The following is a 108,158-nucleotide window of genomic DNA, read 5'->3' as shown; positions in this document are numbered from 1 at the left end:
CCGGGATGATCGAGACGCCGGCGCCGTCCGGGGTCGCCGTCTCCAGGCCCTGCTCGAAGCGGACGTCGTCATCGTTCACGTACACGTTGACGAACCGCCGCAGCTTGCCCTGGTCGTCCAGAACCCGAGCGGCGATCCCGGTGTGGTTCTTCTCCAGGTCCGCGATGACCTCGCCGAGGGTCGAGCCCTCGGCCAGGACCTCGGCCGCGCCACCGGTGTAGGTACGCAGGATGGTGGGGATGCGGACGTTGACGCTCATGACTGATGACCTCCGGTCGGGTACGGGCTTTCAGGGGCGCGGGCGGCCCGCAGACGAACAACAAGCTGCTTACGCGAGACCAGCTTCGCGGAACGACTCCAGGTTGGGACGGATCGTCGCCGTGAGGCCCGTCCCCGCCACCGCGTCCAGCGTCTTCAGACCATCACCCGTGTTCAGCACGACAGTGGTCAGCGTCGGGTCCAGCAGCCCGTTCTCGATCAGCTTCCGCGTCACCCCGACGGTCACCCCGCCGGCGGTCTCCGCGAAGATCCCCTCGGTCCGGGCGAGCAGCCGGATCGCGTCGACGATCTGCTCGTCGTCGACGTCCTCCACCGCCCCGCCCGTCCGCCGGGCGATGTCGAGGACGTAGGGACCGTCCGCCGGGTTGCCGATCGCCAGCGACTTGGCGATGGTGTTCGGCTTCTGCGGCCGGACCACGTCATGCCCCGCCTTGTACGCGACGGACACCGGGCTGCACCCCTCCGCCTGCGCGCCGAAGATCTTGTACGGCCTGTCCTCGACGAGGCCGAGCTTGATCAGCTCCTGCAGACCCTTGTCGATCTTCGTGAGCTGCGAGCCCGAGGCGATCGGCACGACCAGCTGGTCCGGCAGCCGCCACCCGAGCTGCTCGCAGATCTCATAGGCCAGCGTCTTGGAACCCTCGGCGTAGTACGGCCGCAGGTTGACGTTGACGAAGCCCCAGCCCTCGCCCGCCGGGTCGCCGATGAGCTCGGAGCAGAAGCGGTTGACGTCGTCGTAGTTGCCCTCGATGCCGACGAGCTCGCCGCCGTAGATCGCGGCCATGACGATCTTGCCCTGCTCCAGGTCGTGCGGGATGAACACGCAGGAGCGGAAGCCGGCGCGGGCGGCGGCCGCGCCGACGGCGCCGGCCAGGTTGCCCGTGGAGGAGCAGGACAGGGTCGTGAAGTCGAAGGCGCGGGCCGCCTCGATGGCCTGGGCGACGACGCGGTCCTTGAAGGAGTGCGTCGGGTTGCCGGAGTCGTCCTTGACGAACAGCTTGCCGGCGTCGACGCCCAGCTCACGGGCGAGGTTGTCGGCCTTGACGAGCTTGGTCCAGCCCGGGTTGATGTTCGGCTTGTCCGCCACGTCGGCCGGGACGGGCAGCAGCGGCGCGTAGCGCCAGATGTTCGCGGGTCCCGCCTCGATGCGCTTGCGGAGCTCCTCCGTGTCGTAGGAGGAGAAGTCGTAGGCGATCTCGAGGGGGCCGAAACACTCTTCGCAGGCGAAGACCGGGCCGAGGGGCACGCGGTGACCGCACTCGCGGCAGCTCAGCGCCGTGGCGGGACCGAGGTCTACAGTGGATTCGATGCTGTCCGTGGTGCTTGCAACAGTCTGCGCAGCCATGTGAGGCGAGGCCCTTTCTCCTCATCTTCCTCACGACGCATCTCGTCGTGAGACGGATTTGGCACCTTCCCAAGCCGGGAGCCTCGCGGAACGATCAACAGTGATCGGTAACGAGACCGGCTGGAGGGTTGCCGGGGCTTCATCGGGCCGTATCCCTCTGCCCCTCTGGATGAGCGGTATTCGGTTGTGGACGCCCGTGACCCCCGACATGCGATGGTCACCAGCGTTGTTCAAGACTGTAACCGAAGGCCAGGACAGTTGAGATAGTCGTCCGAACCGCGAGACAACCGTGAGGAGCCGCAGACTGTGCTGGAAGAAGTCGAGCGCTGGCTGAGCACCCGCTCCTGGTCCGTGGCCGATCGCCCGCTGCACCGGATCCTGGCCGCGAAGCGGACCACGAACCAGTCGGTGTCGGTGGTGCTGCCCGCGCTGAACGAGGAGGAGACGGTCGGGGACATCGTCGCCGTCATCCGTCACGATCTCATGCACCAGGTTCCGCTCGTCGACGAGATCGTCGTCGTCGACTCGGGATCGACCGACCGTACGGCCGAGGTCGCGGCGGCGGCGGGCGCGCGGGTCGTGCACCGCGACGCGATCCTGCCCCGCATCCCCGCCGTGCCCGGCAAGGGCGAGGTGCTGTGGCGCTCGCTGCTGGTCACCACCGGGGACATCGTCTGTTTCATCGACGCCGACCTCAGGGAGTTCTCCTCCGACTTCGTCTCGGGGATCGTCGGCCCGCTGCTCACCGACCCGGACGTGGATCTCGTCAAGGGCATGTACGACCGTCCGCTCCGCGGTGCGGCCGGCCAGGGCGGAAGGGTCACCGAGCTGATGGCCCGCCCGCTGCTCAACATGCACTGGCCGCAGCTGGCCGGGTTCGTGCAGCCGCTCGGCGGCGAGTACGCGGCCCGGCGCAGCCTGCTGGAGCAGCTGCCCTTCCCCGTCGGCTACGGCGTGGAGCTGGGCATGCTGGTCGACGCCCTGCACCTGGTGGGGCTAGACGCCCTCGCACAGGTGGACGTGGGGGTGCGAAAGCACCGCCACCAGGACGGGCAGGCCCTGGGCCGGATGGCGGCGGCGATCTACCGCACGGCGCAGCTGCGGCTGGCCCGCGGGCACATGATCCGCCCGGCCCTCACCCAGTTCGAGCGGAGCGGGGACGGCTTCGAGCCCCGCACCTACTCCGTGGACACCGAGGAACGGCCGCCGATGGCGGAGATCGTCGAGTACGCGACCCGCAAGGTCGCGTGAGCCAGTCGCGCAACAGGCGTAACACCGCGGACAGGCCGTATACGGTCCTCGCACTGTGCGCGACCGTACGTTTGAGCGTTTCCCCACCGGGCTAGGTTGTGGCGTATGGCTTCCACGCACGACATGGCTGCTCGGGGTGCTGAGGTGCTGGTCGCGTCCAACCGCGGTCCGGTCTCCTACGAGGTGCGCGAGGACGGCTCGCTGCACGCGAAACGCGGTGGCGGCGGGCTGGTCTCCGGCCTGTCGGCCATCGGCCCCGACGCGGGCGCCCTCTGGGTGTGCGCGGCGCTCTCCGACGGCGACCGGGAGGCGGTCGCGCGCGGGGTCGGCGAGGAGGGCGTGCGCATGCTGCCCATCCCGGCCGACGTGCACGCCGACGCGTACAACGGCATCGCCAACTCGGTGCTCTGGTTCATCCACCACCTCCTCTACCAGACCCCGCTGGAGCCGGTCTTCGACGCGGAGTTCCGCCGCCAGTGGGCGTCGTACGAGGCCTACAACGGGGCGTTCGCCGAGGCGCTGGCCGAGGAGGCGGCGGAGGGGGCGGCCGTCCTCGTCCAGGACTACCACCTGTGCCTGGTCCCCGGGATGCTCCGCGAGCTGCGCCCCGACCTGCGCATCGGCCACTTCTCGCACACCCCGTGGGCGCCGGTCGACTACTTCGGCATCCTGCCCGGGGACATCCGTGAGCAGCTGCTCCAGGGGATGCTCGGCGCGGACCGCCTGGGCTTCCTCACCCGGCGCTGGGCGAACGCGTTCACCGCGTGCTGTACGGAGTTCGCCGGGGAGCTGGGGAAGACGCAGATCGGCGTGCACGGTCTCGGCGCGGACGCCGACTTCCTGCGGGAGCGCTCGCACCGGCTGGACGTCGACGAGCGCATGGCGGATCTCCGTGCGCAGATCGGCGAGGGGCGCAGGACGATCGTCCGGGTCGACCGCACGGAACTGTCCAAGAACATCGTGCGCGGGCTCCTGGCCTACCGGCAGCTGCTCGACGACCACCCGGAGTGGCGCGAGCGGGTCGTGCACGTGGCCTTCGCCTACCCCTCGCGCCAGGATCTCGCCGTGTACCGCGACTACATGACCGAGGTGCGGCGCGTGACGGAGGAGATCAACGCCGCGTACGGCACCCCCGGCTGGACGCCGGTGCTGCTGAACCTCGAGGACGACTTCGCCCGCTCCCTCGGCGCGTACCGCCTGGCCGACGTGGCGCTGGTGAACCCCATCCGGGACGGCATGAACCTGGTCGCCAAGGAGGTCCCGGTCGTCTCCGACGAGGGCTGCGCGCTGGTGCTGTCCCGGGAGGCGGGGGCGTACTGGGAGCTGGGCGAGGACGCGATCGTCGTCAACCCGTACGACGTCCTGGAGACCGCCCGTGCCCTGCACGAGGGCCTGACCATGAAGCCGGAGGAGCGCGCCGAGCGCACCAAACGCCTGTCGGCAGCAGCGACGGCGCTCCCCCCGGCCAAGTGGTTCCTCGACCAGCTGACCGCCCTGCGAGAGCTCCAGCCGACCTGACCCGGCCGGCCTCTCACCGCACCCGCGTGGACGTCAGGCGAGTCGGGACGCCAGCTTTCGCAGGAGGTCCACGACGCCGGCAGGGCCGTCGACGACGAGGTCCGCGCGGGCTGCCAGTTCGGTCACCTCCGGGTTGCCGCTGCAGACGAGTAGGCCGGGGGTGCCGTCGGAGCGGAGTTTCTCGACGGCGGCGAAGGCGGGGAGGTCGCCGAGGTCGTCGCCGGCGTAGAGGACCGACTGCGCGCCGGTCTCGCGGACGTGCTCCAGCAGGGCCACGCCCTTGTCCATGCCGGGCGGGCGCAGTTCCAGGACCATGCGGCCGGGCTCGACGATCAGGCCGTGCCGGGTGGCGAGGTCGGTGAGGGGGGTGCGCAGGGCGTCGAAGGCGGCCTGGGGGTCGTCGGCGCGGCGGGTGTGGACGGCTACGGCCCGGCCGCCCTTCTCCTCGATCCAGACGCCCGGCCGGTTCCCGGCCGTTTCCAGGACCTGCGGGAGTTCGGCGCGGACGGCGGCCACGCCGGGGTGCGGGTCGGGGGCGGTCAGGGCGCCGGTGCGGGCGTCCCAGCGTTCGGCGCCGTAGTGGCCGAGGACAAAGAGGTGCGCCAGCCCGTCGACCCCGGCGAAGCCGCCGTGGTGTACGGCGACCTCGGCGGGCCGGCCCGTGATCACGGCGACGGCGGCGACCTTCGGCGCGAGGTCCGCGAGCGCGGGGACGGCGTCGGGGTGCGCCCGGGCGTCCTCGGGGTTCTCGACGATCGGGGCGAGGGTGCCGTCGAAGTCGAGGGCGACGAGGGTGGTCGAGGGGCTGCCGATGATCGCGTCGAGCGCCGCCCGGCCTGCCTCGGTGGTGGGAACGGGGAGGGATTCGGGTTCCGTGGAGTGCGTCTCTTGGGTGCCCATACGGCGACGATAGCCGTGGGCGGCCGCGCCGAGCAGGTCGGGTGGAGCGCGTTGTGGACGTTGCGGTTCGGCTGCGCGCCCAAGGGGCGCGGGGAACCGCGCGACCGGCCACGGCGGTGCCGCAGACGATCGACGGCAGGGCGTGGCACGTCCGGCGGAGCGATCAGCGTTCCCCGCGCCTCGTCTCCCTCACCCTTCTCAGCCTGTTCACCGTCACCGGGTCGTGGGCCAGGGCGCGCGGGTCGTCGAGGAGGGCGTTGAGGAGTTGGTAGTAGCGGACCGGGGCCAGGTCGAGTTTCTCGCGTATCGCCCGCTCCTTCGCGCCGGGGCCGGTGAACCCGCGCCGCTCCAGGGCCAGGATGTTCCGTTCCCTGGCCCCCAGTTCTTCCTCTCGCCGTTCTTCCTCTCGCCGTTCTTCCTCTCGCTGCTCCATTCCGGCACGGTAGCGCCCGCCACCGACACTCGGCCTGCCCGGTCCGCTCGGCTCATTCGCCGGTGGCCGCGTCCAGCGTCGTCGCCGTGGTCTGGAGTTCGCCCAGCACCTCGGCCGGGCTGCCGTTCGGGGTCACGGCCTGGCCGATCCGCTTCTTGATCTCCGCGCTGACCTTGGCCCAGGAGGTCCGTCCGACGGGGTAGCTCTCCGACAGCGGGAGCTCCTCCAGGAACGGCTGGAGGTCGGCGTCCTCCTTGGCCGTCCCCATCACCTGGGACGCGGAGCCGGTGACCGGCAGCAGGTCGTACTCGCGGGAGAAGGCGAGGACGTTCTTCTCGCTGTAGACGAAGTCGAGGAAGTCGCCGATCTGCTCGGCGTGCCCGTTCTGCTTGAAGGCGGTCATCCAGTCGGCGACGCCCATGGAGGACTTGCTCGGACCGGCGACCCCGGGCATCGGCACCATGCCGAACTTGACGCCCTTGCTCTGGGCCGTCTTCATGAGCGACGGGTGCCCGTTGAGCATGCCCACGTCGCCGGCGGCGAACGCGGCGAACGCGGTGGCCCGGTTCAGCTTGCCCGGCGCGACCGGCCCGGTCAGGCCCTTGCCGACGAGCTTGTTCTTCAGCCAGTTGAACGTGTCGACGTTCTCGGCGGAGTCGAGGCTGTAGCTGCTCACGGTCTGCGTGTAGCCGCCTCCGCCGCTGAGCAGCCACTGCAGGGTCTCGGCCTGCGCCTCCTCGGGGCCCAGCGGGAGCGCGTACGGGTACTTCACGCCCTCGTCCTTGAGCGCCTGCGCGTCCTTGGCGAGCTCGGCCCAGGTGGTCGGCGGGGTGAGGCCGGCCTTGGCGAAGAGGGTCTTGTTGTAGAACAGCAGCCGCGTGGAGGACGCGAACGGCATGCCGTACTGGACCCCGCGCACCTCGCCCGCATGGGACAGCTGGGGCACGAAGTCGGCCTCGACGGGGATGGAGAGCACGTCACCGGCCCGGTAGAGGAGGTCCTCGGCGGCGTAGTCGGAGTAGGCGCCGATCTGGGCCATGTCGGGTGCCTTGCCCGCGTCGACCATGGCCTTGACCTTGGCGTCGACGTCGTTCCAGGAGTACACGGTCACCTCGACGGTGACGCCGGGGTGGTCCTTCTCGTACGCCGTGACGAGCTGGTCCCAGTACTTCTTGGAGCTGTTGGCGCTGCTGTCGCCGTAGTCGGCGGCGACGAGTCTCAGGGTGACGTCGTCGGAGCCCCCGGTCAGTCCGCAGCCGGCGAGGACCGCCGCCATGCCGAGGGCGGACGCCGCCGCGATCGTCCCTGACTTCCCTGCCCGCCGCTCCACCGAATCTCCATCTCCTCAACTAATTGTTCATACCATTGGATCCGCTATTCGGAGTAAGGTCTACACCACGCAGTGGACTAGACCTCTCGCGGGTCCTCGGTCCACACTGTTCCGGTGAGACATGTCATCGCCCTGGACGTGGGCGGAACCGGGATGAAAGCCGCATTGGTCGGCGCGGACGGCACGCTGCTGCACCGGGCGCGCCGGGCCACCGGCCGTGAGCGCGGCCCCGACGCGGTCGTCGCCGGCATCCTCGACTTCGCCGCCGACCTGCGCGAACACGGCGTGGAGCAGTTCGGCGAGCCCGCCGCCGCGGCCGGCGTCGCCGTACCCGGCATCGTCGACGAGGCGAACGGCATCGCCTCCTACGCGGCCAACCTGGGCTGGCGGGACGTCCCCCTGCGCGAGCTGCTCGCCACCGCGCTCGGCGCTCCGGTCGCCCTCGGCCACGACGTCCGCACCGGCGGTCTCGCCGAGGGCCGGATCGGCGCGGCCCGGGGCGCGGACCGGTTCCTGTTCGTCGCCCTGGGCACCGGCATCGCCGGCGCGATCGGCGTCGACGGCCGGGTGGAGACGGGCGCGCACGGCTTCGCGGGCGAGATCGGCCACATCGTCGTACGGCCCGGCGGGACCCCGTGCCCGTGCGGGCAGCGCGGCTGTCTGGAGCGGTTCGCGTCGGCGGCGGCGGTGAGCGAGGCATGGGCGGCGGCCTGCGGAGACCCGGACGCGGACGCCGCCGACTGCGCCAAGGCCGTCGCGTCCGGCGACCCGAACGCCGTCCGGGTCTGGCTACGGGCCGTGGACGCCCTCGCCGACGGCCTGGTCACCGCACTCACCCTGCTGGACCCGCGCACGCTCGTCATCGGTGGCGGCCTCGCGGAGGCGGGGGAAACCTTGTTCACACCGCTGCGCGAAGCAGTCCGGCAACGGGTGACCTTCCAGAAACTCCCGGAGATCGTCCCGGCGGCCCTGGGCGACAGCGCCGGCTGCCTGGGCGCGGGCCTCCTGGCCTGGGATCTCCTCAACACGACTGACGGTATGGAGGTAACACCCTGATGGCCACCCCCCTAGGGGCGCGGGACAGCGCCGATATGCGGCTCCGCCGCGGGGCGCAAAAAGCCACAACGCCCCCGCAGGTACTGACCGGCGCCAAGGTAGTACTGCCGACGGGCACAGTCCCCAACGGCCGCATCACCATCGACGGCACGAAAATCACCGCCGAAGCCCCGCACGGGACCCCGCAGGGAAACGCGACGGTGATCGACGTGACGGGCCACTGGCTGGTCCCCGGCTTCATCGACCTGCACAACCACGGCGGCGGCGGCGCCTCGTTCCACGGAAAGGCCGAGGACGTCCAGAAGGCCGTCCACGCCCACCGTCTGCACGGCACGACCACCCTCGTCGCCTCGACCGTCACCGACGACATGGACTTCCTGGTCCGGCAGGCCGGCCTGCTGAGCGAGCTGGCCGAGCAGGGCGACCTGGCCGGCATCCACTTCGAGGGCCCCTTCATCTCGCCGTGCCGCAAGGGCGCGCACTCCGAGGCGCTGCTGCGCGACCCGGACCCGGCCCAGGTGCGCAAGCTGATCGACGCGGCGCGCGGCCAGGCGAGGATGGTCACCCTCGCCACGGAGCTGCCGGGCGGCCTGGACTCCGTACGCCTCCTCCGCGAGCACGGCGTGATCGCCGCCGTCGGCCACACGGACGCGACGTACGAGCAGACGGTTCAGGCCATCGAGGCCGGAGCCACCGTCGCCACCCACCTCTTCAACGCGATGCCGCCCCTCGGCCACCGCTCCCCCGGCCCCATCGCCGCGCTCCTTCAGGACGAGCGGGTGACAGTCGAGCTCATCAACGACGGCACCCATCTGCACCCCGCCGCCCTGGAGCTGGCGTTCCGTCACGCGGGCCCGGGACGCGTGGCGTTCATCACGGACGCGATGGACGCGGCCGGCATCGGCGACGGCCACTATCTGCTCGGCCCGCTGGAGGTCGAGGTCAGCGAGGGCGTGGCCCGGCTGGTGGAGGGCGGCTCGATCGCCGGCTCCACCCTCACCCTGGACCGCGCCTTCCAGCGGGCGGTGACGATCGACCGGCTCCCGGTCGAGGACGTGGTCGCGGCCCTGTCCGCCACCCCGGCCCGGCTGCTGGGCATGGACGACCGCATCGGCTCCCTGGAACCCGGCAAGGACGCCGACCTGGTCCTCCTCGACGAGGACTTCGAGCTCAAGGGCGTGATGCGCAAGGGCGATTGGGTGGTGGATCCCCAACTGGCATGAAACGTCCGCCCGCACAGGGACGGTGGCCGACCCGAGGTCTGGGCCGGTCGCCGTCCTTTTGGCATGATCGGGCCACCCAGAGTACGAGGGAGGTCGGCCCAGGTGATCCTCACCGTCACCCTGAACACCGCTCTCGACGTCACCTACCGCGTCCCGGCCCTCAGGCCGCACACCTCGCACCGGGTGACCGATGTGCGGGAGCGGCCCGGCGGCAAGGGCCTGAACGTCGCCCGGGTGCTCGCCGCGCTCGGTCACGAGGTGACGGTCACCGGTTTCGTCGGCGGCGCCACCGGCCGCGTCGTGCAGGAGCGACTCACCGGTACGGCAGGGGTGTCGGACGCACTGCTGCCGGTCACCGGGGCCACCCGCCGCACGATCGCCGTCGTCGACGCCCGCACCGGCGACACCACCCAGCTCAACGAGCCCGGCCCGGTCATCACCCCGGCCGAGTGGTCCGCCTTCCAGGAGGCCTACGAGGGGCTGCTCGCCGGCGCCGACGCGGTGGCCCTGTGCGGCAGCCTGCCGCCGGGGGTGCCGGTGGGCGCGTACGCGGTCCTGGTCCGCACGGCGCGGGCCGCGGGTGTCCCCGTGCTGCTGGACACCAGCGGGGAGGCGCTGCGCCGCGGGGTCGCCGCCCGCCCGGACATCATCAAACCGAACGCGGACGAACTGGCCGAACTCACCGGTTCCCACGAGCCGTTGCGGGCGACGCAGGACGCCCGCAGGCGTGGAGCCCGGTCGGTGGTGGCCTCTCTCGGCGCGGACGGGCTGACAGCGGCGACCCCGGAGGGCCGCTGGCGCGCCACCCCGCCGGCCCGTGTATCCGGCAACCCGACGGGCGCCGGCGACTCAGCGTCCGCGGGCCTGCTGTCGGGCCTGGTCGAGCGGCTGCCCTGGCCGGACCGCCTGGCCCGCGCGGTCGCCCTGTCCGCGGCGACGGTCCTGTCCCCGACGGCGGGCGAGTTCGAGCGGCAGGCCTACGAGCAACTGCTGAACCGGATCACAGTGACCGGAGAGGCCACCGCCGCCTGAACCCAACCGCCGCTAGTTTTTCCAACCCGCTTCAAGCCAGACCTGGTCGAGGTTGGCGTCGCAGGCGTTGCCCTGCTCACAGGAGATCTTGATGGTGTTGGTGCCCTTGTTGAGGGTGATGTTCCCCCAGGTGTTCGTCCAGCCCTTCTCGTAATCGCCCTCCGGAGCATGGGCGAAGTTCTTCATGCTGAGAGGGCGGTCCTGGGCCGTGCCGTTGATCGTGAGCGTGGCGTTCCCATCCTTGCCCGGCACCCCGTAGGTGACGTACAGGGTGTATTTGCCGTCTTCGGGGATCCCGCTGACGTTCCAGGTGACGGCCGCACCGACATGGTTGAAGTTGGCGACGTAGGTGCCGCCGGCCGCCTTCGCACCCTTGACGTTCGAGGCCAGGGCGGTGCCGCCCTCCAGACTCAGCGCCTTCGCGTCGATGGCCGGCAGGTCCGCCTTGCTCGCGTCGTCGGAGGACGACGCGCTCGGTGACGGGCTCTGCGGGGCGGAGGCCGAGGACGACGACTGGCCGCCCGCCTTGTTGTCGTCCTTGTTGTCGGAATCGCCGCCCGCCATGGCGACCGCGATGCCGATGACGACCGCGGCGACCACCGCGACCGCGCCGATCAGCAGGCCCTTGGTGTTGGGGCCCCGGCTGCGTCCGCCGCCGCCCTGCGCGGGCTGCCGGCCGGTGGAGGGGCCGCCGCCGCCGAAGTTCTCGGGCGCCGCGTAGTGCGCGTTCGGCTGGCCGTAGCCGCCCTGCTGCTGGGGGGCCGTCGGCGGCTGGCCGTACTGGCCGTACTGGGCGGTCTGCTGCTGGGGCTGCTGCGGCTGTCCGTACTGGCGCTCGCCGACCGCACGCACTCTGTTGACCGAGTTGGGGTAGCCGTAGCCACCGCCGGAGGGCGGCTGGGCGCCGTTGGCCTGGCCGTCGGCGTAGAGGTAGCCGAACGGGTCGTCGTCCTCGGGCGTACTCGCGCCGTTGTTGCCGGGCGTCATCGGCGTCGTACTCCTCAACAGGTGCGGGGCTGATGCGGGGTGTTCAGAAGAGCGAGCCTACCCGCTCCTGCTGCCCCAAACGGGTGACTCGGATCGCATCAGGCCGCTGACCTGGGGATCATCCCGCACGTCTGTGCTGTTTGGGACGAGATCGTTTCTCGACGTACATGCGTTCGTCGGCGGACTTCAGCACTTCGTCCGCGGTCATCCCGCAATGTGCCCAGCCGATGCCGAAGCTGGCGCCCACCCGTACGGCCCGGCCCTCGGCGCGGATCGGCTGGATGATCTCGTTGCGCAGGCGTACGGCGAGGTCGGCGGCGTCGGCGCGGCCGAGGCCGTCGGCGAGGATCACGAACTCGTCGCCGCCGAGCCGGGCCACCGTGTCGCCGTCCCGGACGGCGCGCGAGAGGCGCCGGGCGACCTCGATGAGCACCGCGTCACCCGCGTTGTGCCCGAACCGGTCGTTGATCGACTTGAAGCCGTCGAGGTCGCAGAAGAGGACCGCGAGCCCCTTGGCGCCGTCGTCGTGGCCGTCGTCGTGGCCGTCCTCGGGGGCGGCGGTGTGCACATGGTGGTCGTAGCCGTCGAAGGACTCGGCGCCGACGGGCCGGTAGTCGAAGCCGTGGCCGTTGGCGTCGAAGGCGGCGTGGCCGTAGGTCGTGTCCATGGCGTCGACGGCGGCGGGGTGGGTCGACTGGGGGCGCTGACAGAGCCGGGCGGCGAGGCGCGAGCGCAGTTCGGCGGAGTTCGGCAGACCGGTGAGGGAGTCGTGCGAGGCGCGGTGGGCGAGCTGCAGCTCGCGGCGCTTGCGCTCCTCTATGTCCTCGACGTGGGTGAGGAGGAAGCGGGGCCCGTCGGCGGCGTCGGCGACGACGGAGTTGCGGAGGCTGACCCAGACATAGCTGCCGTCGCGGCGGCCCAGCCGCAGTTCGGCGCGGCCGCCCTCGGCGGAGGTGCGGAGCAGGGTGCCTATGTCCTCGGGGTGGACGAGGTCGGAGAAGGAGTAGCGGCGCATCGCGGAGGCGGGGCGGCCCAGCAGGCGGCACAGGGCGTCGTTGGTGCGGAGTATCCGCCCGTGCTGTTCGCCGCCCATCTCGGCTATCGCCATGCCGGAGGGGGCGTACTCGAAGGCCTGCCGGAAGGATTCCTCACTGGCGCGCAGGGCCTGCTGCTCGCGTTCGAGCCGGACCAGTGCCCGCTGCATATTCGCACGTAGACGCGCGTTGCTTATCGCGATGGCGGCCTGGAAGGCGTACATCTGGAGCGCCTCGCGCCCCCATGCGCCGGGTCGGCGGCCGTTGCGCGGCCGGTCCACGGACAGCACGCCCACCAGCTCGCCGCAGGTGCCGCTGCCGGGGGCGGGGGGTGTGAACATGGGGGCGAAGAGGCGGTCGGAGGGGTGCCACTCGTCCTCGAAGCGGGGCGCGGGCCCGTCGGTGTACCACTGCGGGACGTCGTCGTCGTCGAGGATCCAGCCCTCGGTGTGGGGGATGAACACCAGGTCGCCCCAGGTCTCGCCCATGCTCAGGCGCCGCTCCCAGGACTCGCGCGAGCCGACCCGGCCCGTGATGAGGGCCTCGGCGGCCGGGTTGCCCGCGAAGGCGGCGACCACGAGATCGCCGTCGGGGCGTACGAGATTCACGCACGCCAGCTCGTACCCGAGTGCCGTGACCACGCCGTCGGCGACTGTCTGCAGTGTGTCGGCCAGGCTGCGGGCCGTGTTCATGTCGGCCATGACCTGGTGCAGCTGTCGCAGGGACGCAAGACGGACGTACGGCTCCGACTCGGTCTCCATGTGTTTCGCCCTCCCCCCGAGACTTCGCAGCGAATCAAGGGTTGTCTTCGGCGTAACGTTGCTTCTGGTGCAGTGTTGTCGGTGTGTGTCTCCTTGTGACGCTTCCGCCACTGAATCACAGCGCGCTGCCCACTCGGTACACAGGGTCAACAATTAATGCGTCTTGTGACTCAAGTCACAGGTGAACGTGAACAATTGAGTGGGGTTTCCGCTTTTTCCTGTGTGTTTCCTGAACACGGACAGCGACACAGGCAGCAGCGCATTCAGGAACAAACGCTGCGGGAATCGGTCCACGGTCCTACGACCCTACTCGGGCGGAGGTCCGATGCGCGGCGCATCGGCCGGACACTAGCGTTCCGAACGTGCCCCCAGAGACGCTCAAGACCGCAGTGCAGACCCTGAAGACCGTGCAGACCCTCCCGCAGGTTCCCGCCGGGCATGCTGAAGGGGTGAGCAACGACGCGTTCCGTGCCGCCATGTCCCGGCTCGCCGACGGCGTGGTCCTCGTGACCGCCCGGGAGCCGTCCCTGGACCCGGACGACCCGGGGGCGCCGGACGGCGAGGACGTCGGCATGACGGCCACGGCCTTCCTCTCGGTCTCCCTGGACCCGCCGCTGGTCCTCGTCAGCCTGCGCACGGGCTCCCGCATGGACGACCTGCTCGACGAACAGCCCGTGTGGGCCGTGTCGGTGCTCTCGGAGAGCCAGCGGCACATCGCCGGCCGCTTCGCGATGAAGGGCCGCATCAGCGACCGCCTGCTCTTCGAGGACGTCCCCTACACCCGCGGCGAGGTCAGCGGCGCGCCCCTCGTCGGCGGCGCCCTGGCGACCCTGGAGTGCCGCACCGAGCAGCAGGTCGCGGCCGGCGATCACACCCTGGTCATCGGCCGCGTGCTGACCGCCGCGGTACCGAGCGCGGAGGGCGGCCCCCTGGTCTACTTCCGGGGCCGCTACCGCCAGTTGGGCTGAGAGCACGGTCCAGCGCGCCGCGACGGGCGCCGGGACCGGACGGTCGCCCTAGCTGTCGCCGTGTCGGAGGAGTGTCACCTCGAGTCGGGAGAGGTGTTCGGGGTCGGCCGTGACGTCGATCAGGGCGATCCGGCCGCCGCGTACGAAGGTGAAGGCCAGCGCCCGCTCCACGCGGCCGTCGACCAGCACCGCCAGTCCGGTCGCGCCGTCCACCAGGGCGGGCCGGGCCACGTCGGCGAGGCGGGCGAAGCTGGACGCGCCGCGGGCGACGGCCGCCGCGCCCGTGGTCACCCCGGCGCCGGAGCGGGCCACGACGTCCGGGTCGAGCACGGCGAGCAGTCCGTCGAAGTCCCCCTCCCGGGCGGCGGCCAGGAAGGCGTCCACGACCTTGCGCTGCCGGACGCGGTCGACGTCCGGCTCCTCGGCGCCCCGCACCCGGCGCCGGGCCCGGCTGGCGAGCTGCCGCGCGGCCTCGGGGGTCCGGTCGACGATGCCCGCGACCTCCTCGTACTCCACCCCGAACAGGTCGTGGAGCACGAACGCCAGCCGCTCGGCGGGGGTCAGGGTGTCCAGGACGACGAGCAGGGCGACGCCGACGGAGTCGGCGAGCAGCGCGTCCTGCGCCGGGTCGGACACGGCCGACGAAGCGGTCACGGCAGCCGGGGCGACCGGGCCGGGCACGGCGGACGGGTCGGTCCGGTCGGACGCCCAGTTCTCCAGCGGCTCCTCGCCGCGGGAGCGGCGCGAGCGCAGCATGTCCAGGCAGACCCGGCCGACGACGGTCGTCAGCCACCCCGCGAGATTGTCGATCTCCCCGCTCTCGCTCCGGCTGAGCCGCACCCACGCCTCCTGCACGGCGTCGTCGGCCTCGGCGGCCGAGCCCAGCATGCGGTGGGCGACGGCCCGCAGACGGCCGCGGTGCGCCTCGAAGGAGTCGGCGAGGAAGTCGTCGTCACCAGTGGCCATCGTTCGTCACATCCCTGTTCGCGGTCAGCTGTCATGGGGATGACGGACGGCGCGCGGGAAATGTGACACACGCAGGTCAGGACCAGTCCCGTCCGTTCCTGCCCCGCTTCGTCTCCGAGCGCTGCTTCTTCTCGCGCAGCCGGCGTTCGTTGATCCCGCGCGGTATGCGGGTGGGCCGGCGCGGCTTGGGCGGCGGGGCGGTGGCCTCGGCGATGAGCGCGGCGAGGCGTACGGCGGCGGTCTCGCGGTTGCGCCACTGCGAGCGGTGCTCGGAGGCGCGGACGGTGACGACGCCGTCGACGAGCCGCCCGGCCAGCCGCTGGAGCGCCCGCGCCTTCCACACCTCGGGCAGCGCCTCGGTGCGCACGAGGTCGAAGCGGAGCTCCACCTGCGAGTCACTGGTGTTGACGTGCTGCCCGCCCGGCCCCGAAGACCGCGAGAAACGCCACATGAGCTCGGCCTCGGGAAGCGAGACGGAGCCGCGGACGACATAGGGACCAGACATGCCCACCATGTTCCCGCCCGGCCCTCCCCGAGTCACGCGAATATCCCTCGGCATCCCTTGGTAAAGAAAGTAAAGAAACCCGGTGTCGCGGGGAACCTTGAGCACCCTTCGCTGCGTTCATAGGGATAGCTGTAGCTTCGTGCCCGTACGAAGCCCCGTACGAAGCCGTACGCAACGAGGGAAGGACTCCCAACCATGGCTGTAAGCCTGTCCAAGGGTGGCAACGTCTCGCTCACCAAGGAGGCTCCGGGCCTGACCGCCGTCACCGTGGGCCTCGGCTGGGACGTCCGCACCACCACCGGCACGGACTTCGACCTCGACGCCTCCGCGATCGCGGTCAACCCCGAGGGCAAGGTCTACTCGGACGCCCACTTCGTCTTCTTCAACAACAAGCAGACGCCGGACCAGACCATCGTCCACACCGGCGACAACCGCACCGGCGAGGGCGCGGGCGACGACGAGGCGATCAACGTCAACCTGGCCGGCCTCCCGGCCGACATCGACAAGATCGTCTTCCCGGTCTCGATCTACGACGCGGAGAACCGCTCGCAGAACTTCGGCCAGGTCCGCAACGCCTACATCCGCATCGTCAACCAGGCCGGCGGCGCCGAGATCGCCCGCTACGACCTCTCGGAGGACGCGGCGACCGAGACCGCCATGGTCTTCGGCGAGCTCTACCGCAACGGCGCGGAGTGGAAGTTCCGCGCGGTCGGCCAGGGCTACGCCTCGGGCCTGGTCGGCATCGCCCAGGACTTCGGCGTCAACGTCTGAGCCACCCGGGCGTCACAGGACGTTCGAATATCTGAGGCACCCCAGGCAACCTCACCGGACCGCCCGCCCTCTCCCTAGAGGGCGGGCGGTCCGCGTTTGACCAGCGGTTTGACCAGCCGCTTGACGGTCACGGCCCCTGACTCGCAGTACAGCAGAGGGTTTTGACAGTCCACACGACCGTGCGAACAAGTGAACAGCGCGTGTGCGGATCGTGTGCCGGTGCCAGGGGGGCCCGTTCCGCATGTCCGACGTCAGGAAGTCCGTCGTCAGCAAGGCCGGCAAAGCCGGCGAGTCCGGCGTCAGTCGTCGCAGAGCCATCGGCACGCTCGGGGCAGGGGCGGTGACCGCCACCGGGATCGGGGCGGCGTACGCGTACCGCGAAGCGCCCGCGGGGTCCCCGCCCTCGTCCCCGCCGCCCGTCCGCAAGGCAACCGCCACGGGCGCCAACCCGGTGGCGAGCGAGAACGCGCACGCGGGAACAGCGGGCTGGAACGTTCCTCCGGAGGACCGCCTCAGTACCAAGGACCGCGTGGGACAGATCCAGGGCTACGCCTCGACGACGTCCGTCGCCCCCGGTGAGCCGATCACCTTCCACGTGTCCGTACGGACACCGCAGCCCTTCCGCATCGCCGTCTACCGCCTCGGCCACTACGACGGCGCCGGCGGCCGCCTGATGACCACCGGCCCGCGGCTCACCGGCTCCCGGCAGCCCACCCCCGTCCCGCACCCCGGCACCGGGGCCATCGTGTGCGACTGGCGCCCGTCCTGGACGCACCGCGTCCCCACCACCTGGGTGTCGGGCGTGTACATGGCCGTCTTCCACGCGGAGGACGGTCACCGCAGCTGCACGCCGTTCGTCGTCCGCGAGCCGAACCGGGCGGCGGACCTCCTGGTGGTCCTCCCCTTCACCACCTACCAGGCCTACAACCAGTGGCCGCTGGACGGCCGTACCGGCAAGAACCTCTACAAGGGCTACGCCCGCCCCGGGGTCGTCGGGAACAACGCCCACCGCGCGTTCCACGTGTCGTTCGACCGGCCCTACTCCGACCACGGACTTCCCCGGTGGGCCGAGCTGGACCTCGCGTTCACGCGCTGGGTGGAGGCCGGCGGCCACGATGTGACGTACGCGACGAGCGTCGACCTGCACGAGGGCCGGATCGACCCGAAGCGCTACACGGCGATGATCTTCCCCGGCCATGACGAGTACTGGTCGAAGCCGATGCGGGACACCGTGGAGAAGGCGGTGGACGCCGGCACGCACCTCGCCTTCCTGGCGGCCAACAACATCTACTTCCACGTACGGCTCACCGACGCGCCCGACGGCACGCCGGCCCGCACCGTCGCCTGCTACAAGCAGACCGAGGACCCCGCGCCCGACGCCAGCGGCCCCACCGAGCGCTGGCGCGACCTGAAGGACGAGCACGGCGAGAAGCGCGGGCGCGCGGAACAGGGCCTGCTGGGCGTCCAGTACAACGGCATCCTGTCCGAACCCGCGCCCCTGGTCGTCCGCGAGCCGGGCCACTGGTTCTGGGCGGGCACCGGCCTCAAGGACGGTGAGGAGATACCCGGCCTCGTGGGCGGCGAGGCCGACGGCTACGACGACAGGATGCCCTCCCCCGAGGGCGCCGACCGCACCCTCCTCTCGGAGTCCCCCTACGGCGACTCCTTCGGCAAGGGCGGCGGCCGCGGGCGGCGCATCCAGAACACCAGCCTGTGCGAACACGAAAACGGCACACTCGTCTTCGTAGCCGGCACCTTCCTCTGGCCCCTCGCCCTCCAGGACCCGACCCACCACGACCCACGCGTCGAACGCGCGACCCGCAACCTCATCGACCGGATGCTGAGCTCGCGCCTGCAGACCGAGGTCTGATCCGCGTCCGCCGGGTTGGGCAGTACGGTTCCGCACATGTCCGTTGATCAAGAACTGGTGGACGCCGCAATCGAGTTGGCCCGCACCCGCTTCCCGGGGGAGGACTGGTCCGGAGCGGCGGCGCTACGTCTCGACGACGGCACGATCCTGACCAGCGTCGCCCCCGACGTCCCGAACACCGCGGTGAGCCTGTGCCATGAGACGGGCGCGATCTGCGAGGCGTTCAAGCTGGGGCGCCGCGTGGTCGCGTCGGTGTGCGTGACCGCAGCCGACGACAACCGCGGCTACTGGATCCTGGCCCCCTGCGGCGTCTGCCAGGAACGGCTCTTCACCTACGGCCCGGACGTGGAAGTCCCGGTCCCCGACCCCAAGGACCCCCACCGCTGGCACACCCTCCGCCTGCGCGACGTCCAGCCTCATCGGTTCGCACGGCGTTCCAGGAGGATGTGTGGCCGTTCGGCACGGAGGGGGCGGACTCGGGTCGCTGAGCCGGGCACGGCAGGTCCGGCGCCGTGCGGTTGGGGGAGCAGGTGACGAGGGCCAGGGAGAGGAATACGGGGCGTTCGAGGTAGACGCCCAGGGCTGCATCGCTGCCCCAACGCAGTTGCTCAGTAGCGAAGTTCACATACCGGGCGAGGACGGCCGGGACACGCTCCGCGTCGGAGCTGAAGCGGGGCGCGTAGTCGGCCAACCGTTCCGCCAGCCAGGCCGCGGCCTCCTTCGGCTCGTCCCAGGTGCCACGGACCACAGTGGCCGGCTTCATCAGCCAGAGCGCCGTCTCCAGGGGCGGCAGGTCGGAGGAGGGGAACTCCGCGGCCACCTCGCGATACCGCTGGACCAGTTCCGGTCTGCTCCCCGCAGGGGGTGGATCGGGGTACGGGGGCCGACGGAGCGCCTCCTGGTCGAAGCGTTGTTTCGGCCCCGTCGACAGATAGCCGTGGTGGTGTGGCAAAGGTCGTCCCGATGGGCTCAGAGGCGCTGAAGGGGATGGAGCGATGGGGAACCAGTCGGCCCCGGCCCACCCCGGCGATGAGCACGGAACCAGTCCCATGTGCACGAACGGGATGCCGGACTGCGTGACCACGGGCCGCAGGTGCCGCTGGAAGCTCTCCGGGAGACCCAGCGCGGCCAGTGCCTCACGCAGCACCGTGATCGAGGCCAAGCTTAGAAAGATGTGTTCGGAGGCCTGCACGTTCACCCGCATAGCTCCCTCCCAGACCAGCCGCGGCGAAACGTCGCCAGCCACTCCACCAGGGCATGGAACAGGTCGAGTGCGACAGAATCTGGATGTGGCTGAAAGCACTCGTGCCGTATGTGCGACTTTGACTGGTAGGCCGCCCAGTGCCCCGCGACGACACGGCCACTCATTGAGAATCAGTCACATCCGTATCTCGGCAAGCTCGTTTTGTGAGCTCTTTGAGGGCAGTGCAGAAGAGGTGAGAGAAACGATCTATAAAACCATCGAAGTCGGCCACCAGGTCATCGATTTCAGGGCGCGATCAAGAGTGCCACCTGTGCGTTTATGAAGCATTTATCTAAATCACTCATTGTGTCCACCGTTCAAATCAATCTCGATGCGAAGCGAGGTAGATCAATGAGCCCATCTATTGGATCTAGCGTTCCACAGATCAGCGGGGTTCAGCTGTCGGATCTGATGGAAGAGGCGGGTCCGGTTCTGCGCGCTGCCCTCGAGCGTCGCTACACCGAGGGGACTGCCGAGTTCAAGCCGACCGGCTTCAATTCCTTCATCATCGACGAGTCCTGAGTCGGTGACGTCGCGCGGTGGCAGCTTGTGTGCCACCGCGCCTCGCCGCCAGCGGTGGGGTGCCGTGCTCGCATCCCCCATTAGGGATCATCACGAACAGTGAGGGCTACGCTGTGACATCACAACCGGCCGCCTACAGCTCGTGGCCCATGGAACAGCTCGACGTTCAAGCGCTGCAGGAGCGCGGGTGGACGCCGAACCCGTTCGACGAATTCGTCGTCAAATTGCACAGTCGATGCAACCTTGCGTGTGACTACTGCTATGTGTATGAGATGGCTGATCAGTCCTGGATGGGGCAGCCGAAGGTAATGCAGCGCAGCACAATGCGAGCCACATGCGCGCGCATCGGAGAGCATTCGCGGCGCTTTCGACTTCCAGCGGTGAGCGTGGTGCTGCATGGTGGCGAGCCGCTGTTGGCAGGCCAGCGAGAGATTGAATTCTTTCTGTCCGAGCTTACCAGAGCGATGCCTTCCAAAACGGAGCTCGTCCTCGGTATCCAAACAAATGGGGTACTGCTCGACGAGAACTACTTGCAGACGTTCGACCGCTGGGGCGTGAAGGTAGGCGTCAGTCTGGACGGCGGTCAGACAGCCAACGACCGGCACCGCAAGTTCCGCGATGGGCGAGGGAGTTACACCCAGGTCGCCGAAGGCATCGCTAGGCTGACCCAAAAGCCCTACCGCCACTTGTTCTCGGGTCTACTTTGCACTATCGACGTTAACAATGATCCGGTGGCGACGTATGAGGAATTGATCCGTTTCGATCCCCCGGCCATAGATTTCCTGCTCCCGCACGGCAACTGGACGCAGCCGCCGCCGCAGCTCAAACCTGGGCGGAATCTGACTCCCTATGGCGACTGGCTCTGCATGATCTTCGACCGCTGGATCGGTGGGGACCGTCGGGAGGTCGGAGTTCGCTTCTTCGACCAGATCATTGACCTGCTGTTGGGTACCGAGGTGAACTCGGAGGCGATTGGCCTGGCCCCAGTACGGCTGGCAGTGGTGGAAACCGACGGCAGTCTCGAGCAGGTCGACTCTCTGAAGTCTGCCTTCGATGGCGCGGCCGACCTGGGGTTGAAGGGGCCAGAGCACTCCCTTGAGGAGGCGTTGTGGCACCCTGCCGTGGTTGCCCGCCAGATCGGGGTCGAAGCATTGAGCCCCACCTGTCGTCAGTGCCCCATTCGGCAAGTATGTGGCGGTGGGCATTTCACCCACCGTTACCGAGAGGGAAGCGGATTCCTTAACCCATCAGTGTACTGCCTGGACCTTAAGAGGATTATCGGGCACATAGCGCAGCGCTTGCGGGATGACATCACTCGGTTGACTCAGAGAGAGAAGAGATGACGATGCAATCTATCGCCGACCTGAAAATCCTTGCCGAAGAGCTTGCGCATGGTACCGGCACAGTGGATACCGTGGGTGTCTTATGGCAAGGGCAGATCAGGAAGCGTCTCATTCTGCTGCACAGCGTTCTCGATGAAGCTCTCGCGCACCCCGATGACTTTGAGCGGGCGGGGCTGGCATCAGCCTGGGAGTTTCTGTCAACCGCCCAACAGGCGCACCCGGAGATCGTCAACAGGCTCTTGCTGTACCCCGCCACCGGAGCTTGGGCCGCTCATTGCGTGCGACAACTGCGTGCCGAATCCCCCGTAGAGGGGCCGTTGTGGCCCGACTTGGCTTATTTGGGGTGGCTCGCCGTCGCAGTAGCGTACAAGATCCAGGAATCCGTCCTGCCTATGCCCGTGATAGTCCGGCGGGGACAGATCATGCTGCCTTCCTTGGGCCTGCTGCGATGGCCAGAGCCCAACGTTACATGTGCCGGTGTAGCTCGACTGCATGACGGCGCTTTAAAGATCACTGCAGGTGGGCGTACCGCCTCTATCCCGCTGAACTCTCAAGCGGATGCTTTTCCTCAGGGGGCCTGGAGGCCGCTGCCCGTTCTCAGGTCCGATCACGGGATGCCGTTCGAGGTGGTATTGGACGCATTTGATCCCTTTCGGGACGGGCAGCCAGCCACCGATGCCGTCACCCTCACCAACGACGATATCCGTCACTGGCAGACCTGCTTCGATAAAGGGTGGGGACTGTTGCTGCGGGACCATAGTGCCTATGCGGGGCCCATCCGGGCTGGTGTGCAATGCCTGGTCCCTATCTCGGCCAGCCCGATACCCGCAGGAGCCAGCTACACCTCTAAAGAAAGCTTCGGCGCGATCTTCATGACCGCGCCATACGGTCCACGTGCTCTTGCGCTCTCCTTGATACACGAGTTTCAGCACACCAAACTGAACGCCTTGACTGACTTCGTGGAATTGACCACTTCCTCGCCTCGCTGCCACCTCTATGCGCCATGGCGAGATGACCCTCGGCCGGCTAGCGGTCTCTTGCAGGGAGTCTACGCCCACCTTGCCATCACTGACTTCTGGCGCGTCGCCCGGCACAGCACCTCGGACGGCTCCCCGCTTGCCGCGGTGGAATTCGCACTGTGGCGCGAACAGGTCGCTCACGGAATGGCGGAACTGCGTTCCAACGCCGTCTTGACGGCAGACGGCGAGAAATTCGTAGCTGTCTTGGAACGGGCACTCGCCCCATGGCTGGAGGAGCCCGTTCCAGCACAGGCTCAGCGTACTGCTCGAGACAGGGCAGCCAGTCACCGCGTGGCCTGGTGCGTACGCAACCTCACCTGCCAGTCTGGAGATCTGCAGCGTCTTCTGAAGCTTTGGTCACAACAACAGCCGCCCGGATCACCGCTGCCCCCGAGCAGTTTGAAGCACGTGAGCAGCCCTAGCGATTTCAGCAGTCGAGTGCCTCACCCCGGCTATATCGATGCGAGCCCCAACAGCTGCGCAGGGTCTGTTGGCACTGCCGGAGGCGACGATGTCCTCTCCCGGGCGCAACACGCCTATGGGCAAGGGGACTTTCTGTATGCTGCCACGCTGTACGCTACGGCGCTCACCACAACCCCGGACGAGTCGCGGGTATGGGAAGGGTATGCGATGGTCCTCCAGCGCCAGTACCCCCATCAGAGGCTATCGGTCCTCCTCGAACGAGCCGAACTCGTTGCAGGGCTGTACGAGCTGACCCAAAAGTCCAACCGTCCAGCAAAGGACCCGCTGGAGCTGGCGGACTGGCTGAACAGGCGGGATGGCCGATGAAAGCCGTGTCCGTATGGAGAAACCGTGACTTCATGCTGCTGTGGCTGGGCAACGGCGCCTCGTTGCTGGGCACCAACAGCGCCCGCATCGCATACCCGTTGTTGACCTTGGCCGTGACTGGCTCGCCGGTGGCGGCGGGATGGGTCACCTTCGCTGGAGCACTGCCCAACATCTTGGTGCAGTTGCCCGCCGGGCTGAACGCCGACACCCGCAACCGGCGCCGCACCATGGCTATATGCCAGGCTGGCGGACTTGCCACAGCAGCCGTGCTCGTAACCCTAGGCATGCTTGATGTGAGTTGGTTCCTGCCAGCAGTGATCACCCTGGTCTTCATCGAAGGCTGCTTCTTCGTCTTCTTCCAGCTGGCCGAGATGGCCGCCATCCGGGACGTTGTCCAAGAAGACCAGCGCCCTACGGCCCTGTCCCTGTATGAAGCACAGAGCCACGCCACCGTTCTGTTCGCCCGCGCCGTCGGCGTCATCCTCTACGGCGCCATGCGCTGGCTGCCGTTCCTTGGCAACCTCGTGTCCTATGCCGTCGCCACATTGACCCTAAGCATGGTCGACGGCCGCCGCATGAACCCGGTCAGCGATCCTGACACCGAGGACAGCATGCCGTCCCGGGGACTACGCCAAGGCGTCACATGGCTCTGGCACGAGCCCTTCCTACGCATCACGAACTTCCTGTTCGGCGCCACCAACGTGCTCTGGCAGTGCATCATCCTGCTCTTCATCGTTTCCGCTACGCAGGACGATCAGCCAGCCTGGGTCCTCGGCCTGCTGCTGTCCAGCTCCGGCATCGGCGGCCTCGTCGGCGCAACCGTGGCGTCACACGTCACCAGCTCGTTTTCAGCCCGCCGCGTCTTTGTCTTCTCGCTGTGGGGCTGGGCCCTGTGTGCCACAGCTGTCGCAGCCACGCACCACCCCGCTGTCCAGGGAATCGCCTGGTTCGGCGTCGGCAGCATAGGTGCACTTAGCGGTGTCGCGGTAGGTCTGTACCGGGTCAACGCCACACCGCCCCAACTCCTAGGGCAGGTCACCGGAGCTAGCGGCATTCTCCCCAACGGCGCCATCCCGTTGGGCGGGCTCCTGGCCGGCTATCTGCTCGCCGCATTCGGCAGCACCACCACCGCTTGGGCACTGGCCGGCGTGATGCTTGCACTTGCCGTCACAGGAACTGCTCTGCTGGTATCAATGAGCCTCTCCAGCACAAGATCCCCCAAGGAAGAGCCATGGGAAGGTAGCCAGTCAACGCTACTCGGGTGACCTCAGCGCGTGGGCTTCCTGGAACTGGTTCGTGGAACGCAGGACTCGCGCCACTACTGCGCCGACATCATCTGGGGCAACCTGCAGACCGAGTCCTACGCCCGGGCTGTCTTCCGAAGGGTCGTGGACTTCCACGGCATCCCCGACGACGTCGAAGCCGGAGTCGCCCGGCGAGCGGCACGCGCGCAGTTCATCGGGCAGGGTGGCCGCACCTATCACGTGCTGCTCGGCGAACAGGCCCTGCGTACGAATCTGGCTGGTGCCGAGATCATGCGCGGCCAGTTGGCACACCTGCTCGACGCGCTCAACCTGTCAGGCCTGAAACTGGGGATCATCCCGACGCGCGCAGAACTCTCCCTGTACCCCGGGCACTCCTTCTCCATCTTCGACGGACGCCGCGTCCACATCGAGACCTTCTCGGCAGGGCTCGACATCACCGACGAACGCGAAATCGCCGTTTACGAAAAGGCGTTCGCCTTGTTGGAGCGGTCGGCGGTCTACGGCAAGGCGGCTCGGGACTTGATCGAGGCCGAGTTGAGCGGCCTGGCCTGAGGGTTGGCCTACGGCGCGGCCTGGACCTGGCGTATCAGGGCCAGCAGGCCGGACGGGGACACCGCGAGGACCGCAGTGGGGGTGTCGCTCTCGCGGAGAAACACGTGGGGTTCGGCCCGGGTCACTTCTATACAGTTCTCACCCTCTACGCCGGAGAAGGTCGACTTCTGCCACTGCACTGACATTGCAGATCCTTAGAGTTCGCGCGCGATGCCATGGATGAACTGCCGGGATTCGGACTCCCCCAGCGACAGCCTCTCGGCATTGTCGAGCAGTTGCCTGTACCTCTTGACTTCGGCTGCTGCCCCGAGGAAGACGCCGCCCGTCGGGCTGTCCAACTGCACTGTGTCGAGTTGTGGTACGACGCCGCCGGCGTACAGCGGCTGGTTCGTGGCCTCAATGAACTCCTCGCAGGTGAAGGGCAGGACGCGGAGTGACACAGCAGGCTGCTCCGAGGCCTCCAACAAGTACTCCAACTGTCCCTTGGTGACGTCGCGTCCGCCGAAGCGCATACGCAGGGCCGCTTCGTGAACCACCGCCTGGAACGGAGGAGGTGATTCTCGCTCCAGGACGCCTCGACGTCTCATCCGGAACTCGACTCGGGTGTCGACCTCGCCATCGGGAAGCGTCGGGGTGTAACTGCGATGGATCGCACGGATGTAGTTCTCGGTCTGGAGAATCCCCGGCACGTTCACCAGTTGGACGCTCCGCAAGTACCTTGCGTGATACTCAAGTTCCGCCATGTTCAGGAAGCCCGGCGGAAGCATTCCTCGATAGGCATCCCACCAGCCGTCCCCTCGGGACTCACGGGCGATGCCACACAGCGCCTCGATCAGATCCTGGTCGTCACACGCATAGAAGACAGCCAGTCTCCGAATTCGCCCCTCACTGACGCCGATGCGCCCCGACTCCATGTGGCTGATCTTCGCCTGGTCGGTGGAAAGCAGGCCGGCCGCCTCACGAGCGGTCCTGCCCGCGAGTTCGCGCAGTTTCCGCAACTCCGCACCAAGGCGGGCCTGACGGGCTGTGGGGATGTCTCTGGGCGGCATGGTCCCGATCCTCTCAGCGTCCGAGTCGGCCTGGTCGCGAGCGGCTCACTCCACTCACAAGAGTGAACCATCAGTGGCAACCTTGCTACGTAGCAATAATGCCCCCTACCTTCATGGCAACGCGGCAAGCCAGTGAACCCGCAGTGCAGTCACCTCACGGTGCCCGAGCCACGGTGGCCCCCGCCCGCGCAACCCTCTTGAATCGGACCGGAGTTGAAACCCATGAACGCCAGACCAGCACACCCCCCGCAGATCTACCGCCTCCGCGCCCCCAACTCCCCCACCAGCCCCAAGATCTGCCGAGACACGGTCACTCTCCTGCTCCGGGTCAACGGTCACCACCCCGAACTCGTCGAAACGGCCGGCTTGCTGGTCTCCGAGTTGGTGACGAACGTCAGCGTGCACACCGGCTCGCTCGCCGTCCGCCTAGAAGCGGTTGTGCGCCAGGACCGGGTGCGCGTATCCGTGTACGACGACGAGCCGGACGCGCCCCCGGACCCCTCCACTCCCGCCTGCAGCAGCGAGAACGGGCGCGGGTTACTCCTCGTCGAGGCGATGGCGCAGGCCTGGGGGCTCGGGTTGGCGCATCCCTCGGATCCGTCCGGCCGGGGCGGGAAGCATGTCTGGTTCGAGCTGCGCCATCAGTCGGCCGAGTCGGCCGCATCCAGAGCGTGCTGATCAACGGCGTGTTCCCTCAGGAATGCCCCCGCGTAGGCCGCCGCCTCTTCCTTCGTCGCGTACGTGGTGTCGCGGGCGGGCGTGCCGTGTGTGCCGTCGGCGGCCTCGCCCGTCCAGCTCCAGGCGCCGGACGACGGGTCCTGCGTCAGTTCGGCCGTTCCACCGAAGAGTTCCAGTACGGCGCTCGTGTGCGCCGCGATGGTTGCCGGGCGGCTGACGGCGTCGGGCCATTTCTTGCGGGCGCCCTGGCGGGTGATGCCCCAGACGGCGCCCAGTTGCTCGTAGCTCGCGCCGTACGACCCGGCGGTTCCCGCCGCGATCGCCGTCAGGCGTTTGACCTCCGCGTCCAGCACCTTCCATGCGGCGACGACGGACAACGCCACCTCCACCGGGTCCGCGGCCCACATGCGGTCCTCCGGCAGCCCTGACGTGCGGGAGCGCAGGGCCGATGCGAGCGGGTTCAGGGCGTCGTAGAGGGCCTTGTCGAGCTCTGACTGTTCTTCGGGGGTGATCTCCAGTGCAGTCATGCGACAACTTTAGTTACCCGAGATGGGGGTTGGAAACAATAGTTTCCGCCCGCCGGTTCCTCTGGTCAGCCCTGCGGCCGTTGAGCGACCTGCCGCTCGCGCCCCCAGGCGGCCAGCGGTTCGAGTGCGGTGTTGAGGGCGATGCCGTTCTCCGTCAGGGAGTACTCGACTCGCGGCGGCACCTCGTCGTAGGACGTGCGGTGGACGATGCCGTCGGCCTCCATCTCGCGCAGATGGGAGGCGAGCACCTTCTCGGTGATGCCCGGGAGCAGTCGGCGCAGTGCGCCGAAGCGGCGGTGGGGCTGCTCGTGGAGCGCCCAGAGGATCAGCACCTTCCACTTGCCGCCGATCATCTCCATCGCGGTGTCGATCCCGCAGACGTGTCCGTCCGGTGCACCCGGCCGGTTCAGCGTCGCCATGACCCCACCCACCTCACCCTTGTCCGACCTGCTCGCTTGCCCCGAGGTAACCGCCTACCAGGAAGTGCGTACTTGATCACCTCCGGCCCTCCGGCCCAGCCTAATCGGCATGACACGCAACCCAGTTGAGAAGAATTCAGTCGTTGAGAAGGCCCCCGTCGCCGAGAAGACCGCGGTCACGCTGCTGGGCCTCGGGGCGATGGGCACCGCGCTGGCCCGTACCTGGCTCGCCGCGGGCCACCCGCTCACCGTGTGGAACCGCACTCCTGCCCGCGCCGCCGCGCTCGCCCCTGAGGGCGCGCGGGTCGCGAAGGACATCGCTGATGCGGTCGCGGCGAGCACCCTGGTCATCGTCTGCCTGCTGGACGACGCCTCGGTCGACGAGGCTCTGGCCGGCGCCGATCTGGCCGGAAAGGACGTGGTCAACCTCACCACGAGCACCCCCGTCCAGGCCCGTGCCCGCGCGGAGTGGGCCCGCGCGTGCGGCGCCCGCTACCTGGACGGCGGGATCATGGCCGTCCCGCCCATGATCGGTGTCCCCGAGGCCGGCGGTTACGTCTTCTACAGCGGCTCCCGGGACATGTTCGAGCAGTACCGGCAGACGCTGGGCGTCCCGGCCCGCACCACCTACGTCGGCGAGAACGCGGGCTTCGCAGCACTGCACGACGTGGCTCTGCTCAGCGCCATGTACGGGATGTTCGCCGGTGTCGCGCACGCCTTCGCCCTGATACGCAAGGAGGACATCGACCCCGCGTCGCTCGCCCCGCTGCTCGCCGACTGGCTCGTCGCGATGGCCCCGAGCGTCCATCAGACCGCCGAGCAGTTGCGCAGCGGCGACTACACCACCGGCGTGGCGTCGAATCTCGCCATGCAGGTCGCCGGTACGCCGACGTTCGTGAGCACGGCCGAGCAGCAGGGCGTCAGTCCCGAACTGCTCAGCCCCTTCTTCGCCCTGATGCGCCGCCGTCTGGCAGAGGGCAGCGGTGAGAACGGCAAGGAGGGCGAGGAGGGCCTGACCGGCCTGATCGACCTGTTGGTGCACTGACCGACCGGCAGGATCCGCGGACAGGCCCTACCCTGCGGCCCATGCGCCTCGACCCGCTCCCCCTCACCCCCGACCACGACATCCCCGCCCCCCTCCTCACCGAACTCACCGCCCTCTACGCCTCCCAGCACGAGTTCCAGGCCCTCAGCGGCGACTTCCCGGATCCGGACGACATCCGTCCGGAGCAGGTGGCGGCGGCGCTCGCGGAGGAGTTGGCGAATCCGGACATCGAGGTGCTGCTCGCACGGAGCCAGGGGCGACTGGTCGGGGTGGTGATCACGCTGGCCCGGCATCCCGACCCCGCCGATCCCGACCCCTGGATCGGGTTGCTGATCGTCGATGCCGGCGTGCAGGGGCAGGGGGTCGGGCGGCGGATCGTCGAACGGGTCGAGGAGCGGTTCCGGGCGGAGGGCCGCAGCGCTGTGCGGCTTGCCGTGCTCGACGTCAATCCCAAGGGGCTCGCCTTCTGGACCGCCCTCGGATACGAGGTCATCGGGCATCGCGCCGATCTCCAACTCGGGCGGCCCTGCGCCGTGTTGCGCAAGCCGCTCAGCAAGGACCGTCGTGCCGGACGCGTCGCCGTCGTCGACCCCGGCGGGGCCGTTCTGCTCTTCCGGTACTACAACGTCGAGGACGGCTTCCACTGGGCGCTGCCCGGGGGCGGGTTGGATGAAGGGGAGTCGCCGCGCGAGGGCGCCCTGCGTGAGCTGCGCGAGGAGACCGGGTGGACGGATCTGGAGCCCGGGCCCCTGCTGTGCACCTGGGCGCACGAGTTCACCCGCGTCGGCATCCTCGTCCGGCAGCACGATCACATCTTCGTCACCGCCGGGCCGCGCCGCGAACCCACCGGCTCCGACCTCGCGGCCGCCCACGCCACGGACGGCATCCTCGGCTGGCGCTGGTGGAGCCGGGAAGAGCTGCGCACGGCCGCCGAGCCCGTGTGGCCGCCCGATCTCGGGCCGCTGCTGGAGCAGTGGGAGACGGGTGACCTCCGGGCGTGACCCGGGCCTTTCCTCTCCCCCTTCGCCCTCCCTCACGGGCGGGCCGGCTTGCCCTCTCCGTACAGCCAGTCCGACCAGATCTCGTCGAAGTCCGTATCCGGCGCCGCCTTCTCGACGTACGCCGTGAACGCAGCCGTGTCCGCGTTGCCGTGACGGTGGGCGGCGGCCCAGCCCTGGACGATGTCGTAGAAGAGGTCGTCGTCGTCGACGGCCTGGCGGATGCGGTGGATCACCATCGCGCCGCGCTGGTAGACGCCGGCCTCGTCGGAGATGTCGGCGGCGCTCGTGGGCTTGGCGGGCGGGAAGGCCCACAGGGTCTCGTACTCGTCCTCGCCGTGGTCGTACAGCTTCGTGAACGTCTCCTCCGCCGTGGCGCCGCCGTCGTCCTCCGTCCACAGCCACTCGGCGTAGGTCGCGAACCCCTCGTTGAGCCACATGTCCTGCCAGCTCTTCGGGGTTACGGAGTCGCCGAACCACTGGTGGGCGGTCTCGTGGACGAGCAACTCGATGGCGGGGGCACCGGGGAAGACGGGGCGGTTCTGGGTCTCCAGGGCGTAGTCGGCGTCCTCGGGGCGGTCGACGATCGCGCCGGTGGAGGAGAAGGGGTACGGGCCGAAGCTGTCCCGCGCCCACTTCATGACCTCGGGGAGCCGGGCGAGCACCTTGCGGCTCGCGGCCGTCTGCGTCGGGTCGACCGCGACGTACACCGGCAGGCCGTCCTCCTCCGGCGAGGAGCCGGGGACGGTGGAGCGGGTGACGGTGTAGCGGCCGATCGCAAGGGTCGCCACGTAGCTCGCCATCGGCTCCGCGGTGTGCCAGGCGAAGGTCCGGCGGCCGTCCGCCGTCGTCCGCTCGCTCCTCAGCTCGCCGTTGGAGACGGCCGTCAGGTCCTTCGGAACGGTCACCGTGACGTCGTACGACGCCTTGTCGGCGGGGTGGTGGTTGCCGGGGAACCAGGCCATGGAGCCCGTCGGTTCGCCGAGGGCGAGGGCACCGTCCGCGGTGCGCAGCCAGCCCTCCTTCGAACCGTCCGGGTCGGTGATCGTGCGCGGGCTGCCGGAGTAGCGGACCTGGACCTGGAAGGTCTCGCCCTGGGCGAGGGCGTCGGGCGGGCGGACGGTCAGCTCCTCGCCGTCCCGCTCGTACTCGGCCGTGCCGCCCTCGACGGTCACCTTCTCGACCTCCATGCCCACCAGGTCCAGGTCGAAGGCGGCGAGGTCCTCCGTCGCGCGGGCCGTGATGGCGGCGGTGCCGGTGAGGCGGTTGCCGTCGGGGGTGTAGGCGAGGGTGAGGCCGTAGTGGGAAACGTCGTAGCCGCTGTTGCCCGCCTTCGGGAAGTACGGGTCGCTCAGGCCCGGCGCGCCGGACGGGCCCTCCGTGTCCGCGTCGTCGTCGCACGCGGTCAAGGCGAAGGTCAGGGTCAGGGCCACGGCCAGTAACGCAGCGGTCGGTACAAGGCGTACGGATCGGGACATGTCAGCGATCTTATGGGGACGGCCGGGCCGGGCGCGGGGAATGTCGGGCCGGGCACCGGAGCCGTCGGGTGGGTGCGGGGGCGTGACACCATCGCCTACGTGCTCGACATCGGCTACGCCCTCTCCAACCGTTTCCCGGACCCGCCGCAGACGGATTACCGCCGCGCGGACGTCCACGCCCTGCGCCACGACCTGTTCTGCGGCGACGTCTACCTCGCCGACACCAAGGCGGACCGCGAGGTGTCCACAGCCTGGGGATGGGTGCCGGTGCTGGACTTCGCGTGGGCGCTGTGCGACATCGTCGAGCGGATCGACCAGGACCCGGCCGGTTCCCGCGCCTCCCGCCCCCAGTACGCCGAACTGGACTTCACCGAGTCCACCGATCGCATGCTGTTCGAGCGCCGCTTCGGCTGGGTGGACATCGAAGCCGACTGGATGCCTGCGGAGGAGCCCCCGCTCACCTTCTCCCACGCCGAACTCCGCCGCGAGGCACGCGACTTCCTGCACGACCTCCTCGCCGACCTGATCGACCTGCACGAGGACCTGGGCGAGAACCCGGCGATCTGGACACTGCAGGCCCGGTTCCCCCGCCTGAAGTAGGCCCAGGCTCAGCCCAGCGCGACCCGACCCAGCCCGGCGCGACCCGACCCGACGCACCCCGGCCCAGCCCAGCCCGGCACGACCCAGCCCAGCCCGGCCCAGCCCAGCCCGGCGCACCCCGACCCGACCCGAGCACTCTCCCCGGCCCTTGAGCGGCCCCCTCAGCCCTCCACCCTGATCCCCAGCTCGCCCGCCAGCACCGGTGCCAGGTCCAGCAGTTGGGACGGGCTGATCACCGCACCCGACAGGCGGTCCACGCCGCTCGCGATGCCCAGCTCCACCGCTCCACGCAGGTCCACGTCCGTCAGGGTCGCCGCGGTGAAGTCGGCGGACTTCAGGGCGCAGTCGACGAACTCGACGCGCTCCAGGCGGGCGCCTCCGAAGTCCGGCTCGACCAGGACGCAGGCCTCGAAGACGACGTCCCGCAGCCGCGCCTGGCGCAGGTTCAGGTAGTCGATCTTGCCGCCGCGGATCACGACCCGTTCCAGGACGGCGCCGTACAACTGGGTGCCGCCCAGGCGGGCGTCGACCAGCTCGACGTCGCGCAGGGTCGCCTCCGCCAGATCCGTGCCGACGCCCCGGATGCCGGTGAGGACGGAGTCGAGGAAGCGGGTGTGGCGCAGTCGGGTCTCGTCCAGCGCGCAGCCTCTCAGGGCGCAGTCCATGAAGCGGGCGCCCCCGCCGTCCTGCCCGACGAGGTCCAGCTCGCGCAGCTCCACGCCGTCGTAATCGCCGTCGGGCTCCAGTTCCCCGCCCCCGTACGGCTCCAGCGCCGGCAGCCGCACCTCCGGACGCCGCGCACCCTTCACAGCCCTGTTCCCACTCGTCCTCGCCATTCCCCCATGCTGCACCCCACCACTGACAGTCCCCCCGGCCGGCCGCCGCACACCGCGCCCTGGAGTCACGCGGAACCACCGGGAAGGTGGTGCTGATGCCGTGACCACGGGGGATGCATTACGCCACGATTCGTGGTCTTCTGGGCTGATGAGTGGCACCCATACAGGTGAACCCTCGACGGAACCGGACCCGGAACCGGAGCCGCAGCCGGAGCCGCAGCAGCCGGACCCCCATCGCTGGTGGGGTCTGGTGATCATCGCGCTCGCCCAGCTGATGGTCGTCCTGGACGTGACGATCGTGAACATCGCGCTCCCCTCCGCCCAGCGCGACCTGGACATGTCCGACGGCACCCGCCAATGGGTCATCACCGCCTACACCCTCGCCTTCGGCGGCCTGCTGCTGCTCGGCGGCCGCATCGCCGACCTGGTGGGCCGCAAACGCACCTTCGTCATCGGGCTGATCGGCTTCGCCGCCGCCTCGGCGCTCGGCGGCGCGGCCGTCAGCCCCGGGATGCTGTTCGGCGCCCGCGCCCTCCAGGGGGCCTTCGCCGCCGTACTCGCCCCGTCGGCGCTGTCGCTGCTGACGACGACGTTCACCGACCCCAAGGAACGCGGCAAGGCGTTCGGCATCTACGGCGCCCTGGCCGGCAGCGGCTCGGCGATCGGGTTCATCGTCGGCGGGCTGCTCACCGAGTACCTGAACTGGCGCTGGTGCCTGTACGTCAACGTGCCCATCGCGATCGTCGCCGTGTTCGGCGCGTCCGCCCTGCTGCACAGCCGTCCCGGCCACCCGGGCGCCCGCCTCGACGTGCCCGGTGTGCTGCTGGGCTGCGGCGGCCTCGTCGCGATCGTCTACGGCTTCAGCGAGGCCGAGCCACGCGGCTGGAGCGACCCGTTCGTCCTGTCCCTGTTCGCGGTCGGAGTGGTCCTGCTCACGGCCTTCGTGTGGTGGCAGACCAGGGCGCCCAGCCCCCTTCTCCCCCTGCACATCGTCAAGGACCGCAACCGCGCGGGCTGCTTCCTGACCATGGGGCTGGCCGTCATCGGCATGTTCGGCCTGTTCCTGTTCATGACCTACTACCTACAGGTCATCCTCAGTTACTCCCCCGTGAGGACCGGCCTCGCCTTCCTCCCCCTCACCCTCGCGATCATCATCGGCTCCACCCAGATCTCCGCCCGGCTGATGAACCGCGTGCCGCCGCGCATGCTGATGGTCCCCGGCATGCTCCTCGCCTCGGGCGGCATGGTGATCCTCACCCGGATGACGGTGGCCTCGTCCTACGCCACCGAGATCCTGCCCGCGCTGCTCCTGATGGGCCTCGGCATGGGCCTGACGTTCATGCCGGTCTTCTCCACGGCCACCGCCGGGGTCGCCCCGCACGACGCCGGCGTCACCTCCGCCACCGTCAACACCGCCCAGCAGGTCGGCGGCTCCATCGGCACGGCCCTGCTCAACACGATCGCCACCACCAGCAGCACCGCCTACATCGCCGCCCATCTGACCGGCCCCGCGCGCAGGGCGCAGGTCGCGGCGGTGGGCACCGTGCACGGCTACACGGTCGCCATCTGGTGGGCCGCCGGCATCATGCTCCTGGCCGGCCTGGTCGCGGGCCTGATGGTGACGGCCAAGCCCCCGAAACAGGACGCCCCGGCCCGCGAGGCCGTACCGGAGTCGGTGAACTGAACACGCGCGTGCCAGTGAACGCACCCCTCAGTGAACGCGCGCCTCAGTGAACACGCTCTTCAGTGGCGGCCCGCCACCCGGTCCGCGAGTCGGGCCAGCCGTGACGACCCGGTCGCGTGCCGCTCCGTCTCGCGGCGGTCAGCCGCCCGGTACGTGGCGTACATGCCCTGTACGCCCAGCCAGCGCAGCGGCTCCGGTTCCCATCTGCGGACCTTGTGGCCGACCCAGGGAAGGCCGGTCAGCTCGGTGGGGCCCGCGTCCCCCGAGTCGAGCCGCACCAGATCCCCCAGGGTGCGCGCCGCCAGGTTCGCCGTGGCCACGCCCGAGCCGACGTAACCGCCCGCCCAGCCGAGGCCCGACGCCCGGTCCAAGGTCACCGTCGCGCACCAGTCGCGCGGTACGCCCAGCACCCCCGACCAGGCATGTTCGATGCGCACCCCGGCCAGCGCCGGGAAGCAGGCGACGAGGATCTCGCGCAGCGCCCGGACCGTCTCGAGCTGGGTCCGCCCGTCGTTGTCGGTGCGCGAGCCGAAGCGGTACGGCACCCCGCGCCCGCCGAGCGCGATACGGCCGTCGGCCGTGCGCTGGGCGTACAGGTAGGCGTGCGCCATGTCACCCAGCGCCTCGCGCCCATGCCAGCCGACCGCCTCCCACTGCTCCGGCGTGAGCGGCTCGGTGGCGATCATCGAGGAGTTCATGGGCAGCCAGGTCCGTTTCTCGCCCTTCAACGCGGCCGTGAACCCCTCCGTGCACCGCAGCACGTACCGCGCCCGCACGGTGCCGTACGGCGTCACGGCCCGCCCGGCGGCGATCTCCGTCACCGGCGTCGACTCGTGGATCGTCACCCCGAGCGCCTCGACGGCCGCCGCCAGCCCCTTCACCAGTTTCACCGGGTGCACGCGCGCGCCGTGCGGGGTCCAACTCGACCCCACGGCCCCCGCCACCCGCACCCGCTCGGCGGTCTCCCGGGCGCCGTACAGCTCGCGGTCCCGCTCCCCGTACGACAGCTCGTGCGCGTGGAAGTCCTTCAGGCGGGCCAGCTGCGCGGGCGTCCGGGCCACCTCCAGCACCCCGCCCTGATGGACGTCGGCGTCGATGCCCTCCTCCGCCACCGCCCGGACGACCTCGTCCACGGTGTCGTTCATCGCCCGCTGCAGCCGTACGGCCGCCTCGTGCCCGTGCAGGGCGGCGTACCGGTCGCGGCCCGCGATGCCGTTGTACAGCCAGCCGCCGTTGCGCCCCGAGGCGCCGTAGCCGCAGAACCGCTGCTCCAGGACGGTGACGTCGAGGAGCGGCGCCGCCTTCTTGAGGTAGTACGCCGTCCACAGCCCGGTGTACCCGCCGCCGACGATCACGACGTCGGCGGACCCGTCACCGGCGAGCGGCTCCCGCACCGCGGGAAGGCCGTCGTCCGCGAACCAGAAGGAGATGCCGCCATTGACCACGCCACGCACCGCACCGCTGCTCATGGCCGGACGCTAACCCGGCGGCACAGCCGCTGTCTCCTTCGGATTCCGTAGCTTTCCGCGCCCTCTGGCCAGCGGATAACACGCGAGGCCGATGAGCGCGGAGACGAAGTGCCCGAAGTCGGTGAAGGTCGGCCCGGCGGTTATCGGGACGGTGTAGACGACGAGGACGACCGCGAGATACCCGTACCGCCACGGCGCGGGGATCCGGTAGAAGAGCACCGCCACCGCCCCCGCCAGCGCGTAACTCACGCCGACGTCCAGGGTGTTGACCGACGACTGCGGGGCGAGCCCGTCCCGGATCGCCTCCGCAAGCGCGACCTGGCTGATCAGCGTCGCCAGCACATGCGCGGCCGCGCACACCGCCAGCCAGCGCGCGGTCCCCAGCCACCGTTCCACCTGGGCGTGGAAGGCGGAGTACAGCACCACGTACGGCAGCCAGTGGCCGCCGTCGATCCACATCGCGCTGGCGACCAGCACCCGCACCGGATGCCGGGACAGCTCATGGATGTTCGTGGACCGCTGACGCAGGAAGTCCTGTTCGAACTCCGGTGACATGTGGTGCAGGGCGACCGTGGTGAAGAACAGGATGGTCAGCCACACATACGTGCCGGGCGCGCTGCGGACATACGCCCACACCGCCCGACGGACGCCGGAAACCCCGCTGAGCCGTTTCACGCAGGCCAGTATCGTCCGGGAGGTTATCGACATTCCGGACGCACTGGCGACAGAACAGGTAAAGATCAACGGGGCCGCACTCCGGCGACACAGTCATAGACGTCGTTCCAGGTGGTCCCCAAAGCACAGGGGCCCCCTCGCTCCTTGAGCGGGAGGACCCCTGATCCGATGCTTTCCAGAGCCCCCTGTCGGATTCGAACCGACGACCTTCGCTTTACAAGAGCGGTGCTCTACCAGCTGAGCTAAGGAGGCAGGCGCGCGCATGATTCACGCGCGTGCCCGTGCAGTGTACCCAGCCCGCCGGGGCCCCCTGTCGAAAATTTCCGCGAAGTTCACATGCCTCCAGGTGCTGACAGATCCGGCGAACGCGAGGTAGCGTCCTGAGCCAGTTCACTCGTGTGGACTACACCACCACCTTCCTACAACGGATCGTCCGGCACGTTCCTGCCGGTAGAAGGGGGCCTTCGAGCCATGGCCACTGTCACTTTCGACAAGGCGACCCGGGTGTACCCGGGCTCCACCAAGCCCGCCGTCGACGGACTCGACATCGAGATCGCGGACGGCGAGTTCCTCGTCCTGGTCGGTCCGTCCGGCTGCGGCAAGTCCACCTCGCTCCGGATGCTCGCCGGGCTTGAGGACGTCAACGGCGGAGCGATCCGCATCGGTGACCGCGACGTCACGCACCTGCCGCCGAAGGACCGGGACATCGCCATGGTGTTCCAGAACTACGCGCTCTACCCGCACATGACGGTCGCCGACAACATGGGCTTCGCGCTCAAGATCGCCGGCGTCAACAAGGCGGAGATCCGGCAGAAGGTCGAGGAGGCCGCGAAGATCCTCGACCTCACCGAGTACCTGGACCGCAAGCCGAAGGCCCTGTCCGGCGGTCAGCGTCAGCGTGTCGCGATGGGCCGTGCCATCGTGCGTGAGCCGCAGGTGTTCCTCATGGACGAGCCGCTGTCCAACCTGGACGCCAAGCTCCGCGTGTCGACGCGTACGCAGATCGCCTCGCTGCAGCGCCGTCTCGGCATCACCACCGTGTACGTCACGCACGACCAGGTCGAGGCCCTGACGATGGGTGACCGTGTGGCGGTCCTCAAGGACGGTCTGCTCCAGCAGGTCGACACCCCGCGCAACATGTACGACAAGCCCGCGAACCTGTTCGTGGCCGGCTTCATCGGCTCCCCGGCGATGAACCTCGTCGAGGTGCCGATCGCGGACGGCGGTGTGAAGTTCGGCCAGTCCGTGGTGCCGGTGCAGCGTGACGCGCTCGCCGCCGCGACCGACAAGACGGTCACCGTGGGCGTCCGCCCCGAGCACTTCGACGTGGCCACCGAGGAGGAGAAGGGCCTCGCGGTCGTCGTGAACGTGGTCGAGGAGCTCGGCTCCGACGCCTTCGTCTACGGCACCGCGCAGGTCGGCAGCGAGACGAAGGACCTCGTGGTCCGTGTCGGCGGCCGTGACGTCCCGGAGAAGGGCAGCACGCTGCACGTCGTCCCGCGCGCGGGCGAGACCCACGTGTTCTCGACGTCGACGGGCGAGCGCCTCTCCGACTGACCGAAGATTAAACCCGGGTGATTCACCCAGGTTGACGAAAAGGGCTCCGCGGCCTGCTGCGGGGCCCTTTTCCGTGTCCGTGAAATCCCCGGCACAGCGGACATTTCGCCTGACGCCCGTCAACCCCTTACCCAAAAAGGAGCACGGCTTCATCCCCCGTATGGGTGACGCAATGTCGCCATGTCATTACTGCACGCTACCCTCTCACGCGTGAAGCACTCCGCGAACCACTCCACCACCCAGCGCACGCGCGGCGGCCGGGGCGGCCCAGCCCGCCGGATCGGCCGCTCGCTCGCCCTCGTCCTGCCCGTCGTCATGGTGCTCTCCGGGACCCTCGCGGTCACCCGGGTCAACTGGTCGGGGGACCCCTCGGATTCGGTGCTGACCGCCTCCGACGTCTCCGACGCGCACCAGTCCTCGCAGGCCTCGCAGCGCACCGCCAAGGCCCCGCAGGACATCCTGCGCGACCAGTTGCTGACCGAGCTCCAGGAGAAGGACCCGGGCGTCGCCCTGACCCACCTCCAGGCGGCCGTGAACGGCAAGCCGTCGCTGGCGAGCCACTGTGCCTCCATCGCCCGCGCCCTGGGGCGCGCCGCGGTCCGTGTGTACGGGCCCTCGCGCGCCCAGTCGTACGCCCGCCCGGTGTGCGACACGGCCTTCGCGTCGGGCGTCCTGGCGGCGCACAGCTGAGGCTCCGGGGTCCCGAGGCCCCCGCCGGGCGTGCGGCTCCCTCGCAGCGGGGGAGCCGCACGTCCGGTCACGAGCGGCACGTACAGTGCGGGCATGACCGATCCGCACGCCGTGTCCCGCCCCACGCAAGCCGTCATCCTGGCCGGTGGCCAGGGGTCCCGGCTGCGTCCTTACACCGACGACCGTCCCAAGCCGATGGTCGAGATCCCCGGCACGGGGACGCCGATCATCGGCCATCAGCTCGGCTGGCTGGCCGAGGAGGGCGTGACGGACGTCGTCGTCTCCTGCGGCCATCTCGCCGAGGTCCTTCAGGACTGGCTGAAGTCGGCCGAGCTGCCCGTCAAGGTCACCACCGTCGTGGAGACCGAGCCCCTGGGCCGCGGCGGCGGTCTGAAGTACGCGGCCGCCCATCTCCCCCACCCCGACCGGCCCTGGTACGCCACGAACGGCGACATCTGGACCCGTTTCTCGCTGCGTGAGATGGCCGACTTCCACACCGAGCGCGACGCCGTGGCGACGCTCGCGCTCGCGCGTCCGCGCATTCCGTGGGGAGCGGTGCAGACGGACGGGTTCGGTCACATCACCGACTTCATCGAGGCGCCGCCCACGACGTACGAGATCAACGCGGGCGTGTACGTCTTCTCACCGGAGTTCGCGGATCTGCTGCCCGCGCGTGGGGATCATGAGCGGACGACGTTCCCGCATCTCGCCCGCGAGCGGAGGCTGGCCGGGTTTCCGATCCCGCAGGGCGCGTACTGGCGGGCCATCGACACGGCGAAGGATCTGACGGAGGCGGCGAAGGAACTGGCGGCGGCTCGCCGCTGAGGGTCGCTCCGCTGGCAGGGAACACGGCCCCGCGCCCCTGAAAACGCTGGTGTCCCGACCCCTGAAAACGCTGGTGTCCCGTTCGCTTCGAAGCGAACGGGACACCTTTGTCGTTTACGGCCTATGGCGTTGCCGTCAGCCCAGCAACCCGCCCACCAGGCCCGGCTGGCCCGAGGAGGACGAGCGGCCGCTGCCGCTGCCGTTGCCGTCGGAGCCGCCGTCGGAGCCGCCGGAGCTGCTGGACGAGCCGCCCGATGAGGGGCCGGAGCTGGTGGAGGGGGCCTGTTCCACCGGGGTGGACCGCTCGGGCGGGGCCTGGCCCGCGGTGCCCTGGGTCTGGCTGGGGGCGCCGACGCCGGCCGTGCCGGAGTCCTGGCCCTCAGGGGGCTCGCTCTCGGCACCGGCCGTGGGGGCCGCCGAGGTGGCGCCCTGGGTGGGCGAGATCGACGCGGAGGGCTGCCGGGAGGCCTTGTGCGTGCCGGACTTCTCCGGGAGCGGCGAGCCGGGCAGTTCGTTGCGCGGGGGCTCGCCGGGGCCGGGGACGATCACCCGGTCGGCGTCGCGGACGGCGCCGCCGAGGAGCGAGCCGATCAGCAGGGTCAGTCCGACGGCGATCGCGGTGACCAGGGCGCCGCGACGCAGGACGTAGCGGCGCAGTTCCCACAGGTCGGAGCGGGGGCCGAGGCGACGCCAGGCGCCGGCTGCGAGACGGCCGTCGACGGAGTAGACGGGGGCGCCGGCGATGATCAGCGGCGACCAGGCGGCGAGGTAGATGATGTCGGGGGTGTCGTAGACCGGGACGGTCTTCCAGCTGACGGTGACGATGAGCGCGGCGGAGAGTGCCGCGCCGACGACCGCGGCCACCCGCTGCCAGCAGCCCAGGACGGTGAGGACGCCCACGACGACCTGGAGGAAGGCGATGACGAGGCCGGAGCCGATGGGATGGTGCAGCGCGAACTGGCGCAGGGGCTCGGCGACTTCCCAGGGGTGCAGGGTGTTGAGCCACTTGACCATGGAGCCGCGCTTGCCGCCGTCGAAGTAGACGGGGTCGCACAGTTTGCCCATGCCGCCGTAGATGGAGATGAAGCCGAGGAAGACACGGAGCGGGAGAAGCACCACTCCCAGGTTCATGCGGCGGCCGGGGTAGTAGGCGTGCCGGGCGGGGTCGTCGCCCAGCCGTCGGCTGCGCGGGCCCCGGTCCTGGTGCGGGCCCTGGACGAGGTCCTGGTCCGGGCCGGCGTCGGCGTCGCGGTCGCCGAAGTCGTCGAACCGGGCGTCGTCGTAGGCGGGTTCGTCGTAGGCGCTGCCGACGGTGCGCATGTTCGGCAGGAGGCGGTGCTCGCCGGCGGCGGGGGGACGCTGGGCGCCGACGATGGGGGTTTCCATGGTCTGTGCGGCGAGGCCGCCGTCGTAGCCTCTGCCGCCCATGTCGACGCGGGGGATGACCTGGGTGGCTCCGGCGTCTGCCGTGGGCGGTTCGCCGTGGCCGACGCTGCCTGCCCGCACGGCCTGCAGCAGTCGGTGGGCGCCGGTGTCGTCGGGGGCGGTCTGGCCGCTCCAGACGACCGCCCGCCGACGGCCACCGGAAGCGGCGCCCGCTCTGCCGGCCGCCCCGACGACGGGGATGCGCGCGGTGTCATCGATGGCGCTCACGTGCCGGGCGATCCGCGGGGATTGGTTACGCCGCGCCGACGCGCCCAGCTGCACGCGGAAGCTCGCGTGGCTGACGATGATCTGCGCCGGATCGCTCGGCACCTTCACCATGCTCAGCGCGGGAGCGTCGTCGAATCCCGACGAGCGGTCCCCCGTGGGAGTGCGGGGTGTTCTGGTGTCCACACTCATCTAACCGAGTGACGTGTGTTTAGGACACTGCTTTGACCCGCCGGATCTGTCCGGACTCCGTCAAGGTTGCACTACTCGCCGGGATTAACCCGTTCGAGTGAACCCCCGGACGCGCATCCCCACCGACGGCCCCGCCACCGGGCCGAGCCGCCGTCAGGCCCGGCGCCGGGCCGCCTCGTACAGCACGATGCCCGCCGCCACGCCGGCGTTCAGCGACTCCGCGCCGCCCGGCATCGGGATGCGTACCCGGTAGTCGCAGGTTTCGCCGACCAGCCTGGACAGGCCCTTGCCCTCGCTGCCGACGACGATGACCAGGGGGCCGTCCAGGGCGGCCAGTTCGCCGACCTCGTGCTCGCCGTCGGCCGCCAGACCGACCACGACGATGCCGGCCTTCTTGTAGGCCTCCAGGGCGCGGGTGAGGTTGGTGGCGCGGGCGACCGGGGTGCGGGCGGCCGTGCCGGCGGACGTCTTCCAGGCGCCGGCGGTCATACCGGCCGCACGGCGCTCGGGGACGACGACGCCGTGGCCGCCGAAGGCGGAGACGGAGCGGACGACGGCGCCCAGGTTGCGCGGGTCGGTCACCCCGTCGAGGGCGACGATCAGCGGGTCCTCGCCGTCGTCGTAGGCGGCCGCGGCCAGGTCCTCGGGGTGCGCGTACTCGTACGGCGGGACCTGGAGGACCAGGCCCTGGTGGTTGAGGCCGTTGGTCATGCGGTCCAGCTCGGGGCGCGGCGCCTCCATGAGGTTGATGCCGCCGCGCTCGGCCGCGAGCTGGAGCGCCTCGCGCACCCGCTCGTCGTTGTCGATGAACTGCTGGACGTAGAGCGTGCTCGCGGGCACGCCGCCGCGCAGCGCCTCGACGACCGGGTTGCGGCCGACGACCATCTCGGACGTCCCCTTGCCGCCCCGGCCGCGCTGCACGGGCCGGCGCACGGCCTGCTTGGCCTTGGCGCCGGCGACGCGGTTCTTCTTGTGTCCCTTGCGCATCTCGGCGGGCGGGGTCGGGCCCTTGCCCTCCAGGCCTCGGCGCCGCTGGCCGCCACTGCCGACCTGCGCGCCCTTCTTGCCGGACATGCGGCGGTTGTTGGCTGCCATGAGTTACTCGTCTCCGTGAGCTTCGTATGTACGTCTTACTGAGGGTCAGCGCGGGCCGAGGCTCCAACGCGGGCCCTGCGGGCCGTCCTCGATGGCCAGGCCGGACTGGGTGAGCTGGTCGCGGATGGCGTCCGCGGTCGCCCAGTCCTTACGCGCGCGGGCCGACTCCCGCTGGTCGAGGACGAGTCGTACGAGGCTGTCGACCACGCCGTGCAGGTCCTCGCCCCGGCTCTCCTCACCGGCCCAGTGCGCGTCGAGCGGGTCCAGGCCGAGGACGCCGAGCATGGCGCGGACCTCGGCGAGGCGGGCCACCGCGGCTTCCTTGTCGTCGGCGGCGAGGGCCGAGTTCCCCTGTCGTACCGTCGTGTGGACGATGGCCAGGGCCTGGGGGACGCCCAGGTCGTCGTCCATCGCCTCGGCGAACGCGGGCGGCACCTCGGCCGCCGGTTCGACGGCTCCCCCGGCCTTCTCGACGACGCGCTGCACGAACCCCTCGATCCGTGCGAACGCCGACTCGGCCTCCCGCAGCGACTCCTCGCTGTACTCGATCATCGAGCGGTAGTGGGGGGTGCCGAGGTAGTAGCGCAGGACGATCGGGCGCCACTGCTTGACCATCTCGGAGACGAGGACGGAGTTCCCGAGGGACTTCGACATCTTCTCGCCGCTCATGGTGACCCAGGCGTTGTGCACCCAGTACCGGGCGAACTCGTCGCCGTAGGCCTTGGCCTGGGCGATCTCGTTCTCGTGGTGCGGGAAGATCAGGTCGAGGCCGCCGCCGTGGATGTCGAAGGCGGAGCCCAGGTACTTGTGGGCCATCGCCGAGCACTCCAGGTGCCAGCCGGGACGGCCGCGGCCCCAGGGCGTCTCCCAGTCGGGCTCGCCCGGCTTGGTCGCCTTCCACATCGCGAAGTCGCGGGGGTCGCGCTTGCCGGTGATGCCCTCTTCGGTCGGCTGGCGCAGGTCGTCGATGTCCTGGTTGGACAGCTCCAGGTACCCGGGGAAGGACCGCACGTCGAAGTAGACGCTGCCGTCGGCCTCGTAGGCGTGGCCGCGTTCGATGAGGCCGCGCATCATCTCGATCATCTCCGGGACGTGCCCGGTGGCGCGCGGCTCGTACGTGGGCGGCAGGCAGCCGAGTGCCTGGTAGCCGTCGTTGAACGCCCGCTCGTTGTCGTAGCCGATGGACCACCAGGGGCGGCCCTGGTCGTGCGACTTGGCGATGATCTTGTCGTCGATGTCGGTGACGTTGCGGATGAACGTGACGTCGTAGCCGCGGTACTCGAACCAGCGGCGCATGATGTCGAAGTTCAGGCCCGAGCGGATGTGCCCGATGTGCGGGGCGGCCTGCACGGTGGCGCCACAGAGGTAGATCGAGACACAACCCGGCAGGAGCGGGGCGAAGTCACGGATCTGCCGGGCGCTGGTGTCGTACAGGCGAATGGTCACCACTCCAGGGTAGTGGGCGCGGGGCAGTGCCCCGAGCCCGTTCCCCCCAAGGCCACGAATTCGTGACATGGGACGGCATATGTCGCGACGGCCGAGGTCAGGCGGTGCGGACCACCAGGGCCGTGGCGACCGCCATCAGGCCTTCGTCGCGTCCCGGGAAGCCGAGGCCGTCGGTCGTCGCGCCCGACACCGACACGGGGGCTCCCGCCGCCTCCGAGAGGATCTTCTGCGCCTCCTCGCGCCGCTTGCCGATCTTGGGGCGGGGGCCGATGACCTGCACGGCGATGTTGCCGACGGCGAAGCCGGCCGCGCGGACGATGCGGGCGGCCTCGGTGAGCAGGGTGACGCCCGACGCGCCGGACCATTCGGGGCGCCCGGTGCCGAAGTGCTGTCCCAGGTCGCCGAGTCCGGCGGCGGAGAACAGCGCGTTGCAGGCGGCGTGCGCGACGACGTCCGCGTCGGAGTGCCCGGCGAGGCCAGGTCCCTCGCCCTCCCACTTCAGGCCCGCGCACCACAGTTCGCGGCCCTCCTCGAAGGCGTGGATGTCCGTGCCGATGCCGACCTGGGGAAGCGGTGTCCCCGCGAGGGGCGGCACGGATGCGAAGGGCGGCTCAGAAGCCATCGTTGAGCCTCCTGCGGGCCAGGACCGCCTCCGCGAGGACCAGGTCCAGCGGGCGGGTGACCTTGAAGGCCTCCTCATGGCCGGGCACGACCACGACGGTCAGGCCGAGTTGCTCGACCATGCTCGCGTCGTCGGTGACGTTCTCCGTGACCGTCTCGTGGGCGCGGATCAGGGTGGCGCGGTCGAAGCCCTGCGGGGTCTGGACGGCGCGCAGGCGGGCGCGGTCGGGGGTGGCGACGACCGGCTCGGGGTCGCCGGGGGCGGCGGCCGGTTCGACCTCCTTGACGGTGTCCGCGAGCGGCAGCGCCGGTACGACGGCGGGGGCGCCCTCGCGGACGGCCTCGATCACGGCGTCCACGGTGTCGACGGGGACGAGGGGCCGGGCGGCGTCGTGCACGAGGACGATGTCATGGCCGGGCGGCAGCGCGTCCAGGCCCAGCTTCACGGACTCCTGGCGGGACTCACCGCCGGGGACGACCAGGAAGTCGGTGCGGTCGGGCAGCGCGTGCGCGTCGAGAAGGGACTTGACCTCGGCGGCGCCGTCGGGCGGGGCCACGACGACGACCAGGGAGACGGCGCGGGAGGCGGCCAGGGCGCGTACCGCGTGGATCAGCATGGGCGTGCCGCTCAGCGTGCGGAGCGCCTTGGGGGCGCCCGGACCGAGGCGCACGCCACGGCCGGCGGCCGGAATCACCGCGGCCGTGCGGGTGGGCGCGGGGGAGGGACGCGAATCGTCAGACATCGGTTCCTGTCAGGTTTGTGTGCTGGCCTGGCGTGGGTATGGCCTGGGAAGTGCCGGGCGCGACGCCTTGACCGGACCCTTCCGTGACGTACGGTCGAGGCAGCAGCCCGGGCCCGGCACACCCAGTATCGAAGTACCGGGGCACCTACCGGGGGCGCCTTCGGGACCGGGTCCACCCTCGTGGGTGCAGGCTCGTGAGGTGCAGGGCGTACGGCGGTGTCCGAGCGCGAACATGCCGCAGCGCCCGGCGACGGTTGATACGTCATCGGGCACCGCGGCATTTCAGTGTTCTTCAGTGTGCTGAAGCCGGTAGTCGGGCCGGCGTCAGGACGCGAGAACCTCGTCGAGCAGCGCTTCGGCCTTGTCCTCGTTGGTGTTCTCCGCGAGAGCGAGCTCACTCACCAGGATCTGACGAGCCTTGGCGAGCATGCGCTTCTCACCGGCGGAGAGTCCGCGCTCGCGCTCACGACGCCACAGGTCACGCACGACTTCCGCGACCTTGATGACATCGCCGGAGGCGAGCTTCTCCAGATTTGCCTTGTAACGACGCGACCAGTTCGTGGGCTCCTCGGCGTACGGCGCGCGCAGCACCTCGAAGACCCGGTCCAGCCCGTCCTGACCGACCACATCACGCACGCCGACGAACTCCGCATTGTCCGCTGGCACACGTACCGTCAGGTCACCCTGGGCGACCTTCAGCACCAAGTAGGTCTTGTCCACGCCTTTGATCTGGCGAGTTTCGATGGCCTCGATCAGCGCGGCCCCGTGATGGGGATAGACCACGGTGTCGCCAACCTTGAACGTCATGTGACAGGTACCCCTTCCGTGGCTATCCAGGGTAACACGGAAACTGCGGGTTCTGAATGGCGTTTTCGCAGGTCAGGGCATATCTCGGGGCTTGACAACAGCGACAGGAACGTGCTGCGCAGGGGCTGCGGAGGCAGGTATTCGCAGGTCGGAGCGGCTCTCCGAGGGGAGAGAAACGCGCACGTTACACACATCCGGAGGCCCGCGCGAGCGGCCGAACATCCACATATGTCCGCTTCCAAGCGTGCGACTTCCGCTACTCCGTTCGGTGCACGCGGCCGGATACGAGTCGTTTCCGGAATTGATCATCGGCTGTTCGAGCGGGGCCGTGATCAATTCCGGGGATCGCCTCGTTTTCCTTCACGGAAAACCCGCGTGCGGGGCGTCGAGCACGCTTATGTGAATGCCGGACCGCCGGGAAGAGCGCGGGAAGACGAGCAGAAGACGATGCGAAGACAGGGGGAAGACGGCGAGAAGACGGTGAGAAGACGACGGGTGAAGCCAATGTGACTCGCGGGCCTGCTGTGGCGGCCGGGACGGTGGTGACGAAGGCCGGCCGGAGCATCCGTAGAGGCGCGGGATCGCTCTAGAGGCGGGTCGGGTGCGATGGCGCGGGAACGGCTCGGTAACCTAAGGCCCGCTGACAGACCCTTAGGACGGCTTGATTCAAAGGAAAGCCGCCCGCGTGTTCAAGGAGTTGCCGCCGCCGTGAGCAGCAGCCTTCGACGCGGCGCCCTCGCCGCCTCCGCCATCGCGTTCTCGATCGCCTCGCTCGCCGCCTGTGGCGCCGGCAACGACCCCCAGACCCTGGAGATCAAGCCGGACAACGCCGCCGCGAGCGTCGGCGCCATCAAGCTGCAGAACGTCGTCGTCATCACCCAGCCCGACCTGCAGTCGACCGGCCCCGCCGTGATCTCGGCGACCGTCTTCAACAGCAGTGACGACCCCCAGACGCTGGACTCCGTCGTCGTCGACGGCACCGGCAAGTCCGCCGAGCTCAAGCCCGCCAAGGGCAACGGCAAGGTGATCGTCCCGGCCGGCGGCTCGCTCGTCATCGGCGGCGCGAACAACGCCTCCGCGGTCCTGCCGAGCAGCCGTGAGGCCATCCAGGACGGCAACGCGCAGAAGATCACGTTCACCTTCAGCGACACCGGCGACATCAGCCTGCGCGCGTTCGTCGTCCCCGCCGAGAGCTACTTCTCCAAGTGGGGCCCGAGCGAGCTCCCGACCGCCTCCCCGAAGCCGTCGGCCTCGGCGTCGGCGTCCGGCAAGCCGTCGCCCTCGGGCAGCCCGTCGCCCTCCGGGCCGGCGGGCGCGGGCGGCACCGCCGAGTCGGGCGCCCCGTCCCACTCGCCCTCCCCCAGCTCGTCGGGGACGACTCACTGAGCCTGAGCCTCGTACACATGTGAAGGGCGGTACCCCAGCTGGGGTACCGCCCTTCGCACATCCCCGACTCGCCCCCGGGTTTACGGCTCGAACTTGTACCCGAGCCCCCGGACCGTCACCAGGTAGCGCGGGGCGCCCGGGTCCGGCTCGATCTTGGCGCGCAGGCGCTTGACGTGGACGTCGAGGGTCTTGGTGTCGCCCACATAGTCGGCGCCCCAGACCCGGTCGATGAGCTGCATGCGGGTCAGGACGCGGCCGGCGTTGCGCAGCAGCATCTCCAGGAGGTCGAACTCCTTGAGGGGGAGGTCGACCTTGGAGCCGGAGACCGTCACGACGTGGCGGTCGACGTCCATGCGGACCGGGCCGGCCTCCAGGGCCGCCGGGGTCACCTCCTCGGGCTCCCCGCGGCGGCGCAGGACGGCCCGGATGCGGGCGACGAGCTCGCGCGAGGAGAAGGGCTTGGTGACGTAGTCGTCGGCTCCTATCTCCAGGCCGACGACCTTGTCGATCTCGCTGTCCTTGGCGGTCACCATGATCACGGGGACGTTGGAGCGGCCGCGCAGCTGACGGCACACCTCCGTGCCGGGCAGGCCCGGCAGCATCAGGTCGAGGAGGACGAGGTCGGCGCCGTTGCGCTCGAACTCGTCGAGTCCGTCGGGGCCCGTGGTCGCGACGGCGACCTCGAAGCCCTCCTTGCGGAGCATGTATGACAGGGCGTCGGAGAAGGACTCCTCGTCCTCGACGACGAGCACTCGGGTCACGGAAGGACCTCCGGGGCGGAAAGCGTCTGGTACGCGGTCGAATCGGGGGAAGAGGCGCGGGGTGGTGCCTGGGTGGAGCGGTGAGGGGAGGAGTGGTGAGGAGAGGAGGAGTGGGCGACCTCGTCGAGGTCGTCGACGTCGTCGACCTCGTCCGGGTCCGGGAGCTGATGCGCGCGGTCGCGGGCCGCGCCCGCCTCCGGCAGCCGCAGGGTGAACGTGGAGCCCTGGTTCTCGGCGCTCCACACCGTGACCTCCCCGCCGTGCGAGGCGGCCACGTGCTTGACGATCGCCAGCCCGAGGCCCGTGCCACCCGTCTGGCGGGAGCGGGCCGGGTCGACGCGGTAGAAGCGCTCGAAGATGCGCTCCTTGTCCTTGTCGGAGATGCCGATGCCCTGGTCGGTCACGGCGATCTCGATCAGATCCCCGCCGGGCGCGGTCACCCTGCGTGCGGCTATGCCGACGCGGGTGCGGGCGGGCGAGTAGTTGACGGCGTTCTCGACGAGGTTGCCGAGGGCCGCGGCCAGCTGGCCCCGGTTGCCGAAGACCCGCAGGTCGGCGGTGCCTCCGGCGGCCATGGTGATCTGCTTGGTGCCGGCCTGGTGCCGGCAGCGGTCGACGGCCTCGGCGACCAGTTCGTCGACGCCGACCGGTTCGGCGTCCTCGAGGGGATCGTCGTTCTGGACCCTCGACAGGTCGATGAGCTCCTGGACCAGGCTGGTCAGCCGGGTGGCCTCGATCTGCATACGGCCGGCGAACCGTTCCACCGCCTCCGGATCCTCCGAGGCGTCCATGACGGCCTCGGAGAGGAGGGAGAGCGCTCCGACCGGCGTCTTCAGCTCGTGGCTGACGTTCGCCACGAAGTCCCGCCGCACCGCCTCGATGCGACGGGCCTCGGTGAGGTCCTCGACCAGGAGGAGGACGAGCCGGGAGCCCAGCGGGGCGACTCTCGCGGACACCGCGAGGGCCTCGCCGCGCCCGGTCCCGCGCCGGGGAAGGTCCAGCTCGACCTGGCGTATCTCCCCGTCGCGCCTGGTGTCCCGCGCCATCTTCAGCATGGGCTCGACACTGAGCCGGCCGCCGCGGACCAGCCCGAGGGCGTACGCGGCGGAGCTGGCCTTGACGACGGCGTCGGCCTCGTCGAGCACGACGGCGGAGGAGCGGAGCACGGACAGGACGGTGTCCACCCCCGGCGGAAGCACCGGGTCCGTGTGCAGGGAGGTGCGCGTGGGGCGCTTCTGCTCCCGCTCGCTCCAGCGGAACGCCAGCATGGCGATGACACCGGTGAGCACCCCGGCGATCGCTGCCGCTGCGGCGACCGCCGCGTTCACGTCCATGCACACAGGTTAGGCACGGGTTCCGTCCTGGCCACAGCCATCGAGGTGCGAGCTCGAACACTCGTCGCCCAGAGTTCACCTTGGAGCCAGTGGTGGTTCATTTGAGGTGACGGAAATCGACGCGTACAGGGCGGAGCGTGGCACCGTGGGGTTCGCAGCACCGGTTCCACGGCCGGTCGGCGCCGGTTTCACCGCCGGTTCCGCCTCGGTTTCGCGGCCGGTTCCGACCCCCGGAACCGAACCGGAGCCGAAACCGGAACCGAGGTCGGAACCTGAAATCGGGACCGAAAGCGGGTCCCGAATCGGGTCCGGAACCGGCTCCGACAACCGAACCCCGAGAACGACGCACGAGAGGGAACCCTGATGCGGGACGCGTACCACGAGGAACTGGACTCGATCGGCGACAGCCTGGTGGAGATGGCCCGGCTGGTCGGGTCGGCGATCGGACGCGCCACGACCGCCATTCTCGACGCCGACCTCAAGCTGGCCGAGAGCGTCATCGAGGCCGACAAGAAGGTCGACGAGCTGCAGCACGACCTGGAGGCGAAGGCCATAGCGCTGCTGGCGCGCCAGCAGCCGGTGGCGACGGACCTGCGGATCGTGGTCACGTCGCTGCGGATGTCGGCCGACCTGGAGCGCTCCGGCGACCTCGCCCAGCACGTGGCGAAGCTGGCGCGACTGCGCTTCCCCAACCGTGCGGTGCCGCACGACCTGCACGCCACCATCCTGGAGATGGGCCAGCTCGCGCAGCGCCTGATGGCGAAGGCCGCGGAGTGCATCATCACCAAGGACGTCGACCTGGCGCTTCAGCTGGAGTCGGACGACGACGCGATGGACCTCCTGCACCGCACGCTCTTCCAGCACCTGATCGACGAGCGCTGGAAGCACGGCATCGAGACCGCCGTCGACGTCACGCTGCTGGGCCGTTACTACGAGCGCTTCGCCGACCACGCGGTGGCCGTCGCCAAGCGTGTGGTGTTCCTGGTGACGGGCGAGCACGCGGACGAGCTCCAGCCCGACGTGCAGCCGGAGATCCAGCCGACGGGCGGGACGACGGCGGGGGCGCCCGACGGGGCCTGAGTGACGGAAGGGGCCCGAGGGGACCCTGAGGAGGCGGCAGCGAGCCTGAGCGGCCCTGAGGGGGCCTGCGCGGAGTGGGCCGAGGCGTGCGCGAGCCACTGTGCGCCGTTGATGCGCCCATCGGAGGGGGCATGCAATGAGCACAGGCCCTACGCCTCCGGGAGGAACCCATGGCCGAGTCCCCCATCACTCCCCCGCCCGACCCCACGCAGGAGCGCCCGACCGAGCAGCCCGCCGAGATCAGGAACCTGATGCTGATCGGCGCGTGCGGCTGCGGTTCGGGATGCGGCTGCGGGTGCCAGTCGGGCAGCCCCTGCCAGTGCGGCTGACACCGCCCGCGGTCGACGCCGAGGGAGCTTGATCTCGTACGACGGTGAAGGGCCCCGGTGAACACGCCGGGGCCCTTCCTCGTGCGGTCGCCCGGTTGCCCGGTCGCCCGGTGGCGGGCGGGGGCGCAGCATGGAGGGAGGCACCAGTACGGAAGGGGGCGGGCACATCATGACCCGCTTCATGGACGTCCACCACAACATGCAGGGCATCACGGCCGACCAGCTCCTGGAGGCCCACCGGGCGGACCTCGCCGTCGAGGGCGAGGAGGGCGTGCACTTCGAACGCGCCTGGGCGGACCCGGAGTCCGGAACCGTCTACTGCCTCTCCGAGGGTCCCTCGGCGGAGGCGGTGCAACGCGTCCACGAGCGCTCCGGCCACAAGGCGGACGAGATCCACGCGGTTCCGCTGGCGGTGTGAGGCCCCACCCGACTCGACGCCTCTCGTCCCACCGACGCTCACCCTCCGCCTCCCCTCCGCCCCACGCTCACCCTCCGCCGACTTTAACTCTTGACCGCAATGTACTTTGCATTGCAGAGTTAATGCGACCGAGGTGATCATCAGGGGGGCGACATGGGCGAGCCGGGAGCAGGAGCACGCGCACTCGGAGCAGTGGAGACACGTGCGGGGGCAGCGGGACTGCTGGCCGCCGCGGAGGGACTGCGGGCCAGGACCCGTACGCAGCTGAACGGTTCCTGGGCGCCCCTCCTCGGCTTCGGACTGCTGGCGCTGGCGGCAGCTCCCGTCGCCCAATACGCCTTCAACTTCGGGGCGCACGGCCGCAACGTCGCGTCGTATCCGGCCTTCGCGCACGCCGAGCTGAGCGGCCTGTGCGTGGTGCACGAACCCGGAACCCCGTGCCTGAAGGGCGAGTTCGACGGCGCGGTCCTGCGGTTCACGGCGTGGGGCGTGTGGTTCGCGCTGCTCCCGCTGGCGTGGTTCGTCGTCGCCCGCTGGTACCGCCTGCGAGGCGAGGCCCGCGGCATCGTCCCGCGCCGCCGCGGTTGGATCGTCGCCACCACGGCGGCCATGACGGCGGTCATGACGGCGTTGCTGCTGCTCCTGCTCGGCCTGAACCAGCCCCAGCCGTTGGCGCTCGACCTGCTGGAGAACAGCTACGCCTCCCCCTGGTACCTGGTCGGCGTCGGCCTCCTCGCCCTCGGCGTGGCCGAACGCAGCTGGATCGCCGCGACGGCCGGCGCCGCACACGCCCTGCTGCTCACCGCTTACCTCGGAGCGTCCTGGGGCAGCGGCTGGCTCCCCTGGTTGCATCCAGCTGACCCCGGCTGGGCCGACGGCCCGCAGGCCAAGGGGCTCCTGCTGGCCGCCGTCCTGCTGCTCGCCGGCCTGGCGGAGTGGGCGCTGGCCCGCCGGCGGACGGGTGCGGACGCCGGTACGGACGTGGATACAGGTGCGGGTACGGTCGCCGCATGAGCGTCGAGGACCCGATCGCCGTACAGGACGACGATGAGGAACCGCACCCGACCCAGGGGCTGGACGACACCGTCCACCAGCGGGTGCGGCTCGGCATCCTCACCGTCGCCCGCGAGGCCGACCGGGTCGAGTTCGGCTTCCTGAAACAACAACTGGCCGTCACGGACGGAAATCTCTCCCGGCACCTGAAAGTGCTGGAGGACTCGGGCCTGATCGGGATCGAGAAGGGCTACGCGGGCCGACGCCCCCGCACCTGGATCTCCCTCACCCGCGAAGGCGCACAGGCACTGGACGCGGAGCTGCGCGCCCTGCGTGCGCTGGTGCAGCGGCTGGAAGGTCGCTGAACCGGGTCAGGACGGCTCGACCGCCGATACGGCGGTGACGGTCACCTTGTTGTCGCACTCGGCGAACTGGCCGTCGTCCAGAGCGACTTGGTGCGCCCCCGACCGCGGCAGGCCGACGACGATCGTGGGGTACACCACGGGTTCCGTGCCGGACGCGCAGTACCCGTCGGCCTCCCCCTGCACCTGCACGAAAGTCAGCTTCACCCACGCCCTGCCGCCGGGAGCCACCGTCACCGGCGAGGCGGAGCCGATGGGCGTGACGGTGAGCGGCGAGTTGTGCTCGGGGGACCCGTTGCCGGCCCCGGCGACGGAGGGATGGCCCTTGAGGACACAGGGCTTGGCCGAGACGTTGGTGAAACGGACGACCGCCGCGCCGGTCCCCGTACCGGCCGGCCGATCGGCGGCCTGCCGGGCGGCGACCTCCAGACTGCCCGCGGGGCACGTCGGCAGGGCACCGGACGGCGAGCCGTCCGCAGCGGGTGCCGAGGCGGCGGAGCTCGCGGAGGGGGATGCCGCGGAAGGGGAACTCGCGGGAGCGGAACCGGCCGGCGCGGAACTCGCGGAGGCCGAGCTCGCGGCGGGGGAACTCGCCGAGGCGGAGGGGGACTCCGTCGGCTGGCATCCCGTCACCATCAGAGCGGCGGCCGAGACCAGGACGGCCATCGTCACCGGCCCCCGAACGCCGTTCCCGTACCGCGTGTCCCCGTACCGCATGTCCCCCCGCGTGTCCCCGTGCTGCCTGTTCCCGTACCGCGCGTTGCCGTACTGCATGGTGCCCCCCGAATCCGAGTCGCCGAGAGCCTTCGCCCTCGCCGCCGACCTTCGCCAACGCAGACAGAACGGGCAGGCACTCGGGTTCTCCCGGCCACCGACCTGTGACCCATCGGTGACGAGAACCGGCCGATCCGTTGCCCTACGAGTGCGCCGCGCTGCCTCAGCAGTACGCAGCCACGACGACCACGCTGTCCGACTACGTCACGACCCTGTCCGCACCGCCGCCGGACCGCCGCCGGCGTCAGCCGGGCCGGCGGGCGCTGCGAGCGCATAGGCGGCGAGCAGGCCGGCCACACCGAGCATGCAGTCGAGGTAGATCGACGTCGACTCCGAAATTCCGTTCCCTGCGATGATCAGGATCATTCCGGTCACGAGAATGGCTACGAACGTCATGTAGTGGCCGTGGAGCACGGTCCTGAACGTGATGTGCACGCGTCCTCACCTCTTCCTGTCTTGTCCTGCCTGAGGTGATGGACATTCGAGCAGTTGCCCCGTCGGCCGGTCCAGGGATTCCCGGGTATCTCGATCCGCGCGGAAGCGCGGCCGGAAAGGCGGCCTTCTTCAACGAAGTTCGGTGAAACTCTGCGCGTTCGAAGATTCCGGTGGGACGATCTCAGTCGCCTAGTGGGGGTTGAACGCGAGGGGGCACCATGGGCACCTACCGGCATTCCGATTCACCGTCGGTGCGGCGCTTCGCCGCGGAGTTGCGACGGTTGCGCATCACCGCCGGTGAACCTCAGGTCAAGACGATCGCCTCACGGGCCCAGTGCAGTCAGGCCACGGTCTCCGAGGTGCTCAACGGGCATCGTCTGCCGAGCGAGACGGTCACCCGTCGGCTGGTGACCGCGCTCGGCGGAGACTGGCCGCACTGGGGGCGGTTGTGGCGTGAGGCCAAGACGGAACTCGACGATCTGAAGCGGGACGCCGTCGACGCGAGCCGGGAACCACGGGTTCTCGGCGCGGCGCCAGGTCTTTCCGAGGCGTTCCAGACCACGTCCCCGGTGGAGATGGCGTGCTACCCGGATCCGCCCTCGTTCTACAGCGCTGCCGCCGACAGCATTCGCGCCGCCCAGACCGAAATCCGCCTCACCTATGTGCGGCTTCATCCGCCCGCCCAATGGGGGTCCGCGGAACCCGCCTCTTACTACGACACGGTATTGCAGTGGGCCAGGGACAACTCGGCCGAGTGCGCGAGCGTGCGGCGCATCATCGGCGTCCCCGAGCGCAAGGGTGTGCCGAGGGCGGCCTACTTCGAGTGGCTGAGGCAACATCAGGAAGACGTGAAAGACCTGTATACCTACGAGGCGCGGGTCATGCCCTGGAGCGCTTCCTGCGGTTGGTACAACATCGGCCTCATCGACAAATCGGTCAGCTATCTTTCCTTCTCCGGAGCAGGTCGACAACAGCTCACGGGATTCAGAATCGAAAATGCCAAGTTCCTGGCGTACTTCGCGGACAGTTTCGATCAGGCGTGGAGCGCTCTGGAGCCCCTGGAGGCCTATGTGGTCAGGCACTCCTCGGCCGGCCCGCGCCCCGTCGGAACACCGGCTGCCGAAGGCCCGGGGCCGCACCCCGGACCCTCGGCGGCAACGTCACCGGCGTGACGGCGCCGGCTCAGAACAGCGATTGATACGCCTGCCAGCCGGAGGCGGCAAGGGTGTAGGTGGCGCTGAAAGTGCCGTCGCCCCAGCCCTTGTTCCGCAGCAGCTTGCCGTCGGTGGTACGGGAGACGAGGTCGGGGAAGCCGTCGCCGGTCACATCGCCGACCGCGAGGATCGCGTTGCGGCCGACGCCCCAGTCCTCAAACACCAGCGTCCGCGGCTTGAAGCCGCCCGAGCCGTTGCCGTCGTAGCGCCACAGCTCCCCGGCGGCGTCCCGCGCCATGAGGTCGCCGATACCGTCGCCGGTCACATCGGCGGCCCCGACGATCGTGTACCCCTTCCATCCGGTACCGACGCGCGTACCCGGGTCCATACGACCCTGCTCGTTGGACTTGTAGAGGTAGAGGTCGCCGGTCGTGGCCTGGCGGGCCAGCAGGTCGGGGCGGTGGTCGCCGGTGAAGTCGTCGGCGGCGACGACGGCGTCGAAGCCGCCCCAGCCGGAGCCGACCAGAGTGCGCTCGGCGTCCGGCAGGAAGACGCCGGTGCAGCCGCCGGACTGCCGGTAGAGATTGCCGTCGGTGGTCCTGGTGAGCATGTCGGAGCAGCCGTCGCCGGTCATGTCGCCGACCGGGACGAAACGGGTGTCCGGGTTCCAGCCCGACCAGCCGCGGGCGTCGGTCAGGCTGCCGCCGGAGAACCGGTGGGCTTCGAGCAGGCCGCCGCTGGTCATCGTGTACAGCTCGCCGTAGCCGTCGGTGTCGGCGTCGCGGAAGCCGGACCGGCCGCCGGAGAGCAGGAAGCTCCCGGTCGGGAGGGTGCGGACGGCGCCTCCGTCGCCCGGGTTCACGGTCACGGTCCAGTTGTAGCGGCCGCTCACCGCCTTCTCGCCCGCCTCGTCCTTGCCGTCCCAGGCGGCGCGGATGGCGGCGCCTTCGTGGGCGCTGCTGGTGAGGGTGCGGACGGTGGCGCCGTACGCGTCCTTGATGGTGAGCGTCCAGGACGCGGGCGGGCGGGTGAGCCGCCAGGTGCCCTCCCAGAGAGGGTCGCTCGCCTTGCGCAGGTCCACGGTGGAGTCCGTGGTCCAGTCGAACAGGCTGATCCGCGACCGCGGCACCGTCACCGGCCGGATGTGGATCATCTGCTGGTTGTCGACGTAGGCCACATGGCCGCCGTACCGGTCGGCGGTCAGCATGTCGATCGACGTCCCGTCGGGGACCGTGAAGTAGGGGGTGGTGGTGGCCGGGTGGCCGCCGCCGAGGTGGAAGTCGGTGAGCGTCACCGTCCGCCGGTCCTCGGACTGTTGGACCAGATAGCCGTCGCCGACCTTCGCGGGCAGCGCACCGGGGACGGGGATGTTCTTGCCGGTGCTGTGGTCCCACACGCCGGCCTTGTCCGACGCGGAGCAGCGCCAGTACAGCCACTGCCCGACGGCCTGCAGGTCGTCGGGGACGCAGCCGGCGCCGAGCGTCAGGTTCGCCGAGTTCGCCTTGCTGACCAGGTCGTAGGAGTTGACCGTGCCGGCGGTGCTGCCCGGCTTCCAGAGCTTCGTGCCCCAGACGGACACCGCGGTGACCGACCGGGTGTGGATCTGCGCCGGCCAGGGCATGCTCCGGTCGAAGGTGCCGACGCGCTGCTCGTCGTCGTCGTTGACCACGACGTACGAACCGCCGGCCGCCACCACGTGGTCCGGGGACTGCCAGGAGAACGGTCCGAGCCCGGTCTCGCTCATGGGCACCCCGCCGCCGAGGGCCTCCTGGCTCCCGAACGGCGTCATATAGGCGACCCGGCCGTCGCCGAGCGCCCACAGCTTGGAGAAGAAGTCGCTGCACGTGTAGTCCGAGGGGTCGACGCCCTCGCACGGGTAGTTGGACCAGACCCCTGAGTCCGCGAGCTTGCGGGGTCCCGGCTGCGGGGCGCCGACGGCCGGGAGGTCGAACTCCCACAGCCCGCGGTTGGTCTCGGGGTCGGCCGTCCCCAGCACGCTGAGCTTTCCGCCGCCCAGCGCGAGGGTCTCGATATGGGCCTTGAGGTCGCCCCTGGTGCCGAGCGGGAACACCGTCTCGTCGTCGGCCACGCGCGGCGCGGCCACCGCGGTCCCCGGCGAGAGACCGAGACCGCCGACCGTCAGCGCGACGGCGGTCCCAACGGTGAGCGAGGTGCGTTTGATCGTGCGGGTGATCATGTCAGCCCCCTGTTGGACGAGGAGTCAGGTCGTCGTCTTGGAAGCTATGACCCCCGGCACTCGCCACGGGTTGTACAGAACTGATTGATCGTCAGGACACGGTAATTTCTTGCTGGTGTGCGATGGCTTGACGCCCCCTCCCTGAAGGGAGGGGATTCTTACGGCTCGCGCCGTGAGACTTCCTGTTTCATCGCCGACTGCCCGCCCGGAGAACTCCGTTGAGGTCTTACACCAGCTCCACAGGCCGACACCGCCCGTCCGGCGGCCAGCAGGTTCTTCGCTGCGTTCACGTCCCGGTCGTGGGTCGTGCCACAGCTGTCGCACGTCCACGTGCGGATGTGCAGCGGCATCTTCTCCTGGAGGGCGCCGCAGGTGGAGCACAGCCTGGACGAGGGGAACCACCGGTCCACCGCGATCACTTCCCGCCCGTACCAGGCGGCCTTGTACTCCAGCAGGCTCCGGAACTCGGCCCACGCCGCATCGCTGATGGCGCGGGCCAGGCTCCGGTTCCTGACCATGTTGCGTACGGTCAGGTCCTCGATCACGATCGTTTGGTTCTCACGAACGAGACGAGTAGTCAGCTTGTGCAGGCCGTCACGCCTGCGGTCGGCGATCCTGGCGTGGATCCTGGCGACCTTCCTGCGGGCCTTGGCCCGGTTCGCCGAGCCCATGGCCTTCTTCGCCATGCGTCGCTGGGCCAGGGCAAGGCGGGCGCGGTCGGTGCGCTCGTGCCGGGGGTTGGCGATCTTCTCCCCGGTCGAGAGGGTCAGCAGATGGTCCAGGCCGACATCCACGCCCACGGCGTTGCCGGTGGCGGGGAGCGGTTTCACGGACGGGTCCTCGCACAGCATCGACACGAACCAGCGCCCTGCCGCGTCCTGCGAGACGGTCACCGTGGACGGCTTCGCACCCTCGGGCAGGGGCCGGGACCAGACGATGTCCAGGGGCCCGCGCATCTTGGCCAGAGTCAGCCTCCCGTCACGGAAACGAAAACCGCTGGTGGTGTACTCGGCGGACCTGCGGGACTTCTTCTTCGACTTGAAGCGCGGGTACTTCGCCCGCTTGCCGAAGAAGTTCGTGAACGCACCCTGGAGGTGCCGAAGGCACTGCTGGAGCGGAACGGACGAGACCTCATTGAGGAACGACAGATCCTCGGTCCTCTTCCACGCCGTCAGCATCGCCGAGGTGGCGTTGTAGTTCACGCGCTCCTGCCGCGTCCACGCCTCGGTGCGGGCGGCGAGCGCCAGGTTGTAGACCTTGCGGACGCACCCGAACGTGCGCGACAGCTCGGCTGCCTGCTCGTCCGTGGGATGGAAGCGGTACTTGAATGCCCGCTTCACATGCGTCGTGGTCACGCTCACGACAGGTAAAGATCAAACCTGCGGGTGCCGCACGCTCGCGCTGAACCCCGACGGCACGACCGTCACCTGGACCGGGGCCAAGACCGCCGCGAACCCGCGTCTCGGCCGCTACAAGCTTGCCAACGGCGCCATGGTGAAGCTCGTCAAGCGCGCGGGCGTCTACGGGGCGCAGCTGACCACCAGCCACGGCACATTCTCCGTCGAATACGCCAAGGGCCGCCCGTCCGTCCAGCAGGACGACGTCACCCTGATCGTCCTGGGCGCCGACGGCACCCTCAGCGGCTACGTCTACGGCAAGGCCCAGAAGGCCCCGGTCTACCTGGGCGCCTGAGGCACCAGCGGCCCCTGACCTGGTTTGGCGGAGGATGGTGCTCATGTGCGCTCTTTTTGACCCCCCCGAGCCTCGCCGCGTCTCGCCGGGCGAGTACCCAGTGTGGGACCAGGCTCTCGCCCTTGTGAACCGGGATCTGGCGGTGACGCTTCCCCAGCTGGAACCCCTGCAACTGCTGGCCCTTCCGTCCTACGATGTGGATGATCCGGAGGATGAGCCGGAGAACGTCTACGTCGCCATGGCCAACGGCGAGTGGCACGGCAATTACCTGGACCCGAACTCGCAGGGCAGCCTCGCCTCTGCACTGGCGAGCGTTGCCGATGCCGCGCAGGAGACCGTCATGGAGCTTCTGTGGCAGGCGTGGCCCCTGTGTCCCGAGCATGGCCTCGGCATGCATCCAAGGGAGGATGCAGAGGAGCAACTGTCCTGGTGGTGCGCGGGAGAACGGCTGCGTCGCGACCCGGCTCATATCCACGCGGCCGTGGGCGCACTCGAAGGCTTGGGAATTGACGTGAAAGGTGGCGCACGGGCCGCCGGTGACCAAGCGGCTGATCTTCACCGGGCCGCACAGTGATCACGTCTGGCGGACGTCCCTCAACGAGGAGGCGTGGAAGCGGGCGCTTGCCTCGGCTGGGGTGATCCCCGAGCGTAAGCCTGGCGAGCCGTACGCCGAGTCTCGCGAGAACGGCATGCATGCCCTCCGCCACTTCTACACCTCGGTACTCCTGGACGCCGGGGAGAACATCAAGGCTCTCGCCGAGTACCTGGGCCACTCGGACCCGGGCCTGACGCTCAGCGCGTACGCGCACCTCATGCCGTCCAGCCAAGAGCGGACGCGCAAAGCCGTAGCCGCTGTATTCGGCGCCACCAAAGCAACGAAGTGGTCCTCACCGACCCCGGCGTGCGCGTGATGGACGTCGTCCAGGTCGTACGTCGGCTCACGGGGCTGAGCCTGTGGCGCAGCGAGGTGCTCACGACGCAGGTTCCCGCCGTCATTCTCACCTGCCTGTCTGAGGAGGACGCGACGGCATCCGTCTCGGCCCTCCGCGATGCGGGGGCCCGGGCAGAGGCGAGAGAGAATCTGCAGCCGGGCTTCCTGAAGCCCTGAGCACGACCCGCCCAGCCGGCCGACGGCCCACAGACGTCCCCACCCCCCAAAAAAAGCCCCGCCCTGCCAAGAAACAGCAGGTCGGGGGCTTGCCGGAGTTGCGTTACTTCTTCTTGCCCTGGTCTTGCCGGAGATCTTGATGCTGGATGCGCTGAGCCTAGATCTGGTGCTCAGCCCCGTACAGGTGAACGTGCTCAGTTGATGATGCGCTGACCACGGGTTCTCGTCAGTCCGCAATGGACGGTCGACGGCGTCAGACGGCCGGGCACTTCTCATGCCACCTTGATGACAACCTTGCCCGAGGTGTGACCATTCTCGACGGTGGCGAGGGCGGCCGGGGCGTCGGAGAGCGGATGGACCGCGGTGATTACGGGTGCGAGGAGTCCGTCGAGGGCCAGCCGGGCCGACCGCTCCAAGTTCTCGCGGTCGACGCGACGCTCGACGAAACGCCCACCGAGGTCGGGCACAGACATATCACCCACAGCGATGACGTTGCGGAGATCCCGGGCCAGCGGAGCGACCGTCCGCAGCGAGGTGCCTCCGGCCAGGTCGACGATCCCGTCGAAACCGTCCGGAACGAGCTCGCGTGCCGCCGCGGCGACGTCCCCGGCGGTGTAGTCGATGAACCGCACCCCGATGGCCTCGGCGTGCTCGCGTTTGGCGGTACTCCCGGTGCCGATCACACGCAGCTCGCGCCCGATTGCCAGCCGGGCGACGACGAGGCCGACCCCGCCCCCGACTCCGTTGACCAGGACCGTGGCACCGGCCGGGAGGCTGAGCTGGTCGAGCACGTCCACCGCGGTCGTCCCGGCTACTGGCAGCGTTGCCGCCACGGTCGCGGACAGACCCGCCGGGATGCGCGCAGTGTTCGGCGCGGACAGCACCGTCGTCTCGGCGTAGGTGCCGCCACCGGTGAGTGCGAAGCCGAAGACCGCGTCACCCACCTCGAGCCCGTCGACGTCCGCGCCCCGGGCGAGAACGGTTCCCGCTGCCTCCATGCCCAGCACGCGGGGAAACGGGCGCCCGCCATCGAGCCCGGGGACCAGACCCGAGCGCAGCATGTGGTCAAGGGGATTCACGCCGGCCACGTCGACCCGGATCAGCACCTCGCCGCGACCGGGGACGGGATCGGGACGATCGAAGAACTCCTGCACCTCGGGCCCGCCATGCCTGCCGAAACCCCACGCCTGCCCCATTTTCCGCCGCCTCTCGTATGACCGACCCGGTGATTCCGGGCGTTGTCGCCATCTTCACCTCTGACATTGACGTGAGGGGCAACCGGCTGAGATGCAGATCACAGCATCAGGTCGACTGCGCCACCGGTTCCGGGGCCGTGGACAGCTCCGCCCGGTGTCGGCTGTTGGCCCTGATCAGCACGTCGAGTGCATCCCGGGTCTCGATCAGGTGCGCGATGTCGCCGTCGATCCGGTCGCGCTCGCGCATCATCGCCGTGAACGTCTCCTCGGCGACGCCCAGGTCACCCGGGACGTCCACACACGGCAGCACAGTCGCGATCACCCTGCTGGACATACCCGCGTCGAACAGCTGTCGGATGAGTGCCACGCGCTGGACCACAGCACCGGAATAGTGACGCTGCCCCGCGTCGGAGCGTGAGCTGGTCAGCAGGCCCTGCTCTTCGTAGTACCGCAGGGAGCGCGGACTCACGCCCGTGCGCTTGGACAGCTCGCCTATCCGCATCCCTGAGAGCCTACGCCCGCGTGCTCCAGGTTCAGACCGCCGTCGAGTCGTGGACGCTCGCGGACACCCCTAACTTGGATGGGGGCTCTGCCTTGGGCTGGTGTGACCCTCACCTGCGCTGATGGTCCGTAGGCGTTCGCGGTTGCCGTACGGCGCAGCCCAAGCCGCGTACGACCCGGGTGGTCCGGCGCGACGGGCGCGAGCCGTGCGCTTTTGGTGTGACTGAGCGCTGTAGTTGGCCTGTCCGGCCAGGCGGGCGCGCAGCTGGAGGCCCGGGCAGGAGAGCCTGGTCATCCAGGGGCCAGCCGTCGCTGGACTTCGGGTACCGGCTCGAATCCTTTGAGTTCCAGCTCCTCGACGGCGTCGCCCTCGAGCTTCGTGACGGTCTTGGACCAGTAGCCCCCGTGGTGGGCCAGTGCCATGGACACTCGGCAGTCGCCGGCCGGAACCGCCATCCGTTCACGTGACCCTCTGGGACATCGGCTTCCAGAACGCGCGGGCCCCCTCGCACGCCGGGCCGGGGGCAGAGCGATGCCACCCCAGGGCTCCTGGAACTCCACGGCCCAGAAGCGCTCGCGCCGTCGTCCGACTGCGGAACCGGATCGGCCGATATCAGCGGCGCGATCCGGTCCCACAGTCGCATCAGTGATCGCTTGCCGGACAGGTCCGTCCGATCAACTGACCACTCATTGAAGAGACACGCTCCAGACTCAGCTCTTGATGTCGACAACCTTCAGGTTGGTCGGGTAGCCGCCACCGCAGTTGAGCGTCGCCGCCTTCTCCGTACCGCGGGTGCGGTAGCCGGGGTCTCCCTTGTAGGGGCCGTGCGTGCTGCCCGGACCGGCGCACATGGCCTGGACGTTCCAGGTGCCGCTGCCCGACGTGCAGAAGCCCACGGCCGTGTGGTTGTTGGTGTGCGAGACGTACGCCGTGCAGCCGGACGGACCGCCGGGGGCGGCCTGGGCCGCCCCCGTGGCGCCGAGTATCATGCCTGCGGCCAGGAGGCCCGACGCCGACGTGGTGGTTACGAACTTCTTGAGTGTGCTGGTCATGCACCCTCCCCGTTTCGAACGGATCTTCTAACCCGCGCGAAGGTAGTTCAGTACGAGGATGGGCCGCGTCATGCCCAGGGATGACTAAGACAGGGCACCTGATGGTGTACAGCAGTCGCCGCTCGCCGCAACTGTGGCAGTCGACAACTGACGAACAGCCATCACTAGACGCCAGAGGGGACTCGTGTTGCCTCCCCCTCAAATGCCGCTCTGCACAAGCAAGAAGAGCACGTCTGGCGGGTGGTGCTCTTCTTGCTTGTGCAGGGGTCTGGATTCCCTTCCAAGGAGGCAGACGGCCGGAGCGGGCAAGCACCGCCGGGCCCCTTTGGCTGTGAGGGCATCCCAAGGCTTTTCAGGAGGGGGCAGGCCCACCGTGCCCGCCGACTCCCCCCGTCTGAAAAGCCGTCCCTGGCCGTCCTAGAGAGTTGAAGGAAAACAGCGTCCACAGCGTCCGACGGGCGCGCCTCGCTCGCGCACCTCATGCCGAGCAGCCGGGACCGTGCCAGGAAGGCGCTCGCTCTGGCACTTCGGCCGCCGCAGGATCCGGAGCGCTGAGGGCCCACAGTGGGCCCAGGCCGCGAAAATGCCCCCGATCCGCGCCATAAGCGCAGCTCAGGGGCATGATCACAAACCCTACTTCTTCTTGCCCTGGTTCTTGACTGCCTCGATGGCTGCCGCGGCCGCCTCCGGGTCGAGGTAGGTTCCGCCTGGGGTCACCGGCTTGAAGTCGGCGTCGAGTTCGTAGGCGAGGGGGATGCCCGTCGGGATGTTCAGGCCCGCGATGTCGGCGTCGGAGATGCCGTCGAGGTGCTTGACGAGGGCGCGGAGCGAGTTGCCGTGGGCGGCGATCAGGACCGTGCGGCCGGCGAGGAGGTCCGGGACGATGCCGTCGTACCAGTACGGGAGCATGCGGACGACGACGTCCTTCAGGCACTCCGTGCGCGGGCGCAGCTCCGGGGGGATGGACGCGTAGCGGGGGTCGGAGGACTGGGAGAACTCCGAGTCGTCCGACAGCGGCGGGGGCGGGGTGTCGTAGGAGCGGCGCCAGAGCATGAACTGCTCCTCGCCGAACTCCGCGAGGGTCTGCGCCTTGTCCTTGCCCTGGAGGGCGCCGTAGTGGCGCTCGTTCAGGCGCCAGGAGCGGTGGACCGGGATCCAGTGGCGGTCGGCGGACTCCAGCGCCAGCTGGGCCGTACGGATCGCGCGCTTCTGGAGGGACGTGTGGACCACGTCGGGGAGGAGATCGGCGTCCTTCAGGAGCTCGCCACCGCGGACTGCCTCCTTCTCGCCCTTCTCGTTCAGGTTGACGTCCACCCAGCCGGTGAACAGGTTCTTCGCGTTCCACTCGCTCTCGCCGTGGCGGAGGAGGATCAGCTTGTACGGTGCGTCGGCCATGCGTATGAGCGTAATCCACCCCTCCGATGCGTTGTGCGCCCGCTCGTACAGCGGACAGGCAGGCGGCCGGGCCGGCGACGGTTGACGGGATCCGTTAATTGAGTGGCCTCCCCCGAGCCGCCCCTCGTAAGTTCTGAGAGCTGTCAGAGCCACTTACACACCCGGGGGATCCGCCATGTCCGTCGCCACCCTGAGACGTGCCACACGCGAGACGCTCTCCGGGCTGCCCCGCGAGTTCTGGTGGCTGTGGACCAGCACCCTCGTCAACCGGCTCGGCGGCTTCGTCGCCACCTTCATGGCGCTGTACCTCACCCTCGACCGCGGCTATTCCGCCTCCTACGCCGGGCTCGTCGCCTCGCTGCACGGCCTCGGCGGGGTGATCTCCTCCCTCGGCGGCGGGGTCATGGCGGACCGGCTCGGACGGCGGCCCACGCTGATCGTCGCGCAGACCTCCACGGCCCTGTCCGTCGCGCTCCTCGGGTTCGTCACCGGCCCTCTCGCCATCGCCGGCGTCGCCTTCCTCGTCGGGATGGCCTCCAACGCCTCCCGACCGGCCGTGCAGGCGATGATGGCCGACATCGTGCGGCCCGAGGACCGCGTGAGGGCCTTCTCCCTCAACTACTGGGCCATCAACCTCGGGTTCGCCGTCTCCTCCATGGCCGCCGGGTTCATCGCCGAGGTCAGCTACCGCGCCGGCTTCCTCGTCGAGGCGGGGATGACGCTCGTGTGCGCGGTCGTCGTCTTCCTCAAGCTGCCCGAGTCGCGGCCCCAGCAGCAGGAGAAGGCCGCCCGGGAGGACTCCGTCGGCCTCGGGACCGTACTGCGAGACGGGCGGTTCATGAGCGTCGTCGGGCTGTCGTTCCTCGTCGCGCTCATCTTCCAGCAGGGCTCCGTGGGACTGCCCGTGGCGATGGGCGCGGCCGGGTTCACACCGGCCGACTACGGCATGGCGATCGCCGTCAACGGCGTGCTCATCGTCGCGCTGCAGCTGCCCGTCACCCGCTTCATCGAGCACCGGGATCCGCGACAGCTGCTGGTCGTCTCCTCCGTCCTCGCCGGGTACGGGTTCGGGCTCACCGCCTTCGCCGGGTCGGTCGGCGTCTTCGCGCTCACGGTCTGCGTGTGGACCCTGGCCGAGATCGTCAACGCCCCGACCCAGACCGGCCTCGTCGTCCGTCTCTCCCCCACCCACGGCCGCGGCCGCTACCAGGGCATGTACACCCTCTCCTGGGCCGTGGCCTCCCTCGTCTCCCCGCTGATGTCGGGCTTCGTCATCGACCGCTTCGGCGCGAACTGGCTGTGGGGCATGTGCGCCATCGTGGGAACGGCGGCGGGACTCGGCTACGGGGCGCTCATGCGCCGGCTGCCGGACGAGGAGGGCACCCCTGCCTCTGCCCCTGCCCCTGCCCCTGCCCCTGCCCCTGCCCCTGCCGACCAGCCCGAGGTCAGCGCCGCCTGAGCCGCAGTGGCGGCACGGCGGTCACGGGCGTCGCGGCGGTCACGGGCGTCACGGCGGTCACGGGCGTCACGGGTGCATCCGGGCCCCCTTCAGCACCTTGTCCACCGCGTTGCGGGGGCCGTAGACCGCAAGGCCCGCCAGGTCCAGGTCGGATGTCGTGACGGCGCGCACCGCGGCGCGGTTGTCCCGGTCGTTGCCGGTGGTGAAGAGGTCGGTCGTGAACACCGCGCGCGGGAGGGCTCGGGAGAGCACGCGCGCGTGGGCCGCCGCCAGCGTCTCCTTCGAGCCCTCGAAGACCAGTACCGGCTGGCGGAGCATCGGGAGGTAGCCGACGCCGTCCGCGTCCTCGTACGGCTCCCCGATCACCTCGGGGAGCATCGTGCCGAGGCCACTGACCAGGAACGCGGTGACGTTCAGGCGCTGCCAGGTCTCCAGGTCCTCGCGCAGCAGGACGGCGATCTTCGTGTCGAAACGCATGGGTTCGGTGCTCGTCATCGGTTCAGTGCTCATGCTGCGAGACTGCCGATCGTCCTACGGCGCCGTCTTGTACGTTCTTTGCATGGCCGCCCGGCAGGAAGTCTCCGCCTGGCGCCCGGCCGTCCCGGGCGTCGTGGAGGTCTTCCACGCCCTCCCCCAAGTCTCGGCTTCGCTCGCCCCGGGGGGACCCCCATCACCGAGTACGCCTACCCGATGCACGTGCACGACGCGTGGACGCTGCTCATCGTCGACGACGGCGCCGTGCGGTACGACCTCGAGCGGCACGAGCACGGCACGCCGCACGACACGGTGACTCTGTTGCCGCCGCACGTGCCGCACAACGGTTCCGCCGCCACGCCCGAAGGGTTCCGCAAGAGAGTTCTGTACCTCGACGCCGGTGTGCTCGGCGAAAGTCTGATCGGGGCCGCCGTCGACGCGCCCGTGCTGCGGGATCCCGTGCTGCGGCGGCGGGTGGGGCAGTTGCACTCCGCGCTCGCCCGGCGGGGCGAGGAGTTGGAGGCGGACAGCCGGCTGACGCTGATCGGCGAGCGGCTGCGGGGACATTTGCAGGCGTCTGGGCGGGGACCCCGGCAGGGGCCTGCGCGGGCGCGTGGCCGCGGGCATTCGCCGGTGCGGCGGACGGACGGTCCTGCGCGACCCGCCCCCGACCCCGCCCTCGCCCGCCGGCTCCGCGAGCTCCTCGACGAGCGGGTCGTCGAAGGCCTCGTACTCGCCGAGGCGGCAGGGCTGGTGCAGGCCCATCCGGCCCATCTCGTACGGGCGTTCAGCGGGGCGTACGGGATCGCGCCGCACCAGTACCTCACCGCGCGCCGCGTCGACCTCGCCCGTCGGCTGCTGCTCGACGGGCGTCCGCCGGGGGACGTGGCGACGGCGGCCGGGTTCTACGACCAGGCCCATCTCACCCGGCATTTCAGGAAGTTGGTGGGGGTCACGCCGGGGCGGTACGCGCAGGCCCCTACTTCTCCGCCTGCCGCTTCGTGAGGTGCGTGAACGCGTCCAGGTTGCGGGTGGACTCGCCGCGGGAGACCCGCCAGGCGTACTCCCTGCGGATGGCGCTCGCGAAACCGAGCTCCAGGAGGGTGTTGAAGGCGCCGTCGGCCGCTTCCAGGACCTGGCCCATGAGGCGGTCGACCTCGTCGGCGGTGACCGCGGCGAGCGGGAGGCGGGCGGTGACGTAGACGTCGCCGAGCTGGTCGACGGCGTAACTCACGCCGTACAGCTTGAGGTTGCGCTCCAGGAGCCAGCGGTGGACGCCGGGCTCGTTCTCGTCGGGGTGACGGATGACGAAGGCGTTCAGGGAGAGGGAGTGGCGGCCCACGATGAGGGAGACGGTCGTCTTGAGTTTGCGGGTGCCCGGCAGCTGTACCACGTACGTGCCGGGCGCGGGGGCCTCCCACTCCAGCTCCGCGTCCTTCAGGAAACCCTCGATGACCTGCGCGGCCGTCTTCTCCACGTCACCCATGCTCGGAGCGTACGCGACGGCGGTGGGCCTGGGTCGCGGCCGCGTAGACGTCGGCGGTGGCGGCGGCCGCGGTGTCCCAGCCGAAGGACTGGGCGTGCGCGGCGGCCGCCGCGCCCATCCGGGCGGGCAGTTCGGGGCCGTCGGCGAAACGCTCGAGCACGCGCGCGTAGCCGGCCGGATCGTGGCCCTGCACCAGGAAGCCCGTCTCGCCGTCCCGTACGGCCACCGGGAGCCCGCCGACCGCGGCCGCGAGGACCGGGGTGCCGGCGGCCTGCGCCTCTATGGCGACCAGGCCGAAGGACTCACTGTAGGAGGGGACGACCAGCACCGACGCCGCCCGGAACCAGTCCGCGAGCTGGTCCTGGCCGACCGGCGGACGGAAGCGGACCACGTCCGCGATGCCCAGCCGCGCCGCCAGCTTCTGCAGGCCCTCCGGCTTGGCGAGGCCGCTGCCGCTGGGGCCGCCGACCACGGGGACGACGATGCGGGAGCGGAGCTCCGGCCGCTCGTCGAGGAGCACGGCCACGGCGCGCAGGAGGACGTCCGGGGCCTTCAGGGGTTGGATGCGGCCCGCGAAGAGGGGGACCAGTGCGTCCTGGGGGAGGTCGAGGCGGGCGCGAGCCGCGGCCCGGCCGTCGGCGGGGCAGAAGCGGTCGAGGTTGACGCCGGGGTGCACGACGGCGACCTTGCCGGGCTCGGCGTGGTAGTGCCGGACGAGTTCGTCGGCCTCCTCCGCCGTGTTGGCGATGAGACGGTCGGCCGCGTCGACGATCTGGGTCTCGCCGATGACGCGGGCGGCGGGCTCGGGGGTGTCGCCGTCGGCCAGGTTGGCGTTCTTGACCTTGGCCATGGTGTGCATCGCGTGCACCAGAGGGGCGCCCCAGCGCTGGGCGGCCAGCCAGCCCACGTGGCCGGAGAGCCAGTAGTGCGAGTGGACGAGGTCGTAGTAGCCGGGGCGGTGACCGGCCCAGGCCTGCATCACGCCGTGTGTGAAGGCGCACAGCTGGGCCGGGAGGTCCTCCTTGGCGAGGCCCTCGTAGGGGCCCGCGTCGATGTGCCGGACGAGGACCCCGGGAGCCAGTTCGACGGTCGGCGGGAGGCCGCCGGTGGTCGCACGCGTGAAGATCTCGACCTCGATGTTGATCGCGGCGAGGCGCTGCGCGAGCTCGACGATGTAGACGTTCATGCCGCCGGCGTCGCCGGTGCCGGGCTGGTGGAGCGGTGAGGTGTGCACAGAGAGCATCGCGACGCGGCGGGGGCGGCGGTGGAGCCTGAGCCGCGAGGGGGCCGCCGGAGAGCGACGCCCGAGCCTGTTGGCGTACTGGCTCACGTGGCGTTCCTCCTTGCTGCGGGCATGCCGGACGGAGGGTTGTGCGCCCTCCGAGGGGGTGCAACATCGGAGGAAGGGGTCCCATTCCGCGCGGACTGCGACCGGGGCGGTTTTTGCCCAGCCGTTACCGTGAGTCGCTCAACCGTTCGAGGGTGACGCGCGTCACGGGGGCCGCGAACGCCGACGGGCCGGCGGTGGCGCCGCATTACCCTCGTGGGTATGACATCCCGCGCCCCCGCCCGCCCCGTGGGCACGGTCACGCGCGGGACGACCAATCCCAATCGGCTGCGCCGCATGGACCGCTGGATCGCCGCCGCGCACGGCCGTGAGCTGCGACGGGCCGTCGATCCGGTCGCCGTCGACCTCGGGTACGGGGCCGCGCCCTGGACCGCCGTCGAGTTGCTGACGCGCCTGCGTTCCGTCGCGCCCCGCGCGCGCGTGGTGGGCGTCGAGATCGAACCGGCCCGGGTCGCCGCCGCCGAACCGTACGCGCGCGAGGGGCTGCTCTTCCGGCACGGCGGGTTCGAGATCCCCGTCCCCCAGCGCCCGCACCTCGTGCGCGCCGCCAACGTCCTGCGGCAGTACGACGAGGACGAGGTCGCCGCCGTCTGGGAGCGGCTGTGCGCGCGGCTCGCGCCGGCCGATCCGGCGGCCGGGTCCCGCGGCGGGCTGCTCGTCGAGGGGACCTGCGACGAGATCGGGCGGCGGCACGTATGGGTCGCGCTCGGGCCGGAAGGACCGCGCACGGTCACCTTCGCGACCCGGCTGGGGTCCCTGGAGCGGCCCTCGGACCTGGCGGAGCGACTGCCGAAGGCACTGATCCACCGCAACGTCCCGGGTGAGCCGGTGCACGCCTTCCTGCGCGACTTCGACCGCGCCTGGGCGGCGGCCGCGCCCTACGCGTCGTACGGCGCCCGTCAGCGGTGGATCCGCGCGGTGCGGGACCTGACCGCCGACTGGCCGCTGACGGACGGGCCGACGCGGTGGCGGCAGGGAGAAGTGACGGTGCGGTGGGGGGCGTTGGCGCCCCGCGGTTGAACGCGAAGACAGGCGCCGCGGTGAAACACGAAGACGTACACCGCGGTTGACCGCCAAGACGGGCGCCGGAGGTGAACTCCGGGCTTCGCCAAGGGTTCCCCAAGGTTCCTCAAAGTCGTCGGGAACGATCCCCGTGAGTTGTTCGTCACAATGACGGGGAGATCGTCATACCGGGGTGGGTGAATGGGGAGGAACTGCGGGCGTCGGCACCTGTGTCATCGCTTCTGTCACCGCCTCTGTCGCTTTCGGTCGTGACGTGGCACGATCCCCCGAGCACCGTAAGTTACTGACGGTAAATCAGGTTTGGGGGACGGGGTATGGGTACGGGCAAGCGCGGCCTGCTCGCGGCGGCCGTGGCCGTGGTCTGCGCGATCACCGTGCTGGGGGTCCCCGGCGTCGCGTTCGCCGCCCCCAGCGCTCCCGAACCCGGCGCCGGCCCCAGTCCCACCACGTCGACGGCGGGATCGTCGACCCCTCCGCTGCCCTCCACCGCGTCCGACCCGGCCCTGGAGGCCGTCCGCGCCAAGCTCGAAGCGCTCTACCACGCCGCCGCGGTCGCCACCGACGCCTACAACGCGGCCGAGGAAGCGGCGAAGAAGCAGTCCGCGGAGATCGTCGAACTCGCCAAGAAGATCGTCGCGGGCCAGCAGAAGCTCGACGACCTGAAGGACCGCGCGGGCGCCGCGGCCCGCGCCCAGTACCGCACCGGCGGCCTGCCGGACGAGGCGCGGTTGATGCTGAGCGACAACCCGTCGGAGTTCCTGGACGGCGCCGGCCGGGTGCTCCAGGGCGAGCGCGCGACCAACGGCCTGATCGGCGAACTGACCCGCACCCAGCAGGACTTGGAGCAGTACTCCCAGGACGCCTCCACCCAGTGGCAGAAGCTGGAGGACGGCCGCAAGACGAAGGCGACGGCCCAGAAGAAGATCGAGACGGAGATCGCGGCGGCGGAGAAGCTCGAGTCCCAGCTGGAGAAGAAGGAGAAGGAGCGCCTCGAACAGCTGGAGAAGCAGGCCGCCCAGGAGGCGCAGACCGCCTGGCTGGGCACGGGCGTCCTCGACGGGATCAAGGGCTCGGCCTCCGTACAGGGCCAGAAGGCCGTGCAGTTCGCCACCGCGCAGATGGGCAAGCCGTATGTGTGGGGCGCCGAGGGACCGGACTCCTTCGACTGCTCCGGCCTGACCTCCGAGGCCTGGAAGAGCGCCGGGCAGCCGATACCGCGCACCTCGCAGGAGCAGTGGAAGCAGCTGCCGCACGTCGCCGTCGAGGACATGCGCCCCGGCGACCTGATCATCTACTTCGACGACGCCAGCCATGTCGCGCTGTACGTGGGCAACGGCTCGATCATCCACGCCCCGCGCCCGGGGCGGACGGTCACGCTCGCGGGGGCGGGCTCGATGCCGATACTCGGGGTGGTCCGACCGGACGCGTGAGCGTGGCCACATGAAGTGAGCCACGTGACCCACGGCACCTTCGTCCGGCCCCCAAACCCCCGGCGGACGTGACGTTCGTCATCCCGGCCCGGCTCCCGCCCTGCCCAACTGCGGTACGGAACGCGGCATATGACAGCGGCCAGAGATCAAGCGGCGTGTCGCACACCATTCCGTTGCGACGCCTTCTGCCGCTATGGTCCCGGTCGGTGGGTCGAGGTCCCTCGTCCCCGCCATGCCCTCGGGGGGAGGGAAGGAACCCAAGACGATGCCCGTACCCGTACCGCGGCAGAGAGCGATCCCGGCCGTGGAGAGTGGTCAGGCGCAGGCCGCGCCCGCAGTCGGCGGCCCCTCCAGGGAAGAAGCCGCCCGCCACGAGGAAGCCCTTCGGGGCGAAGTGGCTCTTCGCGAGGAAGAGGCTCTTCGCGAGGAGGCGACGGCAGCCGAGAACGACGGCCCGCTCAACGCCACGCCCGCCGACGGCGTCCACCATGGCGTGAGCACCACCGGCGTGAGCGCGAAGAACGTCAGCACCGAGGGCGTCAGCAACGAGAACGTCAGCACCAAGGGCGTGACCTCTCAGGGCACGGCGGCCACCCCCACCGCCCACACCACCCTCACCCTCCTGATGATCGAGGACGACCCCACGGCCGCGCCGATCGTCCACGACCTCCGCGACTCGGACGGCAAGCCGATCCGGGTGCGCACCGCCCGCAACCTCACCGAGGCCGAGCGGCTGCTCACCGACGACGTGCACTGCATCCTGCTGGACCTCGCGCTGCCCGCGCCCGGCAGGGCGAAGGAGGCCGACGACGAGCTCGCCGTCCTGCGCCACGTGCTCCGGCTCGCGCCCCGGCACGCCGTGCTGGCACTCACCGCGTCCGGCGACGCCGAGCGCGGCGCCGACGCGGTGCGGGTGGGCGCCCAGGACTACCTGTTCAAGGACGAGCTGGACGGCCGGCTGCTGAGCCGCGCGATCCGGTACGCGGTGGAGCGGAAACGTTCCGACACGGCCGAACGGCGGCTCGCCGAGGGCAAGCTGCGCGCGCAGGAGAACGCCCGCCTGGAGCGCGGCCTGCTGCCCACGCCCCTCCTGGAGGGCTCACCGCTGCGCTTCGCCGCCCGCTACCGCCCCGGCCGCTCGCGCGCGCTGCTCGGCGGCGACTTCTACGACACCGTCCGCACGCCCGACGGCACCGTGCACGCCATGATCGGCGACGTCTGCGGGCACGGCCCGGACGAGGCGGCGCTCGGCGTGGAGCTGCGCATCGCCTGGCGGGCGCTGACGCTGGCCGGGCTGTGCGGGGACGAGCTGCTGAACACGCTCCAGCAGGTGCTGGAGCACGAGCGCGACGACGACGAGATCTTCGCGACGCTGTGCACGGTGGACATCGCGCCCGACGGCCGCCGGGCGGGCCTGTGCCTGGCCGGTCACCCGGCGCCGCTGATCGCCCGCCCGGACCGGCCCGCGCGCCTGCTGCCGTACGACAACAACGGGCCCGCCCTCGGGCTGCTGCCGGGCGCCCGCTGGCCGAGGATGCAGGTGGAGCTGGGCGCCGAGTGGAGCCTGATGCTGTACACCGACGGCCTGATCGAGGGGCGGATCGGCGAGGGCCGCGAGCGCCTGGGTCAGGACGGCATGGTGGAGATGATCCGCCGGCAGCTCTCCGAGGGGCTGCGCGGGGAGGCGTTGTTGCGGGCCGCGGTGAACGAGGTGCGGGAGCTCAACGGGGGCGAGCTGACGGACGACGTGGCCGTTCTGCTGCTGGATCGGGTTCCGTAGGCGGCGCAGCCGCATATCGATCCTGGAGGGCACTGAGCCCCTCCAGGACCAGGACCGGGACCGGGACTACCGGGATACCGGGATCTACCGGCCGCCGTTGTACGGGCCGTACGGACCGTCGCTGCTGCTGCCGCCTCGCCTGCGGCCCCAGCCGCCGCCACCGCCCACCTGCTGCAGGGCGGGGCGTACGTCCACGAAGAAGACGATCGTGGCGACGAGGCCCGCGAGCTGCAGGAAGAGCATCGGCACCAGGAGGTTCACCGCGACCGCGATGCCGAGGATGATCAGCCAGAAGCCCTTGTTCTGCTTGTCGGCGGCCCGGTACGCGTCGTCTCGGAACAGGGCGGCCATCACCAGTGCCACCACGGCGAGGACCAGCATGGCGAGGTAGAGCACCCACACCAGCCCCGCGAAGCCTGTCATCAGCACAACGCCCACCACCCGATTCGACGCGTCTTGTCTCGACTCGACTCGACCTGCTCGTCCGTACGCGGTCACCGTACCCGCAACCGCGCTTCCGCTACCCGTACAACGGGCCGGGCACTCCATGAGTGCCCGGCCCGTGTCGTATGTCCCTGTCCGCCGCGTCCGCCGCGTCCGTCCCGGCGGTTCCAGCCGTCCCGGTCGTCGGTCTCACTTGGCCGGAGGGGTCGGCTTCTTCACGGTGGTGGTCTTGCGGGCGACCGGAGCCTTCTTGACGGCGGGCTTCTTCGCCGCGGCGGGCTCGGCCTTGGCCTCGGCCGGAGCGGGCTTCGGCTCCTCCTTGGCCGCGACCGGCTCGGCCGCGGGCTCGACCACGATCGCCAGCTCCTCGATCTCCTCGGCGGCCTCGCCGCGCCAGGTCTTCACGGCCTGCTCACCGTGCTCGGCGACCTTCTCGTACGTCTCACGGGCCTTGACGGCGTACTCGGCGGCGACGCCGACACCGCGCAGCGCGAGGTCCTGGGCGGACTCGCCGAGCTTCTTCAGGTCGGCGTCGAGCGTGCTGCCGAGCTTCTTGATGTCCCCGTCGAGGGTGCTGATGAAGTCGGTGACCTTGGTCTGGAGGGTCTCCTGCGCCTCCTTGGCGCGGGCGGTCGCCTCCTTGGCACGGGCGCCGGCCTTCTCCTGCACGGCCTTGGGGTCGGTGTTGCGGACGGCCTCGAAACGGGCCGGGGCCTCGGTGCGCAGCTGCTCCACCAGACCCGGCACCTTCTTCGCCTGCTGGAGGGCCAGGTCGGCGGTGCCTGCGGCGAAGTAGAGCGGAGTCGGGTCGCTGAAGGTCTTGCGCAGGTCGTCGGTGATGGCCATGGTGAAGGTCCTCCCGGATTCACGTTCGTCGTGTACGTCGTGTGCGTCGTTTTCGGCTGAGGGTCGTGCGGGTCCGCAGTGGGGCGGCCGGTCCCCTGGTCCGGTCAACTGGCCGTCTGCTGCGGATCGGCGTCGCTCGCGTGCTCCTGGGCGTCCGCCGCACCGTCGCCGTCCACGAATCCGTTCTCCTTGCGGAAGGACTCGTAGATCTGGAGCAGCACCTGCTTCTGCTGCTCGGTCAGCGTGGGATCGGCGAGGACGACGGCACGCGTCTCCACTTCGTCCCGATCCCGCTCCGCGTCGAGAATTCCGGCCCGCACGTACAGCGTCTCCGCGGAGATCCGCAGGGCCTTGGCGACCTGCTGCAGCACCTCCGCGCTCGGCTTGCGCAGCCCGCGCTCGATCTGGCTCAGATACGGATTGGACACCCCGGCGGCATCGGCGAGCTGCCGGAGCGACAGCTGCGCGTTGCGCCGCTGTTCGCGCAGGTACTCACCGAGATTGCCGACGTTGAGCGATGCCATACGGCCACTGTGCACCACTCCCGCTAACTATTGCAAGCACATGCTTGCAATAGTGTGTCGCGCCACGCCCTTCCTGGTGAACCCCATCGCGGCAGGTATCACGCAAGCAAGATCAGTAGCGATGGGTCAGGACCGCCATGTCCGCGCCGAAACCGACCACCAGCCGCCCGTCGGGCGCTACCGTCACTCCCCTGATACGGGAAGGAAAGGCATACGCACCGATCTGCTGCCCTGTACTCGCGTCCCACATCCACACGGTTCGGTCGCCGCCGGCGACGACGACAGGGCGACCGTCCAGCGTGCCGGTCGCCCCTGCTGACACCTCACTGGTGTGTCCCGTCAGCGGCGGTGCCAGCAGTTCGCCCGTGGCCAGGTCCCACAGATGGACTCCTTCTGTCCCGTCGCCGGTGAGAAGGACGCTGCGGCCTTCGAGCGTCTCCAGGGCCAGAGCGCCTCCTTGCTGCGGCTGCACTCCGATCCATCGACTCGCGGTCAGGTCCCAGACGCGGCCTTCCCCGGTCACACCGACGAAGCGGCCATCGACTTCCGCGAAGAAATCGATGGAGGGGCTGGTGTACTCGCTGGTCGACCGTCCGTGCAGCTCTTCCCGGGTGGTCAGGTCCCATATGCGCACCGTCTTGTGCCAGTCGCCGCGCGTGAGGAGGGTGGGCCGTCCGTCCACCGTCCCCACCGCCAGCAGGTTCACGACGGTGGTATGGGCGGTCAGGGGCTCACCGAGCTGTCCCATGCCGTCGAGGTCCCAGAACCGCACCTTCGTGTCCGACCCGCCCGTGACGATGACGCAACTGCCGTCCACGACGGCCGTGGTGACCCCTACTACGGAGCCGACATGACCAGGCAGCCGATTGCCCGTCTCCCTTTCACCGTCGAGGTCCCAGATCCGAACCGATCTGTCGTCGCCGGCGGTGACCGCGAGGTGACGCCTGTTCAGCACCGCCGTCGCCGCTCCCCGCACGGCCGCCTCATGGCCCGTCAGCGACGGACGCAGCTGCCGGAAAGTGGACAGATCCCACACCTCGACCGGCCCATGGGCGTATGCGACGAGGGCGGCGGGGCGGTCGTGGAGCACCGTCACGGCCGCCGTTTCCACGGGCATGACCGCAACGGGGTCGACGACCTGCTCACGCGTGGCCAGGTTCCAGACGTGCACCTCGTAGCCGTTGGCGCTGACGGCCATCGGGCACTCGGACGCCGGATCCGTCACCAGAAAGTGCGCCATGGCGTTGACGTCCAGACTGACGCAGTGCCCTGCCTGCTCATCGCCGTCATCGCCGTCATCGCCGCCTTCCACCGTCCGGTCGTACGCCTGGTCCGCGAACACGGCAGGCCCCTCGGGACGGTCGTCCAGGGCACCGAACTCCCGTCCCGTGACCAGGTCCCACACCCGGACGGTTTCCTCCCCCGTGATCAGGTCCGTCGCCCCGAGTTCCTTGGAGTGGCTGGTGGCAACGACGGGATGGCCGTCCAGCACCGCCGTCGCCAGAGCGGACACGAATCCGGTGTGAATGGTCAGCGGCTCACTGTGCTGGGAGAGGGTGGCCAGGTCCCACACCCTCACCACGTCATCGATGCAGGCGCCGACCACGACCGGCCGGCCCTCGACCAGTCCCGTGGCCAGCGCTTTCACCCAGGAATCATCGTCGGCGGAGCACGCGCCGATCAGTTCTCCCGCCGCCAGATCCCACACCCGGACGATTTTGTCGAAGCCGCCGGTGACGGCGACGGGACGACCGTTCAGCACCGCTGTCGCCAGAGTTTCCACGGCGCCGGTGTGAGCGGACACGGCCTTGCCGAGTCGGCTGCCTGTGGCCAGATCCCATGCGTGCAACGTGCCGTCCTTGCAACCGGCGACAGCGAGCCCACGGCCCTCCACGACCACGGTCGCCAACACGCCCACCTTCGCCGGCACCGGCAACGCATACCGCAGCCGGGAATCCAAGTCGCTGCCGGTCGCCCACTGCACGACCCAGGGGGCATCCAGCTCTGGCATCTCTGGGCGGACCGCAACCGTGGCGATGTCTCTCGCCAGCTCCCGGTTCCCGAACCGGGCGGCGTCCAGCGCCAGCACCTGCCGCCGCACCCCCACACCGGCATCACGGTGCACATGCCCTGACGCCCGGTACACCGCGGCCGCCAGCAGCTCCTCCTGCGAGGCAGCGCCGTCCAGGCCCGCGAGGACCAGCTCCGGATCGCCGTGAACCAGCCATCCAGGATCGGTCAACCGCCCACTCACCGGCGCGACTTCACGGGCCGGGCCACTGCTTCGGAGTTCACCAGACATAACCGGCATGTTGACATGCTCCTCGGGCTGAAGCCCGGGATTTGGGCCGTCCCGGGGCCGATCGACACGTTCACGACGCCGGACACCAAGTCGCCCCCTGGTTGTCAGTGCCGACTGCGAGACTCGTCGCATGATTCCGAAGCTGCCCTTGCGCAGCCCTCGTTGGCGTGATCTCGACGGTGTGAAAGTCGAGGAGGTGGAAGCACTCCTGGAGCAGTTGGCGTCCGCGGCCGCCACCGGGAGCGGCGATGCGTGGAGGCAGACCTGGACACACCTGACCGGCGGCCTGATAGACGACGGAGTCGTCTCCGACGGGGCCTATGCGGCCCTGCCGCATCTCGTCGAGGCGGCAGCGGCCCTGCCTCCGGAACAGACCGTGGACTTCTGGGTGGACATGGGATTCATCATGACCGCCGACTACAGGCCCCCCGTCCCGGCCGATCTGGAGGCGGGGTTCGGCGCCGCACTGCGCCTGGCTGAGCGGGCGGCGACCCGGAGCCTCCTCGCCGCCGACACTCCCGCGCAGGTCTGCGCCCACCTCGTGCTCTCCTGCGTGGCCTTCGCCGGCCATCACACGGGCGAAGCGCTGTGGCAGCTCCTCGATCTCGATGAAAGTAGCCTCGTGCTGGTGTGTCCCGAGTGCGGGAGCGACACCGAGATCCCCGAGTTCTTCATGGACTCGGCGCGTAAGCCTTTCGAGGCTCCGGTGCTGACTGATCCCGCCCCTGCCCGGCAGGGAGGGCACCCCTGGGAGGAGGTCGCCACGGCATTGCGGGAGGAGGCGCTGGGGAAGGAGTGGGAGCCCTTCCTGCGGGTGGCCCGCGACGTCGCGGTGGCAGGGGTGCTACCCGAAACATCGGGGCAGGCCGTCCTGTGCCTGGTCGCCTGCATGGCCGCGGTCAGGGGCACCCCGCAAGGGGCCGCAAGGGAACTGGCCCGCCAACTGATGTCCCTCACCGGACACTTCCGCTGCTGGGACTGCGAGCAGACGTGGACGATCGCCGACGGCCTGGCGGAGAACCCGTACGATGCGCGCCCCCAGCACCCCGCGACCCAGGCGTGGACGGACTCCGACGGGTCGGCTGCCGCGGTGGAGCCGGCAGCGCCCGGACGAACAGGTGGATCAGCGACTCGGTTCCGGCAGGACGGGAACGCGGTACTCGCGGCCGACGGCACGCCCTGGGGCCGTATATCGGCGTTTTCCGATGCCGCGCCCGGTTCATCCGGGGGTGTCAACGCACTGGCGGTGGTGTCCCGCCCCGGTCGGCCGACGCTCGTGGCCGGCGCCGGGGACAGGGGTGTGATGTGCCTGTGGGACGTGGCCGACAACCGGCTCGTCCATGAGCCGCTGCCAGGGCATCCTGACCGTATCCGCTCGATGACGGCCCTGCCCCTGCCCGACGGCCGCGTCCTTCTGGCGAGCGGAGGCGACACCGGGACGATCGCCCTGTGGAACCCTGACACCGGGCAGCCGGTTCGCGAACCGGCCGGCGACTGGCCCGGCGGGGTGACCGGGATGTGTACCGCGACCGTCCCCGACGGCCGCACCCTGCTCGTCACCGCCACCCCCAAAGGGGCGGTCCGACTGTGGGATCCGGACACCGGTGAGTGCGTCGGGCGCCTCAACCCCTATGGCAGTCCGATCCAGTCGATCGCCGCCGTCCCGATCTCCGCCGGCCACACGCTGATCGCGGCCTCGGACACCGCGGGCCGCCTTCACGTGTGGGATCCGGCCGTCGACGACCCCTGGGAAAAGGGCGCGGCCGTGCAACTGAACGCACGTGCGCTCGCCGATGCCGACCACCGTGTGGCAGCTGTGGCGGCCGTGCCCACACCCGAGCGAACGTTGCTGGCCACGGGAGACAACCTTGGCGTGGTCATGCTGTGGGACCCTGCCACCGGTGCCCCGATCGGCGACGGTTTGCCCGCCTCCCTGGACACCGCCGGCCTGCCGGTCATCACCGCCACCACCCTGCACGGCGGCCGCACCGTCCTGGTCGCCGGCACTCGTCACGGTCACCGGCTGCGGGTATGGGAACCGGAGACCGGCGCGGTGGGGCACATCGCCCTGGACGTGACGCTCACCTCTGTGGCCACCGCGGGTCCGGATCTGATCGTCGGACACGACCGCGGAGTCCTCAGCCTCCCGCTCACCAGGCAGTGAGCGTGTTCCGCGGGGCCGGACGCGGCCAACGGGCTCTGGAACTACGTGGATTCACGGTTGCACTGCTCAAACACGACACGTCAGGGTTCCGTACGTTCTCGGCTTCCGTGGCGTGGTCGCGCGCAGAGCGTCAGGCGAACACCCAAGGGCGAACAGTGCTGTCGGGAGGGGGAAGCGATGGCTGGTGTCGAGGTGGACGACAGAACGCTGTGGAGGGTGCCCGGCGGGGACATGCTCTACCGGACGCCCGCGATGGCCGACGGCACCGTCTACGTCCCTGACGATGACTTCGATCTGGTGGCGATCGACGCGGGCGCCGGACAGCGACGCTGGACACTGAGCAACGACTCCGCGATCGAGGCATCGCCGGTGGCCGACACCGGCGTTGTGTACTTCGCCGACAGCGCCGGCTGTCTACAGGCGGTGGACGCCGCGACCGGAGACGTGCGGTGGAAGTGGGGACCGCGCCGGTCGAAGCTGTCGATGCCGACGGTCGCGGACCACATCGTGTACGCCGCTTCGCACAACGGCAGGATGTGGGCGGTGGACGGGCTCACCGGTCGGCCGGTGTGGGACGTCAAGGTGGCGGACTATCGCACCTCCAGCAATCCACCGCCGACAGTGGCCGACGGTGTCCTGTACGCGGCCGTGGGCGGGCATCTGCTGGCCCTGGACGCGGCCACCGGAAACAGGCGATGGGACGTCTTTCCCCACCGGGGCGTTCGGATGTCGCCGACGGTGGCCGGCACCAGCGTGTATGTGGGCAATGACGAAGGCGTCGTCGCGATGGACACGGCGACGGGTGAGGAACGCTGGCGCCTGTCCACCGGAGGGATGGTGTTCGCGAGCCCCGCGGTGGCCGAGGGCATCGCGGTCGTCGGTGTCGACGGCTGGTACCTGATCGCGATGGACGCCGAGACCGGTCGGGAAAGGTGGCGGCTGAAGACCCGCGGTGAGATCTACGCGAGGCCGGCGATCGCCGACGGCACGGTGTACGCAGGCAGCGCCGACGGGCGCCTGTGGGCGGTGGACGCTGTCACCGGCGAGGCACGGTGGAAGGTCAGGACCACCAAGCCGGTGCACTCCGCGCCGTTGGTGAGCGGTGGCACGGTGTACTTCGGCAGCCTTGACCAGCACCTCTACGCCGTGCGGGCTCATCGGCCGGGTGAAGCTCCCGTCGAGGACCACCGCGCCGCCCCTGCCCAGCGCGTACGGACGAGCGCCGATCGGGGACCCGCTCCGGCAGGCCCCGCTCCGATCGGTGGCACCGTCCGCTGGCGGGTGCAGGCCCCGGGTGCGAGGGACAGCACGGCGGCTGTTGCCGACGGCGTCGTGTACCAGACCACCTACCGCGACCTGTTGGCGCTGGACGCCGCCACAGGCCAGGAACGGTGGCGACTGACGTCCGCCGTCCTGTTCGACTCGTCACCAGTGGTCGTCGACGGCAGCCTGTACATCGGCACCGGGAGGCACCTGTGGGCCGTGCACACGGCCACCGGCCACATCCGGTGGAAGTGTGCGACCGGCTACGTGAGAGGTACGCGACCGGCGGTGGCCGACGGCACGGTGTACCTGGCTGTCGGTAGGCGAGCCCTCTGGGCCGTGGACGCGGCCACCGGCCGCAAGCGGTGGAAGCAGACGCTCAGGCCACGGCGCCCACGCTCCTACAAGCGGTTCACCTGCCCTGTGGTGGCCGACGGCCGGGTCTACGTCTCCTTCCCGTACGACCGCTTGTGGGCGGTGGACGCCGCCACGGGAAACAGGCTCTGGGAGGTGGGAACCAAATCCTCACCGTTCGCCTCACCGGTGGTGGCCGATGGCACCCTCCATGTCGGCGTCGACCATGGCCTGATCGCGCTGGACGCCGCCAGCGGTGAGCAGCGGTGGCAGAGGCCCTTCGACAGTCAGACGTGGTCCACGCCCGCGGTCGTCGACGGGATCGTGTACATGGGCAGCGAGGGCTGGTACCTGTGGGCCGTGGACGCGGCCACAGGGGAGGAACGCTGGAGGCAGGAGACCGGAGCCGCTGTTCATTCGTCGGCGGCGGTGGCGGAGGGGACCGTGTACATCGGCAGCGAGGACCAGTCGCTCTGGGCGGTGGACGCGGTCACCGGTGAGGAACGCTGGCGTCTGGAAACCGGCGGGGAGGTGGCTTCGACGCCGGTGGTGGCGGACGGGACCGTGTATGTCAGCAGCGAGGACGATTTCCTGTACGCGATTCGCACCTGACGCCCACGGGCCGGCGGCCCGTGGGGCGCTAGCGTCGGGTGTCATGATCGTATGGCTCAACGGCACCCACGGCGCAGGCAAGACGACGACCAGTGCACTCGTGCAGCGGCTGATCCCGGATTCACGGGTGTTCGACGCCGAGAAGGTCGGGGAGACGCTCATGGACATCACGCCGGGGCTGCCCGCGACGGACAACTTCCAGCACTGGCCGCCGTGGCGGCCGCTCGTCGTCGAGACCGCCCGCCGGGTGCTCGACTACACCGGCGGCACCCTGGTGATGCCCATGACCGTCCTGGTCGAGGAGTACTGGCGCGAGATCAGCACGGGTCTCGCCCAACACGCCATTCCCGTACGGCATTTCGTCCTCCACGCCGACCAGGAGACCCTCCGTGGACGCATCGCGGGCGACATGGTTCTCGGCCCCAACTCCCCGTTCCGCCTCGCATACCTGGAGCCCTACGCCGAGGCGGCCCGCACCTGGCTGCACGACGAGGCCGAGGTCATCGACACCACGCACCTCACCCCCGCCCAGGCCGCCCGGCAGATCGCCGAGGCCCTCAAGAACTGAGGCCCGCCACTCGTCCCTCCCAAGGCAGTTCCCGCTCATGCAGCACGTCCAGGCGGGACACCGCGCGGGTCAGGACGACGTAGAGGCGGTTCAGGCCTCGTTGTTCTGATTCTGCGATGGCGGCCGGTTCGACGGCGACGACGTGGTCGTACTCCAGGCCCTTGGCGAGGGTCGCGGGGACCGTCGTCACCCGGGCGGCCGGGTCGTCCGGGCCGGAGTTCGGGATGCCGGCCGTGGTGAGGGCCTCGCGTACGCCGTCGACCTGTGCGTCCGCGGCGATGACGCCGACCGAGCCCTCGTGGGCGAGAGCGTCGCGTACGGCGGCGACGACCGCGGCGTGCAGGTCGCCGTCCGCCCGCCGGATGCGCAGCTCGCCGTCCCGGCGCAGGGAGTGGGCGCGGGGCACGTCGGCGTCGAGGCGGTCGAGGAGGCGGCTCGCGAGGGTGAGGACGGCGGCCGGGACCCGGAAGCCCATGGTGAGCGGGACGATCGTCGCGTCGGGCTTGCCCAGGTGGGCCAGTTGCACCGGCCAGGAGGTCGCCGCCCAGGGGGCGGTGCCCTGGGCCAGGTCGCCGAGGACGGTGAGCGAGCCGAAGGGGACCCGGCGGGCGACGGCCCGGCACTCCATCGGGGAGAGGTCCTGGGCCTCGTCGACGACGACATGGCCGTACCCCTGGGGATGGGCGAGGAGGCCGGCGATCTCGTCGAGGAGGACCAGGTCGGCGGCCGACCAGCGCGCCGACTTGAACGAGCGGGGCGGGCGCGGCCAGTGCAGGGCCTGTTGTTCGTCGGGGTCGAGGAGGCCGGCCGCGGCCCGCGCCAACTCCTCGGGGTGGGTGAGGAGTTGGGTCAATACCTCCTCCGGGCGCGTCTTCGGCCACATGGCGTCCACGCACTCGCTGACCGCCCGCGCCCGTTCGATCCGGCGGATCCAGGCGCCCGGGGGCGGCCCGCTCCGGCGTTCGGCCTGCTCCTGGATCCGGCGCACGATCCGACTGCGCACCCGCTCCCGCCCGGTCTCGTACGGCAGTTCCTCGGCGAGCACGCCCGCGACGATCTCCGCCAGCGCGCGGCCCGAGACGCGCCAGCAGTAGGAGCCGTCGGGAACGGAGAGGCCCCCGGCGCGGTCGGCCGCAACCCGTCCGTAGACCGCGCGGCGCAGCACCTCGGCCATCCGGGCGTCGTGTTTGAGGGCGGCCGTCCGGTCGGGGTCCGCCCCGGTCACCGGGTGGCGGGCGATCTCGTCGTGCAGGGTCGACTGCCGAACGCCGGTCTCTCCGAGGGAGGGCAGGACCTCCGCGATGTAGCGCAGGAAGGTGCGGTTGGGGCCGAGGATCAGCAGGCCGCCGCGCTGGATGCGGCGCGGGTTGGTGTAGAGGAGGTAGGCGGCCCGGTGCAGGCCCACGGCGGTCTTGCCGGTGCCGGGGGCGCCCTGCACGCACACCGACTCGGTGAGGTCGCCGCGTACGAGGTCGTCCTGCTCGGGCTGGATGGTCGCGGCGATGTCCCGCATCGGGCCGACGCGGGGGCGTTCGATCTCGCGGGCGACGATGCCGCCCGGCGCCGCGGGCCCGCCCCGGCCGAGCTGTTCGGCCGGGGGCTGCTCACCGGCGCCCAGGCGCTCGTCCTCCAGGCCGGTGAGGTCGGTGGAGTCGCCGCGGCTGCCGGGGGCCCAGCCGAAGCGGCGTCGCACGGCCACGCCCTGGGGGTCGCGGGCGCTCGCCTGGTAGAAGGCGCGGGAGACGGGGGCCCGCCAGTCGACGACGAGGGGCGGGGCGGCCGGGTGCTCGCTGATGCGGAGCCGGCCGATGTGCTGGGCGAGACCTTCGTGCTCGCCGCCCGTGCCGTGCGCGAAGTCGAGCCGGCCGAAGAACAGGGGGCCCTCGGGCAGCTCGTGCAGGGCCTTGGCGTGGCTGCGCAACCGGTATCCGAGGACTTCGGCGTCGGCGCCGGACGCGGAGACGTCCTCGCCGGTGATCACCTGGAGGTCGGCGCCCTCGACCATCGCGGTGAGGGCGGCGCGGCAGGTGTCGTGGTGGGCGCGTTCCTGGAGGAGGGCGGTGTCGAGGTCCTGCGGGTCAGGGTCCGCGGCGTCCTTCGGGGTGAGTTCGGGTGCCGTCATGGAGCAAGGATAACGAATAACGTAACCGAGTTACATATTTTACCGAGAATCAGGATGCCGCCGGGGTCAGATCAGGACAGGTCGATGCAGGTCAGGTCAGGACAGGACGAGACGGGTTAAGTCAGGTCAGGACGGGTTTAAGTCAGGTCAGGTCAGGTCAGGTCAGCCGCGGCAGGCCCGCTCCCAGTACGGCGAACGCCCGCTCCGCCTCCGCCACCGCGTCCTCCCGGACGTCCTCCAGCCGCTCCCCCGCCGAGATCCGCCGCCAGTTCTCCTCGGCGAGGATCCGTCGTACGGCGACGATCTGACCGGCCGCCAACCGGGCGTCGAGGGCGCCGGACCGGTCGTCCCCGACCGAGCCGCCGAGCACCTCCGCGAGGGCCTCGGCGAGGGCGGCCTCCGAGCGCTCAAGGTAGCCGTACAGGCGGGCGACCAGGGACGGAGTGCCGTAGAGGAGGTCGTAGAAGGCGCGGACGCCCGGGTGGTCGTTGAGCCCGGTGACGGGGTCCTCGGCGGCCAGACCGTCGAGGAAGTGCCGGCGCAGGGCGGGCAGCGGCGCGACTCCCTCGGCGTGCGCCGCGGTGACGACCCGCGCCGCCTCCTGCTCGTGATCGGCGAGCCGGTGCAGGACCAGGTCCTCCTTGGCCGGGAAGTACCGGAACAGGGTCGGCTTGGAGATCTCGGCGGCGGCGGCGATCTCCGCGACGGACACCGCGTCGAACCCGCGCTCGATGAAGAGCCGGACGGCGACGTCCGACACGGCCTGGAACATCCGCTGCCGCTTGCGCTCACGCAGCCCGGTCTCACTCATGGCCCGAGCCTACGGCGACGGTCCCAGCCGGGAGGCCCCGCCCACTACGAACCTCCCACCACCGCCCAGCCCCTGACACCCCCCGACCCGACCCCACACCCGTCCGGCCCCACCACCCGGCCCCTCACCCCGACCACTCAGCCCCGGCCCCTCGGCCCGCCCCCCTTCAGCCCACCCGCTCGGCCTGGCCCCCTCAGCCCGGCCCCTCGTACGGCGGCCACGATGCCCGAGAGTCCGCCGCCGATGACGGCGACCTCGGCGCCGTGCTCGGTCACGGGGATCTGACCGAGCCCCGCCGGGTGAGCGAGGCTCGGCCGCACCTCAGCCCGCCCCTCAGCCCGCCCCTCAGCCCAGCCCGCTCGGCCTGGCCGCTCACAGCCCACACCTCAAACCCGCCCCCTCGACCCGACCCCCTCAGCCCAGTCGCTCAGCTCGGCCCCTCAGCCCAGCCCGCTCGGCCCCGCACCCTCGCCCCAGCCCTCGCCCCAGCCCCTCATCCCGGCCCGCACCCTCGACCCGGCCCCGCAGCCCGGCCCCCTCACCCCGACCACTCAGCCCAGCCCCTCGGTTCGGCTCTAGGCCAAGGCTCGGGCCAAGTACGGGTTTGCTGTTCTTGATACTGGGAGGCCCAGGGACGCGGTGGCGGCGGCGAGGGTGCCGGCGTAGGAGTCGACGGCTCGGCGGACGTTGGGGGCGTCCAGGCTTGCGCGGGTGGCGAGCCGGTCGAGGTCGATGTACGCGGAGCGGACGATCTCGATCCAGCGGTAGACCGACCAGTCCTTGTTCCAGTCGCTCGTGTACCGCTTCGGCAGTTTCGCCTCCCACCGCCGGAACATACGCGTCCGGATCTCCGGCCGGGTCGGGGTCAGGTGCATGTGCCGGACCAGGTCGTAGAGCGGGTCGCCGACCAGGGCCATCTCCCAGTCGATGATGGTCAGGGCCAGCTCGTCGTTGCGGCGCACCAGGTTCCACGGGTTGAGGTCGCCGTGCAGCAGGGCCGGCGCCCGGTGGCTCACCCGGTGCCGGGACAGGATCTCCCGCAGCCGCCACTCGTCGGGCAGCCCCAGCGTGCGGGCCAGTTGCAGGGACTCCTTCGGCAGGTTCCGCACCAGGCCGACGAGTTGTTCCTTCAGCCACTCGTAGAAGTCGACCCGCCCGGCATGCGGGTCGATCGACGCGTGGTCCACGCCCGTCAGCTGGCACAGCTGGTCGATGAGCGCGTCCGCCTCGTGCGGGAGCAGACCGTTGACGGGATGGCTCGGCGGCTGGTCGATACGGGTGCCGACGTAGGTGTGGATGCTGAAGGCGTCGTCCGGGTAGCTCTCGCCCAGCGCCAGGACCTTCGGCGCGGCCACCCGCACCCGGGACTCCTGGATGGCCCGCAGGACGGCGTGCTCGCTCAGGTAGCTCGGCTCGCGCCGTGAGACGTTGCGCAGCTTGCGGCGCACGACGACGGGGGTGGGCATGTCCCGCACCCAGACCACCGAGTTGAGATGCGCGGTCCCCTTGAACACCCGGTCCGCGGGCGCGGCCCCCTCCGCGAGCAGGGCCTCCCGCACGGCGGACGCCGGGAAGAGAGGGTTCTCGGGCAGCCGCGGGTCCGGCTGCCAGGCGGTGGCCTTCGCGATCCAGTGCCGGCCGCTGACCCCTCCGTCGCCCCGCGACGCCAGCCAGCGAAAGAGGGCGCTGGCGATCTCGTCCTTCGCCGGGACGTTCCTCAGCCGCAGCGGCTCCGCCGCCGTCTGCAGCGCCCGGCGGACCTCCGCGGTGGCCTCGTCCATGCTCTTCTGCGTGAACGACTCCTGGAGCGACCGTGCGGCCCGCATCACGTCCGGGTAGACGGACTGCGCCCGCTCGAACGCGACGTAGTGGCGCAGGTCCTTGGCCCGGCCCTTGACGGCGCTGGGCCGCAGCTCCTGCATGGCCTCCTCCCACGCGTTGACGACCTCGTCCCACTGGTGGTCGGGGTACTGCATACGCACCAGGTGGGTGGCGAGGTCGTGCAGGGGGTCGCCGTAGGTCGCCAGCTCCCAGTCGACGCAGACGAGCGGCGGCGCGCCGTCGTAGGAGACGATCAGGTTGTCCCGGTGCAGGTCCGCATGGAGCAGGCTGTACGGCCGCCGCGTCATCGCGGGTACCCGCTCGGCCAGCCGGAGCAGGGCGTCGTCGGCGATGCCCAGCGCCTTGAACAGACCGCCGAACTCACGCCAGTTGGGCTTGCGGATCTGTTCGTCGGCCAGATGGGCGAGGGTCTTCAGGAAGGCCTGGCTGTCGCTGTGGTTGGCGGGCCAGGAACCCGGCAGGTCCGGCAGCGCCGCCCGGCGCACCTGGGTCATCCGCGCCAGCAGCCCGGCCAGTGCCTTCATCAGCAGGGTGTCGACAGGCTTACCGTTTCCGCAGATGGTGGAGAGCGGTACGCCTTCCACATGGCTGTGGATGGCGTAGCCCGGCGTCTTGAGCAGACACTCGGGCGCGTGCGGCAGGGCGCCGTGCACGGCGTCGAGGATGTCCGCCTCGTCCCGCCAGGTCCTGATCACCACGGGCAGCGCGTCGGAGCGGCGGATGCGCACGATCACCGACGTGCCGGCCTCCCGGCCCACCAGCCGGGCCACCCCCTCCGTCAGGGGTAGCACATAGTTGCGATTGTGATGGCCGCTGGATTCCTTCATCGATTCGGCGGCTCTGACGAAGGCCCGGAGCACCCCGGGCACGTCCTCGGCGGCTCGTTCCCCGAGGTGACGAGGGGGAACAAGGTGGTCGACCACTGGCCGCTCCGGGTACTCGCGCTGGGCTGGTTAGGGCAAACGGTAAAGGCGCCGCACGACCGGAGCGATGATCAAGTGAGCCAATGGGTGGTGTGCCACTCATCCACGTCAGGCCGTCCGAGACTGGCTGGTTCGCCGTCTCATACGTATGGACGGGAGCGATTGCTCGCGCGATTGAGGCATGCTAGCGCACGCCGTCCCGGCTATTCGGCGAGAAGGTTCCATACGGAGTCGAACCACGCCTGCCAGCTGTCGACGAACACGGTGCCCGACGAATTCGGGTCCGCGTCCTTCACATGGTGGGTGAGCGTGGCGCCCAGGCCGAGCACGTCGAGGGCGGTGATCTCCTCGCCGGACTCCAGCTCGATCTGCCGCTGGATCACCTCGTACGGCCCGAGCAGCGCCTCCGCGCCGTTGAAAAGGTAGAGCTTGAACGCCGGCGTCAGCGGCGCGTGCCGGATCTGGACGTCGACGGACGCCACGTGCTTCTCCGTCTTCAGCGCCTTCAGCACCCCGCGCAGCGATTCCGTGTGCCGGTTGGTGATGTCGTGCAGGCGATCCCGCAGCCTCGGGTCCTCCTTGTCGTCCCGCACCCTCGGATAGGGCACGTGCAGATCCTCGGAGGGCAGGATCATCCGCAGGCCGATGCGCTCCGGCGCGATGGAGCCTCCGAGGATCCGCTCGGCCTGCAACCGGATGTGCGCGTCCAGGGACTCGGACGTCAGCGTGTAGGCGTCCAGGGTGACTTCGGGCTGTTCGAAGGCCTCGCTGAGCAGCGGCCCCAGCGTCGCTCCGTGCCGCTGCCGGGTCGCCCTGGGCGTGGACGACTGGATCCGCTGCGTCTTGACCACCCGGGACCCGCTGCCCTGCCGGGACTCGATCCAGCCCTCGTTGACCAGCTCGCGCAGCACGCGCTGAACCGTGTCCCGGGAGACGCCGAACTCCTCGGCCAGATCGCGCTGGGACGGCAGAAAGGCGTGCAGTGGATAGGTGCCGTCCGTCATCCGGGCGCGCAGTTCGTCGGCGACCCGCTGGAACTCCCGGCCGCCGCCGTCACCACCACTCTGCTGCGCCTCCACACAGCGACCGTACCGCCATCCGTCCAATGACAAACCACTGCCAGTCAAATCCCGGACAACACAGGCCGATTAAGGATCAGCAGGCCAGGGGAAAGCCACTTCAAGGCAACCAGTCCAATTGGACCGGGACTTGCAAGGTTCACTGAGAATGGCAGGGAGGTGGAAGGCCATGCTCCTGTTATCGGCAGTCTGGGAACTCCTCGCGTTCTTCGCGGGATGGACGGTGCAGGCCAAACTCGGGGCGGTGGGCGTGATGCTGCTGCTCACCGTGGCCGTGGGCGTCCGGGCCCGGCACAACATGCTCGCCGTCGGAGCGGCCGTCATACTCGTGGCCCTGCTCCTCAGATCCCCCTGAACCCCCGGCTCAGCCCCTCCACCCACGGCTCAGCCCCTCCACCCACGACTCAGCCCCTCCAACCACGGCTCAGCCCCTCCAACCACGGCTCAGCCTTTCCAGCCACGGCTCAGACTCCCTGACCACCACTCAGGCCTCTCCGGCCACGCTCAGGCCATTCCGGCGACGCTCAGGCCATTCCGGCGACGCCAGGCCTCTCCGCCCACGCCAGGCCACTCCACCCACCACTCAGGCCACTCCGGCCCGGCTCAGGCCACTCCGGCGACGCCAGGCCACTCCGGCCCACGCTCAGACCTCTCCGTCCACCACTCAGGCCACTCCGGCACGCTCCGGCCACTCCGGCCACGGCTCAGGTGCCCTGACAGTCACTCAGGTAACCCTGACCGCCACCCAGGTCGGTCCTGACCACTACTCAGGTGGCGCTGGCTGCCACCCAGGTGGCGCCAGGCGCTGCTCAGCTGGCGCCAGCCGCCGCTCAGGTGGGCCGGCCGCCGCTCAGACCGGTCCGCGGCTCGGGGGCGGTTGACGGGCTTCAGGGCTGGCGGGCCGCCTTCAGCACCGGCTCCAGCGAGTTCACGACCCGGGTCGCGCCCGCGCCCCTGAGCGCCTTCTCCTTGCGTTCGTTACGCGCGTAGCCGAGGAAGGGCACGCCCGCCTCCCGGGCGGCCAGGAAGTCCGAGGGGGTGTCGCCGATCATCAGGGCCGTGTCGGGCGCGGAGCCCATGGCGCGCAGGGCGCGGTTCAGACAGTGCGGGTGCGGCTTGAGATGACGCAGCTCCTGCGTGCGGCCGTAGATGTGGGGGGCGAAGCACGAGGTGAGGCCGCGGGTGTCGAGGTAGGTGTCGACCACCCGCGGGGAGTTGTTCGTGGTGATCGCCAGGCGCAGGCCACAGGCCCTCAGCGTGCGTATCAGGGGGTCTGCGTAGGGTGTGGGCATCGCCGTGGACGTGGCCTTCAGCTCCTCCTGGGTGAGGCGTTCCTCCAGCTCCGTGACCAGGTCGCTGCCCTGGTGCCGGCGGTCCACGGCGCGCAGCACGACGTGCGGGTCGAGCGACTCCCGCTCGGACTCCGTGAGCAGGCCGTGCAGGCCCCGGCCTTCGAGCCACCGCACCAGCCCCTCGGCCACGCTCTCCGCCGAGTGACCGGCGAAGAGGCGACAGATGGGCCCGTCGAAGTCCCACAGGACGACCCGCGCCTGCCTGATCACTTCCCGCAGATCCGCCGCCTCGGTCTCGGTGACGGGGGGCGCGGGAAGCGCCTGTTGAGTCTGCTGCGTATCAGAGGTCACTAGGAGAGTGTCAGGTCCGTGGTGATGGTTTCCCAGAGGGCGTCGAACCACTTCTGGGATTCCTCCACGAACGCGGCGTCGCGCTGACCGGCCGCCTTCTCGAAGGAGAAGAGGAGGGACTCGGTGCCGAGCACGTCGTACATGTCGAGCGTTCCGGTCTCGGTGGGCTCCTCCCGGCGCGCGATCGTGTAGTACGCGATCAGCGCCTCCCGGCCGTTGAGGAGGTACAGCTTCATCGGCGGGGTGAACGGCAGGGCACGGAAGGTGACGTTGACCTCGATGCCGTGCGTGCGCAGGGTCTGGAGGTTGTGGCGGAGCACCTGCCCCTGGGCGTTGCGCATCGACAGCCAGCGCTGGTGCACGGGGTCGTCCTCGCTGCGGCCGTCGACCGGGACCGGGAAGGCGAGGGCGATGCTCCGGGACGGCAGCAGGATCCGGAAGTCGATCTTCCGGGGGCGGGCCTCGCCCCCGTGGACCAGGCGCAGGGGCTCGCTCAGGGCCAGCAGCAGACTCTCGGCGGTGAGACAGGCCGCGTCGACGCGTACGACGTCGGCGGCGAAGGCCGCGGTGAGCCGGAGGGCCAGGCTGACCATCGTGGGCTGGGGCTCGTCGCGCCCCGGGGCCGGCGGTTGCGCGACCCGGGGCGGGCTGCCCTTGCTCACGTTGCTGAGGAGCCCGTCGTTCTGCAGTTCGCGCAGGGCCTGGCGCACGGCGCCGCGTTCCACGCCGAACTCGTCAGCGAGCTCGGCCTGGGTGGGCAGGCGGTCACCGGCCTTGAGCTCCCCGGCGCGGATGCGTTCGCGCAGGGTGTCGGCGATCTGCTGGGGCGTGACGCTTCTGCTGCCGTTCACTGCCACGTTCTCCTGAGTCACGACCAAACGTTACAACTTCCACCCATCTGACGGGAGTTGCTTGAAAGTTGTTTAGGGGTTGCTGCCAAGTGGGGACAACATAGTTGTAGTTGGTTGCCAACTTTAGCAAGTTGGCGGAAGGTTTGCTTCCCGCTCCCCACCTCCGAAGGGGGGAACCATCCATGCCCGTCCTCGTCCTCCTCTGCGCCGCCTTCGTCGTCGGCGTCGAGCAGACCATCCAGTGGAAGTACGGCACGGCCGGCGCCGTCGGTCTGCTCCTGCTCAGCGTCGGCATCAAGGCCAAGAGCCCCATGATCAGCTCTGTCGGGGCCGTGATCCTCGCCCTCCTCGCCAGCGGGCCGGCCGTCAGCTCGTGAGCACCAGCTCCGAACTGATCGTCTCCCACAGCGCGTTGAACCACAGGCGGGACTGTTCCACGAACGTCGTGTCACGCGGGCCGGCTCCCTGTTCAAAGGCGAACAGCACCGACCGCGTGCCCTCGGCGTCGTACATCTCCAGGTGCTCCTGGTCGATCGTCTGCTCGCCCCGCTTCACCGTGTAGTAGGCGAACAGCGCTTCCGTCCCGTTGAGGAGGTACAGCTTGACGGGCGGGGTGAACGGCAGTGCGCGGAAGGTGACGTGCACGTCGATGCCGTGCGTGGAGCGCAGGGTGAGCAGGTTGTGCCGCAACACCTGACCCTGGGCGTTGCGATGGGCCAGCCAGCGGCGTTGCAGCCGCCCGGTGGCCGAGGTGTCCACCGGCACCGGGAAGGCGAGGTCGATGTCCCGGGACGGCAGCAGGACACGGACGTCGATCTTGGCCGGTTTCAGTCGCCCCGCGTGGATCTGACGCAGGGGTTCACCGAGCGCGGCGGTCAGCGAGACCGCTGTCAGACACAGAGCGTCGACCCTGACGTGCTCGGCCGCGAAGGCCTCGGTGATACGGGGCGGAAGCCCGACCATCGCGGGCTGCGGCGCCGCCCCGGAGCCGACCGGGGGGACGAGCCCGCCGGGCCGCAGGGCGACCGTCGCCGGACTTCCCTTCGAGACGTTGGCGAGAAGCTGCTCGGACTGCAGAATGCGAAGCGCCTGGCGTACGGCACCCCGCTCGACGCCGAACTCGTCCGCCAACTTGGCCTGGGTGGGCATGCGCTGGCCCGGCCGCAGCACCCCGGTTCTGATCCGGGTGCGCAGCTCGTCGGCCACCTCGCGGTGTGACCGCTGCGGCCGCTCCGCCCCCCTCCGTGCAGTGACGGAGGCATTTTCCGGCTCCACGTCCGCACAGTACAACTTCCCGCCATCTTTGGGCAGTTCAAAGAGAGATGGTTATAGGACGCTTCCAAACGGACATAAGTACAGTGAAGTTGGTCACCAACTTCAACGACATGGTCAAACTTCCAGACGGTTGGCCGGTCGGACTCCCTTCCGGAGGGGAGCCGGGAGCCCGACAGCCGACACCGACGTACAGCCACAACTGAACATCCCGCACAGCCACAACTTCAGAGCGACCGCACAGCCACAACTGAACAGCTACGGATGCACGAACGACTCAGATACCCAGATACACGGACACCCGGTCGAAAGGAACCGTCAGAACATGTCCGGGCACCATGGACGCCCGGACGCGCGCAGCAGGGCGCCGGCCTTTCGGGCGGCGCCCTCTCGTTCTTCCCGGAGCCGCCCCAGCGCCGCCAGCCGTCCCGCCGACTCGTCGCCCAGCCACAGCGTCGCCAGCTCGGCGACGTCCAGGGTGAGGTCGGCGCTGCGGGTGGTCGGCGTGCAGGAGGCGCCGTCGGGGGTCGCGTCCAACAGGAAGCGGCCTCCGGCCAGGCCGGCCCGGTCCACCACCTCCAGCACCAACGTGCCCGCCGCGTCGTACGTACGCGTCTCCAGGGCCCGTACGACGTCCAGGATCCGCACCCACAGCCAGTCCGCCTGGGTGGTGATGCGCGCCGCGCGCGGGTCGGGCAGATAGAGGGGGGCCAGGTCGTCGGGGCCACGCCACCCCGTCTTCACCCGCGTGATCCAGTCGATGGAGCACAGGTAGTTCCACAGGGCGCGCTCCGCGGCCGGGTTCACCGCGATCAGCCAGTTCGCCTTCGCCGTGTTCACCGGCTGCTTGCCGTCACTCCACTCGTCGTCCGTCTCGTACGAGACCAGACCCTCCACCGTGCCGTCCGCCGCGCGGTACACCGCGAAGAAGGGCTCGGTCCAGGAGTCGTCGTACTGCCGCAGCAGCCCGGTCTGCGCCGTCCACCAGTGCTCGTCCCGGCTGACCGCGCCGGGCTGGGCGCGCCGCAGCCGCTCGTGCAGCTCGGGGCCGACCTTGCGGACCTCCTCGCCGTCCACGAGGTCGATACGGCCGCCGTCGCCGGGGACCGGCCGGCGCGGGTCGAAGCCGGCGCGCGGCACGTCGATCGTCCACTCGGTCATCGTGGTGGCCGGGCCGAAGCCGTACCGCCCGTAGATCCGGTACTCGGCGGCGATCAGGGTGGCGACGACGTCCCCGCGTTCCTTCGCGGCCGTGAGGTCGTCGTTCATCAGGCGGGTGAGGAGGCCGCGGCGGCGGTGGGTGGCCACGACGGAGACGTTGGAGATGGCGTCGGCGGGAACAGCGGCGCCGCCCACCGCGGTGAGCTCCTGCGGGAACGAGCGGAACGTCGCCACGCACCTGCCCTCGTCGAAGGCGCCCGAGGTGCGGGAGTCCACGGTGGCCGTCCGGCGGTCGGCCACGGCTCGGTCGGTGACGGTGGGTGGGCGCAGGAAGCCGGTGCGCAGGGCGCGTATCCAGTCGGGGAGCTCGGCGTCGGTGATGAGGCGTACGTCGGTCATGAGGCCACGGTAGGCAGGTGGGGGGCGGGTGTGCGGGGTTTTTTTCGCCGCCGCCCCTACCCGCCCCTACCCAGGGGGCTGCGCCCCCGGACGGGCCGGACGCGCTCACACCAAGAGGTCCTCCACCTGGGCCTCGCCCTCCCGGTATCGCCTGCTGATCTCCGCGCCCGATTCGTCGGCCGTTCGCTGGAGGTGCTGGCGGCGGCTGGAGACCTCCTGTTCGTAGCGGATCAGGTGGGCCATCGCCTCGTGCAGCTCCGGGTCGGTGCGCGCGTCGAGGTCGGAGAGCTCGACGTCGGCGAGCATGTCGGCGGCCAGCCTGCGGTACTCCTCGCTGTGCGGGGTGCCCAGCGTGACGTGCCGGGCCGAGGAGCGGTGCCGGGCCGGGGCGTCGGTGAGGATCTCCGACAGCCGGTCGACCACGGAGGCCGCACCCGTCGGGGACCGCCTGGCCAGCTCCGCGCGAAGGATGTCGATCCGGCCCTGGAGCAGCCGTCGTACGTAGCTCAGGTCGGCCTCGTCGCGCTGGGCGTCCCGGCGCAGGGTGCGCAGTTCGGGCAGGCTCAGCAGGGCCAGGTCGGGCTCCGATGGTTGTGCGGGCAGCACGGGGCTGTCGCTGCGCTGTGCCGGCGGCCGGTGGGTAGCAGGCCGCCCGGTACTCGGTGTGCTCATGTCCCTCTACCGTCCCCTCGACCGGCGTGTGGTGGAAGCATCGTGCCACCCCAAGTCGCCGCGATGTGACCGAGTCCCCCCGAACGGCCCAGATAGGGGCTTAAGGATCAAAAATGGGCCCCCCACGAGTGGGCGCCGGGGACCCGGCATCATGGTCCGCATGCGAGCGGTGGTGCAGAGAGTGGACGGCGCGAGCGTCGTCGTGGACGGCGAGACGGTCGGGGAGATCGACGGCGAGGGCCTGTGCGTCCTGGTCGGGGTCACCCACGAGGACACCAGGGAGAAGGCGGCCCAGCTCGCCCGCAAACTCTGGTCGATCCGCATGCTGCAGGACGAGAAGTCGTGCAGCGACATCGACGCCCCCCTGCTGGTGATCAGCCAGTTCACGCTCTACGGGGACGCCCGCAAGGGCCGCCGCCCCACCTGGAACGCGGCCGCCCCCGGCGAGGTCGCCGAGCCCCTCGTCGACGAGGTCGTCGCCCAGCTGCGCGCCCTGGGCGCGACGGTGGCGACGGGCCGGTTCGGGGCGCGGATGCGCGTGTCACTGACGAACGACGGCCCGTTCACCGTCCTGATCGAGATGTAGACCGAGACGTAGATCGAGATGTGGACCCAGGTGCAGCGAGCCAAGCAGCGGGCCCAGGACCTGGAACTAGGGTTCGACGACGACTTCCTGGGCCGCCGCCGTCGTGCCGGCCAGCAGCGGGGCGTCCACCGGAACGTTGCGCTTCACCAGGGCCAGGGCCACCGGGCCCAGCTCGTGGTGGCGGGCGGACGTGGTGATGAAGCCGATCTTGCGGCCGTCGGGGTCCTCGTCGGCGACCCGGAGCTCGGTGCCGGCGACCGGAAGGTGCACCTCGCTGCCGTCGAGATGCAGGAAGACCAGGCGCCGGGGCGGCTTGCCCAGGTTCTGCACCCGGGCGACGGTCTCCTGCCCCCGGTAGCAGCCCTTCTGCAGATGCACCGCCGAGCCGATCCAGCCCAGTTCGTGCGGGATGGTGCGGTGGTCGGTCTCGAAGCCGAGGCGCGGACGTTGCTGTTCGACGCGCAGCGCCTCCAGGGCGAGGATCCCGACCGGCGGACCGGCCTGGCCGGCGTACGACTCCAGGTCGACGCGGGGGAGGAAGAGGTCGCGGCCGTAGGCGGTCTCGCGGACGACGACGCCGGGCGGGACGGGCGCGATCGACCCCGCCGGGAGGTGGACGACCGCGATGTCCGCCGTCCGGTCGGCGACCTCGACCCGGTAGAAGAACTTCATCGACTCCAGGTAGGCGATCAGCGCGTCCTGGGTGCCGGGCTCGACGTGGGCCCAGACCGTCTCCCCGTCGTCCACGAGGTAGAGCGCGTGCTCGATGTGGCCGTGCGCGGAGAGGATCAGCGCCTCGGTGGCCTGGCCGACGGGCAGGTCGCTGACGTGCTGGGTGAGCAGCAGGTGCAGCCAGCTCAGCCGGTCGTCGCCGGTGACGGCGACGACCCCCCGGTGCGAGAGGTCGACGAAACCGGTGCCGTCGGCGAGGGCACGCTGCTCGCGGAACAGGTCGCCGTAGTGACCGGCGACGCCTTCGTCCACACCCTCGGCGGGGACGGCGCCGGGCAGGGACAGCAGTGGGCTCTTCATACGCCTAAGCCTACGACTCGGTAGTTGAAGCCTTGAGGGAGCAGTCCTTGCAGCGGCCGAAGATCGCGAAGTGCTTCATGTCGGTCTCGAAGCCGAACGTCCCCCGCAGCTTGGCCGTGAACTCGGCGGCCACCTGGACGTCCGCCTCGATGACGTTCTGGCAGTCCCGGCAGACCAGATGCAGGTGGTGGTGCCGGTCGGCCAGGTGATAGGTCGGCGCGCCGTGCCCCAGGTGGGCGTGGCTGACCAGCCCGAGCTCCTCAAGCAGCTCCAGGGTCCGGTACACGGTGGAAATGTTGACCCCCGACGCCGTCTTCCTCACTTCCATGAGGATGTCGTCGGGGGTCGCGTGCTCCAGGGTGTCCACGGCTTCGAGCACGAATTGCCGCTGCGGCGTCAGCCGGTAGCCACGCTGCCGCAGATCGCTCTTCCAGTCGGTGCTTCCAGTGTTCACCACACCGAAGAGTCTAGGACCGTCCAGGACTACTTGAAGAAGGCGATTCCGTCGTCCGGCATGTCGTCCGGGAGGGCCTTCGCCCAGCGTTCGACGTCTTCCGGGGTGACGACCTTCTTCAGGTGGGCCGACATGTAGGGGCGCAGCTCGACCTCGGGGGTCTGCTTCTCGCCGACCCACATGAGGTCGCTCTTGACGTAGCCGTACAGCCGCTTGCCGCCGGTGTAGGGGCCGGAGGCGGCCGTGCGGGCCACCGCGTCCGTGACCAGGTCGATCTGCGGCTGCTTGGCGGCCAGCTCGCCGTACCAGATCTCGACCACGCCGTCGTTGCGGACCATGGTCACCTCGACCTTGCGGTCGGCGTCGATGCGCCAGAAGCCGGACTCCGACTCCAGGGGCCGGACCTTGTTGCCGTCGTTGTCCAGGACCCAGGTGTGGGAGTGGTACTCCAGGAAGTCCCGGCCGTCGTGACCGAAGGTGACCTCCTGCCCGAAGTTGCACTTCTCCGAACCGGGGAAGTCGTGGACGCCCGCGCCCGCCCAGGTGCCCAGCAGAAAGGCGAGGGGGACGAGGTCCTTGTGGAGGTCGGACGGAATCTCGATCATGAGTGGCAGTTCCTCGGGGTGGATCAGCGCTGGCCCTGGTACAGCTTCTTCACGGTCAGACCGGCGAAGGCGAGAACACCGACGCAGACCAGGACCAGCAGGGTTTCGAAGAAGATCTCCACGGGGTGCTCCTCGGATGAGCGTGTCGGTTCCGTACCTACGACAAGGCCGGGCCCCAGCTTACGCGGCCGGGGACCGGCCCTCCTTGTGAGGTACACCCTCGCGGCGGTCGGCGGGGTTGGTCGGCGGGGTTGGTCGGCGCGGTCAGTCCAGCAGCTGGCTCTGCAAGGCGACGGTCTGCTGGAAGGGGACGGCCGCCGCGGTGCCCTTGCGGGACTGAAGGACGACGGCGATGACGTCGCCGGCGCGCAGGTAGGCCTGCCGGAGGTGCTCCGCGCCGTACGGCTTCACCTCGTTGTAGACGTAGCGCGCGACGTCCGCGAGGTCGGCCTCGGTCGGGTACGTCTCGTCGAACTCCGTCTCGGCGGCGCCGCGGGCCGGGTGCACGGGAGCCGCGAACGAGGTGAGCTCGCCGTAGGCGTGTTCGGCCACCGTCCCCGTGTCGAACTGAAGCAGGTAGATGCCGGTGCGGGTGCCGTCCGCGGTGGTCCAGCCCCGGGCCGCGATGTGCCGCAGGCCGTTGTCGGTGAGCAGCTGGGCGACCTGGTCGCGGTCGTCCTTCGCCTCGAACACCGTCAGGAAGTCCTTCGTCGGCAGCCAGCCGTCGGCGCCGCGCAGCGCCTTGTCGTCCGTGCCGCCTTCGGGCGCGGGCAGCAGCAGGCCGCGCAGGTCCGCGTAGTGGGCGGCGGCCCAGTTCCCCTTGCTGAACGGCCCCGGGCTGCCGGAGGGCAGCGGCGGCCTGGTGATCTCCGGGTAGGCCCAGCGGCCGTCCGACTCGGTGGCGAGCCCGGGCAGGTCCGTGCGCTCCATACGCGTGATCCCGTACGCCGTCCCCGCCCCGACCACGGCGAACACCGTGACGACGGCGGCCCAGCGCAGCACGGCACGCAGAGCCCGACGGTCCTTGGGAGGGGCGGGGGGCGAGTCGGGGGGCGAGTCTGGGTTCGCCTCGGGAGTCCCGTCGGGGGCCTCGTCCGTCGACTGCGGGGCCTCCGGCCGGGGCTCCGGCTGGGGCTCCGGCTGGGGCTGGGGCTCCGGCTGGTCCTCCGGCTGGGGCAGCAGTTGCGGGTGCTCGGTGGTCATACGGCCTGTCCCGGGTCGGTGATGCGGTCGAGTTGCGCGGCGAAGAACTTGGCGACGAACGTGCCGTCGATCGGGTCGGGGGCCGCCGAGGTGACGCTGACCAGGACGTCTCCCACAGCGGCGATGCAGAGCCCGAGGGCCAGGTCCTCGTCCTCGCCCTTGGGCGTCACAAAGCAGTGGGCGTCCGGGTGGCCCTTGATCTTCGGCCCCTTCCGGAAGACGTCCGTGGCGGCGAGGAAGCCGCTGAAGGTCTTCGCCGACTGCTGTACGGCGGTCCGGTTCTCCTGCCGGGACAACGTGACGTCGAAGGTGATCGCGTCCGTGGTGGTGTAGTCCGGCCGGCCGACGACGTAGCTGCGCATCGCCATGCCCTTGATGCGCTCCTTGTCGATCTCCTTCTCCAGCTTCCGGCGCGAGGCGCTGGGCAGGTTCTTGATCGACTCCTTGCGCAGGGCGATGGCCTGTGGCCCGCTGAACTCGGAGTCCGGGCCGAACTCGTCGAGGTCGGGGCCGCGTTGGTAGCCGTCGGTGCCGAAGGGCAGCATCAGGGCGCTCAGCCCGGACCCCGCCGCACCGGCCTTCTTCCCGGCCTTGTCGTCGCCCTCGGCGGCCGCGGCCGGGAACCTCCAGGTGGGCTTGCCGGAGGCGCGGTCGGCGTCCTGGACGGTCACGACGGTGTACCCGACACCGCCGACGACCGCGCAGGCCAGCAGCACGGAGCCGGCCACGGCGGCGACCCGACCGACCCGACGGGCACTGCGGGCACTGCGTGCCTTGGGGGCGGCGGACTCCACGACGACGGCCTCGGCGGCCTCGGCTGCCTCGGCGGCCTCGGGCTTGTCGACGCCCTCGGGGTTCTCAGTACTCTCGCTCACAGCTTCCCCACCTGCCGCTGGGCCAGGTCCATGATCTTCGCCTTGGAGATCGGCTTGGTGTCGCTGACGTAGATCGCCATGTAGATGTCCCCCCGCCAGGCGTGCGCCTCGGCCGTGTACACCCCGACGTAGCCCTTCGCGCTCTGCGGGGTGTCGTGCACGTACGCCATCCCGTTGCCGTCCCCGGTGCCGGGGACGGGCCAGCTGCGGGTGTCGTCCTGCTCCTCGGCCCAGTTGCGGCCGTTCTCGGCCCAGTCGGTCGCCGCCGGCTTGCTCTCCTGGCGGAACTGCACGAGCTCGATCTTGACGAGTTACGACTCCCCCACCCGCCAGGCGGAGGTGGCCGTGCGGCGGAACTCGTCGTCGACGAGGTTGTCGAACGTCGTGGCCGGCCGGTTGTACCCCTCCGCGAACGTGGCCAGGTCCTCCCAGCCGTCGCCGCCGCCGGCGAGCGGGTTGTCCTTCACTCCCTTGGGCCGCTCGACCAGCAGCTTGCGCAGGTCGCCGTCCGTCCTGACCCGCCGGTCCTGCGCCGCCGACAGCGGCTCGACCTCGCCCTTGGCCTGTCCGACGACGGGCTGGGAGAGCGACGGCAGTGCGGTGGGCGCACGGCCGGCCTGGATCAGGTAACCGGTGCAGGCGCCGGCGACGATGCCGAGCACGGCGGCTCCGGCGATCATCAGCGTCGTACGGCCTCGGGGTCGGGGACCGGGGCGAGGGCTGGACGGTTCAGCCTCTTCGACCCTTTCCGGACCTTCCACAACATCCCCCTCAGAAGTGTGAGCGCACGTTCCGCAACGCGCTTCACAGGAGACCCATGGTCAACACCGGCAGTTGTAAGGGAGTTGATTACGATTCAGGCATGTCGAAGAAGCTCGTGATCAAGGTGACGGCGGGGGCCGATGCCCCCGAGCGGTGCTCTCAGGCGTTCACGGTGGCGGCGGTGGCCGTGGCCAGCGGGGTCGAGGTCTCCCTGTGGCTGACCGGGGAGTCCTCCTGGTTCGCGCTGCCGGGCCGGGCCGCCGAGTTCGAGCTTCCGCACGCGGCCCCGCTGCCCGACCTGATCGACTCGATCCTCGCGGGCGGCCGTCTCACCCTGTGCACCCAGTGCGCGGCCCGCCGGGACATCACGGAGAAGGACGTCATCGAGGGCGTACGGATCGCCGGCGCACAGGTGTTCGTACAGGAGGCGCTGGGAGACGAGACGCAGGCGCTCGTCTACTAGGGCCTGTCCTGGGGGCGGCCGCTAGGGCCTGTCCTGAGAGCGGCTGCTAGGGCCTGTCCTGGGGGCGGCGTTTCTTGCCGTCCAGCTCGTCCCACCACTCGTCGGACTTGGGGTCGCCCGAGGGGTCGTCCCACCAGCGGTCCTCGGGCCCTCGCCGGTTGGCGATCATCGCGGCGACCGGCGGGATGACCATGGCCACCACACACATCCCGACGGCCACGGGAATCGACCAGATGCGCACGACTCCCCAGGCCAGGACGAACAACCCGATGCAGGTCCCCATCATGGCGAAGTAGACGTGCCGACGGCGGGCGTACATGACTCCAGGGTAGGCCTGTACACGCCGAAAGGGCCGTACCGCGGGGTGTCCCACCCGTGGGTACGGCCCTTCCGTCGTGCTCAGACCGCGATCGCGACCTCCGCGAGACCGCCCTGCTGGGCGACGACCGTGCGGTCGGCGGTGGCGCCGGGAACGAGGGCGCGGACGGTCCAGGTGCCCTCGGCCGCGTAGAAGCGGAACTGTCCGGTGGCGGAGGTGGGGACCTCCGCGGTGAACTCGCCGGTCGAGTCCAGGAGGCGGACGTAGCCCACCACCGGCTCGCCGTCGCGGGTCACCTGGCCCTGGATCGTGGTCTCACCGGGCTTTATCGTCGAGGCGTCGGGGCCGCCGGCCTTCGCTCCACACATGTGCTTCTCCAGAAGTCGTTGAAAGGGGCGGTCTTACTTGTTGGCGCCGAGCTCGATCGGGACGCCGACCAGGGAGCCGTACTCGGTCCAGGAGCCGTCGTAGTTCTTGACGTTCTCCACGCCCAGCAGCTCGTGCAGCACGAACCAGGTCAGGGCCGAGCGCTCGCCGATGCGGCAGTAGGCGATCGTGTCCTTGGCCAGGTCGACCTGCTCGTCGGCGTAGAGCTCCTTGAGCTCGTCGTCCGACTTGAAGGTGCCGTCGTCGTTGGCGTTCTTCGACCACGGGATGTTGCGGGCGGACGGGACGTGGCCCGGACGCTGCGACTGCTCCTGCGGGAGGTGGGCCGGCGCGAGCAGCTTGCCGCTGAACTCGTCGGGCGACCGCACGTCGACCAGGTTCTGCGAACCGATGGCCGCCACGACGTCGTCACGGAAGGCGCGGATGGACTTGTCCTGCGGCTTGGCCGTGTAGGAGGTCTCGGCGCGCTCGGGCACCTCTTCGACCAGCTCGCGGGCGTCCAGCTCCCACTTCTTGCGGCCGCCGTCGAGAAGTTTGACGTTCTCGTGGCCGTACAGCTTGAAGTACCAGTAGGCGTAGGACGCGAACCAGTTGTTGTTGCCGCCGTACAGGATCACCAGCGTGTCGTTGGCGATGCCCTTCGCCGACAGGAGCTTCTCGAAGCCCTCCTGGTCGATGAAGTCACGGCGGACCGGGTCCTGCAGGTCCTTGGTCCAGTCGATCCGGATGGCGTTCCGGATGTGGTTCTTCTCGTACGCGGACGTGTCCTCGTCGACCTCGACGATGGCGATGTCGGCGCTGTCGAGGTTGGCCTCGACCCAGTCGGCGTCGACCAGGACGTCGCTGCGGCTCATGCTCGTTCTCCTCCGGGGCAGGTGCGGCGGGGGTGTGCAAGAAAGGGGGTGCGCGACCGGGTCTCGCCGGCGGCCGGCGCACGGATGCCCTCGGGTGAGGGCGCCGGGAGGCGCGGAAGGCCGGCGGCGCTTCCGCTCAGAAGGGGCGACAGAGCATGGCGGCGACGCGGCACAGGTCTACTGCCCGCCGCTTCGTGAGATCCGCCTGTCGCTGCATCATGCCGTCGATCGTAGGGACGGACAGGCGGGCGTGTCACCAGTGCTCCGAATGGTGAGATGCGATCGTCCGGATAGTGGGACAGGAGAAGCGCCCGGGCCGTCGGTGTGCGGCTCCCGGGCGCTTGTATCCGTCATCACAGCTACGGTGCGGACGGCAGCGTCTCGCCTGTCGGACGCCTGCCGTCCACCAGGGGCGTCCTACCCGGCCAGCCTGACGTTCGAACCCTTCACCGAGATCTCCACACCGTTCTTCGCGGCCACGACCTTGTCGAGCTTGATCCCGCCGGGCAGGTCGTCGATCTTCTGCTCGAAGTCGGTGATCGAGCGAACCTCGTTCTCGGCGGCCTGGACCCCGCCGAAGCTGGGCAGCGAGTCGGCGTGCACCCGGACGGTGTCGCCGGAGACGGTGACCGTGCTGAGGACGTACACGGGCTGCGGCAGCTTGCTGCCGAGGACGGTGGCCTCGACGGCGACCTTGATCTTGCCGTTGCCGCCGTCGGAGAGGCCGATGACGTTGGCGGTGACGCCCTGCACCACCTGCGTCGGCTCGGACTTCGCCGTCTTCAGCAGCTCGGCGTAGGTGATGGACGCGGTGCCGGTGGCGCTGGCCGCGGTGGCGGAGCTGTAGTCGCCGGAGAAGTCGACGCCCTTCATGTCGGCCTGGAGGTCGTCGATGCGGATCGTCCGGGCGCTGGTGCCGGTGGCCGCCTCGTAGTCCTTGATGCCGACCTCGACGTCGTCCAGCGAGCCGCCGACGACCTGGGTGAGGAACGGGAAGCCCTTGATGGACACGTCCGGGGTGGTGGCGAGGCCCTCGTTGGCCTTCAGCTTGTCGGCCACCTCGCCCTCCGCGAAGTTCACGGCCAGCCGGTCCGCGAGCACGAACAGGCCGCCCAGAATCACGACGACGACCAGCAGTATTCGAAGCGCACGCATGCGGTGGTTCCCCCTGACACCCTGACATCACTGACTCACTGACGAGGGTTCAAGGTAACCCGCCGCGGAAGGGCCTCCGCCGAATTGTCGATCACCTGTGACAGACCCTTACCGCCTCTTGCTTCCCTATGCCAGCGCGCGCCCCAGCACGTACACCGCCGGCGCCGCGGCGGCCAGCGGCAGGGCCACGCCCGCCGTGAAGTGGACGAAGCGGGAGGGGTAGTCGTAGCTCGCGACCCGGTGGCCGATGAGCGCGCAGGCCGCCGCGCCCGCGCCGAGCAGCGCGCCCTTGGCGCCCAGCCCGGTCATCTCGCCCACCGCGATGCCCGCGCCCGCCGCGGCGAGCAGGGCCACGACGACGGAGGCCGGGGTGGGCAGCGGCAGCGCCCGGGCCAGTACGGCGACGGCGACCGCGGCAGCGCCGACCGTCACCGCGTCCGGCTCCGCGCCGAGGTGCCCGGTGGCGAGGATGGCGAGCGCGGAGGAGGCGACGGTCGCCATCAGGCCGTACATGCGCTCGTCGGGGTCGGCGTGCGAGCGCAGCTGGAGGACGAGACAGAGCAGCACCCAGACGCCGAGGGAGCCGAGGATCGCGGCGGGCGCGTTCTCCCGGCCCGCCGCGAGGAGCGCGACATCCGAGACCAGCGCGCCCAGGAAGGCCAGCGCGATGCCCTGCCGGGCCGGCCACATGCCGTTCAGCCGGAACCAGCCCGCCGCCGTGACGGCCTGGAGGACGACGAGCGGGACGAGGAGCGCGTACGAGCCGATCTGCGCCGTGCCGGAGAGAAGCAGTCCGAGGAGCGCGGTGAGCGCCGCGGGCTGCATCCCCGGCTCGATGACCGGCGAACGGCCCTCCAGACGGGCCCGCTGGGCGTCGGTGATGCGGGCGTTGCCGGCGAGGGTGGCGGGACCGTAGGTCGCGGCGGTGTCTCCGGTCGCGGGCGCGGGTGTCTGCATGGGTGCCTGTGCCTGTGCCTGTGCCTGGACGGGTGCCGGTGCCTGGACGGGTGCCGGTGCCGGTGGTGTGTAGGGGGACGGTTGCTGTGCCTGGAGGGGTGCCTGCTGCTGCCAGTTGCCGTCGGGCGCGTAGCCGTCGGCGTAGTCGCCGTACGCGGACTGCGGGGCGCCGTAGGCCGTCCGGGCCGGGTCGGCCGCGGTGACCGGCGGCTGGACGCTCGTCTCCCAGGTCTGGCCCTGCCACTGCTGCGTGTACTGGAGGTGGGCCTGCGGGTCCGGGTCGTCGTAGCCCTGTGCCTGCGCCTGTGCCTGTGCCTGTGCCTGCTGCTGCCCGGGCCACTCCGGCTGGTCGTAGCCCTGGTAGTCCTGGTAGTCCTGGTAGCCCTGTTGTGGCTGGTGCCCCTGATGCTGCTGGTGGCCCTGATGCGGCTGGTGCCCCTGATGTGGCTGATACGGCTGGTACGGCTGCTGGTCGGTCATCGTCACCCTCCTGCGAACGGCGGGAGCACCTCGACCGTGCCGCCGTCGGCCAGCCGTACCGTCTCATGTTCGCGGGTGCCCACGGGGTCACCGTCGACGAGGAACGAGCATCGCTGCAGGACACGCACGAGTTCGCCGGGGTGTCGCGCACGCGCGGCGTCGAGGGCCTCGGCGAGGGTGTCCGCGTCCAGCGGCTCCTCGGCGACCCCGGCCGCGGCTTTGGCGGCCGCCCAGTAGCGCACCGTGACCTTGGGCATCTCGTTCCTTTGTCGATCGGCTGTGTACACGGTCAGGCTAGCCCGCCCGCGTGAGCGCCCAGTCCCCGATCCGGGCCAGCAGGCCGTCGTCGGCCGCGTGCTCGGCGTGGCCCATGCCGGGCTCCAGCCACAGTTCGCCGTGGTCACCGGCGGCCTCGGCGAGCATCCGGGGGTGGTCGAGCGGGAAGTAGCCGTCCTGGTCGCCGTGCACGATCAGCAAAGGGGTGGGGGCGATCTTCGGAACCGCCTCGACCGGAGAGAGCGGTATGGGGTCCCAGTCGCGGTGGTGGATACGGGTGCGGAAGCCGTAGCGGCCGACCAGACGGCCCTCGGGGCGGGTGACCAGCCAGTGCAGCCGTCGCATGGGGGCCGTGCCGCGGTAGTACCAGCGGGCGGGGGAGCTCACGGAGACGACGGCGTCCACCGTCCCCGCGTGCAGTGCCGCGTGCCGCAGGACCACCGAGCCGCCCATCGAGAAGCCGACGGTCGCCACGCGCGCGTGCCCGAGCGAGCGCGCCCACCGCACGGCGGCGTCGAGGTCGAGCACCTCGCGGTCGCCGACGGTGGAGTGCCCGCCGGAGCGGCCGTGCCCGCGGAAGGAGAAGGTGACGACGGCCCCGTGCCGGGCGAAGGCGGACGCGACGCGCCGCACATGCGGGCGGTCCACGTCCCCCGTGAACCCGTGGGCGATCACGAACGCGGCGTGACCGGCAGATGGCGCGGAGGTGTCGTATACGACCTCACCCGGTTCGTATACGGAATCGATGGAAATCCCGTCGCCGGTGGGCAGAAACGTCCGCAATGGGGTGTGCGTGCCCGTCTCGGCATTCGGACGAACGGTGGAACGTGCCACATGACCTGCCGGACTGCTGCTCATGTGGGCTATTCTGCTGGACAGAGGACTCGGGCAGCGTAGCCCCCGGGTCCTTTTGTGCTTTCGGAAGCGTTGTATACAAAGCGGCGACCGGGCGGGAAACGCCAGGTGGACGCGGGTGTACGGCCCCCCGGGAACGCAGCGCAGACCCAGTGCAGTGCCGCAGTGCCCACGTCCTCGCAGGGACCGAGGAGGAACCAGACGTATGAGTTCTCTGCTGCTCCTGACCAACGCCCTCCAGCCGTCGACGGAGGTGCTCCCCGCTCTCGGCCTGCTCCTGCACAACGTGCGAGTGGCCCCGGCGGAGGGCCCCGCTCTCGTCGACACCCCAGGCGCCGACGTCATCCTCATCGACGGACGCCGTGACCTGCCCCAGGTCCGCAGCCTTTGCCAGCTGCTGCGCTCCACGGGCCCCGGCTGTCCACTCATCCTCGTCGTCACCGAGGGCGGCCTCGCCGCCGTCACCGCCGACTGGGGCATCGACGACGTCCTCCTCGACACCGCCGGCCCGGCCGAGGTCGAGGCGCGACTGCGGCTGGCCATGGGCCGCCAGCAGATCGTCAACGACGACTCCCCGATGGAGATCCGCAACGGCGACCTGTCGGTCGACGAGGCGACGTACAGCGCGAAACTGAAGGGGCGGGTCCTCGACCTCACCTTCAAGGAGTTCGAGCTGCTGAAGTACCTCGCCCAGCACCCGGGCCGGGTGTTCACCCGTGCACAGCTGCTCCAGGAGGTCTGGGGCTACGACTACTTCGGCGGCACCCGCACGGTCGACGTCCACGTACGACGGCTGCGCGCGAAGCTCGGCCCGGAGCACGAGTCGCTGATCGGGACCGTGCGGAACGTGGGTTATCGATTCGTTACCCCTGAGAAGGGGGAGCGGGCCACGGACGAGGCCAAGGCCAAGACGGAGCGGCCGGAGCGGTCAAACACGGAGGATTCGGACAACGCGGCCGCCCTGGACGCCGAAGAGGTCTCGGCGGAGGCGTAGTACCTGCCGGTAAGCCCGAGCACCCGCTCTGAAAGGGCATTGCTCCCGCACAGGAAGCTTCCGTACGCCCTGCCCAGGGCGGGTCCATCCGCGTAGACTCCGCGCGTGGCCAAGGTGACTCGGGATGATGTGGCGCGACTGGCGGGGACTTCCACCGCCGTCGTCAGCTATGTCATCAACAACGGACCCCGGCCGGTCGCCCCGGCCACGCGCGAGCGTGTCCTCGCCGCCATCAAGGAGCTGGGGTACCGGCCCGACCGGGTCGCCCAGGCGATGGCCTCCCGGCGCACCGACCTCATAGGCCTGATCATCCCCGACGCCCGTCAGCCGTTCTTCGGCGAGATGGCGCACGCGGTCGAGCAGGCCGCCTCCGAGCGCGGAAAGATGGTGCTGGTCGGCAACACCGACTACGTCGCCGAGCGCGAGGTCCACTATCTGCGGGCGTTCCTCGGCATGCGCGTCTCGGGCCTCATTCTCGTCAGCCACGCGCTGAACGACCAGGCGGCCGCCGAAATCGACGCGTGGGACGCCCGGGTGGTGCTGCTGCACGAACGCCCCGAGGCGATCGACGACGTCGCCGTCGTCACCGACGACCTGGGCGGCGCCCAGCTCGCCGTCCGCCACCTCCTGGAGCACGGCCACCCCTACGTGGCCTGTGTCGGCGGCACCGCCGAGACCCCCTCGGTCGGCGACCCCGTCTCCGACCACGTCGAGGGCTGGCGGCGCGCGATGGACGAGGCCGGGCTGAGCACGGAGGGCCGCCTCTTCGAGGCGCCGTACAACCGCTACGACGCCTACCAGGTCGCCCTGAAGATCCTCGCCGGCCCCCAGCGGC

General features: G+C 70.1%; 111 protein-coding genes, 1 tRNA gene, 2 pseudogenes and 1 riboswitch (2 of these 115 running past the window's edge). Of the genes and pseudogenes, 47 read left to right on the top strand and 67 right to left on the bottom strand.

All coding sequences use genetic code 11. The features are described from left to right. Positions 1-259 carry the 5' portion of a MoaD/ThiS family protein gene (locus ACZ5SK_RS38035; protein WP_334578956.1) on the bottom strand. It extends 17 nt beyond the left edge of the window, so only the first 259 of its 276 coding nucleotides appear in the window; its start codon is at positions 257-259; the stop codon falls past the left edge of the window. 69 nt (positions 260-328) lie between these two features. After that, positions 329-1,624 (bottom strand): threonine synthase, encoded by a 1,296-nt coding sequence (gene thrC, locus ACZ5SK_RS38030; protein WP_334578955.1) that lies wholly within the window; start codon positions 1,622-1,624, stop codon positions 329-331. Between the two features lie 18 nt (positions 1,625-1,642). After that, positions 1,643-1,800: riboswitch (SAM riboswitch) on the bottom strand. Between the two features lie 130 nt (positions 1,801-1,930). Between thrC and ACZ5SK_RS38025 the strand changes: the two genes are divergently transcribed. Next, positions 1,931-2,875 (top strand): glucosyl-3-phosphoglycerate synthase, encoded by a 945-nt coding sequence (locus ACZ5SK_RS38025; RefSeq protein ID WP_079661496.1) that lies wholly within the window; start codon positions 1,931-1,933, stop codon positions 2,873-2,875. Positions 2,876-2,980: 105 nt separating this feature from the next. Further along, on the top strand, positions 2,981-4,393 hold the full coding sequence (locus ACZ5SK_RS38020) for an alpha,alpha-trehalose-phosphate synthase (UDP-forming) (protein ID WP_334578953.1): 1,413 nt from the start codon (positions 2,981-2,983) through the stop codon (positions 4,391-4,393). 33 nt (positions 4,394-4,426) lie between these two features. Here ACZ5SK_RS38020 and otsB read toward each other — a convergent pair whose 3' ends face one another. The 3 genes from otsB to ACZ5SK_RS38005 all read right to left on the bottom strand — a co-directional run bounded on the left by otsB (position 4,427) and on the right by ACZ5SK_RS38005 (position 7,002). Next, complete coding sequence (otsB, locus tag ACZ5SK_RS38015; protein ID WP_361702197.1) at positions 4,427-5,293, bottom strand: trehalose-phosphatase; 867 nt, start codon at positions 5,291-5,293, stop codon at positions 4,427-4,429. A gap of 163 nt (positions 5,294-5,456) precedes the next feature. Next, positions 5,457-5,726: a DUF3263 domain-containing protein gene (locus ACZ5SK_RS38010; protein WP_361702195.1), complete on the bottom strand. Its 270-nt coding sequence runs from the start codon at positions 5,724-5,726 to the stop codon at positions 5,457-5,459. A gap of 52 nt (positions 5,727-5,778) precedes the next feature. Then, entirely contained in the window at positions 5,779-7,002 is a 1,224-nt protein-coding gene (locus ACZ5SK_RS38005) for an ABC transporter substrate-binding protein (protein WP_334581279.1), read from the bottom strand. Positions 7,003-7,170: 168 nt separating this feature from the next. On the opposite strand from ACZ5SK_RS38005, the gene ACZ5SK_RS38000 reads away from it, so the two are divergent. The 3 genes from ACZ5SK_RS38000 (at position 7,171) to ACZ5SK_RS37990 (ending at position 10,367) form a co-directional block, all read left to right on the top strand. Next, positions 7,171-8,112: an ROK family protein gene (locus ACZ5SK_RS38000; protein WP_468577154.1), complete on the top strand. Its 942-nt coding sequence runs from the start codon at positions 7,171-7,173 to the stop codon at positions 8,110-8,112. A 35-nt stretch (positions 8,113-8,147) separates the two neighbouring features. Continuing rightward, positions 8,148-9,335: an N-acetylglucosamine-6-phosphate deacetylase gene (gene nagA / locus ACZ5SK_RS37995; protein WP_334581278.1), complete on the top strand. Its 1,188-nt coding sequence runs from the start codon at positions 8,148-8,150 to the stop codon at positions 9,333-9,335. Positions 9,336-9,437: 102 nt separating this feature from the next. Continuing rightward, positions 9,438-10,367 (top strand): 1-phosphofructokinase family hexose kinase, encoded by a 930-nt coding sequence (locus tag ACZ5SK_RS37990; protein ID WP_361702193.1) that lies wholly within the window; start codon positions 9,438-9,440, stop codon positions 10,365-10,367. A 12-nt stretch (positions 10,368-10,379) separates the two neighbouring features. On the opposite strand, the gene ACZ5SK_RS37985 is transcribed toward ACZ5SK_RS37990, so the two are convergent. Both ACZ5SK_RS37985 and cdgB read right to left on the bottom strand, forming a co-directional pair. Then, positions 10,380-11,354, bottom strand: coding sequence for a CBM35 domain-containing protein (locus ACZ5SK_RS37985; protein WP_468577152.1), 975 nt, complete (start codon positions 11,352-11,354; stop codon positions 10,380-10,382). Positions 11,355-11,472: 118 nt separating this feature from the next. Beyond that, positions 11,473-13,149 (bottom strand): diguanylate cyclase CdgB, encoded by a 1,677-nt coding sequence (gene cdgB, locus ACZ5SK_RS37980; RefSeq protein WP_334578947.1) that lies wholly within the window; start codon positions 13,147-13,149, stop codon positions 11,473-11,475. 389 nt (positions 13,150-13,538) lie between these two features. Here cdgB and ACZ5SK_RS37975 point away from each other — a divergent pair, with 389 nt between their 5' ends. Continuing rightward, positions 13,539-14,117 carry a flavin reductase family protein gene (locus tag ACZ5SK_RS37975; protein ID WP_334581277.1) on the top strand — a complete coding sequence of 193 codons (579 nt, stop codon included), beginning with the start codon at positions 13,539-13,541 and terminating at the stop codon, positions 14,115-14,117. A gap of 48 nt (positions 14,118-14,165) precedes the next feature. On the opposite strand, the gene ACZ5SK_RS37970 is transcribed toward ACZ5SK_RS37975, so the two are convergent. Both ACZ5SK_RS37970 and arfB read right to left on the bottom strand, forming a co-directional pair. Then, positions 14,166-15,083 (bottom strand): sigma-70 family RNA polymerase sigma factor, encoded by a 918-nt coding sequence (locus ACZ5SK_RS37970; protein WP_334578946.1) that lies wholly within the window; start codon positions 15,081-15,083, stop codon positions 14,166-14,168. Positions 15,084-15,159: 76 nt separating this feature from the next. After that, the gene (gene arfB / locus ACZ5SK_RS37965; RefSeq protein ID WP_334578945.1) at positions 15,160-15,597 is read right to left on the bottom strand and encodes an alternative ribosome rescue aminoacyl-tRNA hydrolase ArfB; all 438 of its coding nucleotides are present in this window, start codon (positions 15,595-15,597) and stop codon (positions 15,160-15,162) included. 186 nt (positions 15,598-15,783) lie between these two features. On the opposite strand from arfB, the gene ACZ5SK_RS37960 reads away from it, so the two are divergent. The 3 genes from ACZ5SK_RS37960 (at position 15,784) to ACZ5SK_RS37950 (ending at position 18,763) form a co-directional block, all read left to right on the top strand. After that, positions 15,784-16,359: a TerD family protein gene (locus tag ACZ5SK_RS37960; RefSeq protein WP_334578944.1), complete on the top strand. Its 576-nt coding sequence runs from the start codon at positions 15,784-15,786 to the stop codon at positions 16,357-16,359. Positions 16,360-16,600: 241 nt separating this feature from the next. Next, entirely contained in the window at positions 16,601-18,229 is a 1,629-nt protein-coding gene (locus ACZ5SK_RS37955; protein ID WP_468577149.1) for a N,N-dimethylformamidase beta subunit family domain-containing protein, read from the top strand. Between the two features lie 36 nt (positions 18,230-18,265). After that, a complete protein-coding gene (locus ACZ5SK_RS37950) occupies positions 18,266-18,763 on the top strand; it encodes a cytidine deaminase (RefSeq protein ID WP_361702187.1) in 498 nt (165 codons plus the stop codon). On the opposite strand, the pseudogene ACZ5SK_RS37945 reads toward ACZ5SK_RS37950, so the two are convergent. After that, a pseudogene (locus ACZ5SK_RS37945) lies at positions 18,720-19,181 on the bottom strand (hypothetical protein); the annotation flags it as partial. The gene ACZ5SK_RS37950 and the pseudogene ACZ5SK_RS37945 overlap by 44 nt on opposite strands. 570 nt (positions 19,182-19,751) lie before the next feature. Here ACZ5SK_RS37945 and ACZ5SK_RS37940 point away from each other — a divergent pair. The 5 genes from ACZ5SK_RS37940 to ACZ5SK_RS37920 all read left to right on the top strand — a co-directional run bounded on the left by ACZ5SK_RS37940 (position 19,752) and on the right by ACZ5SK_RS37920 (position 24,962). Next, positions 19,752-19,994 (top strand): hypothetical protein, encoded by a 243-nt coding sequence (locus ACZ5SK_RS37940; RefSeq protein ID WP_334578941.1) that lies wholly within the window; start codon positions 19,752-19,754, stop codon positions 19,992-19,994. A 149-nt stretch (positions 19,995-20,143) separates the two neighbouring features. Next, positions 20,144-21,337, top strand: a complete 1,194-nt coding sequence (locus ACZ5SK_RS37935) for an FxsB family cyclophane-forming radical SAM/SPASM peptide maturase (protein ID WP_361702185.1) — start codon at positions 20,144-20,146, stop codon at positions 21,335-21,337. After that, positions 21,334-23,145, top strand: coding sequence for an HEXXH motif domain-containing protein (locus ACZ5SK_RS37930; RefSeq protein ID WP_334578939.1), 1,812 nt, complete (start codon positions 21,334-21,336; stop codon positions 23,143-23,145). Before ACZ5SK_RS37935 ends, ACZ5SK_RS37930 begins: the two co-directional genes overlap by 4 nt. Beyond that, entirely contained in the window at positions 23,142-24,410 is a 1,269-nt protein-coding gene (locus ACZ5SK_RS37925; protein ID WP_334578938.1) for an MFS transporter, read from the top strand. Before ACZ5SK_RS37930 ends, ACZ5SK_RS37925 begins: the two co-directional genes overlap by 4 nt. A gap of 9 nt (positions 24,411-24,419) precedes the next feature. Then, entirely contained in the window at positions 24,420-24,962 is a 543-nt protein-coding gene (locus ACZ5SK_RS37920) for a DUF5753 domain-containing protein (protein WP_334578937.1), read from the top strand. 8 nt (positions 24,963-24,970) lie between these two features. Here ACZ5SK_RS37920 and ACZ5SK_RS37915 read toward each other — a convergent pair whose 3' ends face one another. Beyond that, on the bottom strand, positions 24,971-25,147 hold the full coding sequence (locus ACZ5SK_RS37915; RefSeq protein WP_334578936.1) for a DUF397 domain-containing protein: 177 nt from the start codon (positions 25,145-25,147) through the stop codon (positions 24,971-24,973). Positions 25,148-25,156: 9 nt separating this feature from the next. Continuing rightward, complete coding sequence (locus ACZ5SK_RS37910) at positions 25,157-26,011, bottom strand: helix-turn-helix domain-containing protein (RefSeq protein WP_334578935.1); 855 nt, start codon at positions 26,009-26,011, stop codon at positions 25,157-25,159. Positions 26,012-26,233: 222 nt separating this feature from the next. On the opposite strand from ACZ5SK_RS37910, the gene ACZ5SK_RS37905 reads away from it, so the two are divergent. After that, positions 26,234-26,689: an ATP-binding protein gene (locus ACZ5SK_RS37905; RefSeq protein ID WP_334578934.1), complete on the top strand. Its 456-nt coding sequence runs from the start codon at positions 26,234-26,236 to the stop codon at positions 26,687-26,689. Here ACZ5SK_RS37905 and ACZ5SK_RS37900 read toward each other — a convergent pair. Then, on the bottom strand, positions 26,653-27,216 hold the full coding sequence (locus tag ACZ5SK_RS37900) for a hypothetical protein (RefSeq protein ID WP_334578933.1): 564 nt from the start codon (positions 27,214-27,216) through the stop codon (positions 26,653-26,655). The genes ACZ5SK_RS37905 and ACZ5SK_RS37900 overlap by 37 nt on opposite strands. Positions 27,217-27,281: 65 nt before the next feature. Next, the gene (locus tag ACZ5SK_RS37895; RefSeq protein ID WP_468577144.1) at positions 27,282-27,635 is read right to left on the bottom strand and encodes a winged helix-turn-helix transcriptional regulator; all 354 of its coding nucleotides are present in this window, start codon (positions 27,633-27,635) and stop codon (positions 27,282-27,284) included. 109 nt (positions 27,636-27,744) lie between these two features. On the opposite strand from ACZ5SK_RS37895, the gene ACZ5SK_RS37890 reads away from it, so the two are divergent. Both ACZ5SK_RS37890 and ACZ5SK_RS37885 read left to right on the top strand, forming a co-directional pair. Next, entirely contained in the window at positions 27,745-28,680 is a 936-nt protein-coding gene (locus ACZ5SK_RS37890) for an NAD(P)-dependent oxidoreductase (protein WP_334578931.1), read from the top strand. Positions 28,681-28,721: 41 nt separating this feature from the next. Then, positions 28,722-29,681, top strand: coding sequence for a bifunctional GNAT family N-acetyltransferase/NUDIX hydrolase (locus ACZ5SK_RS37885; RefSeq protein ID WP_334578930.1), 960 nt, complete (start codon positions 28,722-28,724; stop codon positions 29,679-29,681). Between the two features lie 32 nt (positions 29,682-29,713). Here ACZ5SK_RS37885 and ACZ5SK_RS37880 read toward each other — a convergent pair whose 3' ends face one another. Further along, positions 29,714-31,156 carry a M1 family metallopeptidase gene (locus ACZ5SK_RS37880; protein WP_334578929.1) on the bottom strand — a complete coding sequence of 481 codons (1,443 nt, stop codon included), beginning with the start codon at positions 31,154-31,156 and terminating at the stop codon, positions 29,714-29,716. Positions 31,157-31,255: 99 nt separating this feature from the next. Here ACZ5SK_RS37880 and ACZ5SK_RS37875 point away from each other — a divergent pair, with 99 nt between their 5' ends. Beyond that, positions 31,256-31,756: a hypothetical protein gene (locus ACZ5SK_RS37875; RefSeq protein WP_334581276.1), complete on the top strand. Its 501-nt coding sequence runs from the start codon at positions 31,256-31,258 to the stop codon at positions 31,754-31,756. A 161-nt stretch (positions 31,757-31,917) separates the two neighbouring features. On the opposite strand, the gene ACZ5SK_RS37870 is transcribed toward ACZ5SK_RS37875, so the two are convergent. Further along, positions 31,918-32,592, bottom strand: a complete 675-nt coding sequence (locus ACZ5SK_RS37870; protein WP_334578928.1) for a pentapeptide repeat-containing protein — start codon at positions 32,590-32,592, stop codon at positions 31,918-31,920. A 148-nt stretch (positions 32,593-32,740) separates the two neighbouring features. On the opposite strand from ACZ5SK_RS37870, the gene ACZ5SK_RS37865 reads away from it, so the two are divergent. After that, positions 32,741-34,276: an MFS transporter gene (locus tag ACZ5SK_RS37865; RefSeq protein WP_468577142.1), complete on the top strand. Its 1,536-nt coding sequence runs from the start codon at positions 32,741-32,743 to the stop codon at positions 34,274-34,276. A 59-nt stretch (positions 34,277-34,335) separates the two neighbouring features. Here ACZ5SK_RS37865 and ACZ5SK_RS37860 read toward each other — a convergent pair whose 3' ends face one another. The 3 genes from ACZ5SK_RS37860 to ACZ5SK_RS37850 form a co-directional block, all read right to left on the bottom strand. After that, positions 34,336-35,745, bottom strand: a complete 1,410-nt coding sequence (locus tag ACZ5SK_RS37860; RefSeq protein WP_468577140.1) for an NAD(P)/FAD-dependent oxidoreductase — start codon at positions 35,743-35,745, stop codon at positions 34,336-34,338. Positions 35,746-35,754: 9 nt separating this feature from the next. Beyond that, positions 35,755-36,453: a rhomboid-like protein gene (locus ACZ5SK_RS37855; protein ID WP_361702174.1), complete on the bottom strand. Its 699-nt coding sequence runs from the start codon at positions 36,451-36,453 to the stop codon at positions 35,755-35,757. A gap of 146 nt (positions 36,454-36,599) precedes the next feature. Beyond that, positions 36,600-36,672, bottom strand: a tRNA-Thr gene (locus tag ACZ5SK_RS37850). Between the two features lie 219 nt (positions 36,673-36,891). Between ACZ5SK_RS37850 and ACZ5SK_RS37845 the strand changes: the two genes are divergently transcribed. The 3 genes from ACZ5SK_RS37845 (at position 36,892) to ACZ5SK_RS37835 (ending at position 39,492) form a co-directional block, all read left to right on the top strand. Next, positions 36,892-37,977 (top strand): ABC transporter ATP-binding protein, encoded by a 1,086-nt coding sequence (locus ACZ5SK_RS37845; protein WP_334578924.1) that lies wholly within the window; start codon positions 36,892-36,894, stop codon positions 37,975-37,977. Between the two features lie 180 nt (positions 37,978-38,157). Continuing rightward, positions 38,158-38,667 carry a hypothetical protein gene (locus ACZ5SK_RS37840; protein WP_361702172.1) on the top strand — a complete coding sequence of 170 codons (510 nt, stop codon included), beginning with the start codon at positions 38,158-38,160 and terminating at the stop codon, positions 38,665-38,667. A gap of 93 nt (positions 38,668-38,760) precedes the next feature. Then, entirely contained in the window at positions 38,761-39,492 is a 732-nt protein-coding gene (locus tag ACZ5SK_RS37835; RefSeq protein WP_334578922.1) for a nucleotidyltransferase family protein, read from the top strand. 135 nt (positions 39,493-39,627) lie between these two features. On the opposite strand, the gene ACZ5SK_RS37830 is transcribed toward ACZ5SK_RS37835, so the two are convergent. The 6 genes from ACZ5SK_RS37830 to ACZ5SK_RS37805 all read right to left on the bottom strand — a co-directional run bounded on the left by ACZ5SK_RS37830 (position 39,628) and on the right by ACZ5SK_RS37805 (position 46,046). Further along, complete coding sequence (locus tag ACZ5SK_RS37830) at positions 39,628-41,334, bottom strand: DoxX family membrane protein (protein WP_468577137.1); 1,707 nt, start codon at positions 41,332-41,334, stop codon at positions 39,628-39,630. Between the two features lie 153 nt (positions 41,335-41,487). Next, positions 41,488-42,429, bottom strand: a complete 942-nt coding sequence (rlmB, locus tag ACZ5SK_RS37825) for a 23S rRNA (guanosine(2251)-2'-O)-methyltransferase RlmB (protein WP_334578920.1) — start codon at positions 42,427-42,429, stop codon at positions 41,488-41,490. A gap of 45 nt (positions 42,430-42,474) precedes the next feature. Continuing rightward, positions 42,475-43,875 carry a cysteine--tRNA ligase gene (gene cysS, locus ACZ5SK_RS37820; RefSeq protein WP_334578919.1) on the bottom strand — a complete coding sequence of 467 codons (1,401 nt, stop codon included), beginning with the start codon at positions 43,873-43,875 and terminating at the stop codon, positions 42,475-42,477. Positions 43,876-43,972: 97 nt separating this feature from the next. Continuing rightward, complete coding sequence (gene ispF / locus ACZ5SK_RS37815) at positions 43,973-44,497, bottom strand: 2-C-methyl-D-erythritol 2,4-cyclodiphosphate synthase (RefSeq protein WP_334578918.1); 525 nt, start codon at positions 44,495-44,497, stop codon at positions 43,973-43,975. Beyond that, entirely contained in the window at positions 44,487-45,239 is a 753-nt protein-coding gene (gene ispD, locus ACZ5SK_RS37810; RefSeq protein ID WP_334578917.1) for a 2-C-methyl-D-erythritol 4-phosphate cytidylyltransferase, read from the bottom strand. The genes ispF and ispD overlap by 11 nt, the downstream gene beginning before the upstream one ends. 324 nt (positions 45,240-45,563) lie before the next feature. After that, complete coding sequence (locus ACZ5SK_RS37805) at positions 45,564-46,046, bottom strand: CarD family transcriptional regulator (protein ID WP_003953493.1); 483 nt, start codon at positions 46,044-46,046, stop codon at positions 45,564-45,566. Positions 46,047-46,754: 708 nt separating this feature from the next. Between ACZ5SK_RS37805 and ACZ5SK_RS37800 the strand changes: the two genes are divergently transcribed. Beyond that, positions 46,755-47,432: a DUF461 domain-containing protein gene (locus ACZ5SK_RS37800; RefSeq protein ID WP_334578916.1), complete on the top strand. Its 678-nt coding sequence runs from the start codon at positions 46,755-46,757 to the stop codon at positions 47,430-47,432. An 80-nt stretch (positions 47,433-47,512) separates the two neighbouring features. On the opposite strand, the gene phoP is transcribed toward ACZ5SK_RS37800, so the two are convergent. Both phoP and phoR read right to left on the bottom strand, forming a co-directional pair. Beyond that, the gene (phoP, locus tag ACZ5SK_RS37795) at positions 47,513-48,184 is read right to left on the bottom strand and encodes a two-component system response regulator PhoP (protein WP_004000192.1); all 672 of its coding nucleotides are present in this window, start codon (positions 48,182-48,184) and stop codon (positions 47,513-47,515) included. 5 nt (positions 48,185-48,189) lie between these two features. Further along, entirely contained in the window at positions 48,190-49,527 is a 1,338-nt protein-coding gene (gene phoR / locus ACZ5SK_RS37790) for a two-component system sensor histidine kinase PhoR (protein ID WP_334578915.1), read from the bottom strand. A 363-nt stretch (positions 49,528-49,890) separates the two neighbouring features. Between phoR and phoU the strand changes: the two genes are divergently transcribed. The 5 genes from phoU (at position 49,891) to ACZ5SK_RS37765 (ending at position 52,712) form a co-directional block, all read left to right on the top strand. Further along, the gene (phoU, locus tag ACZ5SK_RS37785) at positions 49,891-50,607 is read left to right on the top strand and encodes a phosphate signaling complex protein PhoU (RefSeq protein WP_334578914.1); all 717 of its coding nucleotides are present in this window, start codon (positions 49,891-49,893) and stop codon (positions 50,605-50,607) included. Between the two features lie 170 nt (positions 50,608-50,777). Then, entirely contained in the window at positions 50,778-50,936 is a 159-nt protein-coding gene (locus tag ACZ5SK_RS37780; protein ID WP_334578913.1) for a hypothetical protein, read from the top strand. Between the two features lie 169 nt (positions 50,937-51,105). After that, on the top strand, positions 51,106-51,354 hold the full coding sequence (locus ACZ5SK_RS37775) for an SCO4226 family nickel-binding protein (RefSeq protein WP_334578912.1): 249 nt from the start codon (positions 51,106-51,108) through the stop codon (positions 51,352-51,354). A 192-nt stretch (positions 51,355-51,546) separates the two neighbouring features. After that, positions 51,547-52,368, top strand: coding sequence for a hypothetical protein (locus ACZ5SK_RS37770; RefSeq protein ID WP_468577135.1), 822 nt, complete (start codon positions 51,547-51,549; stop codon positions 52,366-52,368). Further along, on the top strand, positions 52,365-52,712 hold the full coding sequence (locus ACZ5SK_RS37765) for a winged helix-turn-helix domain-containing protein (RefSeq protein ID WP_334578910.1): 348 nt from the start codon (positions 52,365-52,367) through the stop codon (positions 52,710-52,712). Before ACZ5SK_RS37770 ends, ACZ5SK_RS37765 begins: the two co-directional genes overlap by 4 nt. Before the next feature lie 6 nt (positions 52,713-52,718). Here ACZ5SK_RS37765 and ACZ5SK_RS37760 read toward each other — a convergent pair whose 3' ends face one another. Both ACZ5SK_RS37760 and ACZ5SK_RS37755 read right to left on the bottom strand, forming a co-directional pair. Further along, positions 52,719-53,426 (bottom strand): DUF4232 domain-containing protein, encoded by a 708-nt coding sequence (locus ACZ5SK_RS37760; RefSeq protein ID WP_334578909.1) that lies wholly within the window; start codon positions 53,424-53,426, stop codon positions 52,719-52,721. Between the two features lie 261 nt (positions 53,427-53,687). After that, positions 53,688-53,918, bottom strand: coding sequence for a hypothetical protein (locus ACZ5SK_RS37755; RefSeq protein WP_334578908.1), 231 nt, complete (start codon positions 53,916-53,918; stop codon positions 53,688-53,690). A gap of 218 nt (positions 53,919-54,136) precedes the next feature. Here ACZ5SK_RS37755 and ACZ5SK_RS37750 point away from each other — a divergent pair, with 218 nt between their 5' ends. Continuing rightward, positions 54,137-55,090, top strand: a complete 954-nt coding sequence (locus ACZ5SK_RS37750) for a helix-turn-helix domain-containing protein (protein ID WP_468577132.1) — start codon at positions 54,137-54,139, stop codon at positions 55,088-55,090. Between the two features lie 10 nt (positions 55,091-55,100). Here the strand turns inward: ACZ5SK_RS37750 and ACZ5SK_RS37745 are convergent, their stop codons facing one another. Further along, complete coding sequence (locus ACZ5SK_RS37745; RefSeq protein ID WP_334578906.1) at positions 55,101-57,269, bottom strand: FG-GAP-like repeat-containing protein; 2,169 nt, start codon at positions 57,267-57,269, stop codon at positions 55,101-55,103. 158 nt (positions 57,270-57,427) lie between these two features. Beyond that, entirely contained in the window at positions 57,428-58,624 is a 1,197-nt protein-coding gene (locus ACZ5SK_RS37740; RefSeq protein ID WP_334581275.1) for an RNA-guided endonuclease InsQ/TnpB family protein, read from the bottom strand. On the opposite strand from ACZ5SK_RS37740, the gene ACZ5SK_RS37735 reads away from it, so the two are divergent. The 4 genes and pseudogenes from ACZ5SK_RS37735 (at position 58,617) to ACZ5SK_RS37720 (ending at position 60,069) form a co-directional block, all read left to right on the top strand. Further along, positions 58,617-58,961 carry a hypothetical protein gene (locus ACZ5SK_RS37735; RefSeq protein ID WP_334578905.1) on the top strand — a complete coding sequence of 115 codons (345 nt, stop codon included), beginning with the start codon at positions 58,617-58,619 and terminating at the stop codon, positions 58,959-58,961. The genes ACZ5SK_RS37740 and ACZ5SK_RS37735 overlap by 8 nt on opposite strands. 124 nt (positions 58,962-59,085) lie before the next feature. Beyond that, on the top strand, positions 59,086-59,535 hold the full coding sequence (locus tag ACZ5SK_RS37730) for a hypothetical protein (protein WP_468577130.1): 450 nt from the start codon (positions 59,086-59,088) through the stop codon (positions 59,533-59,535). Beyond that, positions 59,477-59,872: pseudogene (locus ACZ5SK_RS37725) on the top strand (site-specific integrase); the annotation flags it as partial. The gene ACZ5SK_RS37730 and the pseudogene ACZ5SK_RS37725, both read left to right, overlap by 59 nt. Further along, entirely contained in the window at positions 59,872-60,069 is a 198-nt protein-coding gene (locus tag ACZ5SK_RS37720; protein ID WP_334581274.1) for a ribosomal protein L7/L12, read from the top strand. The pseudogene ACZ5SK_RS37725 and the gene ACZ5SK_RS37720, both read left to right, overlap by 1 nt. Positions 60,070-60,341: 272 nt before the next feature. Here ACZ5SK_RS37720 and ACZ5SK_RS37715 read toward each other — a convergent pair whose 3' ends face one another. From ACZ5SK_RS37715 to ACZ5SK_RS37695, 5 genes are all read right to left on the bottom strand, one after another. Beyond that, positions 60,342-61,265 carry an NADP-dependent oxidoreductase gene (locus ACZ5SK_RS37715; protein WP_334578903.1) on the bottom strand — a complete coding sequence of 308 codons (924 nt, stop codon included), beginning with the start codon at positions 61,263-61,265 and terminating at the stop codon, positions 60,342-60,344. A 106-nt stretch (positions 61,266-61,371) separates the two neighbouring features. After that, positions 61,372-61,767, bottom strand: a complete 396-nt coding sequence (locus ACZ5SK_RS37710; protein ID WP_334578902.1) for a MerR family transcriptional regulator — start codon at positions 61,765-61,767, stop codon at positions 61,372-61,374. A 290-nt stretch (positions 61,768-62,057) separates the two neighbouring features. Continuing rightward, positions 62,058-62,222: a hypothetical protein gene (locus ACZ5SK_RS37705; protein WP_468577127.1), complete on the bottom strand. Its 165-nt coding sequence runs from the start codon at positions 62,220-62,222 to the stop codon at positions 62,058-62,060. A 255-nt stretch (positions 62,223-62,477) separates the two neighbouring features. Continuing rightward, entirely contained in the window at positions 62,478-62,819 is a 342-nt protein-coding gene (locus tag ACZ5SK_RS37700; protein ID WP_334578901.1) for a hypothetical protein, read from the bottom strand. 633 nt (positions 62,820-63,452) lie between these two features. Continuing rightward, positions 63,453-64,214 (bottom strand): phosphoglyceromutase, encoded by a 762-nt coding sequence (locus ACZ5SK_RS37695; RefSeq protein ID WP_079661449.1) that lies wholly within the window; start codon positions 64,212-64,214, stop codon positions 63,453-63,455. A 175-nt stretch (positions 64,215-64,389) separates the two neighbouring features. Between ACZ5SK_RS37695 and ACZ5SK_RS37690 the strand changes: the two genes are divergently transcribed. Then, positions 64,390-65,673 carry an MDR family MFS transporter gene (locus tag ACZ5SK_RS37690; RefSeq protein ID WP_468577125.1) on the top strand — a complete coding sequence of 428 codons (1,284 nt, stop codon included), beginning with the start codon at positions 64,390-64,392 and terminating at the stop codon, positions 65,671-65,673. A gap of 66 nt (positions 65,674-65,739) precedes the next feature. On the opposite strand, the gene ACZ5SK_RS37685 is transcribed toward ACZ5SK_RS37690, so the two are convergent. Next, positions 65,740-66,183: a DUF2000 domain-containing protein gene (locus ACZ5SK_RS37685; protein WP_361702154.1), complete on the bottom strand. Its 444-nt coding sequence runs from the start codon at positions 66,181-66,183 to the stop codon at positions 65,740-65,742. A 180-nt stretch (positions 66,184-66,363) separates the two neighbouring features. On the opposite strand from ACZ5SK_RS37685, the gene ACZ5SK_RS37680 reads away from it, so the two are divergent. Continuing rightward, positions 66,364-67,152, top strand: coding sequence for a helix-turn-helix transcriptional regulator (locus ACZ5SK_RS37680; RefSeq protein WP_468577123.1), 789 nt, complete (start codon positions 66,364-66,366; stop codon positions 67,150-67,152). Here the strand turns inward: ACZ5SK_RS37680 and ACZ5SK_RS37675 are convergent. Then, positions 67,127-67,633 (bottom strand): type III secretion system chaperone family protein, encoded by a 507-nt coding sequence (locus tag ACZ5SK_RS37675; protein WP_334578898.1) that lies wholly within the window; start codon positions 67,631-67,633, stop codon positions 67,127-67,129. The two genes, ACZ5SK_RS37680 and ACZ5SK_RS37675, sit on opposite strands and share 26 nt — an antisense overlap. Further along, positions 67,626-68,963, bottom strand: a complete 1,338-nt coding sequence (gene mshA, locus ACZ5SK_RS37670) for a D-inositol-3-phosphate glycosyltransferase (RefSeq protein ID WP_334578897.1) — start codon at positions 68,961-68,963, stop codon at positions 67,626-67,628. Before mshA ends, ACZ5SK_RS37675 begins: the two co-directional genes overlap by 8 nt. 219 nt (positions 68,964-69,182) lie before the next feature. Here mshA and ACZ5SK_RS37665 point away from each other — a divergent pair, with 219 nt between their 5' ends. The 3 genes from ACZ5SK_RS37665 (at position 69,183) to ACZ5SK_RS37655 (ending at position 73,214) form a co-directional block, all read left to right on the top strand. Beyond that, positions 69,183-70,001 (top strand): class I SAM-dependent methyltransferase, encoded by an 819-nt coding sequence (locus ACZ5SK_RS37665; RefSeq protein ID WP_334578896.1) that lies wholly within the window; start codon positions 69,183-69,185, stop codon positions 69,999-70,001. 317 nt (positions 70,002-70,318) lie between these two features. Then, positions 70,319-71,434, top strand: a complete 1,116-nt coding sequence (locus ACZ5SK_RS37660) for a C40 family peptidase (RefSeq protein WP_334578895.1) — start codon at positions 70,319-70,321, stop codon at positions 71,432-71,434. A gap of 265 nt (positions 71,435-71,699) precedes the next feature. Then, on the top strand, positions 71,700-73,214 hold the full coding sequence (locus ACZ5SK_RS37655; RefSeq protein WP_334578894.1) for a PP2C family protein-serine/threonine phosphatase: 1,515 nt from the start codon (positions 71,700-71,702) through the stop codon (positions 73,212-73,214). A gap of 84 nt (positions 73,215-73,298) precedes the next feature. Here ACZ5SK_RS37655 and ACZ5SK_RS37650 read toward each other — a convergent pair whose 3' ends face one another. From ACZ5SK_RS37650 to ACZ5SK_RS37635, 4 genes are all read right to left on the bottom strand, one after another. After that, on the bottom strand, positions 73,299-73,637 hold the full coding sequence (locus tag ACZ5SK_RS37650) for a DUF2516 family protein (protein ID WP_416071165.1): 339 nt from the start codon (positions 73,635-73,637) through the stop codon (positions 73,299-73,301). 210 nt (positions 73,638-73,847) lie between these two features. Continuing rightward, positions 73,848-74,504: a hypothetical protein gene (locus tag ACZ5SK_RS37645; protein ID WP_334578893.1), complete on the bottom strand. Its 657-nt coding sequence runs from the start codon at positions 74,502-74,504 to the stop codon at positions 73,848-73,850. A 104-nt stretch (positions 74,505-74,608) separates the two neighbouring features. Beyond that, on the bottom strand, positions 74,609-75,028 hold the full coding sequence (locus ACZ5SK_RS37640) for a helix-turn-helix domain-containing protein (RefSeq protein ID WP_334578892.1): 420 nt from the start codon (positions 75,026-75,028) through the stop codon (positions 74,609-74,611). Positions 75,029-75,140: 112 nt separating this feature from the next. Beyond that, positions 75,141-77,270, bottom strand: a complete 2,130-nt coding sequence (locus ACZ5SK_RS37635) for a WD40 repeat domain-containing protein (RefSeq protein ID WP_468577120.1) — start codon at positions 77,268-77,270, stop codon at positions 75,141-75,143. A gap of 190 nt (positions 77,271-77,460) precedes the next feature. Here ACZ5SK_RS37635 and ACZ5SK_RS37630 point away from each other — a divergent pair, with 190 nt between their 5' ends. The 3 genes from ACZ5SK_RS37630 to ACZ5SK_RS37620 all read left to right on the top strand — a co-directional run bounded on the left by ACZ5SK_RS37630 (position 77,461) and on the right by ACZ5SK_RS37620 (position 82,291). After that, positions 77,461-79,494, top strand: a complete 2,034-nt coding sequence (locus ACZ5SK_RS37630) for a WD40 repeat domain-containing protein (protein ID WP_334578890.1) — start codon at positions 77,461-77,463, stop codon at positions 79,492-79,494. Positions 79,495-79,671: 177 nt separating this feature from the next. Beyond that, positions 79,672-81,723: an outer membrane protein assembly factor BamB family protein gene (locus ACZ5SK_RS37625; protein ID WP_334578889.1), complete on the top strand. Its 2,052-nt coding sequence runs from the start codon at positions 79,672-79,674 to the stop codon at positions 81,721-81,723. 43 nt (positions 81,724-81,766) lie between these two features. Beyond that, positions 81,767-82,291 carry an AAA family ATPase gene (locus ACZ5SK_RS37620; protein WP_334578888.1) on the top strand — a complete coding sequence of 175 codons (525 nt, stop codon included), beginning with the start codon at positions 81,767-81,769 and terminating at the stop codon, positions 82,289-82,291. Here ACZ5SK_RS37620 and ACZ5SK_RS37615 read toward each other — a convergent pair. The 4 genes from ACZ5SK_RS37615 to ACZ5SK_RS37600 all read right to left on the bottom strand — a co-directional run bounded on the left by ACZ5SK_RS37615 (position 82,281) and on the right by ACZ5SK_RS37600 (position 89,068). Continuing rightward, positions 82,281-84,413 (bottom strand): HelD family protein, encoded by a 2,133-nt coding sequence (locus ACZ5SK_RS37615; RefSeq protein WP_361702136.1) that lies wholly within the window; start codon positions 84,411-84,413, stop codon positions 82,281-82,283. The genes ACZ5SK_RS37620 and ACZ5SK_RS37615 overlap by 11 nt on opposite strands. Positions 84,414-84,570: 157 nt before the next feature. Then, positions 84,571-85,224 (bottom strand): TetR family transcriptional regulator, encoded by a 654-nt coding sequence (locus ACZ5SK_RS37610; protein ID WP_334578886.1) that lies wholly within the window; start codon positions 85,222-85,224, stop codon positions 84,571-84,573. A 575-nt stretch (positions 85,225-85,799) separates the two neighbouring features. Further along, a complete protein-coding gene (locus tag ACZ5SK_RS37605) occupies positions 85,800-87,893 on the bottom strand; it encodes a phosphotransferase family protein (protein ID WP_334578885.1) in 2,094 nt (697 codons plus the stop codon). A 299-nt stretch (positions 87,894-88,192) separates the two neighbouring features. Next, positions 88,193-89,068, bottom strand: coding sequence for a winged helix-turn-helix domain-containing protein (locus tag ACZ5SK_RS37600; protein ID WP_319340578.1), 876 nt, complete (start codon positions 89,066-89,068; stop codon positions 88,193-88,195). Positions 89,069-89,237: 169 nt separating this feature from the next. Here ACZ5SK_RS37600 and ACZ5SK_RS37595 point away from each other — a divergent pair, with 169 nt between their 5' ends. Then, positions 89,238-89,423: a hypothetical protein gene (locus ACZ5SK_RS37595; RefSeq protein WP_334578884.1), complete on the top strand. Its 186-nt coding sequence runs from the start codon at positions 89,238-89,240 to the stop codon at positions 89,421-89,423. A 532-nt stretch (positions 89,424-89,955) separates the two neighbouring features. Here the strand turns inward: ACZ5SK_RS37595 and ACZ5SK_RS37590 are convergent. Together ACZ5SK_RS37590 and ACZ5SK_RS37585 are read right to left on the bottom strand one after the other, a co-directional pair. After that, positions 89,956-90,711: an HAD family hydrolase gene (locus ACZ5SK_RS37590; RefSeq protein WP_361702131.1), complete on the bottom strand. Its 756-nt coding sequence runs from the start codon at positions 90,709-90,711 to the stop codon at positions 89,956-89,958. After that, positions 90,711-91,589, bottom strand: a complete 879-nt coding sequence (locus tag ACZ5SK_RS37585; protein ID WP_334578882.1) for a winged helix-turn-helix domain-containing protein — start codon at positions 91,587-91,589, stop codon at positions 90,711-90,713. The genes ACZ5SK_RS37590 and ACZ5SK_RS37585 overlap by 1 nt, the downstream gene beginning before the upstream one ends. Before the next feature lie 155 nt (positions 91,590-91,744). Between ACZ5SK_RS37585 and ACZ5SK_RS37580 the strand changes: the two genes are divergently transcribed. Next, a complete protein-coding gene (locus tag ACZ5SK_RS37580) occupies positions 91,745-91,939 on the top strand; it encodes a hypothetical protein (protein WP_079661424.1) in 195 nt (64 codons plus the stop codon). Here the strand turns inward: ACZ5SK_RS37580 and ACZ5SK_RS37575 are convergent. The 3 genes from ACZ5SK_RS37575 to ACZ5SK_RS37565 form a co-directional block, all read right to left on the bottom strand. Further along, entirely contained in the window at positions 91,929-92,837 is a 909-nt protein-coding gene (locus ACZ5SK_RS37575) for a winged helix-turn-helix domain-containing protein (protein WP_334578881.1), read from the bottom strand. The genes ACZ5SK_RS37580 and ACZ5SK_RS37575 overlap by 11 nt on opposite strands. Before the next feature lie 315 nt (positions 92,838-93,152). Further along, positions 93,153-94,394: a GNAT family N-acetyltransferase gene (locus ACZ5SK_RS37570; protein WP_334578880.1), complete on the bottom strand. Its 1,242-nt coding sequence runs from the start codon at positions 94,392-94,394 to the stop codon at positions 93,153-93,155. Between the two features lie 105 nt (positions 94,395-94,499). Further along, entirely contained in the window at positions 94,500-95,066 is a 567-nt protein-coding gene (locus ACZ5SK_RS37565; protein ID WP_334578879.1) for an RsiG family protein, read from the bottom strand. Between the two features lie 160 nt (positions 95,067-95,226). On the opposite strand from ACZ5SK_RS37565, the gene dtd reads away from it, so the two are divergent. Next, a complete protein-coding gene (dtd, locus tag ACZ5SK_RS37560; RefSeq protein WP_334578878.1) occupies positions 95,227-95,652 on the top strand; it encodes a D-aminoacyl-tRNA deacylase in 426 nt (141 codons plus the stop codon). Positions 95,653-95,718: 66 nt separating this feature from the next. Here the strand turns inward: dtd and ygfZ are convergent, their stop codons facing one another. The 7 genes from ygfZ to ACZ5SK_RS37525 all read right to left on the bottom strand — a co-directional run bounded on the left by ygfZ (position 95,719) and on the right by ACZ5SK_RS37525 (position 100,501). Further along, positions 95,719-96,684 (bottom strand): CAF17-like 4Fe-4S cluster assembly/insertion protein YgfZ, encoded by a 966-nt coding sequence (gene ygfZ, locus ACZ5SK_RS37555; RefSeq protein ID WP_334578877.1) that lies wholly within the window; start codon positions 96,682-96,684, stop codon positions 95,719-95,721. Between the two features lie 10 nt (positions 96,685-96,694). Then, positions 96,695-97,141: a Fur family transcriptional regulator gene (locus ACZ5SK_RS37550; RefSeq protein ID WP_334578876.1), complete on the bottom strand. Its 447-nt coding sequence runs from the start codon at positions 97,139-97,141 to the stop codon at positions 96,695-96,697. 26 nt (positions 97,142-97,167) lie between these two features. After that, on the bottom strand, positions 97,168-97,743 hold the full coding sequence (locus ACZ5SK_RS37545; protein WP_334578875.1) for a heme-binding beta-barrel domain-containing protein: 576 nt from the start codon (positions 97,741-97,743) through the stop codon (positions 97,168-97,170). A 264-nt stretch (positions 97,744-98,007) separates the two neighbouring features. Beyond that, the gene (locus ACZ5SK_RS37540; RefSeq protein ID WP_468577114.1) at positions 98,008-98,946 is read right to left on the bottom strand and encodes a hypothetical protein; all 939 of its coding nucleotides are present in this window, start codon (positions 98,944-98,946) and stop codon (positions 98,008-98,010) included. Continuing rightward, complete coding sequence (locus ACZ5SK_RS37535) at positions 98,943-99,821, bottom strand: hypothetical protein (protein ID WP_334578873.1); 879 nt, start codon at positions 99,819-99,821, stop codon at positions 98,943-98,945. Before ACZ5SK_RS37535 ends, ACZ5SK_RS37540 begins: the two co-directional genes overlap by 4 nt. Next, positions 99,818-100,114, bottom strand: coding sequence for a hypothetical protein (locus ACZ5SK_RS37530; protein WP_468577112.1), 297 nt, complete (start codon positions 100,112-100,114; stop codon positions 99,818-99,820). The genes ACZ5SK_RS37535 and ACZ5SK_RS37530 overlap by 4 nt, the downstream gene beginning before the upstream one ends. 18 nt (positions 100,115-100,132) lie before the next feature. Further along, the gene (locus tag ACZ5SK_RS37525) at positions 100,133-100,501 is read right to left on the bottom strand and encodes a hypothetical protein (RefSeq protein WP_468577111.1); all 369 of its coding nucleotides are present in this window, start codon (positions 100,499-100,501) and stop codon (positions 100,133-100,135) included. 182 nt (positions 100,502-100,683) lie between these two features. Between ACZ5SK_RS37525 and ACZ5SK_RS37520 the strand changes: the two genes are divergently transcribed. Then, entirely contained in the window at positions 100,684-101,046 is a 363-nt protein-coding gene (locus ACZ5SK_RS37520; protein ID WP_319673103.1) for a DsrE family protein, read from the top strand. Between the two features lie 46 nt (positions 101,047-101,092). Here the strand turns inward: ACZ5SK_RS37520 and ACZ5SK_RS37515 are convergent, their stop codons facing one another. The 8 genes from ACZ5SK_RS37515 to ACZ5SK_RS37480 all read right to left on the bottom strand — a co-directional run bounded on the left by ACZ5SK_RS37515 (position 101,093) and on the right by ACZ5SK_RS37480 (position 106,332). After that, the gene (locus ACZ5SK_RS37515; protein ID WP_334578871.1) at positions 101,093-101,365 is read right to left on the bottom strand and encodes a DUF3099 domain-containing protein; all 273 of its coding nucleotides are present in this window, start codon (positions 101,363-101,365) and stop codon (positions 101,093-101,095) included. An 80-nt stretch (positions 101,366-101,445) separates the two neighbouring features. Then, on the bottom strand, positions 101,446-101,733 hold the full coding sequence (locus ACZ5SK_RS37510; protein ID WP_020122955.1) for a DUF1416 domain-containing protein: 288 nt from the start codon (positions 101,731-101,733) through the stop codon (positions 101,446-101,448). 33 nt (positions 101,734-101,766) lie between these two features. Further along, positions 101,767-102,606: a sulfurtransferase gene (locus tag ACZ5SK_RS37505; RefSeq protein WP_334578870.1), complete on the bottom strand. Its 840-nt coding sequence runs from the start codon at positions 102,604-102,606 to the stop codon at positions 101,767-101,769. Between the two features lie 136 nt (positions 102,607-102,742). Then, positions 102,743-102,823 (bottom strand): Ms5788A family Cys-rich leader peptide, encoded by an 81-nt coding sequence (locus ACZ5SK_RS37500; RefSeq protein ID WP_351335063.1) that lies wholly within the window; start codon positions 102,821-102,823, stop codon positions 102,743-102,745. Between the two features lie 200 nt (positions 102,824-103,023). Further along, complete coding sequence (locus ACZ5SK_RS37495; RefSeq protein ID WP_334578869.1) at positions 103,024-103,761, bottom strand: LmeA family phospholipid-binding protein; 738 nt, start codon at positions 103,759-103,761, stop codon at positions 103,024-103,026. A gap of 126 nt (positions 103,762-103,887) precedes the next feature. Next, a complete protein-coding gene (locus tag ACZ5SK_RS37490; protein WP_334578868.1) occupies positions 103,888-105,198 on the bottom strand; it encodes a hypothetical protein in 1,311 nt (436 codons plus the stop codon). Between the two features lie 2 nt (positions 105,199-105,200). After that, positions 105,201-105,455 (bottom strand): MoaD/ThiS family protein, encoded by a 255-nt coding sequence (locus tag ACZ5SK_RS37485; RefSeq protein WP_319340558.1) that lies wholly within the window; start codon positions 105,453-105,455, stop codon positions 105,201-105,203. Between the two features lie 37 nt (positions 105,456-105,492). Next, positions 105,493-106,332 carry an alpha/beta hydrolase gene (locus tag ACZ5SK_RS37480; RefSeq protein ID WP_468577109.1) on the bottom strand — a complete coding sequence of 280 codons (840 nt, stop codon included), beginning with the start codon at positions 106,330-106,332 and terminating at the stop codon, positions 105,493-105,495. Positions 106,333-106,534: 202 nt separating this feature from the next. Between ACZ5SK_RS37480 and ACZ5SK_RS37475 the strand changes: the two genes are divergently transcribed. Further along, a complete protein-coding gene (locus ACZ5SK_RS37475) occupies positions 106,535-107,323 on the top strand; it encodes a response regulator transcription factor (protein WP_361702119.1) in 789 nt (262 codons plus the stop codon). 105 nt (positions 107,324-107,428) lie between these two features. Further along, positions 107,429-108,158, top strand: partial view of a LacI family DNA-binding transcriptional regulator gene (locus ACZ5SK_RS37470; RefSeq protein WP_079661410.1) — the 5' portion only. The gene runs 293 nt beyond the window's last position; 730 of the gene's 1,023 nt are visible here — the first part of the coding sequence; the start codon lies at positions 107,429-107,431; the stop codon falls past the right edge of the window.

This window comes from Streptomyces sp. NPDC031474, from assembly GCF_055581185.1.
This window is presented reverse-complemented; position numbering and strand designations above follow the sequence as displayed.

What these genes read in the sequence shown, in the direction of transcription:
- ACZ5SK_RS37720 (WP_334581274.1), top strand. Translation starts at nt 59,872, where the DNA reads ATGGACGTCGTCCAGGTCGTACGTCGGCTCACGGGGCTGAGCCTGTGG.
- ACZ5SK_RS37890 (WP_334578931.1), top strand. Translation starts at nt 27,745, where the DNA reads ATGACACGCAACCCAGTTGAGAAGAATTCAGTCGTTGAGAAGGCCCCC.
- ACZ5SK_RS37485 (WP_319340558.1), bottom strand. Translation starts at nt 105,455, where the DNA reads ATGCCCAAGGTCACGGTGCGCTACTGGGCGGCCGCCAAAGCCGCGGCC.
- phoR (WP_334578915.1), bottom strand. Translation starts at nt 49,527, where the DNA reads ATGGACGTGAACGCGGCGGTCGCCGCAGCGGCAGCGATCGCCGGGGTG.
- ygfZ (WP_334578877.1), bottom strand. Translation starts at nt 96,684, where the DNA reads ATGAAGAGCCCACTGCTGTCCCTGCCCGGCGCCGTCCCCGCCGAGGGT.
- ACZ5SK_RS37620 (WP_334578888.1), top strand. Translation starts at nt 81,767, where the DNA reads ATGATCGTATGGCTCAACGGCACCCACGGCGCAGGCAAGACGACGACC.
- ACZ5SK_RS37870 (WP_334578928.1), bottom strand. Translation starts at nt 32,592, where the DNA reads ATGGCGAGGACGAGTGGGAACAGGGCTGTGAAGGGTGCGCGGCGTCCG.
- ACZ5SK_RS37540 (WP_468577114.1), bottom strand. Translation starts at nt 98,946, where the DNA reads ATGACCACCGAGCACCCGCAACTGCTGCCCCAGCCGGAGGACCAGCCG.
- ACZ5SK_RS37680 (WP_468577123.1), top strand. Translation starts at nt 66,364, where the DNA reads ATGCACGTGCACGACGCGTGGACGCTGCTCATCGTCGACGACGGCGCC.
- ACZ5SK_RS37865 (WP_468577142.1), top strand. Translation starts at nt 32,741, where the DNA reads ATGAGTGGCACCCATACAGGTGAACCCTCGACGGAACCGGACCCGGAA.
- ACZ5SK_RS37765 (WP_334578910.1), top strand. Translation starts at nt 52,365, where the DNA reads ATGAGCGTCGAGGACCCGATCGCCGTACAGGACGACGATGAGGAACCG.
- ACZ5SK_RS37625 (WP_334578889.1), top strand. Translation starts at nt 79,672, where the DNA reads ATGGCTGGTGTCGAGGTGGACGACAGAACGCTGTGGAGGGTGCCCGGC.
- ACZ5SK_RS37610 (WP_334578886.1), bottom strand. Translation starts at nt 85,224, where the DNA reads ATGAGTGAGACCGGGCTGCGTGAGCGCAAGCGGCAGCGGATGTTCCAG.
- ACZ5SK_RS37855 (WP_361702174.1), bottom strand. Translation starts at nt 36,453, where the DNA reads ATGTCGATAACCTCCCGGACGATACTGGCCTGCGTGAAACGGCTCAGC.
- ACZ5SK_RS37830 (WP_468577137.1), bottom strand. Translation starts at nt 41,334, where the DNA reads ATGAGTGTGGACACCAGAACACCCCGCACTCCCACGGGGGACCGCTCG.
- ACZ5SK_RS37715 (WP_334578903.1), bottom strand. Translation starts at nt 61,265, where the DNA reads ATGGGGCAGGCGTGGGGTTTCGGCAGGCATGGCGGGCCCGAGGTGCAG.
- ACZ5SK_RS37685 (WP_361702154.1), bottom strand. Translation starts at nt 66,183, where the DNA reads ATGAGCACTGAACCGATGACGAGCACCGAACCCATGCGTTTCGACACG.
- ACZ5SK_RS37640 (WP_334578892.1), bottom strand. Translation starts at nt 75,028, where the DNA reads ATGGCATCGCTCAACGTCGGCAATCTCGGTGAGTACCTGCGCGAACAG.
- ACZ5SK_RS37645 (WP_334578893.1), bottom strand. Translation starts at nt 74,504, where the DNA reads ATGGCCATCACCGACGACCTGCGCAAGACCTTCAGCGACCCGACTCCG.
- ACZ5SK_RS37900 (WP_334578933.1), bottom strand. Translation starts at nt 27,216, where the DNA reads ATGACTGCACTGGAGATCACCCCCGAAGAACAGTCAGAGCTCGACAAG.
- ACZ5SK_RS37835 (WP_334578922.1), top strand. Translation starts at nt 38,761, where the DNA reads ATGACCGATCCGCACGCCGTGTCCCGCCCCACGCAAGCCGTCATCCTG.
- dtd (WP_334578878.1), top strand. Translation starts at nt 95,227, where the DNA reads ATGCGAGCGGTGGTGCAGAGAGTGGACGGCGCGAGCGTCGTCGTGGAC.
- ACZ5SK_RS37895 (WP_468577144.1), bottom strand. Translation starts at nt 27,635, where the DNA reads ATGGCGACGCTGAACCGGCCGGGTGCACCGGACGGACACGTCTGCGGG.
- arfB (WP_334578945.1), bottom strand. Translation starts at nt 15,597, where the DNA reads ATGGTGGGCATGTCTGGTCCCTATGTCGTCCGCGGCTCCGTCTCGCTT.
- nagA (WP_334581278.1), top strand. Translation starts at nt 8,148, where the DNA reads ATGCGGCTCCGCCGCGGGGCGCAAAAAGCCACAACGCCCCCGCAGGTA.
- ACZ5SK_RS37910 (WP_334578935.1), bottom strand. Translation starts at nt 26,011, where the DNA reads ATGCCGCCCAGAGACATCCCCACAGCCCGTCAGGCCCGCCTTGGTGCG.
- ACZ5SK_RS38005 (WP_334581279.1), bottom strand. Translation starts at nt 7,002, where the DNA reads ATGGCGGCGGTCCTCGCCGGCTGCGGACTGACCGGGGGCTCCGACGAC.
- ACZ5SK_RS37700 (WP_334578901.1), bottom strand. Translation starts at nt 62,819, where the DNA reads ATGACCAGCACACTCAAGAAGTTCGTAACCACCACGTCGGCGTCGGGC.
- ACZ5SK_RS37580 (WP_079661424.1), top strand. Translation starts at nt 91,745, where the DNA reads ATGCCCGTCCTCGTCCTCCTCTGCGCCGCCTTCGTCGTCGGCGTCGAG.
- ACZ5SK_RS37745 (WP_334578906.1), bottom strand. Translation starts at nt 57,269, where the DNA reads ATGATCACCCGCACGATCAAACGCACCTCGCTCACCGTTGGGACCGCC.
- ACZ5SK_RS37565 (WP_334578879.1), bottom strand. Translation starts at nt 95,066, where the DNA reads ATGAGCACACCGAGTACCGGGCGGCCTGCTACCCACCGGCCGCCGGCA.
- ACZ5SK_RS37605 (WP_334578885.1), bottom strand. Translation starts at nt 87,893, where the DNA reads ATGAAGGAATCCAGCGGCCATCACAATCGCAACTATGTGCTACCCCTG.
- ACZ5SK_RS37510 (WP_020122955.1), bottom strand. Translation starts at nt 101,733, where the DNA reads ATGTGTGGAGCGAAGGCCGGCGGCCCCGACGCCTCGACGATAAAGCCC.
- ACZ5SK_RS37480 (WP_468577109.1), bottom strand. Translation starts at nt 106,332, where the DNA reads ATGAGCAGCAGTCCGGCAGGTCATGTGGCACGTTCCACCGTTCGTCCG.
- ACZ5SK_RS37505 (WP_334578870.1), bottom strand. Translation starts at nt 102,606, where the DNA reads ATGAGCCGCAGCGACGTCCTGGTCGACGCCGACTGGGTCGAGGCCAAC.
- ACZ5SK_RS37665 (WP_334578896.1), top strand. Translation starts at nt 69,183, where the DNA reads ATGACATCCCGCGCCCCCGCCCGCCCCGTGGGCACGGTCACGCGCGGG.
- ACZ5SK_RS37525 (WP_468577111.1), bottom strand. Translation starts at nt 100,501, where the DNA reads ATGATCGCCGGAGCCGCCGTGCTCGGCATCGTCGCCGGCGCCTGCACC.
- phoU (WP_334578914.1), top strand. Translation starts at nt 49,891, where the DNA reads ATGCGGGACGCGTACCACGAGGAACTGGACTCGATCGGCGACAGCCTG.
- otsB (WP_361702197.1), bottom strand. Translation starts at nt 5,293, where the DNA reads ATGGGCACCCAAGAGACGCACTCCACGGAACCCGAATCCCTCCCCGTT.
- ACZ5SK_RS37615 (WP_361702136.1), bottom strand. Translation starts at nt 84,413, where the DNA reads ATGACGGCACCCGAACTCACCCCGAAGGACGCCGCGGACCCTGACCCG.
- ACZ5SK_RS37935 (WP_361702185.1), top strand. Translation starts at nt 20,144, where the DNA reads ATGGAACAGCTCGACGTTCAAGCGCTGCAGGAGCGCGGGTGGACGCCG.
- ACZ5SK_RS37490 (WP_334578868.1), bottom strand. Translation starts at nt 105,198, where the DNA reads ATGACCGACCAGCAGCCGTACCAGCCGTATCAGCCACATCAGGGGCAC.
- ACZ5SK_RS37515 (WP_334578871.1), bottom strand. Translation starts at nt 101,365, where the DNA reads ATGTACGCCCGCCGTCGGCACGTCTACTTCGCCATGATGGGGACCTGC.
- ACZ5SK_RS37545 (WP_334578875.1), bottom strand. Translation starts at nt 97,743, where the DNA reads ATGATCGAGATTCCGTCCGACCTCCACAAGGACCTCGTCCCCCTCGCC.
- ACZ5SK_RS37655 (WP_334578894.1), top strand. Translation starts at nt 71,700, where the DNA reads ATGCCCGTACCCGTACCGCGGCAGAGAGCGATCCCGGCCGTGGAGAGT.
- cdgB (WP_334578947.1), bottom strand. Translation starts at nt 13,149, where the DNA reads ATGGAGACCGAGTCGGAGCCGTACGTCCGTCTTGCGTCCCTGCGACAG.
- ACZ5SK_RS37500 (WP_351335063.1), bottom strand. Translation starts at nt 102,823, where the DNA reads ATGCAGCGACAGGCGGATCTCACGAAGCGGCGGGCAGTAGACCTGTGC.
- ACZ5SK_RS38020 (WP_334578953.1), top strand. Translation starts at nt 2,981, where the DNA reads ATGGCTTCCACGCACGACATGGCTGCTCGGGGTGCTGAGGTGCTGGTC.
- ACZ5SK_RS37905 (WP_334578934.1), top strand. Translation starts at nt 26,234, where the DNA reads ATGAACGCCAGACCAGCACACCCCCCGCAGATCTACCGCCTCCGCGCC.
- ACZ5SK_RS37960 (WP_334578944.1), top strand. Translation starts at nt 15,784, where the DNA reads ATGGCTGTAAGCCTGTCCAAGGGTGGCAACGTCTCGCTCACCAAGGAG.
- ACZ5SK_RS37760 (WP_334578909.1), bottom strand. Translation starts at nt 53,426, where the DNA reads ATGCGGTACGGGGACACGCGGTACGGGAACGGCGTTCGGGGGCCGGTG.
- ACZ5SK_RS37955 (WP_468577149.1), top strand. Translation starts at nt 16,601, where the DNA reads ATGTCCGACGTCAGGAAGTCCGTCGTCAGCAAGGCCGGCAAAGCCGGC.
- ACZ5SK_RS37950 (WP_361702187.1), top strand. Translation starts at nt 18,266, where the DNA reads ATGTCCGTTGATCAAGAACTGGTGGACGCCGCAATCGAGTTGGCCCGC.
- ACZ5SK_RS37750 (WP_468577132.1), top strand. Translation starts at nt 54,137, where the DNA reads ATGGGCACCTACCGGCATTCCGATTCACCGTCGGTGCGGCGCTTCGCC.
- ACZ5SK_RS37630 (WP_334578890.1), top strand. Translation starts at nt 77,461, where the DNA reads ATGATTCCGAAGCTGCCCTTGCGCAGCCCTCGTTGGCGTGATCTCGAC.
- ACZ5SK_RS37845 (WP_334578924.1), top strand. Translation starts at nt 36,892, where the DNA reads ATGGCCACTGTCACTTTCGACAAGGCGACCCGGGTGTACCCGGGCTCC.
- ACZ5SK_RS37930 (WP_334578939.1), top strand. Translation starts at nt 21,334, where the DNA reads ATGACGATGCAATCTATCGCCGACCTGAAAATCCTTGCCGAAGAGCTT.
- ACZ5SK_RS37705 (WP_468577127.1), bottom strand. Translation starts at nt 62,222, where the DNA reads ATGGCGGTTCCGGCCGGCGACTGCCGAGTGTCCATGGCACTGGCCCAC.
- ACZ5SK_RS37660 (WP_334578895.1), top strand. Translation starts at nt 70,319, where the DNA reads ATGGGTACGGGCAAGCGCGGCCTGCTCGCGGCGGCCGTGGCCGTGGTC.
- ACZ5SK_RS37495 (WP_334578869.1), bottom strand. Translation starts at nt 103,761, where the DNA reads ATGCGTGCGCTTCGAATACTGCTGGTCGTCGTCGTGATTCTGGGCGGC.
- ACZ5SK_RS37940 (WP_334578941.1), top strand. Translation starts at nt 19,752, where the DNA reads ATGAAGCATTTATCTAAATCACTCATTGTGTCCACCGTTCAAATCAAT.
- ACZ5SK_RS37840 (WP_361702172.1), top strand. Translation starts at nt 38,158, where the DNA reads ATGTCATTACTGCACGCTACCCTCTCACGCGTGAAGCACTCCGCGAAC.
- ACZ5SK_RS37520 (WP_319673103.1), top strand. Translation starts at nt 100,684, where the DNA reads ATGTCGAAGAAGCTCGTGATCAAGGTGACGGCGGGGGCCGATGCCCCC.
- ispD (WP_334578917.1), bottom strand. Translation starts at nt 45,239, where the DNA reads ATGTCTGACGATTCGCGTCCCTCCCCCGCGCCCACCCGCACGGCCGCG.
- ACZ5SK_RS37475 (WP_361702119.1), top strand. Translation starts at nt 106,535, where the DNA reads ATGAGTTCTCTGCTGCTCCTGACCAACGCCCTCCAGCCGTCGACGGAG.
- ACZ5SK_RS37805 (WP_003953493.1), bottom strand. Translation starts at nt 46,046, where the DNA reads ATGACGTTCAAGGTTGGCGACACCGTGGTCTATCCCCATCACGGGGCC.
- ACZ5SK_RS37650 (WP_416071165.1), bottom strand. Translation starts at nt 73,637, where the DNA reads ATGACAGGCTTCGCGGGGCTGGTGTGGGTGCTCTACCTCGCCATGCTG.
- ispF (WP_334578918.1), bottom strand. Translation starts at nt 44,497, where the DNA reads ATGGCTTCTGAGCCGCCCTTCGCATCCGTGCCGCCCCTCGCGGGGACA.
- ACZ5SK_RS37710 (WP_334578902.1), bottom strand. Translation starts at nt 61,767, where the DNA reads ATGCGGATAGGCGAGCTGTCCAAGCGCACGGGCGTGAGTCCGCGCTCC.
- ACZ5SK_RS37690 (WP_468577125.1), top strand. Translation starts at nt 64,390, where the DNA reads ATGTCCGTCGCCACCCTGAGACGTGCCACACGCGAGACGCTCTCCGGG.
- ACZ5SK_RS37675 (WP_334578898.1), bottom strand. Translation starts at nt 67,633, where the DNA reads ATGGGTGACGTGGAGAAGACGGCCGCGCAGGTCATCGAGGGTTTCCTG.
- ACZ5SK_RS37985 (WP_468577152.1), bottom strand. Translation starts at nt 11,354, where the DNA reads ATGACGCCCGGCAACAACGGCGCGAGTACGCCCGAGGACGACGACCCG.
- ACZ5SK_RS38010 (WP_361702195.1), bottom strand. Translation starts at nt 5,726, where the DNA reads ATGGAGCAGCGAGAGGAAGAACGGCGAGAGGAAGAACGGCGAGAGGAA.
- ACZ5SK_RS37695 (WP_079661449.1), bottom strand. Translation starts at nt 64,214, where the DNA reads ATGGCCGACGCACCGTACAAGCTGATCCTCCTCCGCCACGGCGAGAGC.
- ACZ5SK_RS37775 (WP_334578912.1), top strand. Translation starts at nt 51,106, where the DNA reads ATGACCCGCTTCATGGACGTCCACCACAACATGCAGGGCATCACGGCC.
- ACZ5SK_RS37885 (WP_334578930.1), top strand. Translation starts at nt 28,722, where the DNA reads ATGCGCCTCGACCCGCTCCCCCTCACCCCCGACCACGACATCCCCGCC.
- ACZ5SK_RS37595 (WP_334578884.1), top strand. Translation starts at nt 89,238, where the DNA reads ATGCTCCTGTTATCGGCAGTCTGGGAACTCCTCGCGTTCTTCGCGGGA.
- ACZ5SK_RS37860 (WP_468577140.1), bottom strand. Translation starts at nt 35,745, where the DNA reads ATGAGCAGCGGTGCGGTGCGTGGCGTGGTCAATGGCGGCATCTCCTTC.
- ACZ5SK_RS37915 (WP_334578936.1), bottom strand. Translation starts at nt 25,147, where the DNA reads ATGTCAGTGCAGTGGCAGAAGTCGACCTTCTCCGGCGTAGAGGGTGAG.
- ACZ5SK_RS37880 (WP_334578929.1), bottom strand. Translation starts at nt 31,156, where the DNA reads ATGTCCCGATCCGTACGCCTTGTACCGACCGCTGCGTTACTGGCCGTG.
- ACZ5SK_RS37570 (WP_334578880.1), bottom strand. Translation starts at nt 94,394, where the DNA reads ATGACCGACGTACGCCTCATCACCGACGCCGAGCTCCCCGACTGGATA.
- thrC (WP_334578955.1), bottom strand. Translation starts at nt 1,624, where the DNA reads ATGGCTGCGCAGACTGTTGCAAGCACCACGGACAGCATCGAATCCACT.
- rlmB (WP_334578920.1), bottom strand. Translation starts at nt 42,429, where the DNA reads ATGGCAGCCAACAACCGCCGCATGTCCGGCAAGAAGGGCGCGCAGGTC.
- ACZ5SK_RS37780 (WP_334578913.1), top strand. Translation starts at nt 50,778, where the DNA reads ATGGCCGAGTCCCCCATCACTCCCCCGCCCGACCCCACGCAGGAGCGC.
- ACZ5SK_RS37970 (WP_334578946.1), bottom strand. Translation starts at nt 15,083, where the DNA reads ATGGCCACTGGTGACGACGACTTCCTCGCCGACTCCTTCGAGGCGCAC.
- ACZ5SK_RS37925 (WP_334578938.1), top strand. Translation starts at nt 23,142, where the DNA reads ATGAAAGCCGTGTCCGTATGGAGAAACCGTGACTTCATGCTGCTGTGG.